This is a genomic window from Rhizobium acaciae (assembly GCF_025941625.1).
In the GTDB taxonomy this organism is placed as follows: Bacteria; Pseudomonadota; Alphaproteobacteria; order Rhizobiales; family Rhizobiaceae; genus Rhizobium; species Rhizobium acaciae.
In genome coordinates this window covers 1-90090 of sequence record NZ_JAPCZO010000030.1, presented here as the reverse complement: position 1 = coordinate 90090, position 90090 = coordinate 1, and the positions used below count along the sequence as shown (strand labels likewise).

Here is a 90090-nt window from a genome sequence, read left to right as displayed (position 1 = left end):
TGCGGCGGAGCGGGGCGAATGGCTCTGCCGCCGATCCGCATCTCGTGCCCGGGTCTAGTAGCGCTACCAGATATGGCCGTGAACGAAAGGCGAAAACGATGGCGTGAGCGATTCGTCTCCGATTCGTTCAGGCTTTGGTCGGGAGGTTAATTTCGGGCGCATTTCTGCCTGTTCAAAATCGGGCGAAGATCGTCACTCGCGACGGCGAAATGCGAACAGGAGAGAGTCTCACGATTCAGCATCTAGTGGGAAAAAGCGATTCAAAATCAACACTTAGCCGTGAACAAAAGCTGAATCAGTGTGAGTCATCGATTCGTCGCTGATTCGTTCTCACGCTGTTCCGAATCGGAAATTCGGGCGTTCCGCGAGACTCGCAAAGGTCGTAATCCCCGAGCCATTTTGAAATCTGCCCTTGCGTTTGCGGCAACAGCTGTCCATGTGTTGTCCAGCTTCCATCGAGGAGCCGAGATTTTCCTGGGGCCACCCCGCCTCATTTGCATGGACCCATGACTCTGACTTCGCAGCCGATGATTCTGAGTGGGCGCGGTGTGACCGCGGTGCTTGGACCAACCAATACCGGCAAGACCCATTATGCCATCGAGCGCATGGTCGCGCACGGGACCGGCGTGATCGGCCTGCCGCTCCGGCTGCTGGCGCGCGAGGTCTATACGCGGGTGGTCGAGAAGGTCGGCGCGCACAACGTGGCGCTGGTGACCGGCGAGGAAAAGATTTCGCCGCCCAATGCGCGTTTTTCCGTCTGTACGGTCGAGGCGATGCCGCGCGAGACCAAGGCCGCCTTCGTCGCGATCGACGAGGTGCAGCTCGCCGGCGATCTCGAGCGCGGCCATATATTCACCGACCGCATCCTGCATCTTCGCGGCCGCGAGGAAACGCTGCTGCTCGGTGCGGCGACGATGCGGCCGATCCTGCAGCAGCTCTTGCCCGGCATCACTATCGTCGAGCGGCCGCGGCTTTCGCATCTTTTCTATGCCGGGCAGAAGAAGATCACACGGCTGCCGCAGCGCTCGGCCATCGTCGCCTTCTCCGCCGACGAGGTCTATGCCATCGCCGAGCTCATCCGCCGGCAGCGCGGCGGCGCTGCGGTCGTGCTCGGCGCACTCAGCCCGCGCACCCGCAATGCGCAGGTGGCGCTTTATCAAGCGGGCGACGTCGAATATCTGGTGGCGACCGATGCGATCGGCATGGGCCTCAACCTCGATGTCGATCACGTCGCCTTTGCCCAGGATCGGAAATTCGACGGTTACCAGTTCCGCAATCTCAATCCGGGCGAACTCGGCCAGGTCGCCGGGCGCGCCGGGCGGCATGTGCGGGACGGGACCTTCGGCGTCACCGGGCAAGTCTCGCCCTTCGACGACGAGCTGGTGCAGCGCATCGAAGGACACGAATTCGACAACGTCAAGGTTTTGCAGTGGCGGACGACGGAGATGGACTTCTCCTCAATCGCGTCGCTGCGCGCCAGCCTTGAAGCGGGGCCGCGCGTGCCGGGGCTGACGCGGGCGCTGCCTGCGGTCGACCAGCAGGCGCTGGAACAGCTTTCGCGTTATCCCGAGGTCATCGATCTCGCCGACAGGCCGGCGCGCGTCGAAAAACTCTGGGAGGCTTGCGCGCTTCCCGACTATCGGCGTATCACCCCAGCACAACATGCCGATCTTATCTCGACCCTCTTTTCCGATCTCGTCCGCTATGGCACGGTGAATGAGCAGTTTCTTGCGGAGCAGGTTCATCGCTCCGATCGAACAGATGGCGAAATTGACACGCTTTCGGCGCGAATCGCGCAGATAAGGACCTGGACCTACGTTTCGAATCGGCCCGGTTGGCTTGCCGATCCGACACACTGGCAGGAAAAGACGCGGGAAATCGAAGATCGATTGTCCGACGCGTTACATGAAAGGTTGACGAAACGCTTTGTTGATCGCAGGACATCTGTGCTCATGAAGCGCCTGAGAGAGAATGCGATGCTGGAAGCTGAAATCAGTGTGAATGGCGATGTCTTCGTTGAAGGACATCATGTAGGGCAGTTGAGCGGATTCCGTTTCACGCCGGTGGCGGGAACGGACGGGCCGGATGCCAAGGCGGTTCAGGCTGCGTCGCAGAAGGCGCTCGGGCTCGAGTTCGAAGCCCGCGCGGCCCGGATGCATGCCGCCGGCAACAGCGATCTGGTGATCGGTTCGGATGGGTTGATCCGTTGGCTGGGCGACCCGGTGGCGCGGCTTTCGGGCAGCGATCACATCATGCGTCCGCGCGTGATCCTGCTGGCCGACGAACAATTGACGGGTAATGCCCGCGATCACGTCGCCGCCCGCATCGAGCGCTTCGTCAATCATCATATCAGCACGGTGCTGAAGCCGCTCGACGACCTGTCGCGCGCCGAAGACCTGCAGGGTCTTGCCAAGGGGCTTGCCTTCCAGCTCGTCGAGAATCTCGGAGTGCTGTTCCGCCGCGACGTGACCGAGGAGGTGAAGTCGCTGGACCAGGAGGCCCGTGCCTCCATGCGCCGCTACGGCGTGCGTTTCGGCGCCTATCATATCTTCGTTCCCGCACTTCTGAAGCCGGCGCCGGCCGAACTCATCACGCTGCTCTGGGCGCTGAAGAACGATGGCCTCGACAAGCCGGGCTACGGCGATCTCATTCCGGTGCTCGCCGCCGGCCGCACCTCCGTAGTCACCGATCCGAGCTATGAGCGGATGTTCTACAAGCTCGCCGGCTTCCGTTTCCTCGGCAAGCGCGCCGTGCGCATCGACATCCTGGAACGGCTTGCCGATATCATCCGTCCGCTGCTGCAATGGAAGCCCGGTCAGAACAACCGCCCGGAGGGCGCCTATGATGGCCGTCGTTTCACGACGACGACAGCGATGCTGTCGATCCTCGGTGCGACGCTCGAGGACATGGAAGAAATCCTCAAGGGTCTCGGCTATCGCGCCGATGCCGTGAAGGCGGAAGAAGCATCAGTCCATCTTGCGGCGCAGGATGCGGCCTCAGTGCCTGCCGCCAGCGTACAAACGCCTGCGGAAGAGACAGCCGAGAAGGCTGATCACGACGATGCCGATGGCGCCGCGGAAGAGACTGCTGCCGAACCATCCGCAACTGAGGCGGCTTCGGCGGTCGCCGACGCGCCAGTGACGGAAGCGGTCGAAAGCCTCGCTCCGGCCGAAGCGATCGAGGCACCCGCGCCCGCGGAAGCTTCGGTTGCCGAAGAAACCTCTGCTCCTGCCGAAGCGGTATCCGCTCCCGAGGAAGCAGAAGCCGGCGAGCCGACGGAACCGAAGCCGGTTCTTCTGTGGCGTCTTGGCGGTCGCAACGACAATCAACGCCAGGCGCGCGGCGGGCATGGCGAACGCCGTGGCGGCCAGGGCCAGGAGCGCGGTCAAAACCAGGAGCGCGGCGACCGCAATCGCCGGCCGGGCGGCGGTGAAGGCGGCGAGGGCAATCGTGGCGGCGACGGCCGCGACAACAATCGCCAGAACCGCGGCAAGGAAGGCGGCGGTCGCGATGGTGGCCGGCCGCAGCAGGCAAGAGGCGACCGCAACAACCAGCCACAGGGCGACCAGCCGCGCGGCGACCGGCAGGACCGTGGCGATCGCAAGGATCGCGGCGAGCGTAACGATCGCAACAACAATCGTGGCGGCTCGCAGCCGTTGCGCTTCGAGGCCAAGCCGCCGCGCAAGGAGAAGCCGATCGATCCGGATTCGCCTTTCGCCAAGCTCGCAGCTCTCAAGGAGCAGATGAAGAAGTAATCATGAGCGGGGAGACACAGCCGACAAGCGGTTCGCGCCAGCGCATCGACAAGTGGCTGTTCTTCGCGCGCATGGTGAAGTCGCGCTCGCTGGCGCAGAGCCATATCCAATCGGGCCATGTGCGTATCAACGGCGAGCGTTGCAGCCATCCAAGCCAGATGATCAAGCCGGGCGACCGTATCGAGCTGACACTGGAGCGGCGCGATGTCGTTCTCGTCATGCGCCTTGCCGGCGAACGGCGGGGGCCTTACGAGCAGGCGCGCCTGCTCTACGACGATCAATCCCCGCCACCCGATGAGGCAAAACGTCTCACGCCCTACGAGCAGGCGATCCGCGCGACCGGCGCCGGCCGTCCGACGAAAAAGGAAAGACGTGCGATCGACAGGCTGATGTCGGACGAGGATTAGAAAACTCTGTCTGCGGCGGCGGCTTTTGCAGATCGTTTATCCTTGAAATCCGGCGCTAAAGCCGATAGTGCACTGACAACCTGCCGGAAGCGTGCTTGCCTCCCAAGCCTGCTCACGCTTTGCCTCCGGCACGGGGATAGGCGCGACGTTCCAGGTTGCCCGGCCCCATCCGCATGGAAATCCTGGAGTTCTTCATGACCTATGTCGTGACCGACAATTGCATCAAGTGCAAATACACCGATTGCGTGGAAGTCTGCCCTGTCGACTGCTTCTACGAGGGCGAGAATTTCCTCGTCATCCATCCCGACGAATGCATCGATTGCGGCGTCTGCGAACCTGAATGTCCCGCCGAGGCGATCAAGCCCGATACCGAGCCGGGCCTCGACAAATGGCTGAAAATCAATACCGAATATGCCACGATCTGGCCGAATATCACGGTCAAGAAGGATCCGTTGCCCGAGGCCAAGGACATGGATGGCGAGACCGGAAAATTCGAGAAGTATTTTTCAGAGAAGCCCGGCTCCGGCGATTGAGACAGTGCCTAATTTCGGTCGCCGGATTCAGGCGACCGCGGGGCGAAACGTTTTAAAAGCTGCGTGAGGCATATGGGTGACATGTGTTGCCCGCATGACTCAAGCGAAGCAAATTATTGATTTCCTCATATTTTTATGATAGGTCTCGTCTACTGTTCCATTTGTGGCATGACGCATGCCCAAAACCATCACGAAAGCAAAACAAATCCGTACACGGTTTCCGTGACATATCAACGCTTTGAGCGCCGGGTCCCAAGATCGTGCGCAAGAAGTCTTTGCTTTTGCCCGATGGGACCAGAGTGAAGTCACCCGACGGATACTACCGTCTCACCCGGGCCTGACTGACCCGGCTCCGGCCGCCGCCGGAAGCGTAACAGGGAGTTTTTGAATAGAATGACGACTCAGCAGAAAAAACCTTCTACAGCACGTCACGGCTTCAAGACCGGTGAATCGATCGTCTACCCCGCTCATGGCGTCGGTACCATCACCGCTATCGAAGAGCAAGAAGTTGCCGGCATGAAGCTCGAACTTTTCGTTATCGATTTCGAGAAGGACAAGATGCGTCTGAAGGTTCCGGTCGCGAAGGCGATGAGCATCGGTATGCGCAAGCTTTCGGAAACGGATTTCGTCGAGCGTGCTTTGAAGGTCGTGCAGGGCAAGGCGCGCGTCAAGCGCACCATGTGGTCCCGCCGCGCCCAGGAATATGATGCCAAGATCAATTCCGGCGACCTGATTTCCATCGCTGAGGTCGTGCGCGATCTGTATCGTGCCGAGAACCAGCCTGAACAGTCCTATTCCGAGCGCCAGCTTTATGAGGCCGCGCTCGACCGCATGGCGCGCGAAATCGCCGCGGTCAACAAGATGTCGGAAACCGAAGCCGTCCGCCTCGTCGAGACCAATCTCAACAAGGGTCCGAAGCGCGGCAAGGCCATCGAAGAAGATGATTCACAGGACGAAGCCGCATAAAAGCGACCCTGTTTTTCTGTCAAAAAACCCGGCCTTCGAGCCGGGTTTTTTTATTGGAACTTTTTCCCGACTGCCGCGTTTATCACACGTAATTGCGGACTGCTCGTCGGGCAATGGCCTCACGGGCGAACTGCTATTCCGTCAATGTTCGATGAGGAGCGGATCATGCCTTTTCTATATTGCCCATCCGGCAAGGTGAAGAAACAGATCCTGCCCAGCCGTCTTACCGGCACATGATGAGAAATAGGGCCTCCCCCTGAAAAGTCCAGGGGCGAGGCTTTTATGCATTCAGAACCCCATTCCATCCGGACAGCGATGTTCCGGAAGATGAGTTTTATTGTTCATTTCAGGGCGAGAGGCCTGTTTCGGGAGATCGAAATGAAGAACATGTCTGCAGATCGGCGCATGATCAAAATCGCGATGGCCGCGCCTTATCTCGCCCGCCAGGAAGAGCACGATCTCGCCACCCGTTGGAAGGATCACGACGACCGCGGCGCGCGCAACCAGATCGCGATGGCCCATATGCGCCTCGTCATATCCATGGCCGGCAAGTTCCGCAATTTCGGCCTGCCGATGAGCGATCTGGTGCAGGAGGGCTATGTCGGTCTGCTCGAGGCCGCCGCCCGCTTCGAGCCGGAACGCGACGTGCGCTTTTCAACCTATGCAAGCTGGTGGATCAGGGCGTCGATCCAGGATTATATCCTGCGCAACTGGTCGATCGTGCGTGGCGGCACCAGTTCGGCGCAGAAGGCGCTGTTCTTCAATCTGCGCCGTCTGCGCGCCAAGCTCGCCAAGGGTGACACGCAGCTGACGCTGCAATCCATTCACCAGGAAATCGCCGCGGCCCTCGGCGTCAGCCTCTCGGATGTGCAGACGATGGATGCCAGGCTTTCCGGCAATGACGCCTCGCTACAGGCGCCTTCGGTCTCCGGCGATGCCGAGAGCGCGGAGAAGATGGACTTCCTCGTCAGCGACGATCCTCTGCCGGATGAGCAGGTTTCCAACATGATCGACGGCGAGCGCCGTCGCGTCTGGCTGGCCTCGGCGCTGAAGCACCTCAACGAACGCGAGATGAAGATCATCAGCGCACGGCGCCTGGCGGAAGACGGCGCCACGCTCGAAGAGCTGGGTGCCGATCTCGGCATCTCCAAGGAGCGCGTGCGTCAGATCGAAAGCCGGGCGATGGAGAAGCTTCGCAGCGCCCTCGTCAGCGCCGACCCGCACATGGCCGCCTACGCCTAAAATTCATTCCCCTCTCCAGCAGCACAGACTGGCCCGGCGCAAGCCGGGCTTTTTTTATTCGGCGATGATCTTGACGCGATCGCCTGTTGCAACGGCTGCACCCGTGGGCAGGGCGTTGATGAGCTTGAAGAGATCGAGCTTGCGGTCTGTGCCCATCATGCGGGCGGCGAGTGTCGAGATATTTTCACCCGGCCGGACGGCGACGACACGGATGCGCAGCGGCTTCAGCGAGGCCGCCTCTGCCGGCGTCATGCGGCGGAAACTCGCGCGCAGCACATTCGCCGTTGGCTCAAGGGCGCCGCTGCCTTTCGGCACGGCGGTCAGGAAACGGAAGATCTGCGAATTGTTGCGGATCACGGTCACATCGAAATCCCAGCGGTCGGCGCTGGCGCGCGCGGTAGCTGCTTCCATGCCGTTGATGGTGACCGGCTGGATGGTCGACGGGTCGAGGCCAGTCACCCAGCCGCTGGATATATAGTTGGTGAGGCTCTGGTTCTGATTGTCGGCGACGCCATCGAAGCGGACGGCGATGTCGTTCGGGCCGGTGGCCATCACCGCTTCGACCTTGTTGTCGATATGGAAATCCGGCGGCACGTCGAAACGGATGCCGAGACCGCCATGCAGGAAGGTCTGGCCGCGCACATAGCCTTCTTCCGGGCTGTCGCCGTAGAGCAGTCCGTCTATGCCGTCGAGATAATAATTGCGACCCTTGTCGCCGACGGAGCCTTCCTGGCCGAAGGCGCGGGCGTGGGTGCGGGCAAGTTCGATGCGCTGGGCCGAATTCGGATGGCTCGACAGGAAGTCGAGGCTCTGATCGGCTTCGGGATCAACCGACATGAACCGACTGTAAGCGGCCATCGAATCGAGGAACCGGGCGGCGGCATAGGGGTCGTAGCCGGCTTCGCCGAGCATACGTACGCCGATGACGTCGGCCTGCAGCTCCTGCTGGCGGGAGAAGGCGGCGAGCCGCAGCTTGCCGCGGGCAAGCGCCTGCTTGCCGGCGATGTCGCTGGAGAGGACCTCGGCGACGACGCGGCTGGCGATGACCTCGGCCTCTTCGCGCTTCTGCCGCTCGATGCCGTGGTTTGCCGTCACGTGGCCCATTTCATGCGACAGCACGGCGGCGACTTCCGAGGCGTCGTTGGCAAGGGCGAGCAGGCCGCGGGTGACGTAGAGATAACCGCCCGGCAGCGCGAAGGCGTTGATCGCCGGCGAATTCAGGATGGTGATGCGGTAGGACTGGCTCGGATTTTCCGACACCGCCGTCAGCGCGCCGGCGATGCGGGCGACGAGGCGTTCGGTTTTGGCGTCCTTGTATTCGCCGCCGTAGCTAGCCACGATGCGCGGATGCTCACGAGCGCCCATCGCCGCGCGCGGATCGTTCTTCTGCACCTCATCGACGATCTGCGGATTGGATGAAGGCGAAACACTGGGCTGATAGGATTGGTCGATCAGCGATTGACAGCCATTCAGCGCCATTGCGAGGGCCGAAAGCAGCATCATGCGACGCGCGAAGCGCCGCGGTGCGGAGATGGCATCACTGGAAAGCGCGGGCGATTTCCACGTCGTCAAGCTGTCCAGTCTGATTCTCCGCATCATGTCGCTGTTTTGCCGGTTTGCCGCAGATTCGGACCGACCGTGGCAAGGGGAACTCAACAGGTGCGCACCCCTGATCTCGCGCTGCACAATCGGCCGATACAAGTTGTTGCTGTAGCTGATTTACGCATCGGTTGCATAGCGAGACTCTGTTTAAATGTGGCGCCGTTGCATTTTAGCAAGCCTCAGGCACTAAGGCTTCCTTTCGCTCGGATGAAATTATGGCGAAAGTTCCGTCACAAAGCCGAGATTCGACGGCGGCACGGAAAAAGAACGGCCCGATTGAAGCAACCGGCTCGATAGCGACAGTCCTGCGAGCAAATTGCAACCCTTGATACAGGCATCGAGAGGGAACGCCTCCTGATGAAGCATTCTCTCGCAGGTAACGATTCGACTATTCGGCGGCTTCCGCCGTCGCCGGTTGCGGCTTCGTCGTCTCGCCGGCGCGGGGCAGTTGTACGGGTTTCAGCATGATGGCGGCGGCAAGGCCGATCAGCGCAATGGCGCAGGAAGTCATGAAGAGCGGCGAGAAAGCGGCGGCATAGGTATCGGCGACGGCCTGGCGGCTCGCTTCGGGAAGAGCGGCTATCATTTTCGGCGTCAGCTGCTTGATATCGGCGACGCCGGGAATGGAGACGCCGACCTTGCCGAGCTCAGAGGCGATGATGGCGCCATAGATGGAGATGGCGATCGAGGCGCCGCCCATGCGCGACAGCGTCACCGAGCCGGTGGCGGCGCCGACGTCGCGGGCGGGTGCTGCATTCTGTACGCCGATGATGGGAACCTGCTGGGCAAGGCCAATGCCGATGCCGTGCAGCATCATGACCGCGCCGATGAAGGCGATCGGCGTTCCGGCGTGGATCTGCGACATCAGCGCAAAGGCGATGGCGCTGCAGGTGAGGCTTGCGATGGCGAAGGGCTTGTAGCGCCCCGTCTTCGAGATGATGCGGCCTGCGGAAAGCGACCCGCAGACGAGGCCGCCGGTCAGAAGGATGAAGAACAGGCCGGCGGCCGACGGCGAAAGGCCGGTCGTGGTCTGAAGGAAGAGAGCGAGATAGTTGACCATGCCGATGGCGATGGCGCCGCCCATGATCGAGATCACCAGGAGCAGGCTGAAGGTCGAATTGCGAAACAGCTGCAGGGGAACGATCGGTTCGGGCGCGCGGCGCTCGACGAACACCCAGGTGACGGCACAGACGACGCCGAAGGCGACGATGCCGATACTCTCAGGCGAGATCAATGCGCCGAACAGTTCGCTGCTGTCGGTGGCAAGCACGATGCTTGTCGTCGTCATTGCAAGCAGGAGCGCACCGGCATAATCGATCTTGGGGCGGCGATGGGGTTTGCGGTACGGCAGCATGAAGGCAAGGCCGGTGAGCACGATGAAGCCGATCGGCACGTTGACGAGGAAAATCGAGCGCCAGCCGAAGAGATCGCTCATCGTGCCGCCGAGCACAGGGCCGATCGCGCCCGATGCCATCAGCACGAGGCTGGAATAGCTTTGGTAGCGCGCCCGCTCGCGCGGCTCGAACAGGTCGGCATTGACGGCAAAGATCGATACCATGATGCCGCCGCCGCCAAGGCCCTGCAGCACGCGGGCGGCGATCAGCGTGTCCATCGAGACCGCCAGCCCGCAGACTGTCGATCCGACGGTGAAGATCATGATCGCGGTCATCATCACGTATTTGCGGCCGAACAGATCGCCGAGCTTGCCGTAGACCGGCATGACGGCGCTGAGCGACAGGAGATAGGCCGAGCCGATCCAGCCGAAGCGCTCGAGATGGCCGAATTCGCCAACGATCGTCGGCAGCGCCGTGGAGACGATCTGATTATCGAGCGTCGCCATGAACATGGCGGTCATCAGGAAGAAGAAGAGGATAAGCCGGCGACGAGGATCCGTCACGAGCGGCGCAGACGCGAGTTGCATGTCCATGGGAGGCATCGTTCCGGGTTGACGTGCTTTTATGTGCTAACAGCATATAGTTGTCAATGGCATATTAATGACATCGGCATATTCAAATTTTGAATCGGCTCTGTTATGGTCCTGTAATGAGCGACGTTCTGACCAAGACCCCTTCTGTGGAGCCGGCCGAGCCGGATCGTGAAAACGTACCGCGTATCGGCCGGAGCATGGCGCGCATGCGGCTGATGACCGGCCGGCGGCTGATCGGCCGGCTGGCGATCCAGAGTGCAGCACCGGGCCTCGAGCTTTCGCATCTCGACGTGCTCGATGCCGTGCGCAGGGCGCAGCCTGCCGGCGAGGTCACGGTCGGGATGATCGCGGAGATGCTGCGCATCGATCCGTCACGGGCAAGCCGGGTGGTGGCCGACATGGTCGGGCGCAACGTATTGCGCCGCGAGGCCTCGCAGGCCGATGCGCGGCGGATCGTCGTCGTCATGACCGAGGTCGGCCAGGACTTGCTTGCCGAGATCGTCGCGCAGAAGCTTGCGATCATTTCCGAGATCGTTTCCGACTGGCCGCAGGAGGATGTCGAGCGTTTCGCAGCGCTTTTCGAGCGCTTCATCGGCGGCTACGAGGCGGTTTTCCTGTCGCGCGACAAGGATACGCCGGGCTGAGGCAGACGCTGGCGTTCGCCGGCCCTTCCCCTCGACCCCTCGTTTGCGCTAAGGGCAATGCCCATGAGCCAATCCACCTTCACCATTCTCCTTGGCGGCGAACTCAGCCTGACGGAGCGCCTGCGCGATGCCATCGAAGACAGCCGCTTTATTGCGGCCGATGGCGGCATGCGGCATGCGGCAGCACTCGGCATTACGCCGGAACTCTGGGTCGGCGATTTCGATTCGACGCCGGCCGATCTCGAGGATGCATTTCCCGATGTGCCGAAACAGCCCTATCCGGCAGCGAAGGCGGCCACGGACGGTGAAATCGCCGTGGCGGAGGCAATCGCGCGGGGCGCGCGGCGGCTGATCCTGGCCGGTGCGCTCGGCGGTGAACGTTCCGACCACGCGCTTCAGCATCTGCTGTCGGCCGTCAGCCTGGCGGAAGAGGGTTTCGACCTGCTGCTGACCTCGGGCAAGGAAGAGGCCGTGCCGCTGGTTGCCGGTACGGTCGAACTGGACCTTCCCAAAGGCAGCCTGTTTTCCGTGCCCGGATTCAGCGAGCTGAGAGGGCTTTCCATCGAGAATGCGCGTTATCCGCTGGCAGATTTCCATCTGCCCTTCGGCTCGTCGCGCACCATTTCCAACGTCGCGGAAGGCAAGGTTCGCTTTTCGCTCCGCAGTGGCCGAGCGTTCGTGCTCGCCCGGCCTTATGATCTTACCGGAGTCTGATTTTTGGCCCCTCCCATTCTGAAACTCGACGATATCTTCCTGAGCTTTGGCGGTGCACCGCTTCTGGCGGGTGCTGGCCTGCAGATCGAGCCCGGTGACAAAATCTGTCTCGTCGGGCGCAACGGCTCGGGAAAATCGACGCTGCTGAAGATTGCCGCCGGCCTGGTCGAGGCGCAGTCCGGCGAGGTCTTCCGCCATCCGTCCTCGACGGTGCGTTATCTCGAACAGGCGCCGGATTTTGCCGGCTTCAACACGGTCCAGGCCTATGCCGAGGCCGGCCTCGGGCCAGGTGATGACCCCTATCGTGTCACCTATCTGCTGTCGCATCTCGGACTGAGCGGCGATGAAGACCCCAGAATGCTGTCCGGTGGCGAATCGCGGCGCGCAGCCCTTGCTCGGGTTATGGCACCGGAGCCGGACATTCTTCTGCTCGACGAACCGACCAACCATCTCGACCTGCCGACCATCGAATGGCTGGAAGGCGAGCTGCAAAAGACGCGCAGCGCCTTGGTGCTGATTTCGCACGACCGGCGTTTCCTCGAAAAGGTCTCGACGGCAACCGTCTGGCTCGACCGCGGCACCTCGCGCCGGCTCGACAGAGGCTTTGCGCATTTCGAAGCCTGGCGCGACCAGGTGCTGGAGGCCGAGGAGCTGGAGCAGCACAAGCTCGGCAAGTCGATCGAGCGCGAGGAGCATTGGCTGCGCTACGGCGTCACGGCGCGGCGCAAGCGTAACATGCGCCGTCTCGGCGAGCTGCAGACGATGCGCTCGAACTATCGCGGCCACAAGGGGCCGCAGGGCACGGTGCAGGCGACGGTTTCGGACGCGCAGGAATCCGGCAAGCTGGTGATCGAGGCCGACAAGATCACCAAGAGCTTCGGCGAGCGGGCAATCGTCACGCCGTTTTCGATCCGCGTGCATCGCGGCGACTGCATTGGTCTGGTGGGGCCGAACGGCGCCGGCAAGACGACGCTGCTGAAGATGCTGACCGGGCAGCTTTCACCCGATAGCGGCATCGTCAAGCTCGGCACCAATCTGGAGATCGCGACGCTCGACCAGAAACGCGAGGATCTCGATCCCGAGGATACGCTTGCCAACTATCTGACGGATGGGCGCGGCGAAAACCTGCTCGTCAACGGCGAGCAGCGCCATGTCACCGGCTACATGAAGGAATTTCTGTTCCAGCCGGAACAGGCGCGGACGCCGATCAGAAGCCTCTCCGGCGGCGAACGCGCCCGGCTGATGCTGGCGCGCATCCTTTCGCGCCCGACGAACCTCTTGATCCTCGACGAGCCGACCAACGATCTCGATATCGAAACGCTCGATCTCCTGCAGGAGATTGTCGCCGGTTTTCCCGGCACCGTCATTCTCGTCAGCCACGACCGCGATTTCCTCGACCGCACCGTGACCTCAACGATCGCACCGGCCGTGCCGGATGCGCCTGATGGTCGCTGGATCGAATATGCCGGCGGCTACTCGGACATGCTTGTACAGCGCAAGGGCGCGCTCGAGGAGCGTAAGAGGGCCGAGAAGGCGGCGGAGAAGCCGAAGACGCAGCAAGCAACAGCTTCAGGCAGCTCGAAGGTCAAGCTCTCCTTCAAGCAGAAATTCGCACTGGAAAACCTGCCAAAGGAAATGGCGAAGGCCGAAGCCGAAATCGCCAAGCGCGAACAGGTGATGGCAGATCCCAATCTTTTCACGCGCGATCCCGCAACCTTCAACCGGCTTGCCGGCGAGATGGAAAAACTGCGCGCCAGCCTGACCGACATGGAAGAGGAGTGGCTGGAGCTCGAAATGCTGCGGGAAGAGCTGGAAGGCTGAGATTTTCTCAGACCTGAAGGCTCACTTTTCCTTGATTCGTCAGTGTGTCGTCCTGCGGCATAAGGTGCCGTCCGGCAGCCGGGGATATTGCCGATCGCAATGGCGACAAGGAAAAGTCATATGTCTCGCAAGCCTCATTCCCGTTTTCTCACAGCACTTACTGCCGGCAGCCTCGTCGCGCTTGCCCTGTCGCAAGCCGCACAGGCGCAAGATGCCCAGCGCATTCGTGTTCGCGGCGCAATCGAAAGCCTCAGCGGCGATACGCTCGTCGTCAAGACGCGGGAGGGCAGCGATGCGACGGTCGCGCTGAAAGCCGGCTGGAAGGTCGGCGGTATCAAAAAAGCTTCGGTCGAGGATATCAAACCCGGCGATTTCGTCGGCGTCGCTTCGCTTCCGAAGGGCACGGGCCCGGACGGGGCGATCGAGGTGCTGATCTTTCCGGCGTCGATGAAGGGAACCGGTGAGGGCAACCGTCCCTGGGATGCGCAGCCGAACAGCCAGATGACCAACGCGACTGTCAGCAACGCGGTCAAATCCGTCGACGGCCACACGATCACGCTGACCTATCAGGGCAAGGAAAAGACCATCTCGATTGCCGATGGCACGCCGATCGTGACGTTGGCGCCTGCGACCAAGGATGATTTGAAGCCCGGCGCCGGCGTCGTCGTCACCGGCGAGAAGGCAGCGGACGGCAGCATCTCGGCCAGCCAGATCGCCGTCGGCCTCAACGGCGTCATACCGCCGATGTGACCAGCGGCTCAAATCCTCGTCTTATGCATGCCGTCATCCCAAAACCGCTCCACACTTTTGGACGGCATGCATTAAAGCGCCGGCGCGGGCACGGCGGCAGCGCCCGCACTGGCGCTGGCGCCGGTCTGGACGGCAGGCGGCTCCTCGGATGCTGACGGCAGCGCCTGCAGATGCAGCACGCGCGGCCTCAGCGCCTCGAGATAGGCCTCGGAGCGGCCGATATAGATCATGCCGCTTTCGGGCATCGAGGTGAGCAGTTTGGCCATTGTTTCCTGCAATTCTGGCTCCATGCCTTCCAGCACTTCGTCGAAGATGATCCAGCGCGGGCGCACGAGAAGCAGCCGGGCAAATCCGATCGCTTTCTGCTGGTCGCTGTCGAGCAGCTTGTCCCAGCGGGCGCGGGTTTCGAGCCTTGCGATCAGCGAATGGAGACCAACCTTGTCGAGGGCCGCCTCGACGTCGGCTTTCTCGTAGGCTTCGGGACGTTCGGGAAAGGCCAGCGCCTCGCGCAGTGAGCCACCGGGGACATAGGCGAGCTGGGGAACGAAGAGCATGTCGTCGATCGGCGGCAGGCCTATCGTGCCGCTGCCGCACGGCCAGAGGCCGGCCATCGCCTGGAAAAGCAGCTTGCGATTGACGCTGTGATCGCCGTTGATCATGATTTTTTCGCCGGCTTTGATCACGACATTGGTTTCACGCAGACGGAAACCGCCGCATTCCTCGATGTCTTCGCCGATCTTGGCGACGATCAGCACGTCCTTCAGCGTCAGCGTATCGGGCGCGGCGTTTTCATAGGCGATGCTGTCCTTCAGGTCGAAGTCCTCTTCCATCTCGACCAGCGCCTGGCGGAAATCGGTGACGCGCATCAGCGTGGCGCGCCATTCGGCGATCGGGCCGAAATTGGACACATACCAGCGCAGCGCCGTGTTGACCTGGTTGAAGGCACCGACGGACATCATCAGCTGGCCGAGGGTGAGTCCGCCGGAGAAATAGGCGGGGGCGGCAACGATGATCGGAATGACGATCACCAGCCAGCCATAGCCGGCCGAAACCCAGGTGAGATTGGTATTGGCCATGGCAAGCCGCTTGACGACTGTCAGGACCGAGCTGATGTCGGTGTTGATGCGCCGGCGTTCGTTCTCCTCGCCGCGGGCAACCGTAATTGCCGGCATGTTCTCATTGGCATGCATCAGCGTGAAGCGAAGCTCGGCCTCTTTCGAAAAACGGTCGGCATTGAGCTTCACCAGCTTCCGACCGACGACCTGGCTCAGCACCGAGGCGGAAGCGGCATAAAAAATCGCCGCCCAGACCATGTAGCCTGGAATGGAGAAGCTATGGCCGCTGATGCGGAAGATGAAGCCGCTGGAAAGTTCCCAGAGCACGCCGATGAAGCTCACCAGAAGAATGGTCGACTGCAGCAGGCCGAGAACCAATCCCGTCGTGCTTTCGGCGAGGTTGCGGGAATCTTCGTGCAGGCGCTGGTCCGGATTGACGCCGATCAGGCCGCTGGAGGCAAGCCGCAGCGCCCGCTTGCGCTTCAGCCACTGGTCAACCAGATCGCGTGACAAGCCTTCGCGCATATAGAGCGCCGTCATCTGGTTCAGCCAGGCCTGCAGCACGTTGAGCAGCAGCAGCGTGCCGGCGATCATCGCGAAGATTTCGAGCTGGTGGAAGAATTCGCCGAGGTCGCGGCGCTCCAGCGAGTCGTAGAAAGGAGCATTCCACTCGTTCAGGATGACCTGGCCGTAGGATGTCGCCAGGATGACGAGGATCAGCACGGTCGCCAGAAACAGCACCTTGCCACGCACTTCCGAATTCCAGAATGCTGAGAACATGACGCCGAGGCGATATGTCAGGCTTAAATCATACCCTACCCTATCCTGCCTTCGGATGCCCGGCCTCCCCTCGATTTTATCTGCCATTACGCTTTTCCAAATCGCCCATACCCTTATAAATAACATGGTGGCGTTACCGGTCTATCAACAGATTCTATCAGTCATTAAAGTGTGATGATGCTTGCATGAGTCTCTCCTGCATGTATTCGCCAGTTGATTCGCAATCCGACTGGGTCTAATTAAGGCCTCCGTGGTGATTTGGCCGGCCGGCTTGCAGCCACGTTAAAAAAGTCGCTAAAGGGCCGCGTGCGGACCGGTAGCGATTTTTGTCGCCGCCGGTTTTTTGTTTTTGATCGAGTGACCGCAATGCCCATCAAGATCCCCGATACGCTGCCCGCCTTCGAAACCCTGGTTCAGGAGGGTGTGCGGGTGATGACCGAGACGTTGGCGATCCGTCAGGATATCCGACCGTTGCAGATCGGGCTGCTCAATCTCATGCCGAACAAGATCAAGACCGAACTGCAGATGGCCCGTCTCGTCGGCGCCTCGCCGCTGCAGGTGGAGCTGTCGCTTGTCCGTATCGGCGGCCACAAGGCGAAGAATACGTCCGAGGATCATCTGCTTGCCTTCTACCAGACTTGGGAAGAGGTAAAGCACCGCAAGTTCGACGGTTTCATCATCACCGGGGCGCCGATCGAGCTTTTGCCCTATGAGGACGTCACCTATTGGCCGGAGATGCAGGAGATTCTCGACTGGACGGAAACGAATGTCCATTCGACGATGAACGTCTGCTGGGGCGCGATGGCGGCGGTCTATCATTTTCACGGCGTTCCGAAATACGAGCTGAAAGAGAAGGCCTTCGGCGTCTACCGCCACCGGAACCTGAAACCTTCCTCGATCTATCTCAACGGCTTTTCCGACAATTTCGAAGTGCCGGTGTCGCGCTGGACCGAAGTGCGCCGCGCCGATATCGAGAAGTCCGAAAGCCTGGAGATCCTGATGGAATCAGCCGAAATGGGCGTCTGCCTCGTGCACGAGAAGAGAGGCCGGCGGCTCTACATGTTCAACCATGTCGAATATGATTCCACCTCGCTTTCCGACGAGTATTTCCGCGACGTCAATGCCGGGGTGCCGATCAAGATGCCGCACAATTACTTCCCGCATAACGATCCGGCGCTTGCGCCGCAGAACCGCTGGCGCAGCCATGCGCATCTTTTGTTCGGCAACTGGATCAACGAAATCTACCAGACGACGCCCTTTGATGTGGAAGAGATCGGTACCGATCTCTGACCGTTGCCGATCAACCCGCGAGCCGATGCCGCCGCATCACTGCTGCGGCTTTTCTTTCTGATCCGCCGGTTGCGGATCGAAGCAAATCCGGGCAGGTTCCTGCCCGGAAGCCTACCACACCGCGCGTCTTCGTCGGACGTGCAATGCACACTTTCAATCGCTGCAAATTCCTCAAATCGATTCCGAATTGAGGAATTTTCAGCAGGGACAGAATGGACGGTCGATCATGTCGGATAAGTTGGAGCGGGACGTTTTCGGGCAGACGCAGACGGGCGAGACCGTCTATCGCGTCGTGATCAAGGGCGGCGGGCTGACGGCCAAGATCATCAGCTGGGGCGCGGTCATCCAGGATCTGCGTCTCGAGGGACATGATGCGCCGCTGCAGCTCGGCTTCGACGATTTCGACAGCTATCTCCTTTATTCGTCCTACTTCGGCGCGACGCCCGGCCGCTGCGCCAACCGCGTCGGCGGCGGCAGGTTCACGCTTGATGGCAAGGACTATCAGCTCGAGCCGAATGAAAACGGCGTCACGCATCTGCATGGCGGCAGCGACAATATCGCCAAACGCAATTGGACGATCGTCGAGCATGACGTCGACCGCGTGGTGCTGAAGATCGTCGATCCCGATGGCCGCGCCGGCTATCCCGGCAATTGCACCATCCAGGCGACTTTCTGGGTGCATGGTAATGGTGAACTGTCGATCACCTACGAATCGACCAGCGACCAGCCGACGCTCGCCAATGTCTGCCAGCACGCCTATTTCAACCTCGACGGCCGCGAAGATGCGCTTGGCCATGACATCATGATTGCCGCCGATCACTATCTGCCGACCGATGAGAAGCAGGTGCCGACCGGTGAGATCCGTCCCGTCGAGGGCACGGAATTCGATTTCCGCGAGATGGCGCCGATGAAGCGTTTCGTCGGCAGTGAACAAGCGTTTTACGACCATAATTTCTGCCTGTCGGGCGAGCGTACCGCCAAGCGGAGCGTCGCGCTTGCCCGCAGCCTGTATTCCGGTGTGTCGCTGGAAGTGCGCAGCACGGAGCCAGGCGTGCAATTCTATGCCGGCTTCAAGCTCGATGTCGGGGCGCCCGGCATCGGCGGGCGCAAATACGGCCCATTCGCCGGCTTCTGCCTGGAGACGCAGGTCTGGCCGGATGCCATCAATCACCAAGGTTTTCCGAATGCGGTCCTGCGCCCCGGCGAAGTGCTGCGCCAGGAGACGGATTATATCTTCACCAAGAACTGAGCACCCTCCAGCGCACGGCTGTCAAATTTGGGCGCTATGAAACCCTTGCCGGTTCGCCGGCGAGGGTTTTTTCGTTCCGCGCTCGATTCCGTCTTGCCGAATGGTTCTATATAGGTTCTATTGTGCGCCGATGGATAGAACCAGTCTGATAGCGGAACTGAACAGCCGCGGCCTGCGTGACGAGGCGCTGACCGGGCCGCTCTACAAGCGGCTGGCGCAGACGCTGACCGGCCTCATTCAGGAAGGGCTGCTGAAGCCCGGCACCGCGCTGCCGGGCGAGCGCGACCTTGCCGAGGCTCTGAAGCTCGGCCGTGTCACCGTGCGCACCGCCTATCGCGATCTTATGGCATCCGGCGCACTGGAATCGCGCCACGGAAGCGGTACTTTCGTATCGAGCAGGGTGGAACGCATGGAACAGTCGCTCTGGCGGCTTTCCTCCTTCTCCGCCGACATGCGCTCGCGCGGGCGTCTGCCGGCCGCACGGATATTGTCGCGGGCGGTCAATACGCCGTCGCCGGAGGAATCCTTCCTGCTCGGCCTCGGCGGCGACGAGCCGGTGCTGAGACTCGACCGCTTGCGCCTTGCCGACGGCCTGCCGCTGGCGATCGAACGCGCCGTGGTGCCGATCAAGTTCCTGGGGCACGATGCCGGCGGCGAGGGATCGCTCTACGATGCGCTGACTGCCAGCGGCCACAGGCCCGTGCGCGCGCTGCAGCGGCTGACGGCGGTCACGCTCGATCCGTCCTCCGCGGCGATCCTGAATGTCAAATCAGGCGCGCCGGCGCTTCTGATCGAACGTGTGTCGCGCCTGGAAGACCAACGCGTCGTCGAATACACCCGCTCGCATTATCGCGGCGATGCCTATGATTTCGTTGCCGAATTGAGAATCGGAGATGACCTATGAATGACAACCAGTCACTGATGCTGCAGGAAGCCGGCCAATCGCCAGAGGTGGTGGCCACGCTGCTCGAAAAGGAAAAACCGGTCTTTGCCGAGATCGCCCGGCTGTTTTCGTCCGCCCGCCCGAGCGTGGTGACGACGGCGGCGCGCGGCTCCTCGGACCACGCCGCCACCTTTTTCAAATATCTGTTCGAGATCACCTGCGGCGTGCCGGTCGCCTCGGTCGGCCCGTCGATCGCTTCGGTCTATGGCGCGGCGCTGCATCTGAAGGGCGGTGTCCATTTCACCGTCTCGCAGTCGGGTGCCAGCCCCGACATCGTCGCGCTGCAGGACGCGGCGAAGAAGGGCGGAGCGACGACAATCGCCGTCGTGAACGTCACCGACAGCCCGCTTGCGAAACAGGCCGATATCGTTCTCGGCCTCAATGCCGGCGCGGAAAGGAGCGTCGCGGCGACGAAATCCTTCATCGCCTCGGTCGCCGCCCTTGCCGGCGTGACGGCTGCGATCGGCGGCGCGTCCGAGCTGGCTGCTGCGCTCGGCAAGCTGCCGGAGGCACTGTCGAAAACCGCCGGGATCGACACGGCGGCAGCCGAGGAGGTGTTGTTCAACGCGACCTCGCTTTATACGGCCGGCCGCGGCCCAGCCTTCGCGATCGCGCTCGAAGCGGCGCTGAAGGCCAAGGAGACCTCCGGCCTGCATGCCGAGGCCTTTTCGCTGGCGGAACTGATGCATGGCCCGATGCGCCTGGTGCAGCCGGGCTTCCCGATCGTCGCCTTTGCGCCTGACGATGCGGCCTTCGCCAACAATGTGCAGGCGCTGGAACGCCTGCAGAAACTCGGCGCCACCACCGTCGGCTTCTCGACGCAGCCGCTTTCCGGCGTCCATCTGCGCGTACCGACGACGGGCAACGGCCTCGTCGATCCGCTGGTGTCGCTGCTTGTCTATTACCGGCTGATCGAGTCGGTGACGCGCCGCAAGGGCTTCGATCCCGACAAGCCGGCAAACCTGCTCAAGGTGACGGAGACGGTCTGATGGCCCGAAAGATCTTCCTCGGCGGCCGCATTTTCGACGGCGAGCGCTTCCATGACGACAAAGCCCTCATCGTTGCCGGCGGCCGCATCGAAGCGATCGCTGCCAGAAATGATCTGCCGGACGGCGAGGTAGTGACGCTTGCCGGCGGTGTTCTGTCGGCCGGTTTCATCGATGCGCAGGTCAATGGCGGTGCCGGGCGGATGCTGAACGACGAGCCTTCCGTTGCCTCGATGGACATTATCGCTGGCGGGCACCGACCCTATGGCACGACGTCGCTGCTGCCGACGCTGATCACCGATACATCAGAGGCCTCCATTGCCGCCATCGAGGCGGCCAAGGAGGCGGTGAAAGCGAACCGCGGCGTCGCCGGCCTGCATCTCGAAGGCCCGCATCTGGCGCCTGCGCGCAAGGGCGCGCATCTGGCCGAACTGATGCGGCCGGTGGAGGGCCGCGATGTCAAGGCTTTCATCCGGGCGCGCGAGGCGATCGGTACGCTGCTCGTCACCATGGCCGCCGAGCAGGTGACGGTTGCCCAGGTGCGCGAGCTTGCGGAAGCCGGCGTCACCGTCAGCATCGGCCATTCCGATTGTTCGAACGAGGCGGCGGAAGAACGTTTCGATGCCGGCGCGCGGGGCGTCACGCATCTCTTCAACGCCATGAGCCAGTTGGGACACCGGGCGCCGGGTCTCGTCGGCGCGGCAATCGATCATCCCTCGACCTGGTGCGGCATTATCGCCGACGGCCATCATGTCGATCCGAAGGCCCTGCGCACGGCGCTGCGCGCCAAACGCGGCGAAGGCAAGCTGTTTTTCGTCACCGACGCGATGTCGCTCGTCGGGTCGGAGAAGGATTCGTTCACGCTGAACGGGCGCACCGTCCGGCGCGAAAGGGGCGGCTTCTGCTCGAAGCTGGTGTTGTCCGACGGTACGCTGGCCGGTTCCGATGTCGACATGATCTCGACGATCCGTTACGGCGTCACCTATCTCGACCTGACGCTCGCCGAGGCTTTGCGTATGGCGACCCTTTATCCGGCCCGGTTCCTCCGGCTTGGCGATCGCGGCCATCTCTCTCCGGGCGCGCGTGCCGATCTCGTGCATCTCACCGATGCGCTCGCCGTCACCGCCACCTGGCTCAGCGGCGAAGCGACCTGAAATCAAGGATAAGCCGGATGACTGATATCACCGATGCCTACTTCTCCAATCTGATCGGCCGGCTGGAAGAACTCAAGCAGACGCTTGCCGAGCCGATGGCGCAGGCAGCTGCCGTCATCCTCGATGCGGCCCGCGGCGACAAGCGCGTCTATGTTTTCGGCACCGGCCATTCGCATATGCTGGCGGAAGAGGTGCACTATCGTGCCGGCGGGCTCGCCTTCACCGTGCCGGTACTCGTCGGCTCGGCCATGCTGCATGAGGGCGCGGTCATCAGTTCGGTTTATGAGCGCACGCAGGGCCTGGTGCGGCCGATGCTGGAGCGTTATGGCATGCAGCCGGGCGATGTCATCATCATCGCCTCCAATTCGGGCGTGAACGCCGCGCCGATCGAGGCCGCCGACTATGCGCGGGAAATCGGCGCAAAGGTGATTGCCATCACGTCGATCGCCTATTCCTCAGCGATCGCCAATGGCCGCCGGCGGCTCGCCGATGTGGCCGATGTGGTGCTCGACAACGGGCTGCCACCGGGTGACGCCGTTGTCGATCTCGAAGGCACGGGGCTTCGGGTTGGGCCAGTCTCGACGGCGGTCGGGGTGACGGTCATCAATGCGATCTTCGCCGAAGTCGCCTCGGAGCTTTCGAAATCCGGCGATGCGCCAATTTATCTCAGCGCCAACATGCCGGGTGCTGCCGAGATCAACCAGAAGCTCGTCAAGAAATACCGTCCGCGCAACCCGCATCTCTAAAGCATGTCGCGCAAAAGTGTGTGCGGTTTTCGGACGACATCATGCTCTGATTATTTAGTTGAGACGGCGGATACAAAAAAGGCCGGCGTGAGCCGGCCTCTTCGATAGGCTGAAACCAGGATCAGTCCTTGGCGCGTTCGACGTAGGAATTGTCTTCCGTGGCGATGACGACGCGGGTGCCGGCATTGATGTGCGGCGGCACCATGGCGCGCACGCCGTTCGACAAAATCGCCGGCTTGTAGGAGGACGATGCCGTCTGGCCCTTGACGACCGGTTCCGTCTCCATGATTTCGAGCGTGACGTGGCGCGGCAGTTGGAGCGCCAGCGCAATACCTTCATGCATCGAGAGGATGCAGGACATGCCTTCCTGCAGATAAGCCTTGTCGTCACCCATCGTGTCGACATCGACGACGACCTGATCGTAGCTCGCCGGGTTCATGAAGTGGAAACCTTCGCCGTCTTCATAGAGAAACTGGAAGGAGACGTCTTCGACGAAGGCGCGCTCGACCTGTTCGGTGGTGCGCCAACGCTCGGAAACCTTCACGCCGTCGACGATGCGGCGCATGTCGACCTGGGTGACCGGCGTGCCCTTGCCCGGATGAAAGTTCTGGGCGGTGAGAACGACGTAGAGCTTGCCGTCGACATCGAGAACGTTGCCCTTGCGGACCGAAGAGGCGATGACCTTGACCATAAGACTTCCTTGTAACTCGGCTTTCGGCGTCGTAGATGACTGTCGAGACGCTCTGAAGACGCAAATGTTTTTCTTTGGGGCGCAACTAACCTAAAATCCGGGAAATAGCCACCCCCCATACCGGCTTCTCCGGCGAAGAAAGCTTGGAATGAACTCTTCGGCGAAAGCGTCCCCCTGGTGGACTCCTTCCGTGCATGCCGACCGCCGGCCGTTCCTGATCGGACGTAATGCGATCCAGGCGGCGTTGCGCGGGTTTTTCACGCGCGAGGATTTCATCGAGGTGGATACCGCGGTGCTGCAGGTCTCCCCCGGCAACGAGGCGCATCTACATGCCTTCGCGACGGAAGCGCTGACGACGGATGGGCAAAAGGCGCCGTTCTACCTGCACACCTCGCCGGAATTTGCCTGCAAGAAGCTGCTTGCGGCGGGCGAGGAGCGCATCTCGTGTTTTGCCCATGTCTATCGCAACCGCGAGCGCGGGCCGCTGCATCATCCGGAGTTCACCATGCTCGAATGGTATCGGGCCGGTGAAAGCTACGAGAGCCTGATGATGGATTGCGTGCGGATCCTGGCGCTGGCGACTGAGACGGTAAAGACCGGGAAGCTTGCCTATCGCGGCGCCGAGAGCGATCCCTTCGCCGGGCCGGAGCGGATCAGCGTTGCCGAAGCGTTCGAGCGTCATGCCGGCATCGATCTTCTCGCCTCCGTTGCCGCCGACGGTTCGACCGATCGCGACCATCTGGCCGCCGAGATGAAACGCGTCGGCATGCGTGTTGCCGATGACGACGGCTGGGCCGATCTCTTCAGCCGGGTGCTGGTCGAAAAGATCGAGCCGCATCTCGGTTTCGGCCGCATCACCATCCTCGACGAATATCCGGTTTCCGAGGCGGCGCTTGCGCGTCCCTCGGCACGCGACCCACGCGTTGCCGAGCGCTTCGAGCTTTATGCCTGCGGCGTCGAACTTGCCAATGGCTTCGGCGAACTCACCAATGCCGCCGAACAACGGCGGCGGTTCGAGATCGAGATGGCCGAGAAGGCGCGGGTCTACGGCGAGACCTATCCGATCGACGAGGATTTCCTCGCCGCGCTGTCGCTGATGCCTGAGGCAAGCGGTATCGCGCTTGGCTTCGACCGGCTGGTGATGCTGGCGACGGGAGCATCGCGCATCGACCAGGTGCTCTGGGCGCCGGTGGCGGAGTATGGAAGATGAATGTCGTCAAGCCGATCAAGAGCGTCGACGATCTTGTGAAGGCGGGGCTGGTCGCGCCTGCCGATCGTATAGCGCTCAAGGAGGTGGCGGCGCGTTACGCGGTTGCGCTGACGCCTGCGATCAGCAAGCTCATTGATCGAGCCGATCCCGATGATCCGATCGCTCGGCAATTCGTGCCTGATGCAGCCGAGCTTACGATCGCCCCGGAAGAACGCGCCGATCCGATCGGCGATCATGCCCACAGCCCCGTCGAAGGCATCGTTCACCGTTATCCCGATCGTGTCTTGCTCAAGGCCGTGCATGTCTGCCCGGTCTATTGCCGCTTCTGTTTCCGGCGCGAAATGGTGGGGCCACAGGGCCTCGGCACGCTCGATGCGGCGGCGATGCAGGCCGCTTTCGATTATATCCGCGGTCATGAGGAGATCTGGGAGGTCATCCTCACCGGCGGCGATCCACTAGTGCTTTCTCCGCGGCGGCTCGGCGAGATCATGGAGGCGCTTGCCGGCATCGAGCATGTGAAGATCATCAGGTTCCACACCCGTGTTCCGGTCGTCGACCCCGAGAAGATCGATGCGGCGCTGATCGCCGCACTGAAGGCGAGCGGCAAGACGGTGTATGTGGCGCTGCACGCCAATCATGTGAGAGAACTGACGACGGAAGCGCGGGCCGCCTGCGGCCGCCTCGTCGATGCCGGCATCGCCATGGTCAGCCAGTCGGTGCTGCTCAAGGGTGTCAACGACGATCCCGACGTGCTGGCGAAGCTGATGAAGGCCTTCGTCGAAATCCGCGTCAAACCCTATTACCTCCATCATCCGGATCTGGCGCCCGGCACCAGTCATTTCAGAGTGACGATCGAGGAGGGGCGGGAGATCGTCGCGGCGCTGCGCGGGCGGATTTCCGGTCTCTGCCAGCCGGCCTATATCCTCGATATCCCAGGCGGTCACGGCAAGGCGGTCATCAGTGGGAGCGCGATCCGGGCGACAGGCGACGGATGTTATTCCGTCACCGATTATCGCGGCAACGAGCATTCTTATCCGCCGGCCGATTGAGACAAAACGCGGCGTTTTGCGTGTCATTTCTGTACTCTCCACGGCACAAACCAGAGTGTGTCGCAGTATCGAAATTACCTTAAGTCATTGATATAAGGTGGTTGTTTACGACGGTACGGGAATGATCGCTAAAATCCTAACTATGAGCCTCAGTCATATTTAACTCAATAAATTAGCGGAATGTTCTGTTTTCCGCACTAAAAGAACGCTCATGACAAGGCGATGAACGCCGGTTCGGGATCATGAGAATCTTGGAGTGATGGGATGAATAAGGCAATCCGCGACCTCGTAGCCAAATTCGGCAAGCTTCCTGGGTCGATCGACCAGGTCGCCGACGACGCCGATCTTTATGCGGCAGGTTTGACGTCCTTTGCTTCTGTGCAGTTGATGCTTGGCCTTGAAGAGGCCTTCGACATCGAATTTCCCGACAATCTCCTGAACCGCAAATCCTTCGCGAGCATCTCGGCGATCGCCAGGACCGTCGATCTCATCCGGGACAGCCGGAAGGTCGCCTGATGAATTTCCCCGTCAAGATCATGCAGGACGGTCTTGTCACAAGGGTGGCCCGTGTCGCCGAAATCGCGGCGAAATACGCGGATACCGTTGATGCCGAAGCCCGCTTCCCTCGGGAAGCCGTCGATGCGATGAAGGCCGAAAGGCTGCTCGGCATCCAGGTGCCGCGCCATCTCGGCGGCGAATCCGCCTCGATCACCGAGATCGCCGAATTGTGCTCGATGCTCGGCCAGGCCTGCGCCGCAAGCGCCATGGTCTTCGCCATGCACCACATCAAGCTGTCGAGCCTCGTTGAACATGGCGTCGACAGCGAATGGCATCGCGGTTTCATGCGCCGCATCGCTGCCGACCAGCTACTGATCGCATCCGCCACCACCGAAGGCGGTATCGGCGGAAATCTGCGCAACAGCATCTGCGCGGTCGAGGTCGATGGCGACACGTGCCGCCTCGAAAAGGATGCGACTGTCATTTCTTATGGCTCGCACGCCGACGCCATCCTTATCACCTCGCGTGCCCACGCGCAGGCGGCTTCCTCCGATCAGGTGCTGACGGCCTTCCTCAAGGACCAGTACACGCTCGAGAAAACGCATGTCTGGAATACGCTCGGCATGCGCGGCACTTGCTCCGACGGCTTCCTGTTCAAGGGCGAAGCGCCGGCTTGCCAGATCCTGCCGAAGCCTTTCGCGGAGATCGCGGCGCAGTCCATGCTTGCCTCCTCGCACCTCTTATGGAGCGGCGTCTGGTACGGCATCGCCGTCGACGCCGTTGTGCGCGCCCAGGCTTTCGTGCGTGCCGCAGCCCGCAAGGCGCCGGATGCCCAGCCGCCGGGCGCGCTGCGCCTCGCCGAGGTTTCGAACCTGCTGCAGATGGTGAAATCCAACGTGGTTGCCGGCCTCAAGGCCTATGAGGATGCCAAGGCCGATGCCGACAGGCTGTCTTCGATGGGATTTGCGGTGGCAATGAACAACGTCAAGATCGCCTCGTCCGAGATGATCCTGGAGATCGTCAACCATGCCATGCTGATCTGCGGCATCATGGGCTACAAGAACGGTACGCCCTTCAGCCTCGGACGCCATCTGCGCGACGCGCATTCCGCACAGCTCATGATTTCGAATGACCGCATCCTCGGCAACACGTCGAGCATGCTTCTTGTCCATAAGCAGGACACTAGCCTACTGGGGTAACAGTCATGGATATGCAGACCTCGTTTCTGGACCGGCTTTTCGAATCCGGTCTGCTGATCGATACCGGCATCGACGGGCTCTACGGCCGCAGCGGCCAGTTCGAAGACGTGATCGCTGCCTTCGAGCGCCTGATCGACACGTTCGGCGGCGCCGATGGTGCCGAAGCCATGCGCTTTCCGCCCGGCATGAACCGCGCCTTCTTCGAAAAGAGCGGCTACATGAAGAGCTTTCCGCAGCTCGCCGGCACGGTGCACAGCTTCTGCGGCAGCGAGCTCGATCATATCAGCCTGCTGCAATGCATGGAAGTCGGCGAAGACTGGACCAAGGGACAGGAGGCGACCGACATCGTGCTGACGCCGGCTGCCTGCTATCCGCTCTATCCGACGATCGCCAAGCGCGGCAACCTGCCGAAGACCGGCGGACTCTTCGACCTGCAATCCTATTGCTTCCGCCATGAGCCGTCGAAAGACCCTGCCCGCCAGCAGCTGTTCCGCATGCGTGAATATGTGTGCATGGGCACCGAGCTGCACGTTACCGACTTCCGCCAGCGCTGGATGGATCGCGGCGTCGAGATGATGAAGGCCGTCGGCCTCGAGGTGACGATCGACGTCGCCAATGACCCGTTCTTCGGCCGCGCCGGCAAGATGCTCGCCAATAATCAGCGCGACCAGAACCTGAAGTTCGAGCTGCTGATCCCGATCACCTCGGCTGCCAACCCGACCGCCTGCATGAGCTTCAACTACCATCAGGATGCCTTCGGCACGAAATGGGGTCTCAATCTCGAAGACGGCAGTGTCGCGCACACCGCCTGTGTCGGCTTCGGACTGGAGCGCATCGCCCTTGCCCTCTTCCATCATCACGGACTCGATGTGAAGCAATGGCCGGCCAGCGTCCGGAAAGCGCTGTGGGGCTGAGCAAATCGATGACATCGGCATTTTCGGGGGTATTTTCGGGAATCGACCCGGAAACCTACCGGGCGCATGCGCTGCATTCCGGCGAGCGCGCCTGGCCTGAAACCAATTGTTATGTCGATCTCTGGATCGAGGTTCTGGCGACATCAGGCGTTGCGCCGGAGGCGATGCTGGGTTTTACCCTGACGCAGGATTTCGAGGGCGACCAGTTCACTTTCTTCAAAGTGCCGCTCGAGGATCTCGAAGCGCTCTACGGCATTCGTGCGACCGAGCTTGCCATCTACGACCACGTCGAACGCCATGTCGAGGTTCAGATCGCGCGGGCCCGTCTCTGCCTGATCGAAATGGATTCCTTCTACATGCCGGATACCCGCGGCACCGCCTACCGGCAGGAGCACGGCAAGACGACGGTTGCGATCAATCGGCTGGACGTTGCGGCCAAGCGCGTCGATTATTTCCACAATGCCGGTTATTTCCGTCTCGAAGGCGAGGATTTCGACGGGCTGTTCCAGCTGCATCTGACGGAAAACGACCCGCCGTTCCTGCCCTATACGGAATTTGCACGATTCCCGGAAAGGCCGGCAGACGACGCGCATCTGCGCGCGACCGCGCGGCGACTTGCCGGTTTTCATTTTGCCCGGCGTCCCCGCGAAAATCCGATCCGCGCCTTTGCAAGCGTCTTTCCGCAACAGGTCGAAGCGGTGGCGGAACGGCCGTTCGGCTTCTTCCACAAATACGCCTTCAACACGCTTCGCCAGGTGGGCGCCAATTTCGAGCTGGCGGCCGATTACCTCACCTGGCTTTCCCCTGGTGAATTCGCGGCTGCCGCCGAGCATGCCGGGCGTATTTCGGAGGTGGCGAAATCGGTGCAGTTCCAGCTTGCCCGCGCCGTCACCCGCAGGAAGTTCGAGCCGTTGCAGGCAGCACTTGATCCGGCCGCCGATGCATGGGATTCCATGATGGCGTCGCTTGCGGGGCGAATCTGAGGCCGGAGATCTGACCATGCGGGGGCGTTTGGCGAGCATCGGTGCCGAGGAAAGTCTACTTTCCGAAGGCTGGAACCTGATCCTGACGGAGCCGGGCGCCTGCGCCGTGCCGCACGACATCCCGCTCTCCGCACAGTTCATTCCAGCACCCGTTCCCGGTACCGTCGCCGCCGCGCTCGAAAAAGCCGGGCTCTTCGATCGGGAAAATCCCGAGCCGCTGAACATCCGGGATGCCTGGTATCTCTGCCGGCTTTTCGATGCCGAGCCCGGCGACGCGATCCTGCGTTTCGAAGGACTGGCAACGCTTTGCCATGTCTTCCTGAACGGCCAGGAAATCCTGTTTTCCGAGAGCATGTTCACGGCGCACGAGATTCCGGTGACGCTTTCGGGCGGCGACGAACTGGCCCTGTGCTTCCGGGCGCTCGGCCCCCGCCTGTCGGAGCCGGGCCCGCGCGCGCGCTGGCGGCCGCAGATGATCACGCCGGCGGGCTTGAAGAATTTCCGCACGACGCTGCTCGGCCATATGCCGGGCTGGTGCCCCGATATCCATGCCGTCGGGCCGTGGCGGCCGATTTCGATGGTGCGGCGTCATCCCGTCTCGATCGACAATGTCTCCATCCGCGCCGTATTGGAGGAGAGTGGTGTCGGCCGCCTCAGCGTGTCCCTGCATAGCAATGCCGAGGATCCGGCAATGCTGCTGCGCTGCGGCGGGATGGAGCAGCCCTTCGAGAAGGTCGGCGACAGTCATTACTCGGCTATCCTCAAGCTTTCCGACATCGAGGCCTGGTGGCCGCATACGCATGGCGCTCCGCGTCTCTACGCGCTGACACTGGTTTCCGACGGCGTGGAATATCCGCTCGGCAGGACCGGCTTCCGACGTATCGACGTCGACCGTGGTGCCGATGGCGACGACTTCGCGCTCCTCGTCAACGGCGAACGCATCTTCTGCCGCGGCGCCGTGTGGACGACGGCCGATATCGCGCGATTGCCGGGCGGGCGCGCGGATTATGAGCCGTTCCTGCGGCTTGCCGCTGCAGCCGGCATGAACATGATCCGCATCGGCGGCACCATGGCCTATGAAACGCCTGATTTCTTCGCGCTCTGCGACGAACTCGGTCTGCTCGTCTGGCAGGACTTCATGTTTGCCAATTTCGATTATCCGCGCAACGACAAGGCTTTTCTCGGCCACGTGCATGCGGAGGTCGAGGAATTCCTGCACGGCGTGCAGGCGTCGCCTTCGCTGGCCGTGCTTTGCGGCGGCAGCGAAGTCCATCAGCAGGCGGCAATGCTCGGCCTGCCGGCGGAATTCTGGAGCGGGCCGGTCACCGATGAAATCATTCCGGCGGTCGTCGCGCGCATGCGCCCCGACGTGCCCTATGTCCCGAACTCGCCATATGGCGGAGCGATGCCCTTTTCGCCCAATGCCGGCATTGCGCATTATTACGGCGTCGGCGCCTACATGCGGCCGATTGCCGATGCGCGCCGCGCCGATGTGCGTTTTGCCTCGGAAAGCCTCGCCTTCGCGCATGTGCCCCAGCAAAGGACGCTGCAGCGTCATCTCGATGTGCCCGCCGTCCACAGCCCGCTGTGGAAGGCCCGCGTGCCCCGCGACCGCAGCGCATCGTGGGATTTCGAGGATGTTCGCGACTTCTACCTGCAGCTTCTCTACGGTTTCGATCCGGCTGAGCTGCGCCGCGAAGATCCGGAACGCTATCTCGATTTCTCCCGCGCCGTTACCGGCGAGGTGATCGAGGATACTTTTGCCGAATGGCGGCGCAAGGGCTCCGCCTGCAATGGCGCGCTCGTCTGGACGCTGCAGGATCTGCTGCCCGGCCCTGGCTGGGGAGTGATCGACTCCACCGGAGAGCCGAAGCCGGTCTGGTATGCGATGCGCCGTGCATTCCGGGCGGTGCAAGTGGTCTTCACCGACGAGGGAACGAACGGTCTCGACGTGCATGTTGTCAACGAGACGGATGCAGCGCTCGATGTCGAGCTCGAGGTCGTCTGCCTGCGCGGCGGAAAACAGCAGGTCGTCAGCGGCAGCAGGGCCTTCAAGCTGGCGGCAAGAGACACGGAGCGCCTTGCCTGCACCGCGCTGTTCGGCGCCTTCTTCGATACGACCTATGCCTTTCGTTTCGGGCCGCCGGCGCATGATGCAGCTGTGGCGCGCCTGCGCTCGCTGGCGGACGGCGCCATTCTCGCCGAGAGCTTCCACTTCCCCTGCGGACGGGGGAAGGCGCTGCATGATGCAGGGATCGAAGCATCATTCACCAGAGACGGCAACGAGTGGTTCGTTGACCTCAGGGCCGACCGGCTGGCGCAATCGGTGCATATCGACGTCGAAGGCTATCGGGCCGACGACGACTGGTTCCACCTTGCCCCCGGCGCGATGCGGCGCGTGAAGCTCCACGCGCTGTCCGGCGTGGAAAGCGATATTCCGCCTGCGGGCGAGATCAGAAGTCTAGGCAGTTCGCATCGCGTCGCAATCGAGGGCTGACGCTCCTGCGAGGATGATGCCGATCCATTGGGAAAGACCGTGATTTGAGAACGATATACCGCTTTCTGCGCGCCCATGTTCTGCAGTGGCTGATCCCGCGGTCGCGTCTTGCCTTCAATCCGCGCCGGCCGGTGGAAATCGTCGGCTATCTCTCGATGGCGGTCGGCGTTGGCGAATCGGCAAGGCTCTGCGCCGGCGCATTGACGGAAGCTGGGCGGGCGATTTCGCTCTCCGACGTCAGCACGCATCCTGACGAGAATTCCTTCGCCGGATGGATGCCGTCGCATCTCTCCACCGAACCGGCGGGGAGCCGGATCTGGCACCTCAATCCGCCGATGCTGCCGCGCGCCATCCTGAAGAAGGGCGTTGCCAATTTCACCCGCGCCTTCAACATCGGCTATTTCGCCTGGGAGCTCGAAGTCGTGCCGGCCGAGTGGCGCAATGCCATGCATTACATGAATGCCGTCTTCGTGCCGTCGGAATTCACCAGGCGGGCGATTGCGCCCCTCACTGCGGCACCGGTCATCGTCGTTCCGCATCCCGTCACCGAGAAGCCGGCGACGGAAGGCATGCGTCAGAGATTCGGCATCGAGGAAGACGCCTTTCTCGTCAGCTTCATCTTCAGCGCCGGCTCCTCGATCAACCGGAAGAATCCGCAGGCCGTCATCGAGGCCTTCAGGATATTTGCCGGCGAATGCCCCAGCGCCTTCCTTTTGATGAAGGCCAGCGGCGATATCAACAAGGATGAGGGCCTGCGCGAATTGGTCGCCTCGGTTAAGGGCAATACCCGGATCAGGATCGTCACCGACAGGATGTCGGACTCCGATATCAACGGCCTCATCCGCTGTTCAGACGCCTATCTTTCGCTGCATCGTTCCGAGGGTTTCGGGCTGACGGTGGCCGAGGCGATCATGCAGCGTACGCCCGTCATTTCCACGGCCTGGTCGGGCACGGCGGATTTCTGCGATCCCGACAATAGCTGGCTGGTTACCCCTCCCCTCATTCCGGTGGTCGATACGCATCCCGAATTTGCCGGGCTCGAAGGCGCGGTCTGGGCCGATCCCTCACCCGAGGCGGCGGCCGCGCACCTGCAAGATATCTTCCGCACACCCGAGCGCGCACGAGAGAAGGCCGAGAAGGCACGGGAGTTCCTGCTGCGTTACCTCGCAGAAAACAGCTACGAGAAGGCGCTTCAGACGCTGGCGGCGATGCAGGCGAGCTAAGCTGAGGTCGTCACTCCGCTTTATTTTAACATTTTCGCATTAGAGATGGCGGGTATGCGGCGGTAGGCCGATCCTGACGGATGGACAGATGTCGAAGGGTATTATCGCAAACTCGGTGATGAACGCGGCGGCAGGCATGCTGCTGCTTCTGACGGGCTTTGTGTCATCGATCATAACCGCGCGGCTGCTCGGGCCGGAAGCCAACGGCATCGTCGCCTTCTCGCTCTGGCTGGTGGTGACCGGCGCCTCGATCGCCGAGCTCGGCTCCAGCATCACGCTGCTGAAGACGTTGCCGCAACTTTCGGCGGAAGGCTTCGACGCCCGCCGCCGGCGGGGTTTTGCCGCCATCCTCGTCAGCTTCATGATGTTCTCGACCGTCGTGCTGCTGGCGCTCTACGCGCTGTTCTTCCTCACCTCAGAAAAGATGCACTGGGCCGACACGGCGCCATCCGTCGCTCTGGTCACGGGCGTGCTGTTCTTCATCCAGGCGATCGGTTCCTTCGTCAAATTCTACCTGATCGGCGAAAAGAAGCTGGGCGCCTTCTTTAAGCTGACGGTCGCCGTCTCGATCGTGCAGCTTGCCGGCGTTGCCGTCGGCGCCGTTTTCTACGGCGTCGAGGGCGTTCTCGTCGGTTATGCGCTCGGCCAGCTCGTGCTGTTTTTCGCCACGCTGCCGATCCTTCTGGCGCGGCGCGACTGGTGCGGGGTCTCGCTGAAATATCTCGCTTCCTCTTCCGTCATCCTGTCGATTCAGTTCATCATCGATTCCATTTTCCTCAACCGGCTCGAACTGCTCTTCCTGCAGCAGTTCTGGTCGGTGGAGATGGTCGGCTATTATGCCGTCGGCCTGTCGATTGCCAATATCGCGCTGCAACTGCCGATCCAGATGACCGGCAGCCTGCTGCCCTATTATTCCGAGCGGCGGCACAGCAGCGACGATTCGACATTGCCGGTCGAGGTCTTTACCGCCGTCACCCGCAGCATGGCCTATATCGTGCTGCCGATGAGCCTCGGGCTTGCCGCGATCTCCAGCGAACTGGTGCTCGTCGTGTTCGGCGAAGCGTTCCGCCGCAGCGGGACGGTGGTGGCGCTGCTTGCGCTAGTCGCGCCCGCCTATACCTTCATGCAGATCCTCAGCCTCTATCTGCTGTCGATGGACAGGGCCCGCTCCCGCCTGAACATCAGTGTGATAGGTGGCCTACTGATGGTAGCGGGTTGTTTACTGATCGTACCTAGGCTTGCTGCCGAGGGTGCCGCACTCGTGCGCATCCTCGTATTCGTTGCGATGTCGGTGATGATGATCAGACAGACAGGATTCGGATCCCAGCTTTCGGGTCTCTACGCAAGCCTGACGAAGGTGACGCTCGCCTCCGTGCTGTGTGCTTGCGGAGCGACGTCCGTGCTGGAATTCGTCCAGGGTCCGGCCGGATTGGTCGGCGCGATCATCGCCGGCGCATTCGCCTATTTTGCAGCACTCCGGGTGCTGCGCGCCGTGCCGGGCGAGGATGTCGAAGTCATGCGCTCCATTCTCCAGAAGATGCCTTCCCTGCTGCGGCGACCGGTCGGCCACGCGATCAATTTCATCGCGCCGCGGCTTCCCGGCGATCCCGATCGTGCGAAGGTCGCGCCCGGTGAATTCTCGCTCGAACCGGCCGAGGGCGCGGGACGCAGCGCCGCCCTGCCTGTGGTCTTCGACGGCACGATCGGGCTGTTCATGCCTGAGAATCCGCTCGTGAAGAAACGTTCGGCCGCCGTGCTTTTCGTCAGCCCCTGGGGTTTCGAGGAGATGTGCAGCCGTAAATTCTTCCGCGTCGCGGCCGAGCACTTCTCGGATATCGGCGTGCCGAGCCTGCGCTTCGACTATCGCGGCACCGGCGATGCGCTCGATTTCGGCGCACTGCCGGCGAGGCTGGAAACCTGGGAAGATTCGATCCGTGCGGCCGCCGACAAGCTGAAGTCGCTGAGCGGCTGCGACCGCATCATCCTGATCGCACAGGGCCTCGGCGCGACGCTTGCCCATCGCGTCGGTTCCTCGATCGAAGGCGTCGACAGCCTCGTCATGCTGGCGCCGGTGCTGAGCGGCAGGGCCTATCTGCGCGAACTCAACATGTGGTCCAAGATCATCGATGCCGATCTCGGCCTCGGCAAGGAGCATGTCCAGACCGCCAAGGTGCAGATTGCCGGGCTCGTCATGCCCGAAGAGATCGCTGCCGAGCTCGGAAAGCTCAACATCGCCTCGCCGCAGGGGCTCGCAACCTCCCGCTACCTGATCCTCGAACGTCCTGCCAAAGCCGATGATACCGGCTTTGCCGATGCGCTGAAGGCGTTTGGCGCCGATGTCGAGCAGAAGGCTTTCGAAGGCTATGACGAACTCGCCACCAATCCGCTGTTTGCCAAGACGCCGATGGCTGTCGTCGCGCTGCTGACGACGTGGCTGGAGGCAACGACGACGGCGACATCCGCCGCCCATTCATCGGCCGCGATCGACAACCCGCCGCTTGCCGGCGATGATTTTGCCGAAACGCCGGTGCGTTTCGGAAGCCACAATCATCTGGTCGGGGTCGTCAGCCGGCCGCTTGGCGAGATCAAGGGCAATGCCGTGCTCTTCCTGTCGACGGCCTATGACCGGCATGCCGGCTGGGGGCGGACGACGGTTGATATGGCGCGCGAGCTCGCCCGCCAAGGCGTCGTTTCGCTGCGTTTCGATTCCGCCAATGTCGGCGACAGCCCGCCGCGGCCGGATGCGCCGGAACAGGTGCTTTATTCGGATACGCAGACCGCGGATGCAGTCGCCGCGCTGGATCTGCTCGAAAGCGTCGTCGCCGGCCCCGTCATGGTCGCCGGCCGATGCAGCGGTGGCTATGTCGCCTTCCGCGCCGGCGTCGCCGACGAACGGCTGAAGGCAGTCGTGTCGATCAATCCCTTCGTCTATTACTGGGATCCTGACATGCCGGTGCGCCGGGAGCATGTCGTCTCCGTTCCCCGCAGCCTCGATGATTACAGCCAGCGCCTGGCGCGGCTCGACACGCTGAAGCGGCTGCTGCGCGGCCAGGTGGATGTCGTTGCGGCGCTGCAGAACATCGTCATCGCCGCCGGCCGCCGGCTGTCGCCGTGGATCGCGCCGCTGCTCGAGCTGCTCCCCGACCGGCGCCATATCGCCCGCGAGGTCCGGCACTCCTTCGCGTTGTTCGGCAAACGCAAGGTGCCGCTGACGCTGATCTACAGCGAGGGCGATGTCGGGCTCGACCATGTCTATTTCCACTTCGGGCCGCGCGGCGCCAGGCTTTCGCGCTATCCGAACGTACGGCTGCTGATGCTGCCGGATGCCGACCACAATCTGACGCCGCCGCAATCGCGCAAATTCGTGCTCGACGAGATCATCCGTCTGGCGAGAGCGTGACTGGGGATTTTACAGCTCACGCGTCTTTTCACAGGCGCAACGCTGTAGCGCTTATGCGGCAGGAAGACAGGGTCACATGCTTTCTGCGGCGCTGACATCAAGCGATCTGTAGAGATCGATGTAACGTCCGGCGACAATATCCCAGGAATAACCGCGGGCGGCGTCGAGAAGCTCGGCGCGAACGGCGTCCGGCTGGCGCGAAAGAGCTTGATGGGCCGCTTCGATCGCCGTGGCGGCGCTCTCAGGATTGGTGAAATCGGCAAGCATGAGAACGGGATGCCGGGCTGCAAGCGTCGCAAAGGCATTGTTGGCATTCAGCACCGGCAGGAGGCCGGCGCTCATCGCCTCCAGTGCCACGAGGCCGAAACCTTCATATTCCGAGGCGGAGGCGAAAATCGAGGCTTCTGCGATGATGCGCCGGATGGTGTCGTTCTCGGGCGACACATGCAGGGTGACGCGGCCGGAAAGATGACGGCTTTCGATCGCGCCTTCGACATCCGCCCGGTTGAGGTCTGATTCGGCGCCGACAATGTCGAGATGCCATTCCGGATCGCGGGCCTTCAGCATGGCCATCGCATCGAGCAGGTGGTCCAGCCGCTTGTTCACCGAAAACCGGCCGATCGTGACGATGCGGCGCCTTGCCCGGCGCGAAGCGGTGTCGGCGAACTTGCCGATATCGGCGCCGTTTTCGATCAGCAGGCTGTCGGGCGCGATCTCGGAAAACTGCTTGAGGTCGGAGGCGCTGCAGCAGACGACGCGGCGGTAGGCCATCGCCGAAGCGCGGGTCAGCGTCCGGAACCAGATCTTCTTGATCGTCGCGTATTTCTGCGTGTGGAAGAAGCCGCCATGAGTGGTGACGATCATCGGCTTGCCGTGCAGCAGCCGGCCCCAGGCGAGCGCGTCGAAGAAGAAGTCGATGGCATGGACATGCACGAGATCGGCATCGGCAAGATGGCGGAAAACCTCAGGCGCCAGCGGATAGCGGCTGGTGCCGAACCAGGGAATGCGCACCACTTCGATGCCGTCGATATCTTCGCGAAGCGGCAGCTTGTCCTCAGGCGCAGTGAAGAGCGAATCCAGCGTGACGACGCGCACGCGGTAACCACGGCGCACGGTCTGGCGGGCGAGATTGGCGACGACGTCTTCCAAACCGCCGCGATTGGGCAGGAACTGGCGCACGACATGGACGATCAGCGGGGCCGTTTCCAACTGCGGCTTCGCGCGCGCCCTATCTGCCTCGACGATCGACATTTTCCACCTATCGCTGGACGTACCCGCCCGTGCTGATGCGGGCCTGTGATAATAACGACCAGATATGCCCGGCGTTAAAGCGGGGTTTAGGCGACGTCCTGCGAGGGCCAATCTTCGCGAAAAAGGTTAACCGTGTCTGACGGGAATTCAGAATGCCTTGAAGGTCAGCGTCGTCAGCGAGCGGACGATGCCGGGAATATTGGCGATGTTGTCGTTGATGAATTTGCCGATATCCTGGCCTTCCTCGATATAGACCTTCAGCAGCAGATCGTAGTCGCCGCTGGTCGAATAGAGCTCCGAGACCAGTTCGGTCTGGTAGATCGCGTCGGCGACATCATAGGTCTTACCGGGTGCGCATTGGAGCTGGACGAAGATCGGCTTCATGGAGATTTCCTGCAAAGTTGTTTGGTAGGCATAATGGTCGAAAGCGCCATGCCGATGCAAGCCGTTCGTCACACAGCCGGGTTGGCGGCCGCTTCCGCGACGATCCAGTCACGAAAGGCGGCCAGCGGCGCATAGTCGGCGCGCTCGGGCGGAAAGGCGAGATAATAGCGCTCGCGGCTCTCCATTTCACGATCAACAGCGGCGACGAGATCGCCGCGCTTGATTTCCTCCTGCATCAGGAATGTCGGCAGCAGGGCGACGCCAAGGCCGGCGATTGCTGCCTGCGCGGCCGTGGCGAACTGGTCGAAGAGCATGCCGTGCACGTTTTCGAAAGAAACGCCGTTGCCGGCGAACCATTGCTCCCAGGCGTCGGGACGTGTCGTCAGATGCAGCAGTGGAACGGCGAGCAGATCCTCCGGTCCTGAGATCGCATATTGCTTCAGAAAATCCGGACTGCAGGCCGGCACCGTGCGCTCCGACATCAGAAGCGCGAGTTCGGCGCCCGGCCAGTGCGGGTGGCCGAAATGGATCGCGGCATCGATCGAATCGAGGCGGAAATCGAAGGGCGAAAGCCGGGTCACCAGATTGATGGTCACGCCGGGATTGGCGGCGAGAAAGCGTCCCAGGCGCGGCGCCAGCCAGCGCGTGCCGAAGGTCGGCAGGATGGCGAGATTAAGCGTGCCGCCATGCGGATTGGCGCGCAGGTTCAGCGAGGCGCTCGATATGCGCCGCAGCGCCTCGCGAATCTCGCGGGCATATCCGTCGCCGGCAAGCGTCAGCCGCATGGTCTGGCGTTCGCGCAGGAAGAGCTCGACGCCAAGCTGCTCCTCCAACGCGCTCACCTGGCGGCTGACGGCGCTCTGCGTCAGATCGAGTTCGCGCGCCGCTGCCGTCACGCTGCCGGTGCGGGCAACCGCCTCGAAGGCGGCGAGATGCGAAATCGATGGCAGAAAACGTCTGGACGTCAGCATGGTCATTCCGTTTCAGAATGGGCTATTTCCGAAATAGCGATATTTGCGTCTTTGTCGCGCGTGTAAAGAGGTTCATCCTGCAAAAACGGAATGAGCCGGAGTTTCCCAATGCCTCAAGCCTTCGTTTCCCCAGACCGCATCCGATCATTGTTCACCGAGGCGATGTCGCAGATGTACCGGGCGGAGGTGCCGCAATACGGCACGCTGATCGAACTGGTGGCGGATGTGAATGCCGGCTGCCTCGAGAATGATCCCGATCTGCGCGATCGCCTGGCCGGCGCCGGCGAGCTGGAGCGCATCGATGTCGAGCGTCACGGCGCTATCCGGCTCGGTACGGCAGACGAACTCTTCACCATCCGCCGGCTATTTGCGGTCATGGGTATGCAGCCGGTCGGCTATTACGATCTTTCGGTCGCCGGCGTGCCGGTTCATTCCACCAGCTTCCGGCCGATCGACGAGGCAGCGCTCAACGTCAATCCATTCCGCGTCTTCACCTCGCTGCTGCGACTGGAACTGATCGAGGACGAAGGGCTGCGCGGCGAGGCCGAAGCCATTCTGGCGAAACGGCGGATCTATACGCCGCGCGCCGTCGCACTGATCGAGCGCCACGAGCAGAAGGGCGGCCTGACAGAGGTGGAGGCGACGGAATTCGTCGCCGAGGCGCTGGAAACCTTCCGCTGGCATGGCGAAGCGACCGTCAGTGCCGAAACCTACAAGCGGCTGCACGATGCGCATCGGCTGATCGCCGACGTCGTCAGCTTCAAGGGGCCGCACATCAACCATCTGACGCCGCGCACGCTCGATATCGACGCGGTCCAGGCCCGCATGCCGGAACGCGGCATCACGCCGAAGGCGGTCATCGAAGGACCGCCGCGCCGCCGTTGCGATATCCTGCTGCGGCAGACGAGTTTCAAGGCGCTGGAGGAAACGATCGCCTTTTCCGGTGACGACGGCGCGATACAAGGGACGCATACCGCCCGCTTCGGCGAGATCGAACAGCGCGGCGTGGCGCTGACGGCGAAGGGCCGGGCGCTCTATGATCAACTGCTCGCCTCGGTTCGCGGCGAGGTGCAGGTCGGCGCCGGCGGCGCCAAGGCCGGCGCCTACGATCAAGAACTCGCCGCGCGTTTCAAGGCACTGCCGGACAGCTGGGACGAGCTGCGCAGGGCGGATCTGGCCTTCTTCCGCTATTCCGCGACGCCTGCGGGCATTGCCGCTGCGGTCGGCAGCACGCTGCCCGGCGATCCGGAGGCACTGATCGCCGGGGGTTACCTTGCCTTCACCCCGATCGTCTACGAAGATTTCCTGCCCGTCAGCGCGGCCGGCATCTTCCAGTCGAACCTCGGTACCGACCAGCAGCAGAACTACGCGACCCGCTCGAACCGTGACGCCTTCGAGGCAGCACTCGGCGCCACAGTCCAGGACGAGCTGGCGCTCTACGCCGAACGCCAGGCGGCATCGCTGGATTCGGCACTGGAAGCGCTCGGCCTTGCGGACTTGCCGTTGAAGACCGTTGCGTGAAATGGCCGCTTCAACACTTTCTTTTATGTATTAGAGTATCCGCGATTTCGCTCTGATCGGACTGAGCCATGCTGAATGATCCGCGCTCCCACGGCCTTTGGGAAAAGACCGCGCCCGAAGCGCCGACGACCTCGCCTCTCGACGGCGCAGTACCGGCCGATGTCGTCATCGTCGGCGGCGGTTACACCGGCCTCTCTTCCGCCTTGCATCTTGCCGAAGCCGGGTCGAAGGTGGTGTTGCTGGAGGCCAAAGAGATCGGCTTCGGCGGGGCTGGGCGCAATGTCGGGCTGATCAATGCCGGCATGTGGGTGATGCCGAACGATCTGCCCGGCGTGCTCGGCCCGGTGCATGGCGAACGACTGCTCGATCTGCTCGGCAATGCGCCGAAGCTCGTCATGGAGCTGATCGACAAGCATCAGATTGCCTGCGAACTCGCACGGAACGGCACGCTGCATTGCGCGGTCGGCGCGGACGGGCTGAAGGAGATCGAGAATAGGGCGGCGCAATGGTCCGCCCGCGGCGCCGCCGTGACGCTGCTCGATGCAGCGGAAACGGCCAAACGTATCGGCAGCGATGCCTATACCGGTTCTCTGCTCGACAAACGCGCCGGCACCCTGCAGCCGCTTGCCTATGCGCGCGGCCTTGCCCATGCCGCCGTCAAGGCCGGCGTCGCCATTCACACATCCAGCCCGGTCGTTTCAACGGAGCGTAACGGCAGCGGCTGGACCGTGAAGACGGCAAGCGGCGAGGTCAGCGCGGAGTGGATCATCGTCGCGACGGATGCCTACAGTACCGGCCCGTGGGAGCAGGTTCGTAGCGAACAGGTGCATCTGCCCTATTTCAATTTCGCCACTGTGCCGCTCGGCCACAATCTGCGCCAGTCGATCCTGCCGGGGCGGGAAGGTGCGTGGGATACCAAGGAAATCCTCTCCTCCTTCCGCATGGATCAGGCCGGCCGTCTCGTTTTCGGCAGTGTCGGGGCGCTGCGCAATACCGGGCTTGCCGTTCACAAGGGCTGGGCCAAACGCGCATTGAAGCGGCTCTTCCCTGTTATCGGCGACGTCGAATTCGAATGCGAATGGTATGGCCAGATCGGCATGACCGACAATGCGCTGCCGCGATTCCACAAATTCGCACCTGGTGTCGTCGGCTTTTCGGGCTACAATGGCCGCGGCATTGCCCCCGGTACGGTCTTCGGCCGTACGCTGGCGGAGCATATCCTCGGCCGGCTTCCGGAAGCCGATCTGCCGCTGCCGCTGACTTCGCCCACCGAGCCAAGCTTCCGTGCACTCAAGGAAATATGGTACGAAGCCGGCGCTCAGGTCGCCCATTTCGCCGATGCCCGCTTCTAAAGAAGAATAAGATTGGAAACACGACAATGACCATCGCCGTCCTCGATCTCGCCACCGAAACCGCCAAACTGCTTGCCGAACTCGGCGTCGATGCCGGCCGCTATCACGGCGGCACGCTTTCCGTCACCTCGCCGGTCACCGGCAAGGAAATCGGCAAACTCAGGGAACATTCCGTTTCCGAGACGAAGGCGGCGATCGAAGCGGCGCACCAGGCCTTCCTCGAATGGCGTGCCGTGCCGGCGCCGAAGCGCGGCGAACTGGTCCGCCTGCTGGGCGAGGAACTGCGCGCCTCCAAGGCGGCGCTCGGCCGTCTCGTTTCGATCGAGGTCGGCAAGATCACTTCGGAAGGTCTGGGCGAAGTGCAGGAGATGATCGACATCTGCGATTTCGCGGTCGGCCTTTCCCGTCAGCTTTACGGCCTGACGATCGCCACCGAGCGCTCCGAACACCGGATGATGGAAAGCTGGCATCCGCTCGGCGTGATCGGCATCATCTCCGCCTTCAACTTCCCTGTTGCCGTCTGGTCGTGGAATGCAGCACTTGCGATGGTCTGCGGCAATTCCACCGTCTGGAAGCCTTCGGAAAAGACGCCGTTGACGGCGCTTGCCGTGCAGGCGCTGTTCGAAAAAGCGCTGAAGCGTTTTGTCGCCGAGGGCGGTAGCGCACCGGCCAATCTGTCGACGCTGATCATCGGCGGCCGGGAGGTCGGCGAAGTGCTGGTCGACCATCCGAAGATCCCACTGGTTTCCGCAACGGGCTCGACGGCGATGGGCCGCGCCGTCGGTCCGCGCCTGTCGCAGCGTTTTGCCCGCGCCATTCTCGAACTCGGCGGCAACAATGCGGCGATCGTCTGCCCGTCGGCCGATCTCGACCTGACGCTGCGCGGCGTTGCCTTCTCCGCCATGGGCACGGCCGGCCAGCGCTGCACGACGCTGCGCCGTCTCTTCGTGCATGACAGCGTCTACGACCAGCTGGTGCCGCGCCTGCAGAAGGCCTACGGCTCCGTCACCATCGGCAATCCGCTCGAAACCGGTACGCTTGTAGGACCGTTGATCGACGGCCAGGCTTTTAAGAACATGCAGGCGGCGCTTGGCGAGGCGAAATCGGCCGGCGGCACGGTGACCGGCGGCGAACGCGTCGACAACGGCTCGGCTGAGGCCTTTTACGTTCGCCCGGCGCTTGTCGAAATGCCCGATCAGACCGGCCCGGTCGAGCACGAGACCTTCGCGCCGATCCTCTATGTGATGAAGTACAGCGATTTCGACGAGGTGCTGGCGCTGCACAATGCCGTGCCGCAGGGGCTGTCGTCTTCGATCTTCACCAACGACATGCGCGAGGCCGAAACCTTCGTCTCCGCTCGCGGTTCGGATTGCGGCATCGCCAACGTCAATCTCGGGCCTTCGGGCGCCGAGATCGGTGGCGCTTTCGGCGGCGAGAAGGAGACCGGCGGCGGCCGCGAATCCGGCTCGGACGCCTGGAAGGCCTATATGCGCCGCTCCACCAACACGATCAATTACGGCAGGACGCTGCCGCTGGCGCAGGGCGTCAAGTTCGACGTCGAATAAGCCGGCTGCAAAGGCTGCAAAAGAGAGGCGGCGCTCGGGAAGCGTCGCCTTTTTTGCTCAATCGACATTTATTCCCCTGTAATATGAAATATTGAGTCAAGATATTGTGATGGCTTTTCCGGCCAAGACAAACTTGAAATCGGCAGTCAGGAAAAATATACGCCTGTCATCGCCCTTGGAGAGCTCGGGTGACATCGCCACGGAGGCCATCATGAACATTGCTCTTAACCGTTTTTCCCTCGCGCTTGCCGCTTCGCTTCTCTCCGCCACCGCGCTCGCAGGCAGCGCTAATGCGCAGGACGAAGGTCTCGTTGTTTACAATGCCCAACACGAAAGTCTGGGCCGCGAATGGATCGCTGCTTTCACCAAGGAGACCGGCATCAAGGTCACCATGCGCCAGGGTAGCGACATGCAATTCGCCAACCAGATCATTCAGGAGGGCGACGCCTCTCCCGCGGATATCTTCCTGACGGAGAATTCGCCGGCAATGACACTGGTCGATGGCGCGGGTCTCTTCGCCCCCATCGAAAAGGAAACGCTGGACCAGGTTCCGGATCAGTATCGCCCGGCTGACGGCATGTGGACCGGCATTGCCGCCCGCACCACCGTTTTCGCCTATGACAAGACCAAACTTACCGAAGACAAGCTGCCGAAGTCGATGCTCGACCTCGCAGATCCCGCCTGGAAGGGCCGCTGGGGTGCGGCACCTGCCGGTGCCGACTTCCAGGCCATCGTCGCCGCCCTGCTGCAGCTCAAGGGCGAACAGTCGACGGCCGACTGGCTGAAGGCTCTCAAGGAAAACGCTACGCCCTACAAGGGCAACAGCGTCGCCATGAAGGCGGTCAATTCAGGCGAAGTCGAAGGCGCGATCATCTATCACTATTATTGGTTCGGCGATCAGGCCAAAACAGGCGAGAACAGCAAGAATGTCGGCCTGCACTACTTCAAGAACCAGGATCCGGGCGCTTTCGTCAGCGTTTCGGGCGGCGGCATCCTGAAGTCGACGCAGCACATGAAGGAAGCACAGGCTTTCCTGACGTTCCTCACCAGCAAGGCTGGCCAAGCGGTCCTCAAGGACGGCGATTCCTATGAATATGCCATCGGCAAGGATGCGCCCTCCAACGACAAGCTCACACCGCTTGCCGACCTCAACGCGCCGAAGGTCGAAGCTTCGACCCTCGACAGCAAGAAGGTCGTCGAACTGATGACGGCCGCCGGCCTGATCTAAAGCGCGGCGCGCCACACTTTAGATCTTTGGTCTTCCACATGTCGTCGTCGCAAAACCGCGGCACAGTTTTGCGCGACATGCTTTGACTTTTCTGCCGCAGGCTTCCGCCGGCCAAAACTATTGCTTTTGGCTCAAGAAAACCTTAGGGCATGACGATATGCGGCAACCGTCTTTCAAGGGCGGTTGCCTTCCTTTTTCAGCGTGTGAAGGCATCGGCCTTGCTGCAGGACAACAGATTACTCGCATCCGGCAACCAGGCGCCGGTCGCGCCGAGGGCCGCGCGAATGGCTTTGCCGCGCGGACGCATGCCGCACGCTTCCGTGATCCTGCTTGCAACCGTCGTCGCGATCTTCAGTCTCGTGCCGCTCGGCTTCATTGGCTGGGTCACCTACGATGTCGGCTGGGAAACGGTGAAGGCCCTGGTCTTCCGGCCGCGTGTCGGCGAACTTCTCGTCAACACGGTTCTCCTGGAATCGATCACCATTCCGCTGTCGATCGCGCTTGCGGTGACGCTTGCCTGGCTGACGGAGCGAACGGACATTCCTTTCGCGCGGCTCTGGGCCTGGCTTGCAATCGCCCCGCTCGCCGTGCCTGCCTTCGTGCACAGCTATGCCTGGGTCAGCCTCGTTCCCGGCATGCGCGGCCTGCAGAGCGGCGTCTTCGTCTCGGTCATCGCCTATTATCCGTTCCTCTACCTGCCGGTCGTCGCAGCGCTGCGCCGTCTCGATCCGGCCATCGAGGATGCCGCGGCCTCGCTGGGTCTTAATCCCTGGCGGGTCTTCTTCCGCGCCGTGCTGCCGCAACTGAGGCTTGCCATCTGCGGCGGCTCGCTGCTGATTGCGCTGCATCTGCTTTCGGAATACGGCCTGTTCGTCATGATCCGGTTCGACACGTTTGCGACGGCGATCGTCGATCAGTTCCAGTCCTCCTACAACAGCCCTGCCTCCAACATGCTCGGCGGCGTGCTTGTCGCCTGCTGTCTTTTTCTGCTCGGCTTCGAGGTGCTGGTGCGCGGCAATGAACGTTATGCCCGTGTCGGCTCCGGCTCGCCACGTCCGGCGGACCGCCGCCGGCTGGGCTGGTTCACGGTGCCGGCCGTGTTGCTGCCCGTCATCCTGGCGGCGCTGACGCTCGGCGTGCCGCTGGTGACGCTTGGCCGCTGGCTCTATCTCGGCGGCACCGGTATCTGGCGCATCGAAGTCGGCAGCGCCTTCCTGCAGACGATCGTGCTTGCCGTTGTCGGCGGCGTGCTGGCGACGATTGCCGCAGCACCGATGGCCTGGCTTTCCGTGCGTGCGCCGGGCCGCTTCCAGCGGGTGCTCGAAGCCTGCCATTATTATGTCGGCTCGCTGCCGGGCGTCGTCGTGGCGCTGGCGCTGGTGACGATCACCGTGCGTCTTGTGCTGCCGCTCTATCAGACCTTCGCAACGCTGCTCGTCGCTTATGTGATGCTTTTCCTGCCGCGCGCCATGGTCGGGCTGCGCGCCAGTATCGCCCAGGCGCCGGTGGAGCTGGAGCGCGCCGCGATGGGTCTCGGCCGCACCCCGGGTCAGGCGGTGCGGCAGATCACCATGCGGCTTGCAGCACCGGGAGCGGCCGCCAGCGTCGCGCTGGCTGCACTCGGCATCACCAATGAACTCACGGCGACACTGATGCTGTCGCCCAACGGCGTCGATACGCTGGCGACGAAATTCTGGTCGCTGACCAGCGAGATCGACTATGTCTCGGCCGCCCCCTATGCCTTCATGATGGTCGTGCTGTCGCTGCCGCTCACCCTGATGCTCTATACCCAATCGAAACGGACCGCCGGCCAATGACGCTGCTTACGATCGAGAACATCAGCAAGCGTTATGGCCCCGTCCAGGCGTTGAAGGATATTTCGCTCGATGTCGCGGCGGGCAGCCGCACGGCCGTCGTCGGCCCGTCCGGTTCAGGCAAGACGACGCTGCTGCGCATCATTGCCGGCTTCGAGCAACCGGATGTCGGCAGGGTGACGCTGGATGGCGAGGTGCTTGCCGACGGTCCGGCGACAGTACCGGCGCATAAACGCGGCATCGGCATCGTCTCGCAGGACGGCGCGCTGTTCCCGCACTTGAGCGTTGCCGAGAATATCGGCTTCGGCTTCGAACGAGGGGCTGCGGATCGCGAGAAGCGCGTGCTCGAGTTGCTCGATATGGTCGAACTCGACCGCGGCATGCTGGCGCGGCGTCCGCATCAGCTTTCCGGCGGCCAGCAGCAGCGTGTGGCGCTCGCCCGTGCGCTCGGCCGCAAGCCGCGGCTGATGCTGCTCGACGAACCTTTCTCGGCACTCGATACCGGCCTGCGTGAAAATATGCGCAAGGCGGTTGCGCGCGTGCTGCAGGCAGCCGGCATCACCACCATCCTCGTCACCCATGATCAGGAAGAGGCATTGACCTTTGCCGATCAGGTGGCGGTGCTCAGGGAAGGACGGCTGATCCAGGCCGGGTCACCGCAATCATTGTATCTGCATCCGCGCGATCGCGAGACGGCGCTGTTCCTTGGCGATGCCGTGCTGCTTCCCGCGATCATTCGAAACGGCCTTGCAGACTGCGCCCTCGGCCATGTCGCCGTCGAAGGCAGTCGTCAGGGCAAGGCGGAGATCATGCTGCGGCCCGAGCAGATCCGCGTCGTTGCCGATGAAAGCGATCGCAAATATGGCGGGCGTGTCGTCGAGGTGGAGTTCGGCGGCGCGGTCTGCACTGTCGCCGTCTCGCTCGACGGCGTGGCGTTGCCGCCGATCCTGATCAAGACCTCAAGCGTCGCGCTTCCGGCGCGAGGCGATCTCGTTCGCCTCGATATCGCCGGCAAGGCGCATGTCTTCGAGAACTGATACCGCGCGACAGCGCTAGACCTAGCCGACCTTGCGTACCAGTTCTTCCGGCTCGATGCCTTCGAGCCAGCCACCGGTAAAGCCGGCGCGCTCGAGCCCGAGGCGGATGACCGGCGATTGCCGCATCAGTTTCCAGATGAAATCCGAACGGTCGTTCTCGATGGTCATGACGACAAGGCCCTGATCGATGCCGACGGTGCGGTCGTCGACCCAGCCTTCCGGCCGCTTGGTCTTGACCGTCGGGTTGAAGCCGCCAGGAAAGCCGCCTTCCAACAGCAGGTTCGGATAGGTGGTCAGAAGCGCCTTGGTGCCGTCGAGAGCCGCCTGCTTGTCGTAGGGCAGGCAGGCAAGGGCTGCCCAGGGTGCGATCGTGCCGTCATCGGGGCCGAGCGGTGCGCCGCGGGCGGCGTAGCCCAGAACCTTCGGCTGGCGGCCGCCGCGCATGCGCCGTGTCGGCGGCGGACCATCACAGGCGGTGAATCCCCAGATATTCCTGTTATAGCCGACGAACTGGCCGGGATTGCGCTCGGCATAGTCACGCTGGACGTTGATCATCACCTGCGTGTTGCGGAAATAGTCCCAGTTCCGCTCCGCCATCGGCTTGTCCTGAATGGCGCGGAAATCGATCCAGGCATGCGAGAACAGGTGGATGAACAGCGGCCCGGCATAGAGATAGGACTGCTCGCCGTGCAGCATCCAGGAATAGCTTGACGTAAAGGCGTCGTAGCTCGGTTGCGGGATCGGGTGCGTCGGCGAAGCGAGCGCCAGCGTATAGAGGATGATCGCCTCGTCGAAGCCGTGATAGCGCCAGCGCAAGAAGCCGGAAGAGGGCTTCCAACCCATGGCAATAGTGTCGCCCTTGTTCAGCGCCCAGCGCCAGTCGACGCGCTCGTAGATGAAGGTCGCGAGTTCCCGGATTTCGGTTTCCGTCTCGTCGTCCTCGCGATTGAAATATTGCGCAGCCGTGAGGATGCCGGCGACGAGCAGCGCCGTGTCGATGGTCGAGAGCTCGCTGTTCCAGGCGCGATGGCCGGTATCCATGTGCAGGAAATGATAGAAGAAGCCGCGGTGGCCAGTCGCGTGGCGTTCCTCGCCCTGACGCGCCTCGGCGAAGAACCGTAGCGTATTGACCGTGCGTTCGGCTGCCTCCTCGCGGCTGATCCATAAACGCTCGACACCAACAGGATAGGAGGAAAGCGCAAAGCCGACGGCTGCGATGCTGCACGGAACCCCGCCGATCGAGGTATCCGCCACCAGCCCATTTTCGGGATTGGTATATTTCAGGAAGTACTTGAACGCCGAATGCTGCAGCCTGTCGACGAGCGCTGCATCAATGTCTTCAATCCGTTGCAGCATAGGCTCCTACCCAACTGTTGCATCGCCCCACGCTTCAACATGGGGGCCGTTCCCGGGCAAATCAAACCTTTTTGATTCGCAAGGATAAGAGAACACAAAAGGGTGGAATCGGTCGTTAATAATTATCGGTAAAATAATATCTAGCAGAAGTCATATAAGCGGTGCAGCAAAAAAGACGGCCTGCGCGCCACCGGCACGGGTTATTTTCCCGCAATACTTGTTTTCCTGATGCTTTCGAGAGTGGGTTTTCAATTTCAGGCGGCTTCATCGAGCCGCACCAGATGACCTGCCGACACTTCCCGATATCGGCGCGGCGGCGCGACGTAGCCAACCGGGCGAACGGGGCTCTTGAGCTCGTCGGTTCCGAGGTTGCGCTTGATGCCGCGCCGCGAGGGGTCGGGAACGGGCACGGCTGCCATCAGCTTCTTCGTGTAGGCGTGCTGCGGATTGCTGAACAATTCCGCGCGCGGGCCGATCTCGACGATTTCGCCGAGATACATCACCGCGACCCGATGGCTGACGCGCTCGACCACAGCCATGTCGTGGGAAATGAACAGAAAAGCGAGGTTGAGGCTTTGCTGCAGGTCCATCAGCAGATTGCAGACCTGCGCCTTGATCGACACATCGAGGGCCGAAACGCTTTCATCGGCGACGATCACCTTTGGATCGAGTGCGAGCGCTCGGGCAATGCAGATGCGCTGGCGCTGACCGCCGGAGAATTCGTGCGGATACCGTTTCATCATGTCGGGTTTCAGTCCGACGCGTTCGAGAAGATCGGCCGCCTTTTCGCGGGCCTGGGCGCCGGTGCCGAGGCCATGTTCGGTGATGGGTTCGGCGACGGCGGCGCCGACGGTCATGCGCGGGTTGAGGCTGGCGAAGGGGTCTTGAAAGATCATCTGGATGCTGCGGCGCATCCGTCTGAGACTGACCGCGTCAAGGCTCAGCACGTCATAGCCGTCGAGGCTGACACTGCCGCCGTTCGGCTGGACGAGGCGGGTGATCGAGCGACCGGTGGTCGATTTGCCGCAACCGGATTCGCCGACGAGCGACAGCGTCTCGCCCTGGAAGAGATCGAAGGAGACGTCCTCGACCGCATGGATCGCGCCGGTCTTGCGGCCGAGCAGGCCGCCGCGGATATCGAAACGGGTAACGAGGTTCTTGACTTCGAGGATCGGCGTCCGGCGGCGGTCGACGGTGTCGGCCACCTCGACCGGTTCGCGGCGTTCGCCGGTCGCGGTATCGACGACCGGGAAACGCAGCGGCCATTTCCGGTCGGCCATCGAGCCGAGGCGCGGCACGGCCGAGAGCAAAGCGCGTGTATAGGGATGCCTGCCGCGATGGAAGATGTCGTCGGTCGTGCCGGTTTCCACCGCCTCGCCGCGATACATGACGATGGTGCGGTCGGCGATTTCGGCGACGACGCCCATGTCGTGGGTGATAAAGAGCACGGACATGCCCTCTTCTTCCTGCAGCATCTTGATCAGGTCGAGGATCTGGCCCTGGATTGTCACGTCGAGCGCCGTCGTCGGCTCGTCGGCGATCAGCAGTTTCGGCCGGCTGGCGAGCGCCATGGCGATCATCACGCGCTGGCGCATACCGCCTGAGAACTGGTGCGGATATTCGTCGAAGCGCGAGGCGGCGTTGGGGATGCGAACCTTTTCCAGCAGGCGCACGGTTTCGGCCCGCGCCTCGGCCTTGCCGATATCACCATGGCAGGTCAGCGCTTCGGAGATCTGGCGGCCGATGGTGAAGATCGGATTGAGGGATGTCATCGGTTCCTGGAAGATCATGGCGGCGTCGTTGCCGCGCACCCGGCGCATCTCCTTTTCCGAAAGAGCGAGAACATCCTTGCCGTTCAAGGTGATGGCGCCATCGATGCGGCTCGATCCCTTGGCGAGCAATCGCATGATCGAGAGGGAGGTGACGCTCTTGCCCGAGCCGCTTTCGCCGACGATCGCCACCGTCTCTCCTGGCATGACGTCGAAGGAGACGTCGCGCACCACCGGCTTCCAGTCGCCATCGACGAGGAAGGAGGTCGTCAGGTTCCGGACGGAAAGAACCGGGGAGGCGGAGGCTGAAGAAACATCACTCATATCGTTCCCTTGGTCTTGTCTGGTTCACATCTTCAAAGGCGTGGCGAAGGAGGCGGATGGCCTGCCTTCAGCGATGCGGGCCGCTTCCAGCGCCGCGATCTTTTCATCGATCTCGCGCCTGTCCGTCATGCCGTTCGGATTTTGCCGCGTCGCCATCGTCTCGGCGACATGCAGGTAACGTTCACCCGCCACCGCATGCAGGCGGACAAGTTCGGCGAGCGGATCGGGGTGATCGTCGGCGCGGAGGCTCAGCCAGGGATAATCCTGGTCGCGATGGACGACGAGGGCGGCGGACTGCCTGCCGCGTTTATCGCCACCGGCATCCTCGCCTGCCTGCATCGCCAGGAGCAGGCGTTCGGCCAGCGGCTTGTCCATCGCCTTGTTGTAGGTGGCAAGCGTCTCAGTGACGACGTCTGGACCTGCGAGCATGTTGCCGGCGACCGAGACGTTTTCGTCGATCAGATGCCCCGCCCAGTCGATGCATGCGGGACCGGTGAAGGCGGCGTTGCGCCCCTTCGCATCGATGAGGTGCAGCTGCCGCTGATTGCGGCCGGCGTCACGCGCAGTCAGCTCGGCGATGGTCTCCTCCGGCGCCTTGCCGGCGGCAAGCAGCGACAGGCCGTTGACGCCGTAAAGCGGGCTGACGAAGGCCTGTGTGGCGACGGCGCCGATGCCGCCGCGAATATGCGGCACCAGGGCGCCGACGGCAAAGAAGCGGCTCGCGACGGCGATGCCGAGATGACCTGTCGAGGGATCACGGGCGACGATCGACCAGGTCATGGCTATCTCCCGATCGCATAGGCCTGCATCAGGCGCGGGGTGGCTGCGGCGCGCAGCAGGCCGTCGGCATCGCGTCTCGCAGCGGTCAGCCGGCCGATCGTCCAGACATCGGCGACCGTCAGCTTGTGGCCCTTGCGGCGCAGGGCATCGAGGACTTCAGGGCCGAAATTCGCTTCCGCCATCAGGCTGCCGGGTTCGCGGGTGCGCGGATAGAAGGAACCCGGAAAATGCGAGGTATGGAACAGCGGCTGGTCGATCGCCGCCTGCAGGTTCAGCTTGTGGTGCGCATAACGCAGGAAGAAGGAGAGTTGCCACTGCTCCTGCTGATCGCCGCCCGGTGTGCCGAAGGCCAGTGTCGGGCGGCCCTCGTAGAGGCCGAGCGACGGCGTCAGCGTCGTGCGTGGCCGCTTGCCGGGCGCAAGCGACGTCGGCAGGCCTGATTTCAGCCAGAACATCTGGGCTCGCGAATTGAGGCAGAAGCCGAGGCCGGGCACGGACGGCGAGGATTGCAGCCAGCCGCCGGACGGGGTGACGGAGACCATGTTGCCGTCGCGGTCGATGACGTCGATATGCACGGTGTCGCCACGCTTTTCGGAAAGATGCGCCATGGTCGGCTCGTAGACGGCGCCGGTCTTCGAATCCGCGCCGAGCATCTTCATCGTCAGGTCATGCTGCGCTTCGAAGCCAGGCACGATGCCGGGGCGAAGATCGAAGGAGGCGTCTGCGCCGACCAGCTTGCGGCGCTCGGCGGCATAGGTCTCCGACAGCAGATGCGCGATGGGAATCTCCGAAAAGTCAGGATCGCCGTAATAGACTTCGCGGTCGGCGAAGGCGAGCTTCATCGCCTCGACGACGGTGTGGACGAAATCGGCGCCAGCGGGGTTCATCGCGGCGAGATCAAAGCCTTTGAGGATCGACAGGGTCTGCAGGAAGACCGGACCCTGGCCCCAGGGGCCGATCTTGGCGATCGTCCAGCCATGATAATCATAGGTCAGCGGCTCCTCGATCGTCGCCGACCAGTTTGCCATGTCGTTGGCAGTCAAAACGCCCTTGTGGCGGTTGCCGCTTGCATCCATCACCTCGGCGGTCTTCAGATAATCGTCGATCTTCTCGGCGACGAAGCCGCGATAGAAGGCGTCGCGGGCCGCCTCGACCTGCGCTTCCCGGCCGCTTTTCGTCTCGGCCTCGGCGATGACGCGCTTCCAGGTTTCGGCAAGCACCGGATTCCTGAAATTCGCATGCGCTTCGGGGGCGCTGCCGCCAGGCAGCCAGATCTCGTAGGAGGTCGGCCATTCCTTCTCGAAGAAGGCGGCGAGCCCCTTGATGGTGGCGGAGACGCGCGGCAGCATCGGATGGCCATGCTCGGCGTAATAGATCGCCGGTTCCAGCACATTGCGCACGCTCATCGAGCCATAGTCGCGCAGCATCAGCATCCAGCCATCGAAGGAGCCGGGGATGACGGTCGCAAGCAGCCCATCGCCGGGGATCAGGCTCAGGCCTTCCGCCGTATAGTGTTCGATCGTCGCGCCGGCGGGGGCAGGGCCCTGCGCGCAAATGACCTCGACCTTGTCCTTCTTCTTCGAATAGATCACCGCCGGCAGGTCACCGCCCGGGCCGCAAAGATGCGGCTCGACGATCTGCAGCACGAAACCCGTCGCCACTGCCGCGTCGAAGGCGTTGCCGCCCTTTTCGAGAATGCTCATGCCGACGGCCGAGGCGATCCAGTGCGTGGAGGTGACGACGCCGAAGGTGCCGAGGATTTCTGGACGGGTCGTGAATGCGGTCATGTCAAATGTCCTTTCAAGAAATCATGCTTCGCGCGGATCGAGCGCATCGCGCAGGCCGTCGCCTAGGAGATTGAAACCGATGACGACGAGGAAGATCGCGGCACCCGGCCACATCGCCATCCATGGCGCCTGGGAGAGGAAATTCTTGGCGACGTTCAGCATCGAGCCCCAGCTCGGCGCCGGCGGCTGCTGTCCGAGGCCAAGAAAGGAGAGGCTCGCTTCGGCGATGATCGCCGTGGCGATGGTCAGCGTCGCCTGCACGAGGATCGGCGCAAAGACGTTCGGCAGGATGTAGCGGGTGATAATGCTCGAGGACCGGAGGCCGATCGAGCGGGCGCCCTCGACATATTCCTCGGTCTTGACCGAAAGCACCTGGCCGCGCGTCAGCCGCACGAAGACGGGCATGGCCGAAAGGCCGATCGCAATCATCGCATTGGTCAGGCTCGGGCCGAGAAAGGCTGCGAGCGCGATCGCGGTGATGAGGAAAGGCATGGCCAGAAAGGCTTCGGTGATGCGGGAGATCACCATGTCGATCCAGCCGCCGAAATAACCGGAGATAAGGCCGAAGGGCACGCCGATGACAACGGCAATGGCCACCGAGAAGACGCCGGCCATCAGCGATGCCTGCGCGCCCCAGATCATCCGGGAAAGAATGTCGCGGCCGATGTCGTCGGTGCCGAGCCAATGGGCGGCGGAGGGCGCCTTGCGGATCGCCGACCAGCTTGTGGTGTTCGGATCGGGAATCGGAAGAAGGGGGGCGGCAATGGCGAGAATGGCGAAGAAGGCGATGATCGCAAGGCCGACGAGGGCGCCCTTGTTGGCCTTCAGCTTGCGCCAGGCACGGCTCGGCGTGCGGTCGATCGCAGAGGGAATGCCGGTCTCACCGATCGCGGTCATAGGGCGGCCCTCATGCGCGGATTGAGCAGGACATAGAGAATATCGGCCAAGAGGTTCATGAGGATGAAGCCGATCGCCGTGCAGATCACCACACCCTGAACGACGGCGTAGTCACGGTTGAAGACGGCGTCGACGATGAGCTTTCCGAAACCCGGAATGGTGAAGATCTGCTCGGTCAGCACGGCGCCAGCGAGTAGTTCGCCAAAGAGCAGCGCGGTCAGCGTCACGATCGGCAGCATCGCGTTGCGGAAGCTGTGCTCGAGCACGACAGTGCTTTCCGGCAATCCCTTGGCGCGGGCGGTGCGGATGTAATCGGTGCTCAGCACACTCAGCATGGCAGAGCGCGTATGCCGCATCAGGGTCGCCGCCAGCGCATTGCCGAGCACGAAGGAGGGCATCAGCATGGTTTCCAGCGAGCGCAGCGGATTGCTGAAGAAGGGTTCGTAGCCTGACGCCGGCAACCAGCCGAGATTGACCGAGACCAGGAGGATCAGCATGATGCCGAGCCAGAAATTCGGGATCGACAGGCCGGTCAGCGCGATGATGTTGGCGAGATAGTCGATCATCGTGTTTTTCTTGACGGCCGCCAGGATGCCCATCGGCACGCCGATGACAAAGGCAAAGATCATCGACATGATGGCGAGCTGGATGGTGACCGGCAGCTTTTCGCCGATGAGCTGCAGAACCGGCTGGTTGGTGCGCAGCGAGATGCCGAGGTCGCCCTGCAGTGCCGCACCCAGCCAGCGGACATATTGATAGGGCACGGGATCGTTCAGCCGGTATTTCTCGCGCAGGAATTCGAGAACCTGCGGATCGCGTTCCTCGCCGGCCATGGCGAGGATCGGATCGCCGGGCAGCAGTTTCTGCAGCGAGAAGACGAAGATCGAAATGATCAAAAGCGTCGGTATGGCGACCAAGAGCCGTTTGGCGATATAGGTGTACATGGGCGATCCTGACACGACTGGGGTCATGCGGCGGAGGGTTTCCGCCGCATGATTTGCTGGATCAAAAAGTAGAGCATGATGTCGTCCGAAAACCGCTCACACTTTTCGGCATCATGCTCTAGGGATCAGCCGGCTTTCTTGACGCCGACGAGGCGGATCATGCCATCCGGCGACGGAACGAAGCCGGTGATGTTCTTGTGCAGCGCCCAGATCCAGGACTGGTGGCCGAGATAGATGATCGGCAGATCGTCGTTGAGGATGACGGCGGCGGCATCGTATTTCTGCTTGCGCACGGCATCGTCGGTCGAGGCACGGGCTTCGTTCAGCAGCTTGTCTACCTCGGGGTTGCAGTATTTCGTGTCGTTGATGCCGCCCTTGCAGGTGATGAACTGATGGATGTTGCCATCGGGATCGACGCGGCCGGACCAGTCCGAGCGGCTGAGCTGATAGTTGCCGGCGGTCTGCTCGCTGAGCAGCGTTGCGAATTCCGTCGATTTCAGGCTGACGTCGAAGCCGGCTTCGCCGACCATCGACTGGATGATCTGCATCATCTGCATGGCAACGGGATTGTTGGGGATCTGCAGCTCGATCGGCACGCGGTCGAAGCCGGCTTCCTTGATCAGCGCCTTGGCCTTGTCGAGATCGCGGGCGGGGACAGGGATATCCTTGTCGAACCACGGGCTGCTCGGCGGAAAGGGCTGGTTGCCGGAAACTGCCGTGCCTTCGTAGACGATCTGGTTGACGGCATCGCGGTCGATCGCCAGCGAGAATGCCTGGCGCAGGCGCTTGTCCTTGCCGAAAGGATTGTCGGCGCGCGCACCATTGCCGATATTGGTGTAGAGCGCCATGTAGCCGGTGCCGACGGCATCGGCATAGACGAGGCTCGAATCCGCCTTCACGGCTTCAGCGTCGGTCGCGGCCAGGCGCTCGATCATGTCGAGATCGCCGGACCGCAGGTTGGCGAGGCGCACCGTCGTATCTGGGATCGGCAGATAGGTGAGCTTGTCGATGAAGATCTGGTCCTTGTTCCAGTAGTCCTGGAACTTTTCGAGCACGATGCGGTCCTGCTGGACGCGCTCGACGAACTTGAACGGACCGGCGCAGACCGGGTGATCGCCGAACTTGGCGCCGAGCTCCTTGGCGGCCTTCGGCGAGACGATCATGCCGGCACGGTCGGAAAGCTGGGCAAGAAGGGTGACGTCAGGCGCCTTGAGGGTGAACTTGACCTCGTATTCGCTTGTCGCCTCGACCTTTTCCACAGAGCTGAGCTCGCTCTTGCGGCGTGATTCCGGCAGGGTGATGTTGCGCTCGATGGTGGCGACCACGGCTTCGGCATTGAAGGGGGTCTCGTCATGGAACTTGACGCCTTGGCGCAGCTTCATGGTGAGCTCTTTGCCGTCGGTCGACCAGCTCCATTCGGTGGCAAGCTGCGGCACGATTTTCAGGTCCGGTGAGACGTCGACCAGCTTGTCGCACATCGCGGTATAGACGATGCGGCCGACGAAGGTGCGCGACTGCGCGGGATCGAGCACGTCGGCATCGTCCTGCAGGCCGATCTTCAGGTCGACGGCGAAGGCAGGAAGTGCAAACAGTGCGCCGGCAACGGCGGTGGTCAGCAATTTGGCGATCTTCATTCCATTCTCCTCTGTCTATTTTTGTTTGGTTTTTGCTTCCATTCCGGCGGTTATGGCCCGCCATGTTCTTTTCTCCCTGCTCACCTCGCTGTTCAGGCGAGGGTCTTGTCGACCTCCGCTTCGCTATGATCGAGCGAGGTGATGCGGACGAGGCTTTCCTGCAGCGTCAGCAGATGCTGGCGCATCGCTTCGCCCGCCGTGGTCGGGTCATGCGCGGCGATCGCATCGACGATCGCCGTGTGCTGGTTAAAGGTGACGGGGCGCGTCCGGCTGGCGCTGCGGGCGCGCTCGCGGATCGTCTGCCAGGCCTCGTCCTGGCGCACCCGGTTGATGACGTCGAAGATGGTGAGGAAAAAACCGTTGCCGGCGCATTGGGCGATCTGGCGGTGCAGCGCCCCGTCCCAGAGTTCGCGCCCGTCGGCATCTGTGCTTTCGTAGATCTTCTTCACCAGATCGTACATGCGCTCGATATCGGCGGCCTTGGCGCGCATGGCGGCAAGCTGGGCGAGCTGCGGCTCGATGCGCAGGCGCACTTCCATGACCTCCATGAGATCGGTGCCGGCAACGATCGAGCCGACATGATCGCTCCAGCCGTCGGGGCGCGGGCCGGCATAGGTGCCGGAGCCCTGGCGGCGCCAGACGCGGCCCTCGGCCTCCAGCACTTCGAGGGCGCGGCGGACGGCACGGCGGCCGACGCCCAGCATTTCCGAAAGGGTGCGCTCGGTCGGCAGCTTGCCGTCTGCGTCGAGACTGTCGGACCGCAGGAGAGCCCTCAGCCTCTCCAGCGCATAATTCGAATTGCCCTGCGTTTCATCTATCGGCATTCGCTTAAATGGTCCGTACCAATTTTCTATTGGTTCAGTGCAAACCAAATCGCGCCGACCGTCAAGCGCTTTTTTGTGCAAATCGAAATCTGCCCGTTTTTTGCTCAGATGCCGCTATCGCCGCGATATGGAAAAACAATCGATCGCGGCGACAGGGCGCCCCCGCGATCGACACTGTCATCCAGAAAACGCAATTGGTTCAGGTGGAGCTCAGGCCGGCGTCGAGCGTGCGGAGACAAAGACTTGCGGCTCGAAGGCAAAATCCTTGTCGAAGGGGTAGGTCGGATGCTGCTTGCGCAGCCGCGGCAGGCGCTCGACGAACTGATCGACGACACCGGTTGATAGCGCCATCAGGTTCGGATTGGCGATCGGCGCCAGCTCCGGCGAGAGATAGCCCGATTTGACGACGACGATTTTCGCCCGGTGCGGGTCAAGGCCGAGCCGGGTGAAATCGACGATGTTGTGATAGGGCCGGCGCTTGGCGGAGAGCACGAGATCGATACCACTGACCGAAACCACCACCTGCCGGTCAGAGGGATCTGATGTCTCGTGCAGGAATTTGACGGTGAAGCGGGCGACAACCGGCTTGCTACCCTTGGTGTCGAGCGAGGCGCCGACGCTGAGCTCCAGTTCGGCGCCGATGCCGGCGGCATAACAGGCCTCGGTCGCCGCCTTGTCGGCGATGCCGGCAAAGACGACGCCGGTGGCATCCCTGGCGATCAACTCGGCCAGCACATCGGCCCGGTCCCCGACGCCGCCACCGGTGGGGTTGTCGCCGGATTCGGCAAGCACCACTGGCGCGGTCGGGCTTGCGATCGCCCTTTCGACGCATTCCTCGAGCGAGCCGGTCTCGCAACCGAAGACAAAGTCTTCGCGCGCATCCCAATAAGCCCTCGCGAGACGTTTCGCCTCGCGTTCCAGCACGGTGCGGTCGGTGCCGGTCATGATGGCGGCAGCCGTGGCGCGCGGTTCGTCGGCCCAGACATAGCCGACCATCAGCGATGCGTCCCAGACGCCATCGATCGCATCGAGCCCGGGCAGCATGTCATAGAGGCTCTTAGCCGGCTCATCGACGGTGCTGGTGCGCTCGCCGGGCAGCACGACGGGGATCGGCGCCCAGAGAAGGCTCGGCCTCTTGCCGGTTTTCAGGCTCTTTACCAGCATGGAGACGGAGCGGCGCATCGTCTCCTCGACATCGATATGCGGTGCGGTGCGATAGGTGGAATAGATATCGAGCGCATCGATGATGCGCTGGGTGACGTTGCCGTGCAGGTCGTAGCTCGCCGAGACCGTGCAATCCGCGCCGACCAACGCGCGGGCCGCGCTGATCCAATCGCCTTCGGCATCCTCCATGCCCTCGACATACATGGCGCCGTGCATGGCGAGATAGAGACCGTCGAGCGGCAACATCGGCTTCAGCCGCTCGAGGAATTCACCCTTGAAGGCTTCGTAGGTGGCGCGCGAAACCGGGCCGCCGGCAATGGCCCGGGCATGGATCGTCGGCAGGAATTCCGCATCATAATCCCTGAGGAAGGCGAAATAGGGAGACGCCAACAGTGCGTCCCCGCGCACCACGCGAAAATCTTTCTCCTCGTTCAGGACGGGATTGTATGTGCTGCATTCGGTATGAATGCCACCGACGGCGATGCGCATGGGAAACCTCAGTTGATGTTGGGAGCGATCAGGAAATTATGGGCGGTGATGCCGGCACCCCGGCCCGAGCGCCGACGACGCGCTGGGGGCGGATCGGTGTCGGTCGAGGGAGTTTGTGCTGCGATAAACTGAACATTCGGGATCCGATCCGGACGCGTCCTTTTGCCTCGACAATAAGTTTACAAACGAACCAATCAACCAAAATAAATTACAATCTTGATCTTCTGAGCCGGCGTCGAGGTGGTGCCGTAATCGCTGAGCCTCCGACCGGCTCGGCTTCTTCCGGCTGATGCCGCGGGCTGATTGCTGCCGACAAACGCGTCAGCATCGCCATAAAGAAAAAATCCCACTTCGGGATCCCGAAATTCCCCCGCTTCGGGATTCCGAAATTCGTCGCGTTTTGGGCGGTATTGCCGCGGAGAAACATCCAATGATTTCAATACCGCAACCAATTTCGAGATTCCGAAGTGCTATACAGATTATGGTGGGGGTCTGGCTGGCCGATGAATTCAGCGAAGCGCTCGACAGGTTCGCCGAACAGGACGTCGATGCGCCCACCCACTCGGAGGCTATCCGTCGTATTCTTGGAGAATGGCTACCAGCTCACGGATTCCTGCCAAAATGATCCCGGAGACGTAGCGCAGGGCGTCAAATCAGCTCTTGCGCGCAAGCTCCTCAGCGGTCGAGACCGTGATCGCCCTTGATGCGGGAGTTGAAGCTTATCGCCACAAAGTGGCGAGCTAAAAATGTTTGAGTATCAGTCATTCGCTGCCGCACCAGGATTCCGAGATGAAATCGGGATTCGGAAACACATGAGTTTCGGAAGTGGTCCCTTGCCGTGCGTTGGCGCAACGGCGTCAATCGTGGCGCTATGCAAACACCTAATTCTATCGGGAGAAACTGGAGCGGGCGAAGGGATTCGAACCCTCGACCCCAACCTTGGCAAGGTTGTGCTCTACCCCTGAGCTACACCCGCTCAATCCGCATCGGTCCGGGGTAGTTGTTGGACCGTGGGCGCCGCCTCGCGGCGACCGGCGCTATATGGCCTAACGGGTTTTCAAATGCAACAGGGAAATGACGGAGAGGCGAAGAAAAATTCTGGTGTTCGCGGAGCCCGGGCGGAAAGGCCGCAAATGCGGGGCAAAGCGTCGGTCGCAAAGATTGCCAAACGATGTGGACCGACTTAATCAGGACGCCTCGCTTTTTCCCTTCCTGCCCAATGGATTGCCCCATGTCGGAAAATGCCGCCAAGACAAGAGAAGAATTGTTTGCCTTTCTCGATGGGCTCGGCATCGCCCATAAGACGGTCGACCATGCGCCGGTCTTCACCGTGGCGGAATCGGTGGCCCTGCGCGACGAGATCCCGGGCGGCCACACCAAGAACCTCTTCGTCAAAGACAAGAAGGACAGGTATTTTCTGCTGACAGTGGAGGAAAATGCTGCCGTCGATCTCAAGCAGGTGCATAATGCCATCGGCGGGTCCGGCCGGGTTTCCTTCGGCAGGCCGGAGAAGCTGATGGAGTATCTCGGCGTCGCTCCGGGTTCGGTGACGGCCTTCGGCGCGATCAACGATACTGCTGAGAATGTCACTTTCGTGCTCGATGCCGAGCTGATGGCGCACGAGATCGTCAACTGCCATCCGCTATCCAATGATGCGACGACCTCGATTGCGAGCGGCGATCTCATCCGTTTCATGGAAGCGACCGGACATAAGCCGCTTGTCTTGAAAGTGACGTCCTGACATACGATTTTAGCGCTAAAGCGCGTCGCGATCTTTTAGATTCGCTCGCCGCGCTTTAGTCTTTGGTTTTGCGCATGTCTTTATCGCAAAACCGCACCACAGTTTTGCGCGAGATGCTTTAGCAAAGACGCCGGCAGGATCGGCGCGGCGGGAGATACCTATGAGCGGCAGCGACAACCCCTATAACGGTTCCTTCGGAAATCAGATGACGGCGACGACAAGCTTCGGTGCTGCGCTGGAACCCGCGGCTGCGACCGGCAGCTACATCACGGAGACGACGACCGCGAATTTCGCCAAGGACGTCATCGAGGAATCGCGCAAGCAGCCGGTGCTGGTCGATTTCTGGGCGCCCTGGTGCGGTCCGTGCAAGCAGCTGACGCCGGTCTTGGAAAAGGTGATCAACGAAGCCAAGGGCCGCGTCCGGCTGGTCAAGATGAATATCGACGACCATCCCTCGATCGCCGGCCAGCTCGGCATCCAGTCGATTCCCGCCGTCATCGCCTTCGTCAATGGCCGTCCTGCCGACGGTTTCATGGGCGCGGTGCCGGAAAGTCAGATCCAGCAGTTCATCGACCGGATCGCCGGTCCGGCCGGCGCCGACGAGGCGGCCGAAATCGAAGCGGTGGTTGCTGAAGCGGCGGAACTGCTTGCTGCCGGCAATATCAACGAGGCCGCTCAGCTCTACGGCGCCGTCATGCAGGCCGACCCCGAGAATGCCAAGGCGCTTGCCGGCATGGCGGAATGCATGATCGCCGCAAACCAGCATCAGCGGGCGCGCGAAATACTGACGGAATTGCCGGAAGAGCTGGCGAAAGACGCCGGCATCCAGGCCGTGCTGATGAAGCTCGAGCAGATCGAGGAGGCCCGCAAGCTCGGTGATCCCGTTGCGCTCGAGCGTGAACTGGCCGCCAATCCCGATGACCACGAGGCGCGAATCAAGCTTGCCAAGATCCGCAATGTCGAAGGCCGGCGCGACGAGGCGGCCGACCATCTGCTGCTGATCATGCGCAAGGACCGTGCCTTCGACGATGACGGCGCCCGCCGCCAGCTGCTGCAGTTCTTCGAGGTCTGGGGCTTCAAGGATCCGGCGACGGTTGCAGCGCGGCGCAAGCTTTCGGCGATGCTGTTCTCGTAGGGCGCGGCGCGTCGACCAAGACACGCTATCCCTTTGAATCTGGGCATCGTGCTTTCCGAAAACCGATTCCGATTTTCAGGGTATGCGCCACTGCATAATTCCTTAAATCGGAATCGATTTAGCGATTGAATTATGCAGTGATTCAAAGTGTTACAGCGTGTTTTGCGCGTCTAAAAGGACGCGCGGCGCTGTAAGTTCGAGCATCTGCCCTTGCGTTTTCGGACGAGGGCACCACATTCTCGTCAGAACGGGCATGCCCGTTACAAGAATGCGGGACGGTTTCATGCAAGTCGGGAATGCCAGATACCTGAAGCCGGGCGATCTGCCTGATGCGATCGCTGTCTTCCCCCTGACCGGCGCCCTCCTCCTGCCGGCCGGGCAGCTTCCCCTCAACATTTTCGAGCCGCGCTATCTGGCGATGCTGGATGCCGCGCTGTCCGGAAACCGGCTGATCGGCATGGTGCAGCCGGCGCTCGGCGAACACGAGGACAAGGGCAGCGAACCCAACCTTGCCGCTGTCGGCTGCCTCGGCCGCATCACCTCTTTCGCCGAGACCGGCGACGGGCGCTATATCGTGTCGCTGACCGGCGTCTGCCGCTTCCGGCTGCTGGAGGAGAAAGCGACCAGCCATCCCTTCCGCACCTTCCGCATCGCTCCCTTTATCGCCGATCTCTCGGCCGAGAACGAGGAGGGCGCGGTCGATCGCGCGGCACTTCTCACCGCCTTCAAGGCCTATCTTGATGCCAACAAGCTGGAGGCCGACTGGGAGAGCGTCGAGCGGGCGAGCAATCTGACGCTCGTCAATTCGCTGGCAATGATGTCGCCCTTCGGGCCGGCGGAAAAACAGGCGCTGCTGGAGGCGCCGGACCTGAAGACGCGGGCCGAGACGCTGATCGCCATTACCGAAATCGTGCTGGCGCGCGTCTTCGGTGACTCCGACACGGTTCTGCAGTAGACTTCGGCCATGGACGAAAAACTCAGCCGCGTCGATCCCAAGCTGCTCGATCTCCTGGTCTGCCCGCTCTCCAAGGGCCGGCTTTCCTATGATCGCGAGCACAATGAGCTCGTCTCGGAAAAGGCGCGGCTTGCCTATCCTATCCGCGATGGCATTCCGATCATGCTGATGTCCGAAGCCCGCCGCCTCGACGAATAAAGCAATTCCAGGAAGCGATTTTCCCAGGCAAAGCGCCAAGCGCTTTTGCCCGGAATTGCGTAAAAGGTTAAATCGTCTGGCCGGCAAGCAGCCGCGGATTGTCCTTTGCCGTCGTTCCGGCCGCCTGGCCGATGAAGAAGGACTTGAGACGCGGCAGCCGGTCGACGATGCCGAGGCCGACGTCGCGGGCGATGCGAATCGGCGTCGCGTCGTTGGAGAAGAGCCGGTTCAGCACGTCGGTCGTCACTCCCATGCGGAAAGTGTCGAAGCGCCGCCAGGTCTGGTAGCGCTCAAGAATGTTGATCGAGCCGATATCGAGGCCGAGGCGGTCGGCCTCCACCACGGTTTCGGCGAGTGCCGCCACATCCTTGAAGCCGAGATTGAGGCCTTGACCCGAAATCGGGTGGATGCCGTGAGCGGCGTCGCCGGCCAGCGCGAAACGCGGCGCGACGAAGGAGCGGGCAAGCGTCAGGCCGAGCGGGAAGGCACGCTTGTCGCCGATCACTTTCAGGCTCCCAAGCTTGTGGCCGAAGCGGCGTTCGAGCTCTTCTTCGAAGATCAGGTCGTCGGCGGCGACCAGACGGTTGGCATCCTGCGTGCGCTCCGTCCAGACGAGCGAGGAGCGGTTGTTCTTAAGCGGCAGGATGGCGAAGGGGCCGGCCGGCAGAAAATGTTCCTCGGCGCAGCCGTCATGCGGCCGCTCATGCTCGACCGTCGCAACGATGCCGGACTGGCCGTAGTCCCAGGTGACGGTCCTGATGCCGGCGAGATCGCGCAGCGTCGAGCGCACGCCGTCGCAGGCAACCAGCAGCCGGGTCTCCAGCGCGCTGCCGTCCGAAAGCGCGACGGTGACATGGGTGTCATGGGTCTTCAGCTCCGTGGCGCCGAGTCCATGGCGGATATCGATGCCGAGCCGGTCGCAGGCGCCGCGCAGGGCGGCGACCATCGCGACATTCGGGATCATGTGGGCGAAAGGCTGGCCGTCGGCCACTTCGCCGTCGAAGGTCAAAAAAACCGGCCGCACCGGATCGGAGGTCTTGGAGTCGGTGACGATCATCTTGGTGATCGGCTGGGCTTCCGGCTCGATTTCGTTCCAGATGCCGAAGACCTCGAGCATCTTTGCCGCCGCCGCGATGATGGCGGAAGCGCGCGTATCGTTTTTCCAGACATGTTCGGGGGCCGCCTCGACGACGGCGACATTCAGATGGGGTGCTGCCTGTTTGACCGCGACAGCGGCGGAAAGGCCGACATAACCTCCGCCCACAACCAGCATGTCCAGCATCGCGCCGCTCCCGTACCTTATGCCTCAGATGTGACCTATATAGATCATCGCAACTTCACTTCCTACCGCTGGGAGACATAGAAAATGACGGGCGAGACATCAGGGCCTTCGGCGATGGAGACGCTGCTTTCGACGCTCGACCTCGAGCCGATCGAGGTCGATATCTTCCGCGGCCGCAGCCCCAAGGTCGGCTGGCAGCGGGTCTTCGGCGGCCAAGTGATCGGCCAGGCGCTGATGGCGGCGCAGCGCACCATCGAGGACGAACGTTTCGTCCATTCGCTGCATGCTTATTTCATGCGTCCCGGCGATCCCACGGTGCCGATCATCTACCAGGCGGAGCGCATCCGCGACGGATCGAGCTTCAACACGCGGCGTGTCGTCGCCATCCAGCATGGCAAGGCGATCTTCGCGCTGTCAGCCTCCTTCCAGGTGGAGGAGCCGGGCTTCGAGCACCAGATTGCGATGCCCGACGTCGAGATGCCGGAGGCACTGCTCGGCGAGCAGCAGATCAAGGAAGAGTATCTCGCCCATGCGCCGGAAGCGATCCGAAAATACTGGCAGCGTGAGCGGCCGATCGAGATTCGTCCGGTCTCGCTGACCCATTATTTTTCCGACAAGAAACTCGATCCCAAACAGGACGTCTGGGTGCGCGCCACCGGCCCGGTTCCCGACGACCGGCTCTATCAGGCGGCAGTGCTTGCCTATCTTTCGGACATGACGCTGCTCGATACGTCGCTCTATGCGCACGGAACGTCCATCTTCGACCAGAGCCTGCAGGTGGCGAGCCTCGATCATTCGATGTGGTTCCACCGGCCCTGCAAGCTCGACGACTGGCTGCTTTATACGCAGGACAGTCCGTCGGCTTCAGGCGCCAGGGGATTAACCCGAGGTAGCCTATTTACGCGGTCCGGTAGCCTGATTGCCTCTGTCGCGCAGGAAGGTCTGATTCGGAAAAAGGCAAATGAATAAATAATGTGCATCTTTTCGAATTTGCGCGTTATTTGTGCGCTTATCGGCCGGTCATTTGCCTGTTTATTGGCACTCTTTATTATAACCTTTACTTTTCAATAACTTACGACATGCCTTGAATCTGGCACGCCCCTTGAATGTATATCGCCGGTCGCTGTTCAGGAACGTCAGCGGCAAGGAGAGTCGGCTCCGCGCCGAGGATAACGAAGGATGGGAAACCAGATGAAAATTGTGATGGCCATTATCAAGCCGTTCAAGCTCGATGAGGTCCGCGAAGCCCTTACGGCGATCGGTATTCAGGGGCTGACCGTAACCGAAGTGAAGGGCTACGGGCGCCAGAAGGGGCACACCGAAATCTATCGCGGCACCGAATATGCAGTCAGCTTCCTGCCGAAGCTCAAGATCGAGATCGCGGTTGCATCGGAACTCGTCGACAGGGCGGTCGAGGCCATCGCGGCATCGGCCAAGACCGGCCAGATCGGCGACGGCAAGATCTTCGTCTATTCGATCGACCATGCCGTGCGCATCCGTACGGGCGAAACCGATTCAGAAGCGCTGTAAGAACGGCAGATCAAGGAGCTTTTTCCAATGTCAATTTCGAAGTTTTCTTCCACCTTTGCGCGGCTTTGCGCAGCTTCGGCCGCCCTTCTGGCGCCGGCCGTCGCTTTCGCGCAGGAGGCTGCACCAGCCGCCACCGCGGCTGCTGCTCCGGCTTTCACCATGGACAAGGGTGACAATACCTGGATGCTCGTCTCCTCGGCGCTCGTCCTTTTGATGACCATCCCCGGCCTTGCGCTTTTCTACGGCGGTCTCGTCCGCGCCAAGAACATGCTCTCGGTGCTGATGCAGGTCTTCATGATCACGGCCGTCGTGGCGCTGATCTGGGTGACCTACGGCTATTCGCTCGCCTTCACCGACGGCGGCTCGCTGAACAGCTTCGTCGGCGGCTTCTCCAAGGCCTTCCTCGCCGGCGTCGACACCTCGTCGCTCGCCGAAACCTTCTCGAAGGGCGTCGCCATTCCGGAATACACCTTCATCGTCTTCCAGATGACGTTTGCCTGCATCACCCCCGGCCTGATCGTCGGCGCATTCGCCGAGCGTATCAAGTTCTCGGCCGTCATGCTCTTCGTCGTGCTCTGGGTCACCTTCATCTACTTCCCGATGGCACACATGGTCTGGTTCTGGGGCGGTCCGAGCTCCTACACCTCACCGGCCGGCCTGATCTTCTCCTACGGCGCAATCGACTTCGCCGGCGGCACGGTCGTTCACATCAATGCCGGTATTGCGGGCCTCGTCGGCGCCATCATGCTCGGCAAGCGCACGGGCTATAAGAAGGAAATCATGGCTCCGCACTCGATGACGCTGACCATGGTCGGCGCCTCGCTGCTCTGGGTCGGCTGGTTCGGCTTCAATGCCGGCTCCAACCTCGAAGCCAATTCCTACGCCTCGCTGGCCTTTATCAACACCTTCGTCGCAACGGCTGCCGCCGCTGTGTCCTGGTGCATCGTCGAAACCCTCACCCGCGGCAAGGCTTCCATGCTGGGTGGCGCTTCCGGTGCGGTTGCCGGTCTCGTCGCCGTTACCCCGGCTGCAGGCTTTGCCGGCCCGATGGGCGCGATCGTTCTCGGCCTCATCGTCTCGCCGGTCTGCTACTTCTTCGTCGACGTCGTGAAGAACAAGTTCAACTACGACGACAGCCTCGATGTCTTCGGCGTCCATTGCGTCGGCGGCATCATCGGCGCTCTCGGCACCGGTATCCTCGTCAACCCGGCTCTCGGCGGTGCAGGCATCGTCGATTATTCCACAGCCGATTTCGCAGCCTCCTATGCCGGTACGGCAACCCAGGTCTGGGCTCAGGCCAAGGGCGTGCTGACGACGCTGCTGTGGTCGGGCATCGGCTCGGCGATCCTCTACAAGATCGTCGACGTCGTCATCGGCCTGCGTGTCACCGTCGAAGCCGAACGCGAAGGTCTCGACCTCTCGACCCACGGCGAAGCCGCCTACCACTCTTCCTGATCACAGGGTTTGCGGCGCCCGGCAGAAGGGCGCCGCTTCACAGCCCGTCGCGGCCTATCTAACCATAGACCGCATTTCGCCCGGACCTTTCAAGGTTCGGGCTTTTTTCATTTCCCGGTTCGGAATGCACGTCCAGGCATGCATGGTTAACATCGCTTTAACCCGGCTCTGATTAGGTAGAGCGGACGCATTTTGACACGGCGAAGCTTCAGCGATTCGCGTGTCCTCAGGCATTGGACGGGTTAGACACATGGCAAGAAGCACGTCGCCGGCAATGGATGGCCGTCCGGATCGGTTCTCCTTCTCGGCATTCATGCTGCGGCAGATCCAGGCGCTCATTGGCTTTGCGATCTTTCTGCTGCTGGCGTTCTGCGTCGCGGCACTGGCGACATGGAATGTTGCGGATCCGAGCTATTCCTATGCGACCGCCAACCTGCCGACGAATATTCTCGGTTACAGCGGGGCTGCCTTTGCCGATATCGTCATGCAGTTCCTCGGGCTTGCCAGCGTCGTTTCGATGCTGCCGATCGTCGCCTGGGCGCTGACGCTGATCTCGGGCCGCCGCTTCAGCCGTATTCCTGCCCGTGCCGGCGCCTGGTTCGGCGGTTCGGTGCTTTCCTGCGCCGTCCTCGGCTGCTTTCCGCCGCCGCTCACCTGGCCGATCCCGAATGGCATCGGCGGTGTCATCGGCGACATGATCCTGCGTTTTCCCGCACTCTTCGTCGGCGCCTATCCGACGGGCACTTTCGCCATGGTCGTCGGCTGCATCTTCGCCGCGCCGACCGCCTGGCTGATGCTTTTTGCATCGGGGCTCGTCGGCCGCAGCGACGCTGACGAGGAGATCGAGGAAGACTACGTCGATACGCGCAGCAAGGCCCGCGTCGTCGGAGACGAGGACGAGGAGGAGGACGAGTCCCGCTGGGTCGCTCTCAGCGGTGCCGTGACGCATGCCTGGTACATGAGCCAGGGCCGACTGCGGCGGCTGTTCGGCATGGGGCCGCGCAAGCGGCGCCAGGGCGATTACGAATCACCTTATGATTTCAACGATGACGAGTTCGGCACGCTGAACGAACCCGTCCGCGCCAAGGCGCCGACCGTCCACGGCGAACGCATGGAGCCCTCGATGGAACCATCAATGGGGGCAAGGACGGCTTCGCCGCGGCGTATCGTCTCCGCGCCGTCGATGTCCATCGATGACGACGACGACAATGACGACGACCTCCCCTTCGATAACGACATGCCGCCGCGCCCGGCCGATATCCTGCCCGACGACGATGACGACGACGACTGGATGATTCGCGCGCCGGCAAAGGCGGCCGGCAAACCGGAACCGCGCGTCGTTCCCGTCGTCGCGCGTCCGAAGCCCAGCGCCCGCATCGAGCGGGAGGCGCAGGGCTCGTTCATCCGTCCCGAGGGTTTCCAGCTTCCCTCGATGCATCTGCTCGCCGAACCGAAGAATGTGGTGCGCGACTCCACGCTTTCGGCCGATGCGCTGGAGCAGAATGCCCGCATGCTCGAAGGCGTGCTTGAGGATTTCGGCGTCAAGGGCGAGATCATCCATGTGCGCCCCGGCCCTGTCGTCACGCTCTACGAACTGGAGCCGGCGCCCGGCATCAAGTCGTCGCGCGTCATCGGCCTTGCCGACGATATCGCCCGCTCGATGAGCGCCATCGCCGCCCGCGTCGCCGTCGTGCCCGGCCGCAACGCGATCGGCATCGAATTGCCGAACCAGACGCGCGAGACCGTCTATCTGCGTGAACTCATCGCTTCCCGGGATTTCGAGGGCAGCAAGGCGAAGCTCGCCATGGCGCTCGGCAAGACGATCGGCGGCGAAGCCGTGATCGCCGATCTTGCCAAGATGCCGCATCTGCTCGTCGCCGGCACCACCGGTTCCGGCAAGTCGGTTGCCATCAACACGATGATCCTGTCGCTGCTCTACCGCATGACGCCGGAACAGTGCCGGTTGATCATGATTGACCCGAAGATGCTCGAACTCTCCGTCTATGACGGCATCCCGCATCTGCTTTCGCCTGTCGTCACCGATCCGAAGAAGGCCGTCGTCGCGCTCAAATGGACGGTGCGCGAGATGGAAGAGCGCTACAAGAAAATGTCGAAGATCGGTGTCCGCAACATCGACGGCTTCAACACCCGCGTCGAGCAGGCGCTGTCGAAGGGCGAGGCGATCTCGCGCACGGTGCAGACCGGATTCGACCGCCATACCGGCGAGGCGATGTACGAGACCGAAGAATTCGATTTGCGGCCGATGCCCTATATCGTCGTGATCATCGACGAGATGGCCGACCTGATGATGGTCGCCGGCAAGGATATCGAAGGCGCCGTCCAGCGTCTGGCGCAAATGGCGCGTGCCGCCGGCATCCACGTGATCATGGCGACACAGCGTCCCTCCGTCGACGTCATCACCGGCACGATCAAGGCGAACTTCCCGACCCGCATCTCCTTCCAAGTGACCTCGAAGATCGACAGCCGCACCATTCTCGGCGAACAGGGCGCCGAACAGCTGCTCGGCATGGGCGACATGCTCTACATGGCGGGCGGCGGGCGTATCCAGCGCGTGCACGGCCCGTTCGTTTCGGATGTCGAAGTGGAAGAGATCGTCTCCTACCTGAAGACCCAGGGCTCGCCGCAATATCTCGACGCGATCACCGCCGATGACGATGAAGACGGCGACTACGGCGGCGGTGGCGGCGGTCCGGCCGGCACGTCCAATCTTTCCGAATCGGAAGATCCCTACGACCAGGCGGTCGCCATCGTGCTGCGCGACGGCAAGGCGTCGACCTCCTACGTCCAGCGCCGGCTCGGCATCGGCTACAACCGCGCCGCCTCGCTCGTCGAGCGCATGGAGAAAGAGGGCATCATCGGACCGGCCAACCATGCCGGCAAACGCGAGATCCTCGTTCCCACAGAAGGCGACATCCTCGACCGCTGACAGAACAGGCATATATTTCCAATACAGCCGCTTTTGCGGAAACCTGATGGCATCGAAGCCGTTACCTCTCGCAGGCCGATCGCAACGCCTTGAAGACGCCGCCTTTCGGCAGCATGCAGATCGCATAAAGGAGATTTAGATGAGTCACTCCGATAGCTTCCTCTCCGGCCTGACGGTAACGCGCCGCGACCTTCTCGGCGCCTTTGCCGTCGCTGCGATAGCGAGCGCCATTCCCTTCGGTGCTTATGCGCAGGCGGCAGCTCCCGCCTCCGGCACGGCGCAGGCGATCGCCGATCATTTTTCCGGCGTCACGACGATGCAGGGCGAATTCGTGCAGTTCGGTCCGCGCGGCGAGCAGACCGGCGGCAAGTTCTTCATCCAGCGCCCCGGCAAGTTGCGCTTCAACTATGACGCTCCGTCGCCGATGCGGGTGATCGCCGACGGCAAGAACGTCGCCATCGGCAATACGAAGCTGAAGACCTGGGATCTCTATCCGCTCTCCAAGACCCCGCTCAGCCTGCTCCTGGCGCAGCGTATCGACCTTTCGGCCGGCATGGTGAAGGGCGTGAAGGAAGAGTCCGACCTGACGACGATTGCGCTCGGCAACAATACGGTGTTCGGAAACTCGACCATCACCATGATGTTCGACCCGAAGACCTACGACCTGCGTCAGTGGACGATCACCGACAATCAGGGCAAGGACACCTCGGTGATGATCTTCAACGTCAAAACCGGCATGCAGTTCGACGATCGCGTCTTCCGCGTGCCCTATGAGACCATTCCAGGCACGCCTCAGTCGCGCGATTGAACCTTTTCGGTTGATCGGCCGCTCCTTTTACAAGCGGCCGGTTCCCTCGCGTCCACCTTTGTTTTAAAGCCCTTTCATGAAAGCGTGAAGGGGTATGGGCATGGGCTTTTCGATCACCACCTGGAACATCAATTCGGTGCGGCTGCGCATGCCGATCGTCGAGCAACTCGTTCTCAAGCACAGGCCCGATATCCTCTGCCTGCAGGAAACCAAGGTGACGAACGACCTGTTTCCCGCGGCACCGCTGAGGGCGATGGGCTACAATCACATCATCATCCATGGCCAGAAGGGCTATCACGGTGTGGCGATCGCCTCGCGCATTCCGTTGACCGAGGATCACCGGCAGGATTATTGCGGCGTCGGCGATGCGCGCCACATCTCGGCGATCTTCGAGCACGGCAATCGCCGCGTTCGGCTCCATAATTTCTATGTCCCGGCCGGCGGCGACGAGCCGGATCGCACGATCAATCCGAAATTCGGCCATAAGCTCGATTTTATCGAGGAGATGAAGCTGCTGAAAGCCAATGGCGAGGCCAACACCTCAGCCATCCTCGTCGGCGACCTCAACATCGCGCCGCTGGAGCATGATGTCTGGTCGCACAAGCAGCTTCTGAAGATCGTCAGCCATACGCCTGTCGAAACCGAGGGGCTGCTCGAGGTGATGAAGCGCGGCGCCTGGCTCGATCTGATGCGCCAGCATGTGCCTGCCAGCGAGAAACTCTACACCTGGTGGAGCTACCGCGCCAAGGATTGGGAGGCCGCCGACCGCGGCCGCCGTCTCGACCATATCTGGTCGTCGTCGGATCTCGGGCCGCATCTCAAGCGAATCGAAATCCTGAAGGAGGCGCGCGGCTGGGACCGGCCCTCCGACCACGTACCGGTCACGGCGCATTTCGATTTCTAGAGCGATGCAATTCAGCTTTTCGTAAAGCGGAGAACTGCTCTAACCGGGATCAGCTGAAGCGGTAGAACTGGCTTGCGGCCTTTGCCGCAAGCTCCGCAAGATTATCGCGGATCCGGTTCTCGATCAGCCGGGCTGCGTCCGGATATTCTTCGATCAGCCGGTGGAAGAGGGCGCGGGTGATGCGGATGATGCTGGTGTCCTCGCGCGCTACCGCGGTGAACTTGCGCTCCACCAGCGTCACCAGCGCCAGCTCGGAAACCAGGGTTCCGGGACCGGCGATCCCCTCCGTCCTCTGCATGCCGTCGCTGCTCGTTGCGCTCAGCTCCAGGCTGCCGCTGAGGATGACATAGGCGCTCTCGGCGGGCGAGCCCTGGCGAAACAGCATCTGGCCGGCCGCGATCATGCGCCGGTCGGCGCCAAAGGCGATCAATCGCAGCTGATCCTCGTTCATGTCCTTGAACAGAGGAAGCTGCGCGAGCATGTGGATGTCGTCGGTCAGCGCCATGCGGGCTTTTCGCCTTAGAGCAATTCCAGCAGAAGTGTCTAGCGGTTTTGCCAGGCAAAGCGTGAAACGCTTTTGCCGGGAATTGCGTGAAAACAAAGAGATAGAGCACTTCCGTGATTCGGAAAAACGGAAATGCTCTAGGGTATGATCTTGTAGCCGCCGTTTTCCGTGACGAGGATTTCGGCATTGGAGGGATCGCGCTCGATCTTCTGGCGCAGGCGATAGACGTGGGTTTCCAGCGTATGCGTCGTCACCCCGGAATTATAGCCCCAGACCTCTTCGAGCAGCACGTCGCGGGTAACGACCTTCTGTTCGGCGCGGTAGAGATAGCGGATGATCGCCGCTTCCTTTTCCGTCAGCCGGATCTTCTGGCCGTTATCGGTGGTCAAAAGCTTCTGGCTCGGCTTGAAGAGGTAGGGACCGACGGTGAAGGTCGCGTCCTCGCTCTGCTCATGCTGGCGCAGCTGCACGCGGATGCGGGCGAGCAGCACGGCGAAGCGGAAAGGCTTGGTGACATAGTCATTGGCGCCGGCTTCGAGGCCGAGGATCGTGTCCGAATCGGTATCGTGGCCGGTCAGCATGATGATCGGCGCCTTGAAACCGCCCTTGCGCAGCAGCTTCACTGCCTCGCGGCCGTCCATATCGGGCAGGCCGACATCCATGATCAGCAGGTCGATCGGCATCGCGCGAGCGGTCGCCACACCTTTGCCGGCGTTGGCTTCCTGCAGAACCGTGAATTCCTCATACAGCGACAATTGCTCCGTCAGCGTCTGCCGAAGGTCATCGTCGTCATCCACCAGAAGAATGGTGCGTGCGGTCATGCCGTTTACGTCCTCGTGTTAAGTCCCCTAGTCCTACGCCAAATTCCTGGTTTGGCAAGGATCGGGCAGCGGGCTGTTGCCGGGTCGGTTTCGATATGATTTCAATCGAAGCCCCAGACAAGGCACGACATGCGAGAAAAATGGAAAAAGCAAGGCAGAGGCGAGGTATGACGCCGTCGACGATCGTGGTGCGTCCTGCGCCGGGGCGCAAGAGCCGGGCGATCGTCCAGCTCGGCGCCATCACCGTACCTGCTGCGATCGGCCGCTCCGGCCGCACCGTGATGAAACGAGAGGGCGACGGCGCCACGCCGATCGCCTCGATGAAGCTGTTGTCCGGCTTCCGGCGCGGCGAGCGGAACGGCCGCCTCGTCACTCCGCTTTCCATCCGCCGCATCCGCCCCGACATGCACTGGTGCGATCAGTCCGACAGTGCCAGCTACAACCGTCTGGTCCGGGCGCCGTTCAGCGCAAGTCACGAGGAGATGCGGCGCAGCGACGGGCTCTACGATATCTGCCTGGTGATGGACTGGAACATCTCCTCGCGTGCGCGCAATCGCGGCTCGGCGATCTTCTTCCATCTCATCAGGCCGGGCTACGAGCCGACGGCGGGCTGCGTGGCGGTGAGCCTGCGCGACATGCGCCGACTGCTGCCTCACCTTCGAAAGGGAACGATTGTCCGCGTTGTCTGATTGTCTTCCGGATGCGGTCACCTATATGTTTGCGGTGACCGAACGCTCCGGCTGAAATGCGTTCAGGGACGCCCCGTAGGCGCGGGCGCAATTCATGCCTCGTCCAATTCTTCAAACTCCCGGAGATATATTGTGACCGCTCAACCCATCATCACTTTCCATGACGGACATTCCATTCCGCAAGTCGGCCTCGGCGTCTGGCAGACGCCGCAGGATATTGCCGCTCCCACCGTGCGCACGGCGATCGCCGCCGGCTATCGTCACATCGATACCGCTTCCGGCTACGACAACGAAGAGGGCGTCGGCGAAGGCATCCGCTCTTCCGGCCTCGACCGCAAGGACATCTTCGTCACCACCAAGCTCAGGAATACCGATCAAGGCTATGACAATACGCTGCGCGCCTTCGACGGCAGCCTGAAGAAGCTCGGTTCCGAGTATGTCGACCTCTACCTCATTCACTGGCCGTCGCCGCATCGCGGCCTCTATACGGAGACGTGGAAGGCCTTCGTGCGCATCCGGGAAGAGGGCCGTGCCCGCTCGATCGGCGTGTCGAATTTCAATCCCGAACATCTCGAGCGCATCATCGGAGAAACCGGCGTGGTTCCCGTCATCAACCAGATTGAGCTGCATCCCGATTTCCAGCAGAAAGTGGCGCAGGAAGTTCACAAGAAGCTGAATATCGCCACCGAATCCTGGAGCCCGCTTGGCCAGGGTAAGTTCATCTCGAACGCCGATATCGGCGAGATCGCCAAAAAGCATCGGAAGACGCCGGCTCAGGTGATCATTCGCTGGCACATCGACACCGGCCTCGTCGTCATCCCGAAATCGGTGACACCGTCGCGCATCGAGGAGAACTTCCAGGTGTTCGACTTCAAGCTTGATGCCGACGACATGGCCGCGATCGCCAAGTTCGACAGCGCCGGCGCCCGCATGGGACCGGATCCGATAACGGCGACCTTCTGATCGCCGTCCCCATCATTGCCAAGCCAATCAGTGGCCGCCTCGGGAGAGATCACCTGCGGCGGCCTTTGTATGATGGGCCTGCCGCTTCAATAGTTACATTTGGACGATCCGTTGGTCGGGGTAAAACCGAAGTTGCAAGCATTGTTCAGGCGCCGCGGACGCCCGATCGAACCGGTATAATCGTCCGAAGCGAAGGCGCGCGAGGGATACCAATAGCCATTCGAGCTCTTGATATAGCCGGGCCGGGCGCTGCTATAACCGCGATAGCCATTGAGAGACGGTGCCTTGCTTTGCGCGACCTGTTGCCACAAGCCGGAAGAGACCTTGATCGGCGGTGCTGCCGGATGGATCGGCGCAGCCGCGGTGGCATCGATCGATGCCAGCGATACGAACAGGCCCAGGATGGTTTGCGGCAGGCGTCCTGCCATTTTCTGTCTCATGGCTATTCTCCCAGATCACACAACGCGGAGCTTTGCTGGCACAATCAGGCGGGTTGATCGCCGGGACTGGCAATGGACGCCCGAAAGCGCGCCTGTCGAAAGTCGCGCGAGATGCGTCTGAAAGCGCCATCGCGATGAAGCCACAGGCATTCTCCGATGTCGATTGCCCGAACGGGTGAAATCAAGAACGCGGGTCATTCACTGACGAGCTCGTGGGAGCATTATCCACCAGGTGCCGAAGGCACGGGGTGTCATAAATGCGAAGCCCACCGATGCGCAGGGGCATCGGTGGGCTTTTGATTTTCATCCGTTTCGACGGATCAGTTCCACTCGCGGATATCGACGAAGTGACCGGCGATCGCGGCTGCGGCGGCCATTGCCGGCGAGACGAGGTGCGTGCGGCCCTTGAAGCCCTGACGGCCTTCGAAGTTGCGGTTCGAGGTCGAAGCGCAACGTTCGCCCGGCTTCAGACGGTCGTCGTTCATGGCAAGGCACATGGAGCAGCCCGGCTCGCGCCAGTCGAAACCGGCGGCCTTGAAGATCTTGTCGAGGCCTTCGGCTTCCGCCTGTTCCTTGACGAGGCCGGAACCCGGAACGATCATTGCGTCGACGGTTGAGGCAACCGTCTTGCCTTCGACGACCTTGGCGACTTCGCGCAGATCCTCGATGCGGCCGTTGGTGCAGGAGCCGATGAAGACGCGGTCAAGCGTGATGTCGGTCATCTTCGTGCCCGGCTTCAGGCCCATATAGTCGAGCGCGCGCCACTTGGAGGTGCGCTTGGTTTCGTCCTGGATGTCGTCGGGGTTCGGAACGATGCCCTGGACGGAGATGACATCCTCGGGCGAGGAGCCCCAGGAAACGATCGGCGGCAGGCTGGCGGCATCGAGAACGACGACGCGGTCGTAATGAGCGCCCTCGTCGGTCTGCAGCGTCTTCCAGTAGGCGATTGCCTGTTCCAGCGCCTCGCCCTTCGGCGCGCGCGGCTTGCCCTTGATGTATTCGAAGGTTTTTTCGTCAGGGGCGATCAGGCCGGCGCGGGCGCCGCCTTCGATCGTCATGTTGCAGACGGTCATGCGGCCTTCCATCGACAGCGCGCGGATCGCTTCGCCGGCAAATTCGATGACGTGGCCGGTGCCGCCGGCGGTGCCGATTTCGCCGATGATGGCAAGGATGATGTCCTTGGCGGTAACATGCGGCGGAAGCAGGCCGTCGACCCGCACCAGCATGTTCTTCGCCTTCTTCTGGATCAGCGTCTGGGTCGCCAGCACATGTTCGACCTCGGAGGTGCCGATGCCGTGCGCCAGCGCGCCGAAGGCGCCATGCGTCGAGGTATGGCTGTCGCCGCAGACGATGGTCATGCCGGGCAGGGTGAAGCCCTGTTCCGGACCGACGATGTGGACGATGCCCTGGCGCTTGTCGCTTGCCGAATAATATTCGACGCCGAATTCGGCGGCGTTGGTCGCCAGCGCTTCCACCTGGATGCGGCTTTCCTCGTTCTTGATGCCGAGATGGCGGTCGGGCGAGGTCGGAACGTTATGGTCGACGACGGCGAGCGTCTTTTCCGGCGCGCGAACCTTGCGGCCGGTCATGCGCAAGCCTTCGAAAGCCTGCGGCGAGGTGACTTCGTGGACCAGATGCCGGTCGATGTAGAGAAGACAGGTGCCGTCCGGCTGTTCGTCGACCAGATGATCGTCCCAGATCTTGTCGTAGAGGGTACGCGGTGCGCTCATGGCGTTAAGTCCGTTTTTCTAAAGCTTTTGGAAAATCGAGAAATGGCAGATCAGGCTCCGCCGGCCGTCATTCGATCAACGAAGTCGGCTGTTGAGAGCACCGGACACACACGCAAAAAACCGTGCCGGCAGGCGATAATGATCCTGCAGCACGAAAATATGCGCACCAATGCATCTGAACTTGGATTCCATGGCCCTGCATATAGCGATTTTTCGCGGCGGCTTCAATTTGAATCATCAGCAGGCGCTCTGCGGCCTCTCGGCGGCGCGGCGGGTATTGATCGCTTACCGCGACTTCATCCATTTCTCCGTCCGCCGCAGCGCCAGCGACAGGCCGATCGTCAGGATCAGATAGATATAGGTGACGATCGAATAGGTCTCGAAGAAGCGAAAGGAGCCGGCGGCATAGACCTTGCCCATCTGGGTGATGTCGGCGACACCAAGCACGGAGACGAGCGAGCTGTCCTTCACCATCGAGACGAAATCGTTGGAGAGCGGCGGGAAGATCACCCGGATCGCCTGCGGGAAGACGACGGAGCGAAAGCGCCGGTAACGTGACAGGCCAAGCGCCTTGGCCGCCTCGATCTGGCCGAGATCGACCGACTGGAAACCGGCCCGGAAGATTTCGGCGATGAAGGAGGAATAGCCGACCGTCAGCGCGATGATCGCTCGCCACATCAGCGACAGGTCGCGCACCAGAATGGGCTCGGCCATACCTGATGTCACCAGCGGCGAAATCAGGAAGTTGTAGGCTGCGACCAGAGCCGGCGCGCCGACGAAGGCGACGTAGAACAGCAGCACGAGGATCGGTATGCCGCGGATGATCTCGATGTAGAAGCGCGCAATCTGACGCAACACCTGGCTGTCGGCCATGCCAAGCAGGCAGATGCCGAGGCCGAGCACGGTGGCGAGCACGAAGGCGACCAGCGTGACGAAGACGGTGACGCCGACACCGTTGACGACGGTGCGGAAGACCTGGGCATAGATATCGTTGGCGACGATGACGGCGGCAAGCACGATGCCGATCGTGACGAGGGCGACCAGCCACCAGGGATGGTCGTCCTTGACGTGTCTGTCGCGAGATGGTCGCAACGCCATCAGCGGCTGCTCGGCGTCATTCGCCCATCTTGTAGTCGAGGAACCACTTCTTGTTCAGCCCATCCAGCGTACCGTCGGCCTTGAGTGCGGCGATGGCGGCATTGACCGGGGCGACGAGGTCGGACCCCTTCGGGAAGATGAAGCCGAAATCTTCGGTGCCGAGCGGTTCGCCGATCAGCTTGAGGGCACCGTTCGAGGCATCGACATAGCCCTTGCCGGCGGTACCGTCGGTCAGCACGACGTCGACATCGCCGGTCTTCAAGGCCTGGACGGTGGCGCCGAAGGTTTCGAAGAGCTTGATGCGCGGGTTCTGCTCGTTACCATCAAGCACTTCGTAGACGGCGGTGTAGAAGGGCGTTGTACCGGGCTGTGCGCCGACCAGGCCATCCTTGAATTCGCCGAAGGACTTGGCATCGGTGAAGCGCTTCTCGTCGCCGCGTACCAGCATGAACTGCTGCGAGCGCATATAGGGATCGGAGAAATCCACCTTCTGCTTGCGGTCTTCCTTGATGGTGATGCCGGTCATGCCGATGTTGTACTGGCCGTCGGACACCGCCTGGATCATCGCGTCCCAGCTGGTGTTCTGGTATTCGACCTTGAAATTCAGCCGCTTGGCGATCTCGTTCATCGCATCATATTCCCAGCCGATCGCCTTGCCGGATTTCGGATCGACGAATTGCAGCGGCGGATAGGCATTCTCGGTGACGACGACGACGCTCTTGCCGCCGAGATCGGGCAGTTCGGCGGCCGATGCGGCGAGGGGTAGAAGAGCAAGGGCGGCGAAGCTCGCAAGAACGGTACGATGAAACAACATTGAACGGTTCCCCAAAATTGAACGGCAAAAACTGTCACGGAAGATGGGCCTGAGGCAAGGCCGCCGGCTGCGCACCGAAGCAAAAAATAGAAAAGGCGACCCGAAGGCCGCCTTTCCAAGCAAAGAATTTTGCGTGGCGCAGATCTTATTCTGCTGCCGGTTCCGCTGCAGCGGCGGCTGCTTCAGCGGCGGCCTTGGCTTCCGCAGCGTCTGCTGCTGCCTTCTCGGCGGCGAGCGCCTGAGCTGCTGCAACCTTTTCAGCTTCGATACGTGCCTTTTCCTCGGCAATGGCGGCGCGCTCGGCGTCGTTGAGCTTGCGGGCGCGGACGCCGGTGTCTTCAACGATACGGGCAGACTTGCCGCGACGGTCGCGCAGGTAATAGAGCTTGGCGCGACGGACCTTACCGCGGCGAACGACGTCGACGCTTTCGATCATCGGCGAGTAGATCGGGAATACGCGCTCGACGCCTTCGCCGTAGGAGATCTTGCGGACCGTGAAGTTTTCCTGCAGGCCGCCGCCGGAGCGGGCGATGCAGACGCCTTCATAGGCCTGAACGCGCGTACGAGTGCCTTCCGTGACCTTCACGTTGACGCGGACGGTGTCGCCCGGGGAAAATTCGGGAAGCGTGCGCTTGGCTTCGATCTTGGCGGCCTGTTCGGCCTCAAGTTGCTGAATGATGTTCATCGTCTTAACCTTTGGTTCTTCTGAAACAGCCAGAGCGCTCGACACTGATCCTTCGGAACTGGCCTCAGGACTTTGCCCGTCAAGGGCGGGAGCGGATTCGCCATTCTTTGTTTGCTGGCAGACGGGGATAAACCCCATTTCCGCGTGCGCCAATACACGAAAGGCCAGGCCTTGTCATCCCTTGGACGGCATTTTTGTGAAAAGGGCTGCGAAATCAGCCGTTTTTCTCACTTTACAGCGCCGTGCGTGTTTTCAGACGCGCAAAGGACGCTGTAGCATTTTGAATCTACGCATCGTGCTTTCCGAAATTCGATCCCGATTTTCCGGGAGATGCGCCGGCCTTTTCCAGCAGATCCGGCCGCCGCTCCCGCGTCAGCCGCACCGCTTCCTGATGCCGCCATTTCTCGATGGCGCCATGGTTGCCCGAGGTGAGGATTGCGGGGATTTCCCGGCCTTCCCATTCCTGCGGCCGGGTATAATGCGGATGTTCCAGCAGTCCGCCTTCGAAGCTTTCGTGCAGGCCGGAAAGATCGTTGCCCATGACGCCAGGCAGGATGCGGATGATGGCATCGAGCACGATCAGCGCCGCCGGCTCGCCGCCTGACAGCACGTAGTCGCCGATCGAGACCTCTTCCAGTCCGCGCGCCTCGATCACCCGCTGGTCGACGCCCTCGAAGCGGCCGCAGACGATGATGACGCCGTCGCCGGCCGCGAGTTCGCGCACACGCTCCTGCGTCAGCGGCCGTCCGCGCGGGCTCATCAGCAGCCGCGGGCGGGTATCGTTTTCTGAGGCGCTGTCGATCGCACGTGCAAGAACGTCGGCCTTCAGCACCATGCCGGCGCCGCCGCCGGCCGGGGTGTCGTCGACGGTGCGGTGTCTGTCGGTGGCGAAGTCGCGGATCTGAACCGTGTCCAGCGACCATTGCCCCCGCTCCATCGCCTTGCCGGCGAGCGAGAAGCCCAGATGCCCCGGAAACATTTCCGGATAAAGTGTCAGCACGCTCGCCCGGAAAGCCATCATTTCTTCTTTTTCGGCTTGTCGGGCGTGAATTTCGAAAGCTCTTCGGGATCGTCGACCAGCCCCGCCGCCAGCGGATCGATCAGCAGCGTGCCGGCCTCGAGGTCGATCTCCAGCACCGAGGCTTCGGAGAAGGGGATCAGCACCGGGCGCTTGCCCGGACCTTTGAGTTCCAGCAGGTCGCCGGCGCCGAAATCGAAGACGCCGGTAACCGTGCCATAGCTGACACCCTTGTCGTCGCGTGCTTCGAGGCCCTCGAGATCGGCATAGTAGAACTCATCTTCTTCCAGCTCCTCGTCCGGCAGATTGTCCCGCTCGATATAGAGTTCAAGCCCATTCAGGGCCTCGGCGGCATTGCGGTCGTTGACACCGCGGAAACGGACGACGACGACATTCTTCATCTCGCGGATTTCGAGAACTTCGAAGCTGCGGCCGTCCATGCTGTGCAGATGGCCGTAGTCGCCAAGCGCGCCGGGATCGGCCGTATAGGCCTTGGCGCGCACCTCGCCCCGGAGGCCCTGCGCGCCACCGATCGTCGCCATCAGAACGGGGTTTTCAAGCTTGGTCATGGGTTCCTTCATGTGAAGCCGAAAGACAGGTTTCTCATAAACGAAGTGCGTGCGATTGGAAACGAAAACGGGCGGCATGTCGCCATGCCGCCCGCTCGAAGGGAATGTCGCGATTATTCCGCGGCGTCTGCTGCAGCAGCCGCAGCGTCGGCGACCTTTTGAGCCTTTTCGGCGGCGCGTTCCTGGGCGCGCTTGCCGGGCTTTGCCTTGACCGGGTTGTTCTTGACTTCGCGCTTGGCAACGCCTGCCTCATCGAGGAAGCGCAGGACGCGGTCGGTCGGCTGGGCGCCATGTTCGATCCAATGCTTGATGCGCTCGGCGTTCAGCTGAACGCGCTTCTCATCGTCCTTGGCAAGCATCGGGTTCCAGGAACCGAGGTTTTCGAGAAAGCGGCCGTCACGCGGACTGCGCGCATCGGCGAGAACGACGTGGTAATACGGGCGCTTCTTGGAACCACCGCGGGCGAGACGAATTTTCAGTGCCATGTTCTTTACTCCTTGGGCTTTTCTTGACCGCTTTCTTGAGCGGTACGGTTATCGGGCTGCAGCGCTTTGTTCAGCGTGATCCGCAGCGATCTGCTCATGATGCCGGATGACTTCCTTGATGACGAAGTTCAGGAACTTCTCGGCGAAATCCGGATCCAGATTGGCGGCTTTCGCCAGCTGGCGAAGGCGTTCGATCTGGTATTCCTCGCGCGCCGGGTCGGCCGGCGGCAAATTGTATTTGGCCTTCAGCACGCCGACCTCTTTGGTGCAGCGGAAGCGTTCGGCCAGCATGTGCACGAGAGCGGCATCGATATTGTCGATCGACTGACGATAGCTCGCGAGCTGGGCTTTGACGTTTGGATCAATCATGGGGCAAGCGATCCTTTCACTTCTTCTTCGGCAATCCGGGCAATCCCGGGAAACCACCGCCAAGGCCCGGCAGCTTGGCGCCGCCGAGGCCCGACAAACCACCCGGCATACCGCCGAGACCGGGCATACCCCCACCCGGCTTTCCAAGCCCCGCCGCTTCGGCCTGCTTCTGCAGGGCCTCGAGCTGCCGGGGATCGATATTCGAGAGATCGGGCATGCCGCCACCCATGCCGCCCATGCCGCCGCCGAGCCCCATCTTGCCGGCAAGGCCGCCCATCATCTGCTTCATCATGCCGCCTTTGCCCTTGCCGCCCATCATCTTCATCATGTCCGCCATCTGGCGGTGCATCTTCAGAAGCTTGTTGATGGCGGCGGCATCGGTGCCGGAGCCGGCGGCGATGCGCTTCTTGCGCGAATGCTTGAGCAGGTCGGGATTGGTGCGCTCGGCCTTGGTCATCGACTGGATGATGGCGATCTGGCGGCCGAAAAGCTTGTCGTCGAGGCCGGCTGCGGCCATCTTGTCCTTCATGCCGGCCATGCCGGGCATCATGCCCATGATACCGCCCATGCCGCCCATCTTCTGCATCTGGCGCAGCTGGTCGGCCAAATCGTCGAGGTCGAACTTGCCCTTGGCCATCTTGGCGGCCATGGCGGCTGCCTTCTCGGCGTCGATGTTTTCGGCCGCGCGCTCGACGAGCGAGACGATGTCGCCCATGCCGAGGATACGGTCGGCGATGCGGCGAGGATGGAATTCCTCCAGCTCGCTCATCTTCTCGCCGACGCCGATCAGCTTGATCGGCTTGCCGGTGACGGCGCGCATCGAAAGGGCGGCACCGCCGCGGCCATCGCCGTCCATGCGGGTCAGCACCAGACCGGTGATACCGACGCGTTCGTCGAAACTGCGGGCGAGGTTGACGGCGTCCTGGCCGGTGAGGCTATCGGCGACCAGCAGAATTTCATGCGGGTTCGACCGCTTCTTGATGTCGGCCATCTCGACCATCAAGGGCTCGTCGATATGCGTGCGGCCGGCGGTATCGAGGATGACGACATCATGGCCGCCAAGCTTGGCCGCCTGCACGGCGCGGGCGGCGATATCCGTCGGCGACTGGCCCGATATGATCGGCAGCGTGTCGATATTGGCCTGCGCGCCAAGCTGGCGAAGCTGCTCCTGGGCTGCCGGACGGCGCGTGTCGAGCGATGCCATCAGCACCTTCTTCTTCTCGCGCGTCGACAGGCGATGGGCAATCTTCGCCGATGTCGTCGTTTTGCCGGAACCCTGCAGGCCGACCATCATGACGACGACGGGGGCCGGCGCATGCAGGTCGATGCCGACCCCTTCGCCGCCCAGCATCTCGATCAGTTCGTCATGCACGATCTTGACGACCATCTGGCCGGGCTTGATCGACTTCAGGATCTCGGCGCCGACGGCCTTTTCACGCACGCGGTCGGTGAAGGAACGCACGACGTCGAGCGCGACGTCGGCCTCCAGCAACGCACGGCGAACCTCGCGCAGCGCTGCGGAAACATCGGCTTCCGAAAGCGCGCCACGGCCTGTCAGTCCATTCAGAATGGATCCAAGACGGTCCTGGAGGTTTTCAAACATCGGCTCTTCCTTGATACGTTTCGGGCGGGTTCTTACCTGCCCGGAAACGTCGTGCTTTTCCTTGACGAAAACAAGACGCAAAGCCAAAAAGCACCCGAGGGCGCATCGCGCTGTCGGGTGTTGACCTCCGGGATCTCAGATCCCGGTCGGCGGCTCGGAGTCGTGTGGCTCGTCGCGGATTGGGCGCGATAAACAGGAAAGCCGCGCGAAAGTCAAGGCAATGCGGACAAATGACCGCATGACCGCCGTCTCAAAAGCCAGGTGGCGAGAGGGCGCTGGCGTCTCATCCAGTGGTTGCAGCAAAAGTACATACTCAAACAAAGTGATGTATTGGCTTGCGCAATCCGCCAGCGTTTCAGGTTTTGCCGATAAATATTGCCACTCCGGCGGCCGAATTCGCTGTCAACGCCAGTTGCAAATTATTCTGCTTATGATTCTACTTTCTACTTAAGTGCGTCCTGTAAAATGATTCGTGAATATCCTTGATGCCGAATGAATCGGCGGAGATATCGAATGTTAAATGCTGATATTGAGAGCTGGGCGCTGGCGCGGGCCCATCATATTGTCCTGAACGAAGGCCTGAATCTTGCCAAGGCGGCACAGGATCTGGATCGCAAGCGGTCCCGCTCGCTGGTCTACGAGCTGAGAAAGGTCATCACCGCAGCTATTGTCGAAGCCCATGCTGCGTCCTTCGATCCCGACGGTGCGCAGCGGTAAAGCCGAACTGCTGCCTCGAAGGGGTCAGCGGACCGCAACGTCTGCCCGGCACTCACCCACTGGTAATTCCTTCGCATTTCCGCCATATACACCGGAAAGACAGACGGAATGATACCCATGAGCGCAACGGTCGAATTTGCGAGGATGAACGGGCTTGGCAACAAGATCCTGGTCGTCGACATGCGCGGCCGGCCGGACAAAGTGACGCCGGCGGCGGCGGTCGCGCTCAATGCCGATCCGCAGACTGAGTTCGATCAGATCATGGCGATCCATGATCCGAGGGCCGAAGGCACCGATGCCTTCATCGACATCCTGAATTCCGACGGCTCGAAGGCGCAGGCCTGCGGCAACGGCACGCGCTGCGTCGTGCAGGCGCTTGCCGCCGAGACCGGCAGGAAGGTCTTTACCTTCCAGACAGTCGCCGGCATCCTGAATGCCGTCGAACACGAGGACGGGACGATCTCCGTCGATATGGGCCGGCCGGTGTTCGATTGGGACAGGATCCCGCTGGCGGAAGAATTCCACGACACCAGCCGCATCGAGTTGCAGATCGGCCCGATCGACAAGCCGGTGCTGCATTCGCCGTCGGCGATGTCGATGGGCAATCCGCATGCGATCTTCTGGGTGGACAGGGACGTGATGTCCTATGATCTCGCCCGCTTCGGACCGTTGCTCGAAAACCATCCGATGTTTCCCGAGCGCGCCAATATCACGCTTGCGCAAGTGACCTCGCCGACATCGGTGACGACGCGCACCTGGGAGCGCGGCGCGGGGCTGACGCTTGCCTGCGGCTCGGCTGCCTGTTCCGCTGCCGTCAGTGCTGCGCGCACCGGCCGAACCGGCCGCAAGGTGACGATCAATGTGGCAAGCGCCAAGCCGCCGGCCACGCTTTCCATCGAATGGCGCGAGCGCGACGATCATGTCATCATGACCGGCCCGGCCGAATGGGAATGGTCGGGCAGGGTCGATCCTTCGACCGGTCTCTGGTCGCGCGAGGGTACCCGGGAGGCGGAGGCGCAGTGAGCGGCATCGAGGTCATTACCTTCGGCTGCCGCCTCAACACATATGAATCCGAAGTGATGAAGGCGCAGGCTGAGAAGGCCGGGCTCAACAACGCCATCCTGGTCAATACCTGTGCCGTGACCGGCGAGGCCGTGCGCCAGGCCCGCCAGGCGATCCGCCGGGCACGGCGCGACAATCCGCATGCCCGCATCATCGTCACCGGCTGCGCCGCGCAGACGGAAAAGCAGACCTTCGCCGCCATGGCAGAGGTCGATGCCGTGCTCGGCAACGAGGAGAAGCTGACCAGCGCCTCCTATCGCAGCCTGCCGGATTTCGGCGTTTCGGCCGAAGAGAAGCTCCGGGTCAATGACATCATGAGCGTCAAGGCGACGGCGCCGCAGATGGTCAGGCACATCGACGGCCATGTGCGCGCCTTCATCCAGGTGCAGAACGGCTGCGACCATCGCTGCACTTTCTGCATCATTCCCTATGGCCGCGGCAATTCCCGCTCCGTACCGATGGGAGCCGTCGTCGATCAGGCCCGCAATCTCGTCGACGGCGGTTATCGCGAGATCGTACTGACCGGCGTCGATGCCACCAGCTATGGCGGCGATCTGCCGGGCGCCCCGACGCTCGGGCTTTTGGCGAAGACGCTGCTGAAGCAGATCCCCGATATCCGCCGCCTGCGGCTTTCCTCGATCGACAGCATCGAGGCCGATGCCCACCTGATGGATCTCATCGCCGGCGAGCCACGTTTCATGCCGCATCTGCATCTTTCGCTGCAGCATGGCGACGACATGATCCTGAAGCGCATGAAGCGCCGGCATTTACGCGCCGATGCGTTGCGTTTCATCGAGGATGCGCGCCGCCTCCGCCCCGAGATGAGCTTCGGCGCCGATATGATTGCCGGCTTTCCCACCGAAACCGAAGAGATGTTCGAGAACGCCGTGAGGCTGGCCGAAGAAGCCGGTATCGCCCATCTGCATGTCTTCCCCTACAGTCCGCGTCCCGGCACGCCGGCCGCCCGCATGCCGCAGCTCGACCGGTCGCTGGTCAAGGATCGCGCCGCAAGGCTGCGCGCCGCTGGACATAGGCTGCATCGATCCCATCTCGATGGGATGATTGGAACCCGGCAATGGCTGCTTGTTGAAAACAACGGCTTGGCGCATACGGAGAACTTCACGCTGGTCGCAGCCCCCGGCCTTCGTCCCGGCGAACTTGTGCCGGTCACGATCACCGGCCACAATGGCAAGCATCTCGACATGCAATTGACGGCCGCAGCAGCGGCCTGACTTTCACGGAATCCCCATGGCGCTCAGTTTCATCAAAAAGGTCTTCACCTTCGGCAAGCCGGCTGAAGAACCTGTGCCTGCGGCCGTGGAGAGGGAGCTGGAGCCGCGTTCGCGCGACGAAGATCTGCCGGTTGCCGACGATCCGGTGCTGGCCGAGGAAATGGATACGGCCGGCGGGCCGGCTGCCGATATTGACGAGGGCGGGGTCGAAGCAGCGGTTGCTGAAGATGATGTCGAATCCTCGATCCTGCCCGCCGCCGACCAGCTGAACGACATGGGTGTCGTGCCGCTCTCATTGCTGGAAGCCGAGGCAGCAGCGGAGGCGGAGGTTGAAATCCAGGCGGTCGCCGAACCCGTTGCGGAACAACCACCTTCTGTCCCTCCGGGACATCTCCCGCACGAGGCGGGAGATCCTGTGGAGACCGGAGCGCTAGAACAGCCGGCTGACCTCGAAGAGATCGTTGAAAAGCTTCCGGAAGAGACGCCGACCGAGCCGGAAGAGATTCCGACTGAGGATGATGCAGGGCTGGATTCGCCCTCCCAGCCAATCTCCCCACTTGTGGGGGAGATGCCCGGCAGGGCAGAGGGGGGCAATCCCACGGCAGAACCGGAGATTGGTTCTCCCATCCTGCCCAGAGGCTTTGCCACCGGGCCGAAGGTCGTTGAGCCCGAGGCCGTTGTCCTGCAGCCAAAACTCAGCTGGTTCCAGCGCCTGCGCAATGGCCTTGCACGCACCTCTTCGCAGCTGACCGGCCAGATCACCGCGCTCTTCACCAAGCGCAAGCTCGATGACGAGACGCTGCAGGATCTCGAAGACCTGCTGATCCAGGCCGATCTCGGCGTCGAGACCGCTATGCGCGTCACCGACACGCTTGCTTCCGAGCGTTATGGCAAGGATGTCACCGGCGAGGATGTCAGCCGGATCATGGCGTCGGAAATCGCCAAGGTGCTGAAGCCGGTCGCCCGGCCGCTGCAGCTCGACCTCTCGCACAAGCCGCATGTCATCCTCGTCGTCGGCGTCAACGGCACCGGCAAGACCACGACGATCGGCAAGCTTGCCGCAAAGCTTTCCGGCGCCGGGCTGAAGGTGATGCTGGCTGCCGGCGATACCTTCCGTGCGGCGGCGATCGAGCAGCTGAAAATCTGGGCCGACCGGACGAATTCCGAATTCATCGGCACCAAACTCGGTGCCGATGCCGCCGGCCTTGCCTATGATGCCTTCGAACAGGCAAAGGCGAAAAAATGCGACGTGCTGATCGTCGATACCGCCGGCCGCCTGCAGAACAAGGCCGAGCTGATGGCCGAGCTCGAGAAGATCGTCCGCGTGCTCGGCAAACTCGATCCCGATGCGCCGCATACCGTGCTGCAGACGCTCGATGCCACGACGGGGCAGAACGCGCTCAGCCAGGTCGAGATCTTCCGCAACGTCGCCGGCGTCAACGGGCTGATCATGACCAAGCTCGACGGCACGGCGCGCGGCGGCATTCTCGTCGCCATCTCCGCCAAGCACAAGCTGCCGGTCTATTTCATCGGCGTCGGCGAGGGCGTCGAGGATCTGGAGCCGTTCGAGGCCGAGGATTTTGCCCACGCCATTGCCGGACTTGGGCAATGATGCCACAGATATGCCGCCGAAAGCCTGCAGGGCACGGCCGGAAACAGTTTCCAGGAAAACAGGTTTGAAGAACGCATGAGCACCGAAAGCGATATCACCCCGTCTGCTGCCGACCGGCATCATCCGCTGCTGAAACTGGCGCTGGAACTCGGGCCGCTGATGATCTTCTTCTTCGCCAATCTGCGCGGCCAGTGGCTGGTGGAGACGTTTCCCGCTCTTTCCGAATTGGGCGGACCGCTGTTCGTCGCGACCGGCCTCTTCATGGCGGCGACGATCATCTCGCTGATCGTTTCGAAGATCGTGCTCGGCCATCTGCCGATCATGCCTTTTGTATCCGGCATCGTCGTCGTCATCTTCGGCTCGCTGTCGATCTGGCTGCAGAACGAGACCTTCATCAAGATGAAGCCGACCATCGTCAACGCGCTCTTCGGGGTGGCGCTGCTCGGCGGCTTGGCCTTCGGCAAGTCGCTGCTCGGCTATGTCTTCAACGCCGCCTTCCAGCTCGATGCCGAGGGCTGGCGCAAGCTCACCATCCGCTGGGGTATCTTCTTTCTCTTCCTTGCCGTGCTGAACGAAGTCGTCTGGCGCAATTTTTCCGACGGTACCTGGGTCGCCTTCAAGGTCTGGGGCACGATGCCGATTACCATCATCTTCACGCTGGCTCAGATGCCGTTGGTGCTGAAACATAGCGTCAACCTGGAAACGGAAGGCGAGAAGTGAGCGCTGCAGAGGCCGAATACCGCGTAAGACACCAGACCTTTTGGTTCGCCGCCTGCCTTGCGGTTCTGATCATTCAGATTGCCGCCGAATATATGATGGGCCGCGTGCCGATCTGCGCCTGTGGCTATGTCAAGCTGTGGGAGGGCGGGGTCAATACCAGCGGCAATTCGCAGCATCTGTCGGATTGGTACACGCCGTCACACATCATCCACGGCTTCCTGTTTTACGGGCTCGCGCATCTCATCCTGCGCGGCAAGCCGCTGGCGGCAAGGCTGCTGCTGGCGCTGGTGATCGAATCCGGCTGGGAACTGCTCGAAAACTCCCCTCTCATCATCGACCGCTACCGCACGGCGACGATCGCGCTCGATTATTACGGCGACAGCATCCTGAATTCGGCGATGGACACCGTCTTCATGTGCGTCGGCTTCTTCTTCGCGCGGCGCGCACCGGTGGCGCTCACGGTTGCGATCGCCATCTTCTTCGAGATTTTCACCGGCTACATAATCCGCGACAACCTGACGCTCAATGTTGTGATGCTGATCTGGCCGGTGGAGGCGATCAAGGTCTGGCAGGGCGGGGTGTAGGGCTTTTTTGTCCCGATAAACCCCTCCCCAACCCCTCCCCACAAGGGGGAGGGACTAACTCGTGGCACCGCCTCGCAAACCAGCCAACTGCACGTACGAG

At 62.1% G+C, this 90090-nt stretch carries 79 protein-coding genes, 1 tRNA gene and 1 riboswitch; of the genes, 48 read left to right on the top strand and 32 right to left on the bottom strand.

The features are described from left to right. Positions 1 to 506: 506 nt before the first annotated feature. From OLZ32_RS33820 to OLZ32_RS33800, 5 genes are all read left to right on the top strand, one after another. Positions 507 to 3755, top strand: a complete 3249-nt coding sequence (locus OLZ32_RS33820; protein WP_264424679.1) for a helicase-related protein — start codon at positions 507 to 509, stop codon at positions 3753 to 3755. 2 nt (positions 3756 to 3757) lie between these two features. Then, entirely contained in the window at positions 3758 to 4162 is a 405-nt protein-coding gene (locus OLZ32_RS33815) for an RNA-binding S4 domain-containing protein (protein ID WP_003543779.1), read from the top strand. Between the two features lie 194 nt (positions 4163 to 4356). After that, the gene (fdxA, locus tag OLZ32_RS33810; protein WP_003543777.1) at positions 4357 to 4695 is read left to right on the top strand and encodes a ferredoxin FdxA; all 339 of its coding nucleotides are present in this window, start codon (positions 4357 to 4359) and stop codon (positions 4693 to 4695) included. Positions 4696 to 5088: 393 nt separating this feature from the next. Further along, entirely contained in the window at positions 5089 to 5661 is a 573-nt protein-coding gene (locus tag OLZ32_RS33805) for a CarD family transcriptional regulator (RefSeq protein ID WP_003543775.1), read from the top strand. A gap of 378 nt (positions 5662 to 6039) precedes the next feature. Beyond that, positions 6040 to 6903, top strand: a complete 864-nt coding sequence (locus OLZ32_RS33800; RefSeq protein ID WP_012759432.1) for an RNA polymerase factor sigma-32 — start codon at positions 6040 to 6042, stop codon at positions 6901 to 6903. Positions 6904 to 6957: 54 nt separating this feature from the next. On the opposite strand, the gene OLZ32_RS33795 is transcribed toward OLZ32_RS33800, so the two are convergent. Together OLZ32_RS33795 and OLZ32_RS33790 are read right to left on the bottom strand one after the other, a co-directional pair. Continuing rightward, complete coding sequence (locus OLZ32_RS33795; RefSeq protein ID WP_032987344.1) at positions 6958 to 8502, bottom strand: M48 family metalloprotease; 1545 nt, start codon at positions 8500 to 8502, stop codon at positions 6958 to 6960. Positions 8503 to 8893: 391 nt separating this feature from the next. Continuing rightward, entirely contained in the window at positions 8894 to 10432 is a 1539-nt protein-coding gene (locus OLZ32_RS33790; protein WP_264424677.1) for an MDR family MFS transporter, read from the bottom strand. 116 nt (positions 10433 to 10548) lie between these two features. Here OLZ32_RS33790 and OLZ32_RS33785 point away from each other — a divergent pair, with 116 nt between their 5' ends. The 4 genes from OLZ32_RS33785 to OLZ32_RS33770 all read left to right on the top strand — a co-directional run bounded on the left by OLZ32_RS33785 (position 10549) and on the right by OLZ32_RS33770 (position 14361). Next, entirely contained in the window at positions 10549 to 11076 is a 528-nt protein-coding gene (locus OLZ32_RS33785) for a MarR family winged helix-turn-helix transcriptional regulator (protein ID WP_027668531.1), read from the top strand. A gap of 57 nt (positions 11077 to 11133) precedes the next feature. Further along, positions 11134 to 11790, top strand: coding sequence for a thiamine diphosphokinase (locus OLZ32_RS33780; RefSeq protein ID WP_264424675.1), 657 nt, complete (start codon positions 11134 to 11136; stop codon positions 11788 to 11790). A gap of 3 nt (positions 11791 to 11793) precedes the next feature. After that, positions 11794 to 13611 carry an ABC-F family ATP-binding cassette domain-containing protein gene (locus OLZ32_RS33775; RefSeq protein ID WP_264424673.1) on the top strand — a complete coding sequence of 606 codons (1818 nt, stop codon included), beginning with the start codon at positions 11794 to 11796 and terminating at the stop codon, positions 13609 to 13611. A 120-nt stretch (positions 13612 to 13731) separates the two neighbouring features. Then, a complete protein-coding gene (locus OLZ32_RS33770; RefSeq protein ID WP_264424671.1) occupies positions 13732 to 14361 on the top strand; it encodes a hypothetical protein in 630 nt (209 codons plus the stop codon). 71 nt (positions 14362 to 14432) lie between these two features. Here the strand turns inward: OLZ32_RS33770 and OLZ32_RS33765 are convergent, their stop codons facing one another. Beyond that, positions 14433 to 16322 (bottom strand): ABC transporter ATP-binding protein/permease, encoded by a 1890-nt coding sequence (locus OLZ32_RS33765; RefSeq protein WP_264424669.1) that lies wholly within the window; start codon positions 16320 to 16322, stop codon positions 14433 to 14435. A gap of 114 nt (positions 16323 to 16436) precedes the next feature. Continuing rightward, a riboswitch (SAM riboswitch) is annotated at positions 16437 to 16514 on the top strand. 48 nt (positions 16515 to 16562) lie between these two features. Here OLZ32_RS33765 and metA point away from each other — a divergent pair. The 6 genes from metA (at position 16563) to OLZ32_RS33735 (ending at position 22564) form a co-directional block, all read left to right on the top strand. Then, positions 16563 to 17486: a homoserine O-acetyltransferase MetA gene (metA, locus tag OLZ32_RS33760; RefSeq protein WP_264424667.1), complete on the top strand. Its 924-nt coding sequence runs from the start codon at positions 16563 to 16565 to the stop codon at positions 17484 to 17486. Positions 17487 to 17712: 226 nt separating this feature from the next. Further along, positions 17713 to 18735 carry an aldose epimerase family protein gene (locus OLZ32_RS33755; protein WP_264424666.1) on the top strand — a complete coding sequence of 341 codons (1023 nt, stop codon included), beginning with the start codon at positions 17713 to 17715 and terminating at the stop codon, positions 18733 to 18735. A gap of 130 nt (positions 18736 to 18865) precedes the next feature. Next, positions 18866 to 19639, top strand: a complete 774-nt coding sequence (locus tag OLZ32_RS33750; protein WP_003543751.1) for a GntR family transcriptional regulator — start codon at positions 18866 to 18868, stop codon at positions 19637 to 19639. Beyond that, complete coding sequence (locus OLZ32_RS33745; RefSeq protein WP_264424665.1) at positions 19636 to 20667, top strand: SIS domain-containing protein; 1032 nt, start codon at positions 19636 to 19638, stop codon at positions 20665 to 20667. Before OLZ32_RS33750 ends, OLZ32_RS33745 begins: the two co-directional genes overlap by 4 nt. Then, on the top strand, positions 20667 to 21818 hold the full coding sequence (gene nagA, locus OLZ32_RS33740; protein WP_264424663.1) for an N-acetylglucosamine-6-phosphate deacetylase: 1152 nt from the start codon (positions 20667 to 20669) through the stop codon (positions 21816 to 21818). Before OLZ32_RS33745 ends, nagA begins: the two co-directional genes overlap by 1 nt. A gap of 17 nt (positions 21819 to 21835) precedes the next feature. Continuing rightward, positions 21836 to 22564, top strand: coding sequence for an SIS domain-containing protein (locus tag OLZ32_RS33735; RefSeq protein ID WP_003543744.1), 729 nt, complete (start codon positions 21836 to 21838; stop codon positions 22562 to 22564). 121 nt (positions 22565 to 22685) lie between these two features. On the opposite strand, the gene efp is transcribed toward OLZ32_RS33735, so the two are convergent. Then, a complete protein-coding gene (efp, locus tag OLZ32_RS33730; RefSeq protein ID WP_003543742.1) occupies positions 22686 to 23255 on the bottom strand; it encodes an elongation factor P in 570 nt (189 codons plus the stop codon). Positions 23256 to 23403: 148 nt separating this feature from the next. Here efp and epmA point away from each other — a divergent pair, with 148 nt between their 5' ends. The 9 genes from epmA (at position 23404) to OLZ32_RS33685 (ending at position 36228) form a co-directional block, all read left to right on the top strand. Further along, complete coding sequence (epmA, locus tag OLZ32_RS33725; RefSeq protein ID WP_264424661.1) at positions 23404 to 24465, top strand: EF-P lysine aminoacylase EpmA; 1062 nt, start codon at positions 23404 to 23406, stop codon at positions 24463 to 24465. After that, entirely contained in the window at positions 24462 to 25514 is a 1053-nt protein-coding gene (locus OLZ32_RS33720; RefSeq protein ID WP_264424659.1) for a lysine-2,3-aminomutase-like protein, read from the top strand. Before epmA ends, OLZ32_RS33720 begins: the two co-directional genes overlap by 4 nt. A gap of 264 nt (positions 25515 to 25778) precedes the next feature. Continuing rightward, positions 25779 to 26030 (top strand): acyl carrier protein, encoded by a 252-nt coding sequence (locus OLZ32_RS33715; RefSeq protein ID WP_003543737.1) that lies wholly within the window; start codon positions 25779 to 25781, stop codon positions 26028 to 26030. Then, the gene (locus tag OLZ32_RS33710; protein WP_222358431.1) at positions 26030 to 27211 is read left to right on the top strand and encodes an acyl-CoA dehydrogenase family protein; all 1182 of its coding nucleotides are present in this window, start codon (positions 26030 to 26032) and stop codon (positions 27209 to 27211) included. The genes OLZ32_RS33715 and OLZ32_RS33710 overlap by 1 nt, the downstream gene beginning before the upstream one ends. A 5-nt stretch (positions 27212 to 27216) precedes the next feature. Further along, entirely contained in the window at positions 27217 to 28125 is a 909-nt protein-coding gene (locus OLZ32_RS33705; protein WP_003543733.1) for an amino acid--[acyl-carrier-protein] ligase, read from the top strand. Beyond that, the gene (locus OLZ32_RS33700; RefSeq protein ID WP_264424683.1) at positions 28116 to 29108 is read left to right on the top strand and encodes a DUF1839 family protein; all 993 of its coding nucleotides are present in this window, start codon (positions 28116 to 28118) and stop codon (positions 29106 to 29108) included. The genes OLZ32_RS33705 and OLZ32_RS33700 overlap by 10 nt, the downstream gene beginning before the upstream one ends. A gap of 16 nt (positions 29109 to 29124) precedes the next feature. Continuing rightward, positions 29125 to 31605 (top strand): glycoside hydrolase family 2 protein, encoded by a 2481-nt coding sequence (locus OLZ32_RS33695; protein WP_003543728.1) that lies wholly within the window; start codon positions 29125 to 29127, stop codon positions 31603 to 31605. Between the two features lie 44 nt (positions 31606 to 31649). Beyond that, positions 31650 to 32828 carry a glycosyltransferase family 4 protein gene (locus tag OLZ32_RS33690; RefSeq protein ID WP_264424653.1) on the top strand — a complete coding sequence of 393 codons (1179 nt, stop codon included), beginning with the start codon at positions 31650 to 31652 and terminating at the stop codon, positions 32826 to 32828. Between the two features lie 88 nt (positions 32829 to 32916). Next, complete coding sequence (locus OLZ32_RS33685) at positions 32917 to 36228, top strand: oligosaccharide flippase family protein (protein WP_264424651.1); 3312 nt, start codon at positions 32917 to 32919, stop codon at positions 36226 to 36228. Between the two features lie 72 nt (positions 36229 to 36300). Here the strand turns inward: OLZ32_RS33685 and OLZ32_RS33680 are convergent, their stop codons facing one another. From OLZ32_RS33680 to OLZ32_RS33670, 3 genes are all read right to left on the bottom strand, one after another. Continuing rightward, a complete protein-coding gene (locus OLZ32_RS33680) occupies positions 36301 to 37479 on the bottom strand; it encodes a glycosyltransferase family 4 protein (protein WP_264424649.1) in 1179 nt (392 codons plus the stop codon). Between the two features lie 147 nt (positions 37480 to 37626). Continuing rightward, the gene (locus OLZ32_RS33675; RefSeq protein ID WP_003543721.1) at positions 37627 to 37863 is read right to left on the bottom strand and encodes an Lrp/AsnC ligand binding domain-containing protein; all 237 of its coding nucleotides are present in this window, start codon (positions 37861 to 37863) and stop codon (positions 37627 to 37629) included. A gap of 68 nt (positions 37864 to 37931) precedes the next feature. Next, positions 37932 to 38840: a LysR family transcriptional regulator gene (locus tag OLZ32_RS33670; RefSeq protein ID WP_017989774.1), complete on the bottom strand. Its 909-nt coding sequence runs from the start codon at positions 38838 to 38840 to the stop codon at positions 37932 to 37934. 84 nt (positions 38841 to 38924) lie between these two features. On the opposite strand from OLZ32_RS33670, the gene hglS reads away from it, so the two are divergent. The 6 genes from hglS to OLZ32_RS33640 all read left to right on the top strand — a co-directional run bounded on the left by hglS (position 38925) and on the right by OLZ32_RS33640 (position 47351). Then, a complete protein-coding gene (gene hglS / locus OLZ32_RS33665) occupies positions 38925 to 40355 on the top strand; it encodes a 2-oxoadipate dioxygenase/decarboxylase HglS (protein WP_264424646.1) in 1431 nt (476 codons plus the stop codon). Between the two features lie 68 nt (positions 40356 to 40423). Then, entirely contained in the window at positions 40424 to 41707 is a 1284-nt protein-coding gene (locus OLZ32_RS33660) for an NAD(P)/FAD-dependent oxidoreductase (protein WP_264424644.1), read from the top strand. A 26-nt stretch (positions 41708 to 41733) separates the two neighbouring features. Continuing rightward, the gene (amaB, locus tag OLZ32_RS33655) at positions 41734 to 43272 is read left to right on the top strand and encodes an L-piperidine-6-carboxylate dehydrogenase (RefSeq protein WP_003543713.1); all 1539 of its coding nucleotides are present in this window, start codon (positions 41734 to 41736) and stop codon (positions 43270 to 43272) included. Positions 43273 to 43483: 211 nt separating this feature from the next. After that, positions 43484 to 44500, top strand: a complete 1017-nt coding sequence (locus tag OLZ32_RS33650; RefSeq protein WP_264424641.1) for an iron ABC transporter substrate-binding protein — start codon at positions 43484 to 43486, stop codon at positions 44498 to 44500. Positions 44501 to 44649: 149 nt separating this feature from the next. Further along, a complete protein-coding gene (locus OLZ32_RS33645; RefSeq protein WP_264396399.1) occupies positions 44650 to 46317 on the top strand; it encodes an ABC transporter permease in 1668 nt (555 codons plus the stop codon). Further along, positions 46314 to 47351 (top strand): ABC transporter ATP-binding protein, encoded by a 1038-nt coding sequence (locus OLZ32_RS33640; protein ID WP_264424639.1) that lies wholly within the window; start codon positions 46314 to 46316, stop codon positions 47349 to 47351. The genes OLZ32_RS33645 and OLZ32_RS33640 overlap by 4 nt, the downstream gene beginning before the upstream one ends. 21 nt (positions 47352 to 47372) lie before the next feature. Here OLZ32_RS33640 and OLZ32_RS33635 read toward each other — a convergent pair whose 3' ends face one another. The 11 genes from OLZ32_RS33635 to OLZ32_RS33585 form a co-directional block, all read right to left on the bottom strand. After that, the gene (locus tag OLZ32_RS33635; protein WP_264396397.1) at positions 47373 to 48707 is read right to left on the bottom strand and encodes a glucoamylase family protein; all 1335 of its coding nucleotides are present in this window, start codon (positions 48705 to 48707) and stop codon (positions 47373 to 47375) included. A gap of 254 nt (positions 48708 to 48961) precedes the next feature. Further along, positions 48962 to 50800 (bottom strand): ABC transporter ATP-binding protein, encoded by a 1839-nt coding sequence (locus OLZ32_RS33630; protein ID WP_264396396.1) that lies wholly within the window; start codon positions 50798 to 50800, stop codon positions 48962 to 48964. Between the two features lie 24 nt (positions 50801 to 50824). Further along, complete coding sequence (locus OLZ32_RS33625) at positions 50825 to 51580, bottom strand: DUF1028 domain-containing protein (protein WP_017989764.1); 756 nt, start codon at positions 51578 to 51580, stop codon at positions 50825 to 50827. A gap of 2 nt (positions 51581 to 51582) precedes the next feature. After that, complete coding sequence (locus OLZ32_RS33620) at positions 51583 to 53367, bottom strand: gamma-glutamyltransferase family protein (protein WP_264424637.1); 1785 nt, start codon at positions 53365 to 53367, stop codon at positions 51583 to 51585. Between the two features lie 21 nt (positions 53368 to 53388). Then, the gene (locus tag OLZ32_RS33615) at positions 53389 to 54264 is read right to left on the bottom strand and encodes an ABC transporter permease (protein WP_264424634.1); all 876 of its coding nucleotides are present in this window, start codon (positions 54262 to 54264) and stop codon (positions 53389 to 53391) included. Continuing rightward, on the bottom strand, positions 54261 to 55208 hold the full coding sequence (locus OLZ32_RS33610) for an ABC transporter permease (protein WP_264424681.1): 948 nt from the start codon (positions 55206 to 55208) through the stop codon (positions 54261 to 54263). Before OLZ32_RS33610 ends, OLZ32_RS33615 begins: the two co-directional genes overlap by 4 nt. A gap of 125 nt (positions 55209 to 55333) precedes the next feature. Further along, entirely contained in the window at positions 55334 to 56842 is a 1509-nt protein-coding gene (locus OLZ32_RS33605) for an ABC transporter substrate-binding protein (protein WP_264424632.1), read from the bottom strand. Positions 56843 to 56934: 92 nt separating this feature from the next. Then, positions 56935 to 57666 (bottom strand): FadR/GntR family transcriptional regulator, encoded by a 732-nt coding sequence (locus OLZ32_RS33600; RefSeq protein ID WP_264424631.1) that lies wholly within the window; start codon positions 57664 to 57666, stop codon positions 56935 to 56937. A gap of 210 nt (positions 57667 to 57876) precedes the next feature. Next, complete coding sequence (locus OLZ32_RS33595; RefSeq protein ID WP_264424629.1) at positions 57877 to 59319, bottom strand: M81 family metallopeptidase; 1443 nt, start codon at positions 59317 to 59319, stop codon at positions 57877 to 57879. Positions 59320 to 59513: 194 nt separating this feature from the next. Beyond that, the gene (locus OLZ32_RS33590) at positions 59514 to 59771 is read right to left on the bottom strand and encodes a hypothetical protein (protein WP_264424627.1); all 258 of its coding nucleotides are present in this window, start codon (positions 59769 to 59771) and stop codon (positions 59514 to 59516) included. A gap of 449 nt (positions 59772 to 60220) precedes the next feature. Beyond that, positions 60221 to 60295: transfer RNA gene (locus OLZ32_RS33585), tRNA-Gly, on the bottom strand. 255 nt (positions 60296 to 60550) lie between these two features. On the opposite strand from OLZ32_RS33585, the gene OLZ32_RS33580 reads away from it, so the two are divergent. From OLZ32_RS33580 to OLZ32_RS33565, 4 genes are all read left to right on the top strand, one after another. Further along, positions 60551 to 61060: a prolyl-tRNA synthetase associated domain-containing protein gene (locus OLZ32_RS33580; protein WP_264424625.1), complete on the top strand. Its 510-nt coding sequence runs from the start codon at positions 60551 to 60553 to the stop codon at positions 61058 to 61060. A gap of 160 nt (positions 61061 to 61220) precedes the next feature. After that, a complete protein-coding gene (gene trxA / locus OLZ32_RS33575) occupies positions 61221 to 62195 on the top strand; it encodes a thioredoxin (protein ID WP_264424623.1) in 975 nt (324 codons plus the stop codon). 268 nt (positions 62196 to 62463) lie between these two features. After that, positions 62464 to 63150, top strand: a complete 687-nt coding sequence (locus OLZ32_RS33570) for an LON peptidase substrate-binding domain-containing protein (protein WP_017989750.1) — start codon at positions 62464 to 62466, stop codon at positions 63148 to 63150. A 9-nt stretch (positions 63151 to 63159) separates the two neighbouring features. After that, positions 63160 to 63348 carry a Trm112 family protein gene (locus OLZ32_RS33565; RefSeq protein WP_003543687.1) on the top strand — a complete coding sequence of 63 codons (189 nt, stop codon included), beginning with the start codon at positions 63160 to 63162 and terminating at the stop codon, positions 63346 to 63348. 67 nt (positions 63349 to 63415) lie between these two features. On the opposite strand, the gene OLZ32_RS33560 is transcribed toward OLZ32_RS33565, so the two are convergent. Next, a complete protein-coding gene (locus OLZ32_RS33560; protein ID WP_264424621.1) occupies positions 63416 to 64630 on the bottom strand; it encodes a ubiquinone biosynthesis hydroxylase in 1215 nt (404 codons plus the stop codon). A gap of 84 nt (positions 64631 to 64714) precedes the next feature. Between OLZ32_RS33560 and tesB the strand changes: the two genes are divergently transcribed. The 6 genes from tesB (at position 64715) to OLZ32_RS33530 (ending at position 72274) form a co-directional block, all read left to right on the top strand. Continuing rightward, a complete protein-coding gene (gene tesB / locus OLZ32_RS33555; protein WP_003543685.1) occupies positions 64715 to 65599 on the top strand; it encodes an acyl-CoA thioesterase II in 885 nt (294 codons plus the stop codon). 210 nt (positions 65600 to 65809) lie between these two features. Further along, positions 65810 to 66160 carry a P-II family nitrogen regulator gene (locus OLZ32_RS33550; protein ID WP_003543684.1) on the top strand — a complete coding sequence of 117 codons (351 nt, stop codon included), beginning with the start codon at positions 65810 to 65812 and terminating at the stop codon, positions 66158 to 66160. A 27-nt stretch (positions 66161 to 66187) separates the two neighbouring features. After that, positions 66188 to 67615, top strand: a complete 1428-nt coding sequence (locus tag OLZ32_RS33545; protein WP_003543683.1) for an ammonium transporter — start codon at positions 66188 to 66190, stop codon at positions 67613 to 67615. 250 nt (positions 67616 to 67865) lie between these two features. Then, positions 67866 to 70562, top strand: coding sequence for a DNA translocase FtsK (locus OLZ32_RS33540; RefSeq protein ID WP_264424619.1), 2697 nt, complete (start codon positions 67866 to 67868; stop codon positions 70560 to 70562). A 139-nt stretch (positions 70563 to 70701) separates the two neighbouring features. Beyond that, on the top strand, positions 70702 to 71370 hold the full coding sequence (locus OLZ32_RS33535; protein WP_017989747.1) for an outer membrane lipoprotein carrier protein LolA: 669 nt from the start codon (positions 70702 to 70704) through the stop codon (positions 71368 to 71370). 100 nt (positions 71371 to 71470) lie between these two features. Then, positions 71471 to 72274 (top strand): exodeoxyribonuclease III, encoded by an 804-nt coding sequence (locus OLZ32_RS33530; RefSeq protein ID WP_026160043.1) that lies wholly within the window; start codon positions 71471 to 71473, stop codon positions 72272 to 72274. A gap of 49 nt (positions 72275 to 72323) precedes the next feature. Here OLZ32_RS33530 and OLZ32_RS33525 read toward each other — a convergent pair whose 3' ends face one another. Both OLZ32_RS33525 and OLZ32_RS33520 read right to left on the bottom strand, forming a co-directional pair. After that, positions 72324 to 72779: a cyclic nucleotide-binding domain-containing protein gene (locus OLZ32_RS33525; protein ID WP_003543679.1), complete on the bottom strand. Its 456-nt coding sequence runs from the start codon at positions 72777 to 72779 to the stop codon at positions 72324 to 72326. Positions 72780 to 72916: 137 nt separating this feature from the next. Further along, positions 72917 to 73600: a response regulator transcription factor gene (locus OLZ32_RS33520; protein ID WP_003543678.1), complete on the bottom strand. Its 684-nt coding sequence runs from the start codon at positions 73598 to 73600 to the stop codon at positions 72917 to 72919. Positions 73601 to 73767: 167 nt separating this feature from the next. Here OLZ32_RS33520 and OLZ32_RS33515 point away from each other — a divergent pair, with 167 nt between their 5' ends. After that, positions 73768 to 74289: a L,D-transpeptidase family protein gene (locus OLZ32_RS33515; RefSeq protein WP_003543677.1), complete on the top strand. Its 522-nt coding sequence runs from the start codon at positions 73768 to 73770 to the stop codon at positions 74287 to 74289. A gap of 132 nt (positions 74290 to 74421) precedes the next feature. Continuing rightward, positions 74422 to 75252, top strand: coding sequence for an aldo/keto reductase (locus OLZ32_RS33510; protein ID WP_264396388.1), 831 nt, complete (start codon positions 74422 to 74424; stop codon positions 75250 to 75252). A gap of 86 nt (positions 75253 to 75338) precedes the next feature. Here the strand turns inward: OLZ32_RS33510 and OLZ32_RS33505 are convergent, their stop codons facing one another. The 11 genes from OLZ32_RS33505 to ffh all read right to left on the bottom strand — a co-directional run bounded on the left by OLZ32_RS33505 (position 75339) and on the right by ffh (position 84063). Next, positions 75339 to 75692 carry a hypothetical protein gene (locus OLZ32_RS33505; RefSeq protein ID WP_003543675.1) on the bottom strand — a complete coding sequence of 118 codons (354 nt, stop codon included), beginning with the start codon at positions 75690 to 75692 and terminating at the stop codon, positions 75339 to 75341. 320 nt (positions 75693 to 76012) lie between these two features. Further along, complete coding sequence (leuC, locus tag OLZ32_RS33500; RefSeq protein WP_003543674.1) at positions 76013 to 77422, bottom strand: 3-isopropylmalate dehydratase large subunit; 1410 nt, start codon at positions 77420 to 77422, stop codon at positions 76013 to 76015. Between the two features lie 67 nt (positions 77423 to 77489). Then, positions 77490 to 77726: a hypothetical protein gene (locus tag OLZ32_RS33495; protein ID WP_172643642.1), complete on the bottom strand. Its 237-nt coding sequence runs from the start codon at positions 77724 to 77726 to the stop codon at positions 77490 to 77492. Beyond that, positions 77708 to 78520: an amino acid ABC transporter permease gene (locus OLZ32_RS33490; protein WP_003543672.1), complete on the bottom strand. Its 813-nt coding sequence runs from the start codon at positions 78518 to 78520 to the stop codon at positions 77708 to 77710. The genes OLZ32_RS33495 and OLZ32_RS33490 overlap by 19 nt, the downstream gene beginning before the upstream one ends. Positions 78521 to 78536: 16 nt before the next feature. Next, entirely contained in the window at positions 78537 to 79334 is a 798-nt protein-coding gene (locus OLZ32_RS33485; protein WP_264424617.1) for a basic amino acid ABC transporter substrate-binding protein, read from the bottom strand. Positions 79335 to 79479: 145 nt separating this feature from the next. Then, positions 79480 to 80019: a 50S ribosomal protein L19 gene (gene rplS / locus OLZ32_RS33480; RefSeq protein WP_011653908.1), complete on the bottom strand. Its 540-nt coding sequence runs from the start codon at positions 80017 to 80019 to the stop codon at positions 79480 to 79482. Positions 80020 to 80305: 286 nt separating this feature from the next. Further along, entirely contained in the window at positions 80306 to 81037 is a 732-nt protein-coding gene (trmD, locus tag OLZ32_RS33475) for a tRNA (guanosine(37)-N1)-methyltransferase TrmD (protein ID WP_032987707.1), read from the bottom strand. Further along, positions 81037 to 81606, bottom strand: coding sequence for a ribosome maturation factor RimM (rimM, locus tag OLZ32_RS33470; protein WP_032987705.1), 570 nt, complete (start codon positions 81604 to 81606; stop codon positions 81037 to 81039). Before rimM ends, trmD begins: the two co-directional genes overlap by 1 nt. Before the next feature lie 113 nt (positions 81607 to 81719). After that, the gene (gene rpsP / locus OLZ32_RS33465) at positions 81720 to 82091 is read right to left on the bottom strand and encodes a 30S ribosomal protein S16 (RefSeq protein ID WP_003543667.1); all 372 of its coding nucleotides are present in this window, start codon (positions 82089 to 82091) and stop codon (positions 81720 to 81722) included. 48 nt (positions 82092 to 82139) lie between these two features. Further along, on the bottom strand, positions 82140 to 82460 hold the full coding sequence (locus OLZ32_RS33460; RefSeq protein WP_003543666.1) for a chorismate mutase: 321 nt from the start codon (positions 82458 to 82460) through the stop codon (positions 82140 to 82142). Positions 82461 to 82476: 16 nt separating this feature from the next. Beyond that, complete coding sequence (ffh, locus tag OLZ32_RS33455) at positions 82477 to 84063, bottom strand: signal recognition particle protein (protein WP_027666944.1); 1587 nt, start codon at positions 84061 to 84063, stop codon at positions 82477 to 82479. Positions 84064 to 84555: 492 nt separating this feature from the next. Between ffh and OLZ32_RS33450 the strand changes: the two genes are divergently transcribed. The 6 genes from OLZ32_RS33450 (at position 84556) to OLZ32_RS33425 (ending at position 89990) form a co-directional block, all read left to right on the top strand. Then, positions 84556 to 84780 carry a hypothetical protein gene (locus tag OLZ32_RS33450; protein WP_017962453.1) on the top strand — a complete coding sequence of 75 codons (225 nt, stop codon included), beginning with the start codon at positions 84556 to 84558 and terminating at the stop codon, positions 84778 to 84780. Positions 84781 to 84897: 117 nt separating this feature from the next. Next, complete coding sequence (dapF, locus tag OLZ32_RS33445; protein WP_026160041.1) at positions 84898 to 85803, top strand: diaminopimelate epimerase; 906 nt, start codon at positions 84898 to 84900, stop codon at positions 85801 to 85803. Further along, the gene (gene mtaB, locus OLZ32_RS33440) at positions 85800 to 87074 is read left to right on the top strand and encodes a tRNA (N(6)-L-threonylcarbamoyladenosine(37)-C(2))-methylthiotransferase MtaB (protein WP_264396387.1); all 1275 of its coding nucleotides are present in this window, start codon (positions 85800 to 85802) and stop codon (positions 87072 to 87074) included. Before dapF ends, mtaB begins: the two co-directional genes overlap by 4 nt. Before the next feature lie 16 nt (positions 87075 to 87090). Then, entirely contained in the window at positions 87091 to 88686 is a 1596-nt protein-coding gene (gene ftsY, locus OLZ32_RS33435) for a signal recognition particle-docking protein FtsY (protein WP_264424614.1), read from the top strand. Between the two features lie 75 nt (positions 88687 to 88761). Next, positions 88762 to 89406: a septation protein A gene (locus tag OLZ32_RS33430; RefSeq protein ID WP_003543660.1), complete on the top strand. Its 645-nt coding sequence runs from the start codon at positions 88762 to 88764 to the stop codon at positions 89404 to 89406. Then, on the top strand, positions 89403 to 89990 hold the full coding sequence (locus OLZ32_RS33425) for a DUF2585 domain-containing protein (RefSeq protein ID WP_017989732.1): 588 nt from the start codon (positions 89403 to 89405) through the stop codon (positions 89988 to 89990). Before OLZ32_RS33430 ends, OLZ32_RS33425 begins: the two co-directional genes overlap by 4 nt. Positions 89991 to 90090: the final 100 nt, after the last annotated feature.

Coding starts and splice junctions, on each gene's coding strand:
- OLZ32_RS33820 (WP_264424679.1), top strand. CDS start 507: ATGACTCTGACTTCGCAGCCGATGATTCTGAGTGGGCGCGGTGTGACC.
- OLZ32_RS33670 (WP_017989774.1), bottom strand. CDS start 38,840: ATGACCATGCTGACGTCCAGACGTTTTCTGCCATCGATTTCGCATCTC.
- OLZ32_RS33745 (WP_264424665.1), top strand. CDS start 19,636: ATGAATGACAACCAGTCACTGATGCTGCAGGAAGCCGGCCAATCGCCA.
- OLZ32_RS33705 (WP_003543733.1), top strand. CDS start 27,217: ATGGATATGCAGACCTCGTTTCTGGACCGGCTTTTCGAATCCGGTCTG.
- OLZ32_RS33815 (WP_003543779.1), top strand. CDS start 3,758: ATGAGCGGGGAGACACAGCCGACAAGCGGTTCGCGCCAGCGCATCGAC.
- OLZ32_RS33715 (WP_003543737.1), top strand. CDS start 25,779: ATGAATAAGGCAATCCGCGACCTCGTAGCCAAATTCGGCAAGCTTCCT.
- epmA (WP_264424661.1), top strand. CDS start 23,404: ATGAACTCTTCGGCGAAAGCGTCCCCCTGGTGGACTCCTTCCGTGCAT.
- dapF (WP_026160041.1), top strand. CDS start 84,898: ATGAGCGCAACGGTCGAATTTGCGAGGATGAACGGGCTTGGCAACAAG.
- OLZ32_RS33620 (WP_264424637.1), bottom strand. CDS start 53,367: ATGACCGCATTCACGACCCGTCCAGAAATCCTCGGCACCTTCGGCGTC.
- rpsP (WP_003543667.1), bottom strand. CDS start 82,091: ATGGCACTGAAAATTCGTCTCGCCCGCGGTGGTTCCAAGAAGCGCCCG.
- efp (WP_003543742.1), bottom strand. CDS start 23,255: ATGGTCAAGGTCATCGCCTCTTCGGTCCGCAAGGGCAACGTTCTCGAT.
- OLZ32_RS33505 (WP_003543675.1), bottom strand. CDS start 75,692: ATGAGACAGAAAATGGCAGGACGCCTGCCGCAAACCATCCTGGGCCTG.
- OLZ32_RS33695 (WP_003543728.1), top strand. CDS start 29,125: ATGCGGGGGCGTTTGGCGAGCATCGGTGCCGAGGAAAGTCTACTTTCC.
- OLZ32_RS33495 (WP_172643642.1), bottom strand. CDS start 77,726: ATGGATGAAGTCGCGGTAAGCGATCAATACCCGCCGCGCCGCCGAGAG.
- OLZ32_RS33595 (WP_264424629.1), bottom strand. CDS start 59,319: ATGCGCATCGCCGTCGGTGGCATTCATACCGAATGCAGCACATACAAT.
- OLZ32_RS33600 (WP_264424631.1), bottom strand. CDS start 57,666: ATGCCGATAGATGAAACGCAGGGCAATTCGAATTATGCGCTGGAGAGG.
- OLZ32_RS33520 (WP_003543678.1), bottom strand. CDS start 73,600: ATGACCGCACGCACCATTCTTCTGGTGGATGACGACGATGACCTTCGG.
- OLZ32_RS33540 (WP_264424619.1), top strand. CDS start 67,866: ATGGCAAGAAGCACGTCGCCGGCAATGGATGGCCGTCCGGATCGGTTC.
- fdxA (WP_003543777.1), top strand. CDS start 4,357: ATGACCTATGTCGTGACCGACAATTGCATCAAGTGCAAATACACCGAT.
- OLZ32_RS33765 (WP_264424669.1), bottom strand. CDS start 16,322: ATGTTATTTATAAGGGTATGGGCGATTTGGAAAAGCGTAATGGCAGAT.
- trxA (WP_264424623.1), top strand. CDS start 61,221: ATGAGCGGCAGCGACAACCCCTATAACGGTTCCTTCGGAAATCAGATG.
- OLZ32_RS33550 (WP_003543684.1), top strand. CDS start 65,810: ATGGGAAACCAGATGAAAATTGTGATGGCCATTATCAAGCCGTTCAAG.
- OLZ32_RS33795 (WP_032987344.1), bottom strand. CDS start 8,502: ATGATGCGGAGAATCAGACTGGACAGCTTGACGACGTGGAAATCGCCC.
- rimM (WP_032987705.1), bottom strand. CDS start 81,606: ATGACCAAGCTTGAAAACCCCGTTCTGATGGCGACGATCGGTGGCGCG.
- OLZ32_RS33610 (WP_264424681.1), bottom strand. CDS start 55,208: ATGTACACCTATATCGCCAAACGGCTCTTGGTCGCCATACCGACGCTT.
- OLZ32_RS33605 (WP_264424632.1), bottom strand. CDS start 56,842: ATGAAGATCGCCAAATTGCTGACCACCGCCGTTGCCGGCGCACTGTTT.
- OLZ32_RS33570 (WP_017989750.1), top strand. CDS start 62,464: ATGCGGGACGGTTTCATGCAAGTCGGGAATGCCAGATACCTGAAGCCG.
- metA (WP_264424667.1), top strand. CDS start 16,563: ATGCCCATCAAGATCCCCGATACGCTGCCCGCCTTCGAAACCCTGGTT.
- OLZ32_RS33750 (WP_003543751.1), top strand. CDS start 18,866: ATGGATAGAACCAGTCTGATAGCGGAACTGAACAGCCGCGGCCTGCGT.
- OLZ32_RS33535 (WP_017989747.1), top strand. CDS start 70,702: ATGAGTCACTCCGATAGCTTCCTCTCCGGCCTGACGGTAACGCGCCGC.
- OLZ32_RS33785 (WP_027668531.1), top strand. CDS start 10,549: ATGAGCGACGTTCTGACCAAGACCCCTTCTGTGGAGCCGGCCGAGCCG.
- OLZ32_RS33515 (WP_003543677.1), top strand. CDS start 73,768: ATGACGCCGTCGACGATCGTGGTGCGTCCTGCGCCGGGGCGCAAGAGC.
- OLZ32_RS33790 (WP_264424677.1), bottom strand. CDS start 10,432: ATGGACATGCAACTCGCGTCTGCGCCGCTCGTGACGGATCCTCGTCGC.
- OLZ32_RS33650 (WP_264424641.1), top strand. CDS start 43,484: ATGAACATTGCTCTTAACCGTTTTTCCCTCGCGCTTGCCGCTTCGCTT.
- leuC (WP_003543674.1), bottom strand. CDS start 77,422: ATGAGCGCACCGCGTACCCTCTACGACAAGATCTGGGACGATCATCTG.
- OLZ32_RS33710 (WP_222358431.1), top strand. CDS start 26,030: ATGAATTTCCCCGTCAAGATCATGCAGGACGGTCTTGTCACAAGGGTG.
- trmD (WP_032987707.1), bottom strand. CDS start 81,037: ATGGCTTTCCGGGCGAGCGTGCTGACACTTTATCCGGAAATGTTTCCG.
- OLZ32_RS33770 (WP_264424671.1), top strand. CDS start 13,732: ATGTCTCGCAAGCCTCATTCCCGTTTTCTCACAGCACTTACTGCCGGC.
- OLZ32_RS33755 (WP_264424666.1), top strand. CDS start 17,713: ATGTCGGATAAGTTGGAGCGGGACGTTTTCGGGCAGACGCAGACGGGC.
- ffh (WP_027666944.1), bottom strand. CDS start 84,063: ATGTTTGAAAACCTCCAGGACCGTCTTGGATCCATTCTGAATGGACTG.
- OLZ32_RS33800 (WP_012759432.1), top strand. CDS start 6,040: ATGAAGAACATGTCTGCAGATCGGCGCATGATCAAAATCGCGATGGCC.
- rplS (WP_011653908.1), bottom strand. CDS start 80,019: ATGAACATCATTCAGCAACTTGAGGCCGAACAGGCCGCCAAGATCGAA.
- nagA (WP_264424663.1), top strand. CDS start 20,667: ATGGCCCGAAAGATCTTCCTCGGCGGCCGCATTTTCGACGGCGAGCGC.
- OLZ32_RS33545 (WP_003543683.1), top strand. CDS start 66,188: ATGTCAATTTCGAAGTTTTCTTCCACCTTTGCGCGGCTTTGCGCAGCT.
- amaB (WP_003543713.1), top strand. CDS start 41,734: ATGACCATCGCCGTCCTCGATCTCGCCACCGAAACCGCCAAACTGCTT.
- OLZ32_RS33635 (WP_264396397.1), bottom strand. CDS start 48,707: ATGCTGCAACGGATTGAAGACATTGATGCAGCGCTCGTCGACAGGCTG.
- OLZ32_RS33430 (WP_003543660.1), top strand. CDS start 88,762: ATGAGCACCGAAAGCGATATCACCCCGTCTGCTGCCGACCGGCATCAT.
- OLZ32_RS33560 (WP_264424621.1), bottom strand. CDS start 64,630: ATGCTGGACATGCTGGTTGTGGGCGGAGGTTATGTCGGCCTTTCCGCC.
- OLZ32_RS33460 (WP_003543666.1), bottom strand. CDS start 82,460: ATGATTGATCCAAACGTCAAAGCCCAGCTCGCGAGCTATCGTCAGTCG.
- OLZ32_RS33675 (WP_003543721.1), bottom strand. CDS start 37,863: ATGAAGCCGATCTTCGTCCAGCTCCAATGCGCACCCGGTAAGACCTAT.
- OLZ32_RS33580 (WP_264424625.1), top strand. CDS start 60,551: ATGTCGGAAAATGCCGCCAAGACAAGAGAAGAATTGTTTGCCTTTCTC.
- OLZ32_RS33680 (WP_264424649.1), bottom strand. CDS start 37,479: ATGTCGATCGTCGAGGCAGATAGGGCGCGCGCGAAGCCGCAGTTGGAA.
- OLZ32_RS33640 (WP_264424639.1), top strand. CDS start 46,314: ATGACGCTGCTTACGATCGAGAACATCAGCAAGCGTTATGGCCCCGTC.
- OLZ32_RS33530 (WP_026160043.1), top strand. CDS start 71,471: ATGGGCTTTTCGATCACCACCTGGAACATCAATTCGGTGCGGCTGCGC.
- OLZ32_RS33565 (WP_003543687.1), top strand. CDS start 63,160: ATGGACGAAAAACTCAGCCGCGTCGATCCCAAGCTGCTCGATCTCCTG.
- OLZ32_RS33805 (WP_003543775.1), top strand. CDS start 5,089: ATGACGACTCAGCAGAAAAAACCTTCTACAGCACGTCACGGCTTCAAG.
- OLZ32_RS33660 (WP_264424644.1), top strand. CDS start 40,424: ATGCTGAATGATCCGCGCTCCCACGGCCTTTGGGAAAAGACCGCGCCC.
- OLZ32_RS33720 (WP_264424659.1), top strand. CDS start 24,462: ATGAATGTCGTCAAGCCGATCAAGAGCGTCGACGATCTTGTGAAGGCG.
- tesB (WP_003543685.1), top strand. CDS start 64,715: ATGACGGGCGAGACATCAGGGCCTTCGGCGATGGAGACGCTGCTTTCG.
- hglS (WP_264424646.1), top strand. CDS start 38,925: ATGAGCCGGAGTTTCCCAATGCCTCAAGCCTTCGTTTCCCCAGACCGC.
- OLZ32_RS33615 (WP_264424634.1), bottom strand. CDS start 54,264: ATGACCGCGATCGGTGAGACCGGCATTCCCTCTGCGATCGACCGCACG.
- OLZ32_RS33780 (WP_264424675.1), top strand. CDS start 11,134: ATGCCCATGAGCCAATCCACCTTCACCATTCTCCTTGGCGGCGAACTC.
- OLZ32_RS33485 (WP_264424617.1), bottom strand. CDS start 79,334: ATGTTGTTTCATCGTACCGTTCTTGCGAGCTTCGCCGCCCTTGCTCTT.
- ftsY (WP_264424614.1), top strand. CDS start 87,091: ATGGCGCTCAGTTTCATCAAAAAGGTCTTCACCTTCGGCAAGCCGGCT.
- OLZ32_RS33630 (WP_264396396.1), bottom strand. CDS start 50,800: ATGAGTGATGTTTCTTCAGCCTCCGCCTCCCCGGTTCTTTCCGTCCGG.
- OLZ32_RS33735 (WP_003543744.1), top strand. CDS start 21,836: ATGACTGATATCACCGATGCCTACTTCTCCAATCTGATCGGCCGGCTG.
- OLZ32_RS33685 (WP_264424651.1), top strand. CDS start 32,917: ATGTCGAAGGGTATTATCGCAAACTCGGTGATGAACGCGGCGGCAGGC.
- OLZ32_RS33625 (WP_017989764.1), bottom strand. CDS start 51,580: ATGACCTGGTCGATCGTCGCCCGTGATCCCTCGACAGGTCATCTCGGC.
- OLZ32_RS33645 (WP_264396399.1), top strand. CDS start 44,650: ATGACGATATGCGGCAACCGTCTTTCAAGGGCGGTTGCCTTCCTTTTT.
- OLZ32_RS33525 (WP_003543679.1), bottom strand. CDS start 72,779: ATGGCGCTGACCGACGACATCCACATGCTCGCGCAGCTTCCTCTGTTC.
- OLZ32_RS33490 (WP_003543672.1), bottom strand. CDS start 78,520: ATGGCGTTGCGACCATCTCGCGACAGACACGTCAAGGACGACCATCCC.
- OLZ32_RS33450 (WP_017962453.1), top strand. CDS start 84,556: ATGAATCGGCGGAGATATCGAATGTTAAATGCTGATATTGAGAGCTGG.